80 protein-coding genes, 1 tRNA gene and 1 other RNA gene are annotated in these 85,479 nt (G+C 74.1%); 50 read left to right on the top strand and 32 right to left on the bottom strand.

Annotated features, from left to right (window positions below):
• From PSD17_RS16385 to PSD17_RS16410, 6 genes are all read left to right on the top strand, one after another.
• Positions 1–495, top strand: a 495-nt coding sequence (locus PSD17_RS16385) for a molybdopterin oxidoreductase family protein (RefSeq protein WP_339123332.1), incomplete at its 5' end; no start/stop codon positions are given.
• On the top strand, positions 492–2,045 hold the full coding sequence (locus tag PSD17_RS16390; protein ID WP_339123333.1) for an FAD-dependent oxidoreductase: 1,554 nt from the start codon (positions 492–494) through the stop codon (positions 2,043–2,045). The genes PSD17_RS16385 and PSD17_RS16390, both read left to right, overlap by 4 nt.
• Positions 2,042–4,579: a nitrite reductase large subunit NirB gene (gene nirB / locus PSD17_RS16395; protein ID WP_339123334.1), complete on the top strand. Its 2,538-nt coding sequence runs from the start codon at positions 2,042–2,044 to the stop codon at positions 4,577–4,579. Before PSD17_RS16390 ends, nirB begins: the two co-directional genes overlap by 4 nt.
• Positions 4,576–4,959 carry a nitrite reductase small subunit NirD gene (nirD, locus tag PSD17_RS16400; protein ID WP_013673282.1) on the top strand — a complete coding sequence of 128 codons (384 nt, stop codon included), beginning with the start codon at positions 4,576–4,578 and terminating at the stop codon, positions 4,957–4,959. The genes nirB and nirD overlap by 4 nt, the downstream gene beginning before the upstream one ends.
• A complete protein-coding gene (locus PSD17_RS16405; protein ID WP_103380422.1) occupies positions 4,956–6,146 on the top strand; it encodes a uroporphyrinogen-III synthase in 1,191 nt (396 codons plus the stop codon). Before nirD ends, PSD17_RS16405 begins: the two co-directional genes overlap by 4 nt.
• A complete protein-coding gene (locus PSD17_RS16410; protein WP_339123337.1) occupies positions 6,143–6,814 on the top strand; it encodes a sirohydrochlorin chelatase in 672 nt (223 codons plus the stop codon). Before PSD17_RS16405 ends, PSD17_RS16410 begins: the two co-directional genes overlap by 4 nt.
• Before the next feature lie 145 nt (positions 6,815–6,959).
• Here PSD17_RS16410 and PSD17_RS16415 read toward each other — a convergent pair whose 3' ends face one another.
• Positions 6,960–7,241 carry an MGMT family protein gene (locus PSD17_RS16415; RefSeq protein WP_013673285.1) on the bottom strand — a complete coding sequence of 94 codons (282 nt, stop codon included), beginning with the start codon at positions 7,239–7,241 and terminating at the stop codon, positions 6,960–6,962.
• A gap of 16 nt (positions 7,242–7,257) precedes the next feature.
• Positions 7,258–8,046, bottom strand: coding sequence for an alpha/beta fold hydrolase (locus PSD17_RS16420; protein ID WP_339123340.1), 789 nt, complete (start codon positions 8,044–8,046; stop codon positions 7,258–7,260).
• An 80-nt stretch (positions 8,047–8,126) separates the two neighbouring features.
• Between PSD17_RS16420 and PSD17_RS16425 the strand changes: the two genes are divergently transcribed.
• The gene (locus tag PSD17_RS16425; RefSeq protein ID WP_339123342.1) at positions 8,127–11,498 is read left to right on the top strand and encodes an ATP-dependent helicase; all 3,372 of its coding nucleotides are present in this window, start codon (positions 8,127–8,129) and stop codon (positions 11,496–11,498) included.
• Positions 11,495–15,430 (top strand): UvrD-helicase domain-containing protein, encoded by a 3,936-nt coding sequence (locus PSD17_RS16430; RefSeq protein WP_339123344.1) that lies wholly within the window; start codon positions 11,495–11,497, stop codon positions 15,428–15,430. Before PSD17_RS16425 ends, PSD17_RS16430 begins: the two co-directional genes overlap by 4 nt.
• Positions 15,431–15,786: 356 nt before the next feature.
• Here PSD17_RS16430 and PSD17_RS16435 read toward each other — a convergent pair whose 3' ends face one another.
• Complete coding sequence (locus tag PSD17_RS16435; protein WP_013673289.1) at positions 15,787–16,161, bottom strand: DoxX family protein; 375 nt, start codon at positions 16,159–16,161, stop codon at positions 15,787–15,789.
• Positions 16,162–16,262: 101 nt separating this feature from the next.
• Here PSD17_RS16435 and PSD17_RS16440 point away from each other — a divergent pair, with 101 nt between their 5' ends.
• From PSD17_RS16440 to PSD17_RS16450, 3 genes are read left to right on the top strand one after another with little or no spacing between them, the layout of a single operon-like run.
• The gene (locus PSD17_RS16440) at positions 16,263–16,826 is read left to right on the top strand and encodes a MarR family winged helix-turn-helix transcriptional regulator (RefSeq protein ID WP_339123346.1); all 564 of its coding nucleotides are present in this window, start codon (positions 16,263–16,265) and stop codon (positions 16,824–16,826) included.
• A gap of 9 nt (positions 16,827–16,835) precedes the next feature.
• A complete protein-coding gene (locus PSD17_RS16445; protein WP_339123348.1) occupies positions 16,836–17,951 on the top strand; it encodes a saccharopine dehydrogenase family protein in 1,116 nt (371 codons plus the stop codon).
• A 51-nt stretch (positions 17,952–18,002) separates the two neighbouring features.
• Positions 18,003–19,061, top strand: coding sequence for a potassium channel family protein (locus PSD17_RS16450; RefSeq protein WP_013673292.1), 1,059 nt, complete (start codon positions 18,003–18,005; stop codon positions 19,059–19,061).
• A 22-nt stretch (positions 19,062–19,083) separates the two neighbouring features.
• On the opposite strand, the gene PSD17_RS16455 is transcribed toward PSD17_RS16450, so the two are convergent.
• From PSD17_RS16455 to xylA, 3 genes are all read right to left on the bottom strand, one after another.
• Complete coding sequence (locus PSD17_RS16455; protein ID WP_339123351.1) at positions 19,084–20,274, bottom strand: ROK family protein; 1,191 nt, start codon at positions 20,272–20,274, stop codon at positions 19,084–19,086.
• The gene (xylB, locus tag PSD17_RS16460) at positions 20,271–21,677 is read right to left on the bottom strand and encodes a xylulokinase (RefSeq protein WP_339123352.1); all 1,407 of its coding nucleotides are present in this window, start codon (positions 21,675–21,677) and stop codon (positions 20,271–20,273) included. The genes PSD17_RS16455 and xylB overlap by 4 nt, the downstream gene beginning before the upstream one ends.
• An 88-nt stretch (positions 21,678–21,765) precedes the next feature.
• Entirely contained in the window at positions 21,766–22,953 is a 1,188-nt protein-coding gene (gene xylA, locus PSD17_RS16465) for a xylose isomerase (protein ID WP_339123353.1), read from the bottom strand.
• A 55-nt stretch (positions 22,954–23,008) separates the two neighbouring features.
• On the opposite strand from xylA, the gene PSD17_RS16470 reads away from it, so the two are divergent.
• The 8 genes from PSD17_RS16470 (at position 23,009) to nudC (ending at position 31,743) form a co-directional block, all read left to right on the top strand.
• Positions 23,009–23,869, top strand: a complete 861-nt coding sequence (locus PSD17_RS16470; protein ID WP_041760523.1) for an exodeoxyribonuclease III — start codon at positions 23,009–23,011, stop codon at positions 23,867–23,869.
• 220 nt (positions 23,870–24,089) lie between these two features.
• Positions 24,090–24,821 (top strand): DUF4142 domain-containing protein, encoded by a 732-nt coding sequence (locus PSD17_RS16475; protein ID WP_339123356.1) that lies wholly within the window; start codon positions 24,090–24,092, stop codon positions 24,819–24,821.
• Positions 24,821–25,501 carry a class F sortase gene (locus tag PSD17_RS16480; RefSeq protein WP_339123357.1) on the top strand — a complete coding sequence of 227 codons (681 nt, stop codon included), beginning with the start codon at positions 24,821–24,823 and terminating at the stop codon, positions 25,499–25,501. The genes PSD17_RS16475 and PSD17_RS16480 overlap by 1 nt, the downstream gene beginning before the upstream one ends.
• Before the next feature lie 59 nt (positions 25,502–25,560).
• Positions 25,561–26,880, top strand: coding sequence for an aldehyde dehydrogenase family protein (locus PSD17_RS16485; RefSeq protein ID WP_339123358.1), 1,320 nt, complete (start codon positions 25,561–25,563; stop codon positions 26,878–26,880).
• Between the two features lie 86 nt (positions 26,881–26,966).
• Positions 26,967–28,049, top strand: a complete 1,083-nt coding sequence (locus PSD17_RS16490; protein WP_339123359.1) for a S1C family serine protease — start codon at positions 26,967–26,969, stop codon at positions 28,047–28,049.
• 36 nt (positions 28,050–28,085) lie between these two features.
• Entirely contained in the window at positions 28,086–29,378 is a 1,293-nt protein-coding gene (locus tag PSD17_RS16495) for a M16 family metallopeptidase (RefSeq protein ID WP_013673301.1), read from the top strand.
• Positions 29,375–30,748, top strand: a complete 1,374-nt coding sequence (locus PSD17_RS16500) for a M16 family metallopeptidase (protein WP_339123361.1) — start codon at positions 29,375–29,377, stop codon at positions 30,746–30,748. Before PSD17_RS16495 ends, PSD17_RS16500 begins: the two co-directional genes overlap by 4 nt.
• Entirely contained in the window at positions 30,745–31,743 is a 999-nt protein-coding gene (nudC, locus tag PSD17_RS16505; protein ID WP_013673303.1) for an NAD(+) diphosphatase, read from the top strand. The genes PSD17_RS16500 and nudC overlap by 4 nt, the downstream gene beginning before the upstream one ends.
• A 72-nt stretch (positions 31,744–31,815) precedes the next feature.
• On the opposite strand, the gene PSD17_RS16510 is transcribed toward nudC, so the two are convergent.
• A complete protein-coding gene (locus tag PSD17_RS16510) occupies positions 31,816–32,064 on the bottom strand; it encodes a mycoredoxin (RefSeq protein WP_013673304.1) in 249 nt (82 codons plus the stop codon).
• Positions 32,065–32,197: 133 nt separating this feature from the next.
• On the opposite strand from PSD17_RS16510, the gene PSD17_RS16515 reads away from it, so the two are divergent.
• The 4 genes from PSD17_RS16515 (at position 32,198) to PSD17_RS16530 (ending at position 35,380) form a co-directional block, all read left to right on the top strand.
• Complete coding sequence (locus PSD17_RS16515; RefSeq protein WP_339123364.1) at positions 32,198–34,246, top strand: ATP-dependent DNA helicase UvrD2; 2,049 nt, start codon at positions 32,198–32,200, stop codon at positions 34,244–34,246.
• Between the two features lie 117 nt (positions 34,247–34,363).
• Positions 34,364–34,567, top strand: a complete 204-nt coding sequence (locus PSD17_RS16520; protein ID WP_339123366.1) for a hypothetical protein — start codon at positions 34,364–34,366, stop codon at positions 34,565–34,567.
• A gap of 124 nt (positions 34,568–34,691) precedes the next feature.
• Positions 34,692–35,069 (top strand): WhiB family transcriptional regulator, encoded by a 378-nt coding sequence (locus PSD17_RS16525; protein WP_013673307.1) that lies wholly within the window; start codon positions 34,692–34,694, stop codon positions 35,067–35,069.
• Positions 35,070–35,116: 47 nt separating this feature from the next.
• Complete coding sequence (locus tag PSD17_RS16530; protein WP_013673308.1) at positions 35,117–35,380, top strand: hypothetical protein; 264 nt, start codon at positions 35,117–35,119, stop codon at positions 35,378–35,380.
• A gap of 202 nt (positions 35,381–35,582) precedes the next feature.
• On the opposite strand, the gene PSD17_RS16535 is transcribed toward PSD17_RS16530, so the two are convergent.
• The gene (locus PSD17_RS16535; protein ID WP_013673309.1) at positions 35,583–36,953 is read right to left on the bottom strand and encodes an ABC1 kinase family protein; all 1,371 of its coding nucleotides are present in this window, start codon (positions 36,951–36,953) and stop codon (positions 35,583–35,585) included.
• On the bottom strand, positions 36,914–37,954 hold the full coding sequence (locus PSD17_RS16540; RefSeq protein WP_103379754.1) for a ThiF family adenylyltransferase: 1,041 nt from the start codon (positions 37,952–37,954) through the stop codon (positions 36,914–36,916). The genes PSD17_RS16535 and PSD17_RS16540 overlap by 40 nt, the downstream gene beginning before the upstream one ends.
• Positions 37,955–38,203: 249 nt before the next feature.
• On the opposite strand from PSD17_RS16540, the gene PSD17_RS16545 reads away from it, so the two are divergent.
• Positions 38,204–38,743, top strand: coding sequence for a M48 metallopeptidase family protein (locus tag PSD17_RS16545; protein ID WP_339123371.1), 540 nt, complete (start codon positions 38,204–38,206; stop codon positions 38,741–38,743).
• A gap of 4 nt (positions 38,744–38,747) precedes the next feature.
• Here the strand turns inward: PSD17_RS16545 and PSD17_RS16550 are convergent, their stop codons facing one another.
• Complete coding sequence (locus tag PSD17_RS16550; RefSeq protein WP_339123373.1) at positions 38,748–40,292, bottom strand: zinc-dependent metalloprotease; 1,545 nt, start codon at positions 40,290–40,292, stop codon at positions 38,748–38,750.
• A 287-nt stretch (positions 40,293–40,579) separates the two neighbouring features.
• On the opposite strand from PSD17_RS16550, the gene PSD17_RS16555 reads away from it, so the two are divergent.
• Both PSD17_RS16555 and PSD17_RS16560 read left to right on the top strand, forming a co-directional pair.
• Positions 40,580–43,483, top strand: a complete 2,904-nt coding sequence (locus tag PSD17_RS16555) for a UPF0182 family protein (protein WP_173400086.1) — start codon at positions 40,580–40,582, stop codon at positions 43,481–43,483.
• Between the two features lie 263 nt (positions 43,484–43,746).
• Positions 43,747–43,820, top strand: a tRNA-Met gene (locus PSD17_RS16560).
• Between the two features lie 78 nt (positions 43,821–43,898).
• Here the strand turns inward: PSD17_RS16560 and PSD17_RS16565 are convergent.
• Positions 43,899–45,374 carry a DUF2252 domain-containing protein gene (locus PSD17_RS16565; protein WP_103379736.1) on the bottom strand — a complete coding sequence of 492 codons (1,476 nt, stop codon included), beginning with the start codon at positions 45,372–45,374 and terminating at the stop codon, positions 43,899–43,901.
• Between the two features lie 123 nt (positions 45,375–45,497).
• Positions 45,498–46,055, bottom strand: a complete 558-nt coding sequence (locus PSD17_RS16570) for a potassium channel family protein (protein ID WP_339123375.1) — start codon at positions 46,053–46,055, stop codon at positions 45,498–45,500.
• A 306-nt stretch (positions 46,056–46,361) separates the two neighbouring features.
• Here PSD17_RS16570 and PSD17_RS16575 point away from each other — a divergent pair, with 306 nt between their 5' ends.
• Complete coding sequence (locus PSD17_RS16575) at positions 46,362–47,372, top strand: bile acid:sodium symporter family protein (protein WP_339123377.1); 1,011 nt, start codon at positions 46,362–46,364, stop codon at positions 47,370–47,372.
• 248 nt (positions 47,373–47,620) lie between these two features.
• Here the strand turns inward: PSD17_RS16575 and PSD17_RS16580 are convergent, their stop codons facing one another.
• Positions 47,621–48,667, bottom strand: a complete 1,047-nt coding sequence (locus tag PSD17_RS16580; RefSeq protein WP_103379735.1) for a nuclear transport factor 2 family protein — start codon at positions 48,665–48,667, stop codon at positions 47,621–47,623.
• 136 nt (positions 48,668–48,803) lie between these two features.
• Here PSD17_RS16580 and sigJ point away from each other — a divergent pair, with 136 nt between their 5' ends.
• On the top strand, positions 48,804–49,691 hold the full coding sequence (sigJ, locus tag PSD17_RS16585) for an RNA polymerase sigma factor SigJ (RefSeq protein WP_013673331.1): 888 nt from the start codon (positions 48,804–48,806) through the stop codon (positions 49,689–49,691).
• A 78-nt stretch (positions 49,692–49,769) separates the two neighbouring features.
• On the opposite strand, the gene PSD17_RS16590 is transcribed toward sigJ, so the two are convergent.
• Together PSD17_RS16590 and PSD17_RS16595 are read right to left on the bottom strand one after the other, a co-directional pair.
• The gene (locus tag PSD17_RS16590; RefSeq protein ID WP_041759310.1) at positions 49,770–50,348 is read right to left on the bottom strand and encodes a dihydrofolate reductase family protein; all 579 of its coding nucleotides are present in this window, start codon (positions 50,346–50,348) and stop codon (positions 49,770–49,772) included.
• A gap of 74 nt (positions 50,349–50,422) precedes the next feature.
• Positions 50,423–51,268, bottom strand: coding sequence for a LysR family transcriptional regulator (locus tag PSD17_RS16595; RefSeq protein WP_339123380.1), 846 nt, complete (start codon positions 51,266–51,268; stop codon positions 50,423–50,425).
• Positions 51,269–51,373: 105 nt separating this feature from the next.
• Between PSD17_RS16595 and PSD17_RS16600 the strand changes: the two genes are divergently transcribed.
• The 3 genes from PSD17_RS16600 to PSD17_RS16610 are packed head-to-tail and all read left to right on the top strand — an operon-like array spanning position 51,374 to position 52,813.
• On the top strand, positions 51,374–52,096 hold the full coding sequence (locus PSD17_RS16600) for an SDR family oxidoreductase (protein ID WP_013673347.1): 723 nt from the start codon (positions 51,374–51,376) through the stop codon (positions 52,094–52,096).
• Between the two features lie 40 nt (positions 52,097–52,136).
• The gene (locus PSD17_RS16605) at positions 52,137–52,427 is read left to right on the top strand and encodes an ArsR/SmtB family transcription factor (RefSeq protein WP_041759319.1); all 291 of its coding nucleotides are present in this window, start codon (positions 52,137–52,139) and stop codon (positions 52,425–52,427) included.
• Positions 52,424–52,813, top strand: coding sequence for a VOC family protein (locus PSD17_RS16610; RefSeq protein WP_013673349.1), 390 nt, complete (start codon positions 52,424–52,426; stop codon positions 52,811–52,813). The genes PSD17_RS16605 and PSD17_RS16610 overlap by 4 nt, the downstream gene beginning before the upstream one ends.
• Positions 52,814–52,849: 36 nt before the next feature.
• Here the strand turns inward: PSD17_RS16610 and PSD17_RS16615 are convergent, their stop codons facing one another.
• Together PSD17_RS16615 and PSD17_RS16620 are read right to left on the bottom strand one after the other, a co-directional pair.
• Positions 52,850–53,152, bottom strand: coding sequence for a hypothetical protein (locus tag PSD17_RS16615; RefSeq protein WP_339123384.1), 303 nt, complete (start codon positions 53,150–53,152; stop codon positions 52,850–52,852).
• A gap of 326 nt (positions 53,153–53,478) precedes the next feature.
• Complete coding sequence (locus PSD17_RS16620) at positions 53,479–54,273, bottom strand: DivIVA domain-containing protein (RefSeq protein WP_339123386.1); 795 nt, start codon at positions 54,271–54,273, stop codon at positions 53,479–53,481.
• A 314-nt stretch (positions 54,274–54,587) separates the two neighbouring features.
• Here PSD17_RS16620 and larA point away from each other — a divergent pair, with 314 nt between their 5' ends.
• A complete protein-coding gene (larA, locus tag PSD17_RS16625; RefSeq protein ID WP_339123388.1) occupies positions 54,588–55,868 on the top strand; it encodes a nickel-dependent lactate racemase in 1,281 nt (426 codons plus the stop codon).
• Positions 55,869–55,901: 33 nt separating this feature from the next.
• On the opposite strand, the gene PSD17_RS16630 is transcribed toward larA, so the two are convergent.
• Positions 55,902–56,744, bottom strand: coding sequence for an SDR family NAD(P)-dependent oxidoreductase (locus PSD17_RS16630; RefSeq protein WP_339123389.1), 843 nt, complete (start codon positions 56,742–56,744; stop codon positions 55,902–55,904).
• An 86-nt stretch (positions 56,745–56,830) separates the two neighbouring features.
• The gene (locus tag PSD17_RS16635; protein ID WP_013673353.1) at positions 56,831–56,992 is read right to left on the bottom strand and encodes a hypothetical protein; all 162 of its coding nucleotides are present in this window, start codon (positions 56,990–56,992) and stop codon (positions 56,831–56,833) included.
• Between the two features lie 99 nt (positions 56,993–57,091).
• Here PSD17_RS16635 and PSD17_RS16640 point away from each other — a divergent pair, with 99 nt between their 5' ends.
• Together PSD17_RS16640 and PSD17_RS16645 are read left to right on the top strand one after the other, a co-directional pair.
• Positions 57,092–57,850 carry an AfsR/SARP family transcriptional regulator gene (locus PSD17_RS16640; protein ID WP_339123391.1) on the top strand — a complete coding sequence of 253 codons (759 nt, stop codon included), beginning with the start codon at positions 57,092–57,094 and terminating at the stop codon, positions 57,848–57,850.
• Positions 57,851–57,858: 8 nt separating this feature from the next.
• Positions 57,859–58,089 carry an RNA-binding S4 domain-containing protein gene (locus PSD17_RS16645; protein WP_041760550.1) on the top strand — a complete coding sequence of 77 codons (231 nt, stop codon included), beginning with the start codon at positions 57,859–57,861 and terminating at the stop codon, positions 58,087–58,089.
• Positions 58,090–58,114: 25 nt separating this feature from the next.
• On the opposite strand, the gene PSD17_RS16650 is transcribed toward PSD17_RS16645, so the two are convergent.
• The 4 genes from PSD17_RS16650 to PSD17_RS16665 all read right to left on the bottom strand — a co-directional run bounded on the left by PSD17_RS16650 (position 58,115) and on the right by PSD17_RS16665 (position 63,270).
• Complete coding sequence (locus PSD17_RS16650; RefSeq protein ID WP_339123393.1) at positions 58,115–60,139, bottom strand: acyltransferase family protein; 2,025 nt, start codon at positions 60,137–60,139, stop codon at positions 58,115–58,117.
• A gap of 137 nt (positions 60,140–60,276) precedes the next feature.
• Positions 60,277–60,930 (bottom strand): transglycosylase SLT domain-containing protein, encoded by a 654-nt coding sequence (locus PSD17_RS16655; protein WP_103379776.1) that lies wholly within the window; start codon positions 60,928–60,930, stop codon positions 60,277–60,279.
• Positions 60,931–61,504: 574 nt separating this feature from the next.
• Positions 61,505–62,572 (bottom strand): S-adenosylmethionine:tRNA ribosyltransferase-isomerase, encoded by a 1,068-nt coding sequence (locus PSD17_RS16660; RefSeq protein WP_339123395.1) that lies wholly within the window; start codon positions 62,570–62,572, stop codon positions 61,505–61,507.
• On the bottom strand, positions 62,569–63,270 hold the full coding sequence (locus tag PSD17_RS16665; RefSeq protein WP_013673359.1) for an SDR family NAD(P)-dependent oxidoreductase: 702 nt from the start codon (positions 63,268–63,270) through the stop codon (positions 62,569–62,571). The genes PSD17_RS16660 and PSD17_RS16665 overlap by 4 nt, the downstream gene beginning before the upstream one ends.
• A 53-nt stretch (positions 63,271–63,323) precedes the next feature.
• Here PSD17_RS16665 and soxR point away from each other — a divergent pair, with 53 nt between their 5' ends.
• The 4 genes from soxR (at position 63,324) to PSD17_RS16685 (ending at position 65,813) form a co-directional block, all read left to right on the top strand.
• Positions 63,324–63,794, top strand: coding sequence for a redox-sensitive transcriptional activator SoxR (soxR, locus tag PSD17_RS16670; protein ID WP_013673360.1), 471 nt, complete (start codon positions 63,324–63,326; stop codon positions 63,792–63,794).
• Positions 63,795–63,879: 85 nt separating this feature from the next.
• The gene (locus PSD17_RS16675; RefSeq protein WP_013673361.1) at positions 63,880–64,203 is read left to right on the top strand and encodes an NIPSNAP family protein; all 324 of its coding nucleotides are present in this window, start codon (positions 63,880–63,882) and stop codon (positions 64,201–64,203) included.
• A 94-nt stretch (positions 64,204–64,297) separates the two neighbouring features.
• A complete protein-coding gene (locus PSD17_RS16680) occupies positions 64,298–65,056 on the top strand; it encodes a hypothetical protein (protein ID WP_339123397.1) in 759 nt (252 codons plus the stop codon).
• Between the two features lie 19 nt (positions 65,057–65,075).
• A complete protein-coding gene (locus PSD17_RS16685) occupies positions 65,076–65,813 on the top strand; it encodes a tyrosine-protein phosphatase (protein WP_013673363.1) in 738 nt (245 codons plus the stop codon).
• Between the two features lie 10 nt (positions 65,814–65,823).
• Here PSD17_RS16685 and PSD17_RS16690 read toward each other — a convergent pair whose 3' ends face one another.
• Both PSD17_RS16690 and PSD17_RS16695 read right to left on the bottom strand, forming a co-directional pair.
• Entirely contained in the window at positions 65,824–66,216 is a 393-nt protein-coding gene (locus tag PSD17_RS16690) for a hypothetical protein (protein WP_013673364.1), read from the bottom strand.
• Positions 66,217–66,222: 6 nt separating this feature from the next.
• Positions 66,223–66,468: a hypothetical protein gene (locus tag PSD17_RS16695; RefSeq protein WP_013673365.1), complete on the bottom strand. Its 246-nt coding sequence runs from the start codon at positions 66,466–66,468 to the stop codon at positions 66,223–66,225.
• Between the two features lie 115 nt (positions 66,469–66,583).
• On the opposite strand from PSD17_RS16695, the gene PSD17_RS16700 reads away from it, so the two are divergent.
• The 10 genes from PSD17_RS16700 to PSD17_RS16745 all read left to right on the top strand — a co-directional run bounded on the left by PSD17_RS16700 (position 66,584) and on the right by PSD17_RS16745 (position 75,794).
• The gene (locus tag PSD17_RS16700; RefSeq protein ID WP_339123399.1) at positions 66,584–67,765 is read left to right on the top strand and encodes an acyl-CoA dehydrogenase family protein; all 1,182 of its coding nucleotides are present in this window, start codon (positions 66,584–66,586) and stop codon (positions 67,763–67,765) included.
• Between the two features lie 8 nt (positions 67,766–67,773).
• Positions 67,774–68,787 (top strand): acyl-CoA dehydrogenase family protein, encoded by a 1,014-nt coding sequence (locus PSD17_RS16705; protein ID WP_013673367.1) that lies wholly within the window; start codon positions 67,774–67,776, stop codon positions 68,785–68,787.
• Between the two features lie 82 nt (positions 68,788–68,869).
• Positions 68,870–69,379, top strand: a complete 510-nt coding sequence (locus PSD17_RS16710; RefSeq protein WP_013673368.1) for a PadR family transcriptional regulator — start codon at positions 68,870–68,872, stop codon at positions 69,377–69,379.
• A gap of 32 nt (positions 69,380–69,411) precedes the next feature.
• Positions 69,412–70,521, top strand: a complete 1,110-nt coding sequence (gene prfB, locus PSD17_RS16715) for a peptide chain release factor 2 (RefSeq protein ID WP_013673369.1) — start codon at positions 69,412–69,414, stop codon at positions 70,519–70,521.
• 168 nt (positions 70,522–70,689) lie between these two features.
• Positions 70,690–71,379 carry a cell division ATP-binding protein FtsE gene (gene ftsE / locus PSD17_RS16720; RefSeq protein WP_041760555.1) on the top strand — a complete coding sequence of 230 codons (690 nt, stop codon included), beginning with the start codon at positions 70,690–70,692 and terminating at the stop codon, positions 71,377–71,379.
• 38 nt (positions 71,380–71,417) lie between these two features.
• Positions 71,418–72,320 (top strand): permease-like cell division protein FtsX, encoded by a 903-nt coding sequence (ftsX, locus tag PSD17_RS16725; protein ID WP_013673371.1) that lies wholly within the window; start codon positions 71,418–71,420, stop codon positions 72,318–72,320.
• Between the two features lie 31 nt (positions 72,321–72,351).
• A complete protein-coding gene (smpB, locus tag PSD17_RS16730) occupies positions 72,352–72,837 on the top strand; it encodes an SsrA-binding protein SmpB (protein WP_339123402.1) in 486 nt (161 codons plus the stop codon).
• Positions 72,834–73,739, top strand: coding sequence for an amidohydrolase family protein (locus tag PSD17_RS16735; RefSeq protein ID WP_339123404.1), 906 nt, complete (start codon positions 72,834–72,836; stop codon positions 73,737–73,739). Before smpB ends, PSD17_RS16735 begins: the two co-directional genes overlap by 4 nt.
• A 93-nt stretch (positions 73,740–73,832) precedes the next feature.
• Positions 73,833–74,204, top strand: a transfer-messenger RNA (tmRNA) gene (gene ssrA / locus PSD17_RS16740).
• 213 nt (positions 74,205–74,417) lie between these two features.
• Positions 74,418–75,794 carry an MFS transporter gene (locus PSD17_RS16745; RefSeq protein WP_445261015.1) on the top strand — a complete coding sequence of 459 codons (1,377 nt, stop codon included), beginning with the start codon at positions 74,418–74,420 and terminating at the stop codon, positions 75,792–75,794.
• A gap of 49 nt (positions 75,795–75,843) precedes the next feature.
• Here PSD17_RS16745 and PSD17_RS16750 read toward each other — a convergent pair whose 3' ends face one another.
• The 6 genes from PSD17_RS16750 to PSD17_RS16775 form a co-directional block, all read right to left on the bottom strand.
• A complete protein-coding gene (locus PSD17_RS16750) occupies positions 75,844–77,532 on the bottom strand; it encodes a regulator (RefSeq protein WP_339123408.1) in 1,689 nt (562 codons plus the stop codon).
• Positions 77,529–78,215 (bottom strand): cysteine hydrolase family protein, encoded by a 687-nt coding sequence (locus tag PSD17_RS16755; protein WP_103379720.1) that lies wholly within the window; start codon positions 78,213–78,215, stop codon positions 77,529–77,531. The genes PSD17_RS16750 and PSD17_RS16755 overlap by 4 nt, the downstream gene beginning before the upstream one ends.
• Positions 78,212–78,946: a biuret amidohydrolase gene (gene biuH, locus PSD17_RS16760; protein ID WP_013673377.1), complete on the bottom strand. Its 735-nt coding sequence runs from the start codon at positions 78,944–78,946 to the stop codon at positions 78,212–78,214. Before biuH ends, PSD17_RS16755 begins: the two co-directional genes overlap by 4 nt.
• Positions 78,943–80,295 carry an allophanate hydrolase gene (gene atzF, locus PSD17_RS16765; protein ID WP_339123411.1) on the bottom strand — a complete coding sequence of 451 codons (1,353 nt, stop codon included), beginning with the start codon at positions 80,293–80,295 and terminating at the stop codon, positions 78,943–78,945. Before atzF ends, biuH begins: the two co-directional genes overlap by 4 nt.
• A 94-nt stretch (positions 80,296–80,389) precedes the next feature.
• Positions 80,390–81,079 carry a GntR family transcriptional regulator gene (locus PSD17_RS16770; protein ID WP_013673379.1) on the bottom strand — a complete coding sequence of 230 codons (690 nt, stop codon included), beginning with the start codon at positions 81,077–81,079 and terminating at the stop codon, positions 80,390–80,392.
• Positions 81,080–81,154: 75 nt separating this feature from the next.
• A complete protein-coding gene (locus PSD17_RS16775) occupies positions 81,155–81,877 on the bottom strand; it encodes a VIT1/CCC1 transporter family protein (RefSeq protein WP_013673380.1) in 723 nt (240 codons plus the stop codon).
• 236 nt (positions 81,878–82,113) lie between these two features.
• Between PSD17_RS16775 and PSD17_RS16780 the strand changes: the two genes are divergently transcribed.
• On the top strand, positions 82,114–82,614 hold the full coding sequence (locus tag PSD17_RS16780) for a MauE/DoxX family redox-associated membrane protein (RefSeq protein ID WP_013673381.1): 501 nt from the start codon (positions 82,114–82,116) through the stop codon (positions 82,612–82,614).
• Between the two features lies 1 nt (position 82,615).
• Positions 82,616–83,371, top strand: coding sequence for a DsbA family protein (locus tag PSD17_RS16785; RefSeq protein WP_013673382.1), 756 nt, complete (start codon positions 82,616–82,618; stop codon positions 83,369–83,371).
• Positions 83,372–83,431: 60 nt separating this feature from the next.
• Here the strand turns inward: PSD17_RS16785 and PSD17_RS16790 are convergent, their stop codons facing one another.
• Entirely contained in the window at positions 83,432–85,414 is a 1,983-nt protein-coding gene (locus tag PSD17_RS16790; protein WP_339123415.1) for a S9 family peptidase, read from the bottom strand.
• Between the last annotated feature and the right edge of the window lie 65 nt (positions 85,415–85,479).

An 85,479-nucleotide genomic window follows, 5' to 3' on the forward strand; every position in this document is an offset into this window, starting at 1 on the left:
TGCCCGGAGCCCGGCCACCCCGGCACCCCGCGGCTGTTCCTCGACCGCTTCGCCCATCCCGACGGCCGGGCGCGGCTCGTGCCCGTCGACCACGTGCCGGCCGCGGAGCTGCCCGACGACCCGTATCCGTTGCGCGTCACCACCGGCCGGGTGCTGGTGCACTACCAGTCCGGGGCGCAGACGCGGCGGGTCGAGGAGCTCGCCGCGGTGGTGCCCGACGTGTTCGTCGAGGTCCACCCGGACACCGCCGCCCGCGCCGGGCTCGTCGACGGTGCCTGGGCACGGGTCGAGTCACGCCGCGGGCGCGTGCTCGCCCGCGTCCGGTGCGTCCTGTCGGTCCGGCCGGACACGGTGTTCCTGCCCTTCCACTTCGGCGACGGCCAGGCCGCGAACCTGCTCACCAACCCCGTGCTCGACCCGGTCAGCCGGATGCCGGAGTTCAAGGTCGCCGCGGTCCGGCTGCTCCCCGTGAGCGGCGAGGCGGTGCCGGCATGAGGCGGATCGTGGTGGTGGGCAACGGGATGGTCGGCGCCCGGTTCGCCGACGAGGTGCGCCGCCGCGGGGGCGCCCGGCTGACCGTCGTCGGCGCGGAGTCGCATCCCGCCTACAACCGGGTGCTGCTCTCGACGGTCCTCGCCGGCGGGGTCGCCCCGTCGGCGATCGCGTTGCAGCCCACCGGCTGGGCCGCCGACCACGGCATCGACGTGCGCTCGGGCGTCGCGGCCACGTCGATCGACCCGGTGGCACGCACGGTGACCTGCTCCGACGGCGCGCTACTGCGCTACGACGACCTCGTGCTCGCCACCGGCAGTCGGGCCTGGCTGCCGCCGGTGCCGGGCCTGCCGGGACCGGGCGTCGTACCGTTCCGCGACCTCGACGACTGCCTCGCCATCCTCGACATGGCCCGTCCCGGTGCGCGGCTGGCCGTCCTCGGCGGCGGGCTGCTCGGTCTGGAGGCCGCCCGCGGGCTCGCCGCGCGGGGCGTCGAGGTCACCGTCGTCCACCCGGCGGGGCACCTGATGGAACGTCAGCTCGACGCGGGCGCCGGCGCGGTGCTGGCCGACGTCGTCGACCGGCTCGGGGTCCGGCTGCTGGTCGGCGTCGGTGCAGTCTCCTGGGCGCCGGGTGCGGGTCTGACCTGCGACGACGGCTCGCTGCTCGCTGTGGACGGGCTGGTCGTCGCCGCCGGTGTGCGGGCGGAGACCGGGCTGGCCGCCGACGCGGGCGCACGGGTCGACCGCGGCATCGTCGTCGACGACCGGCTCGCCACCTCGCTGCCGGACGTCCACGCCATCGGCGACTGCGCCCAGCACGACGGAGCCCCACCCGGGCTGGTCCAGCCGGGCTGGGAGCAGGCGGCGGTGCTGGCCGACCTGCTCACCGGCGCCGACCCGGCCGCGCGCTACCGCGGCACCCGGGCCGTCACCCGGCTCAAGGCCCGCGGGGTGGACCTGACCGCCGTCGGCGACGTCCACGCCGAGGACGACGACGCCACGGAGCTGTTGCGGCTCACCGACTCCCGGCGCGGCCGGTACGCGAAGCTGGCGCTGCGCGACGACCGCGTCGTCGGCGGGATCATGATCGGCTTCCCGGACGCCGCGGCGTCGGTGATCCAGCTGCACGACACCGGGTCGCCCGCACCGTCGGACCGGCTCGCGCTGCTGCTCGGGCGGGCCCTGCCGGGCGAGGCGACGCCCACGGCCGACCCTGGGCGGCTGCCCGCGGCTGCGGTGGTGTGCCGGTGCAACACCGTCACCAAGGGGGCGCTCGTCACCGCCTGGCGCTCCGGGGCCACCGACCTCGGCGCCCTGCGCACCGCCACCCGCGCCGGCACCGGTTGCGGCAGCTGCGCCGCGACCGTCGAGGGCATCTGCGGGTGGCTGGCCGCGACGGACGCGCCCGCCGATCCGGCGCCGCCCCAGCTGCAGGAACGGCACTTTCCCGCAGCCCAGTTGCAGGAGAGTGCCGTTCCTGCAGGACGGGACGGCCCCACCACGCAGGACGACGAGCCCGCGCACGACTACGACAGGGAGGGGGCGGCATGACCCGGGAGCTGGTCGTCGTCGGGCACGGGATGGTCGGGCACCGGCTGGTCTCCGCGTTGCGCGACCGCGACACCGCAGGAACCTGGCACGTCACGGTGCTGGGCGAGGAGGACCGGCCGGCCTACGACCGGGTCGCCCTTTCGTCCTATGTGGATGGACGCACCGAGGACGATCTCGCGCTGGACGACCACGACGACCCGCGCGTCGACGTCCGGCGCGGCACCCCCGTCGTCGCGATCGACCGCGAGGCCAGGCAGGTGCGCACCGGTTCCGGTGAGCTGATCGGCTACGACGCGCTGGTCCTGGCGACGGGTTCGGTGCCGTTCGTGCCCCCCGTCCCGGGTCGCGACCTGCCCGGCTGCTTCGTCTACCGCACCCTCGACGACCTCGACGCGATCACGGCCGCGGCCGAGGCGGCCATGGAGCGCCCGGGGCCCGGCAGGCGGTCGGCGGTTGTCGTCGGCGGTGGGCTGCTGGGGCTGGAGGCGGCGCGGGCGATGCGCCTGCTCGGGCTGTCGCCGCAGGTCGTCGAGATCGCGCCGCGGCTGATGCCGGTACAGGTCGACGAGGGCGGCGGGGCGCTGTTGCGCACGCTCGTCGAGCGCCAGGACATCGCGGTGCGCTGCGGGGTCTCGGTGGCGGGAATCGTCGCCGACCGGGGGCGGCTGGTCGCCCAGCTGTCGGACGGCATCGAGCTGGACGCCGACCTCGTCGTGTTCTCCGCAGGCATCCGCGCCGCGGACGGGCTGGCCCGCGCGGCCGGGCTGGGCGTCGGGGAGCGGGGCGGGGTGCTGGTCGACGACCGCTGCCGCACGGCCGACGAGCACGTCTGGGCCGTCGGCGAGTGCGCGGCGCTGGAGGGCCGCACCTACGGCCTCGTCGCGCCCGGCTACGCGATGGCCGAGGTCGTCGCCGACCGGCTGCTCGGCGGCGACGCCCGGATGAGCAGCGCCGAGCTCGACATGTCGACGCAGCTCAAGCTGCTGGGCGTGGACGTCGCCAGCTTCGGCGACGCACACGCGACGACCGAGGGCGCGCTGCCCGTCGTGATCAACGACCTGGTCGCGGGCACGTACGCCAAGCTGGTCGTCTCCGACGACGCGTCGACGCTGCTGGGCGGGGTCCTGGTGGGTGACGCGAGTCGGTACGCCGCGCTGCGCCCGCTCGTCGGGTCGGCGCTGCCCGCCGACCCGGTCGCGTTGATCGCGCCGGACGGGGTCGAGCTGGGGGCCGACGCGCTGCCCGACAGCGCCCAGGTGTGCTCGTGCAACGCGGTCACGAAGGGTGCGCTCCGCGAGGCGATCGCCGAAGGGGCACACGACGTTCCCGCGCTGAAGGCCTGCACGCGGGCCGGGACGAGCTGCGGCTCGTGCGTCCCGTTGCTCAAGACGATCCTGGTGCAGGAGGGCGTCGAGGTCTCCACGGCGCTGTGCGAGCACTTCGCGTTCTCCCGCGCGGAGCTGTTCGAGATCGTCGCGGGCGCGGGCATCGCGACGTTCAGCGAGCTCATCGAGACCCACGGCACCGGGCGTGGCTGCGACGTGTGCAAGCCGGTCGTCGCCTCGGTCCTCGCCTCGCTCGGCGGCATCAACGGGACCGGGGGTCACATCCTGGCGGGCGAGCAGGCGTCGTTGCAGGACACGAATGACCGGTTCCTCGCGAACATGCAGCGCGACGGGACCTACAGTGTCGTGCCGCGCGTGCCCGGCGGGGAGATCACGCCGGACGGCCTGATCGCGATCGGCGAGGTCGCCCGCGACTTCGGGCTGTACACCAAGATCACCGGCGGCCAGCGGATCGACCTGTTCGGCGCCCGCGTCGAGCAGCTCCCGGCGATCTGGCGACGGCTGGTCGACGCCGGGTTCGAGTCCGGGCACGCCTACGGCAAGGCGCTGCGCACGGTGAAGTCGTGCGTCGGCAGCACGTGGTGCCGCTACGGGCAGCAGGACTCGGTGGGGCTGGCCGTCGCGCTGGAGCTGCGCTACCGCGGGCTGCGCAGCCCGCACAAGATCAAGTCCGGGGTGTCGGGGTGCGCACGCGAGTGCGCGGAGGCCCGGTCGAAGGACTTCGGCATCATCGCGACCGAGACCGGGTGGAACCTCTACGTCGGCGGCAACGGCGGCTTCACGCCCCGGCATGCCGCCCTGCTGGTGTCCGATGTGGACACCGACACGCTGGTCCGGCTCGTCGACAGGTTCTTGATGTTCTACGTCCGGACCGCGGACCGGCTGCAGCGCACCGCATCCTGGATCGAGGCGATGGACGGGGGACTCGACCACCTGCGCGCGGTGATCGTCGACGACTCCCTCGGCATCTGTGCCGACCTGGAGGCGGCGATGGCGGCACACGTCGCGTCGTACGCCGACGAGTGGGCCGGGGTGCTCGCCGACGAGGACAAGCTGGCGCGCTTCGTGTCCTTCGTCAACGCGCCGGACACGCCGGACCCGACGATCTCGTTCGTGACCGAGCGCGGCCAGCCCGTGCCGGCGCCCCGCACGCCCGTGTTGATCGGAATCCCGGAGGTGGGGTCGTGACCGCAGCCGTACTCACGGTGTGGACGGCCGTGTGCCGTGTGGACCAGCTGGAGCCCGAGCGCGGGGTGGCCGCGCTGCTCGGCGGGCGACAGGTCGCGCTGTTCCGCACCCACGACGGGACGGTGCACGCCATCGGCAACATCGACCCGTTCTCCGGCGCCGCGGTGCTCTCACGCGGCATCGTCGGTGACCGCGGCGGGGTCCCGACGGTGGCCTCGCCCGTCTACAAGCAGGTGTTCTCCCTGGTCGACGGCAGATGCCTGGACGACGACACGGTCCGGGTGGACGTCTACGACGTCCGTCTCCGCCACGGCACCGTGGAGGTCGCGGTCGAGGACACGGTCGACCGCCCGGGCACGGCTCCGTGGGCCGGGCGATGATCGTGGCGGTCGCCGGACAGGGACGCGAGGCCGCGCCGGTGCCGCCGCTGGCGGGCTTCACTGTCGGGGTCACCGCGGCCCGCCGGGCCGACGAGCTCGCGACGATGCTGGAGCGCCGCGGCGCCGTCGTGCAGCACGGGCCGGCGCTGCGGATCGTCCCGCTCGCCGACGACGCGCAGCTGCTCGAGAGCACCCGCGCCCTCATCGCGCGGCCGCCCGACGTCACCGTCGCCACGACGGGGATCGGGTTCCGCGGCTGGATCGAGGCTGCCGAGGGCTGGGGCCTGGGCGACGACCTGATCACGGTGCTGGGCAAGGGAACCGTGCTCGCCCGGGGGCCCAAGGCGCGCGGGGCGATCCGGGCGTCGGGGCTGGTCGACGCGTGGTCGCCGGAGTCGGAGTCCTCCGCCGAGGTGCTCGACCACCTGCTCGCGTCCGGTGTGGACGGACAGCGGATCGCCGTACAGCTGCACGGGGAACCGTTGCCGGACATGGTCGAGGCGCTCGCGATGGCAGGCGCCGAGGTCGTCCAGGTGCCCGTGTACCGGTGGCTGCCGCCCGCCGACGTCGGCCCGCTCGACCGGCTGACCGACGCCGTTCTCACCGGCGGCGTCGACGTCCTGACGTTCACCAGCGCGCCCGCCGCGGCCAGCCTGCTCGCCAGGGCCGGCGAGCGCGGCCTGCGCGACGCGCTGCTCGCCGCGCTGCGCGGGCCGGTCCTCGCGATGTGCGTCGGTCCGGTGACGGCCGCGCCGCTGCAGGACGTCGACGTCCCGACCGCCCAGCCGCACCGCTCCCGGCTCGGCGCGATGGTCCGCGAGCTGGAGGTCGTCGCGCCCGCGCGGGCACGCTGGCTGCCCGTCGCCGGGCACGTCCTGGAGCTGCGTGGGCACGCCGTGCTCGTCGACGGTGCCCTGCGTCCCGTGCCGCCGACCGGGATGGCGCTGCTGCGGGTCCTGGCCCGCCGTCCGGGGCGGGTCGTCGCGCGCGCGGAGCTGCTGCGCGCCCTGCCCGGCGGCGGCGACGACGAGCACGCCGTCGAGACCGCCGTCGCCCGGCTGCGGTCGGCGGTGGGGGAGCCGAAACTGGTGCAGACCGTCGTCAAACGGGGGTACCGGCTCGCACTCGACCCCGCCGCCGGTCCCGTCCCGCTCGGTGGCCACTGCGGCGCCGGAGGCCTGCGGTGACCCCCCTTCTCCTCGTGGCGCACGGCAGCCGGTCCGGGGACGTGGCCGGCTCCCTCGCGTCCGCGGTGGCCGCGCGCTCCGGGCTCGACGTGCGCCTTGCCTATGCCGACGTCCGCGGTCCGACCGTCGCCGAGACCGTCGCCGACCTGCCGCACGCCGTCGTCGTGCCCGCGTTCCTCGCGGCTGGTCACCACGTTCGCCGCGACCTGCCCGCGCAGCTCGCCGCGGCCGGCGCCGGCGCGTTCCCGGTGACGCGCGCGATCGGCCCGGACCCGCTGCTGGCGTCGGCGGCGCTCGACCGGCTGCGGGAGGCGGGATGGCGCCACGGCGACGCCGTCGTGCTGGCCGCCGCGGGATCGGCCGACGCGGTCGCGCTCGGCCAGGTGCGGCAGGCCGCCCGTCAGCTGCAGGTCGCGATCGGACGCCGGGTCCGCGTCGGGTTCGCCGCCTCCGCGGCGCCGCGTGTCGACGCCCTGGTCGCGGGGCTGCGGGCGGCGGGGGAGGAACGGGTCGCCGTCGCGAGCTGGCTGCTGGCGCCGGGCGTGTTCGCCGACCGCGTCGCCGCCTGCGGTGCCGACGTCGTCAGCGTTCCCCTGGGCACGCATCCCGGCGTCGTCGACACGATCCTGGCGCGCTACGAGAGGGCCCTCGCCCAGCCGGCCGCGTAGGAGCCTGCTCACGAGTGCGGGGCGCGTGCCGTTGCCCGCGCGGGCCGCGGCGTCCCGGTCCCTGGGCCGTGGGATTTGTGCAGGAACGGCACTTTCCCGCAGCCCGGTTGCGGGAAAGTGCCGTTCCTGCAGTCCGCGGCACGCCTCAGCGGCGGCGGTGCTCGCGGGGGAGCCGGCCGTCCACCAGCAGGACACCCTCCGCGCGCAGCCGTGCCGCCTGCTCGACGGCGATGTGCGGGGCGGGGGTGCCGTCGGCGCGGAGCACGCGGTGCCACGGGATGTCGTGGCCGTCCTCGGCGAGGATGCGCCCGACGATGCGCGGCGTGCTGAGCCCGAGCTGGGCGGCGATCTCGCCGTAGGTCGACGTCTGGCCCGGCGGGATCGCGCGGACGGCCGCGCGCACGGCTTCGACGGTCGCGTCGTCCATCGGGCCTCCCGGAAGCTCAGCCGAGGATGAACTCGCGGATGTGCGCGGCCACCTCGTCGGTGCGTTCGAGGAACAGCATGTGCCCCGCCTCGATCTCCGCCACCGTCAGGTCGTTGCCGAGCGCCGCCCCGCACTGGTCGAGCCAGGCCTGTTCGACGAAGTCGCCGCGCGTCGCCGGCAAGATCAACGTCGGCGTGCCGGCGGGTGGCACCACCGCGGGCCGCGCCAGCTCGTTCCACGCGACGACGGCGGCCGACCGCAGGTAGCGCCACTCCCAACGGTCCTCGAAGTGCGCGAGGTGCGCGGCGACCTCGGCCTCGACCAGCGCGGCGTCGACACCCTTCCAACGGTCGGCCCGGTCGGCCCGGGCCGCCTCGAGGTCGGGGAAGGACTCGTCGGTCCGGGTGTCCTCGGCGGTCTCGAGCATGTCGTCGGGGTCGAGGCCGATCGCCGGGTCGAGCAGCACGAGCCGCTCGACGCGCTCGGGCGCGGTGCGCGCGAGATGCACGGCGATCGCCCCGCCGAACGAGTGCCCGACGACCGCGACGTCCTCGATCTCCAGCCGGTCGAGCACCGCGATGGCGTCGGCGACGTGCTGCTCGATGTTCCACGGCGGGCTCCACGGCGACCGGCCGTGTCCCCGCAGGTCGACGCCGATCCAGCGGAGCTCGGGGACCGCCTCGGCCAACGGCGCCCAGCGCGCCCCGTGCCCGCTCACCCCGTGCAACGCGAGCACCGGCACCCCGACGGGGTTGCCGAAGGTGTGCACGTGCAGGCGCCGGGCGTTCTCGGACACTCCCGTCACTCTGCCATCCCCGTCGGTGCCGAAATGTGGGTGGGGGCGGTGACCCGAAGATCGTCGGTGGGACGTGGTCGAATCGTCGCGTGGCCCGCTCCCCGTCCCCGCGTCCCGCCGCCGTGCCCCCCGGCGGCCGGGTGCCGCTGCTCGTGCGCGGGAGCGTTGCGCCGGTCGGCGTACCGGCCTGGGACGAGCGGGCGTGGCGGGTGCTGGGACACCGGTCGGGACCGCTGCGGGTCGTCGGCGGCCCCGGCACGGGGAAGACGACGGTGCTGCTCGCCGCGCTGGCCGAGCGCGTCCGGGAGGGTGTCGCGCCGGAGAACATGCTCCTGCTCGTCGGCAGCCGCCGTGCCGCGGCCGACATGCGCGAACGCCTGACGCCGCTGCTGCACCCCCATGGCGGCGACCCCGAGTCGACGACGCGTGAGCTGCTCGTCCGCACCGTGCACTCCTACGCGTTCGGGGTGCTTCGGCTGCATGCGGCGCGCCACGGCGACCCGCCGCCGCGGCTGCTGGCGGGCGCGGAGCAGGACGTCGTGGTCCGGGAGCTGCTGGCCGGCGAGATCGAGGGCGACGCGCCCGACTCCGGCTGGCCGGACCGGCTGCGTCCCGCGCTCGGCCTGCCCGGGTTCGCCGCCGAGCTGCGCGAGCTGCTGCTGCGTGCCGCCGAGCGCGGCCTCGGGCCCGAGGAGCTGTTCGCGCTGGGCGAGCGGCACGGCGTCGACGAGTGGCGGGCCGCGGGCCGGTTCTTCCGGGTGTACGAGCAGGTCGTGCTGCTGCGCGGCGCCGCGGGTCGGGGTGCGCCGCAGGCCACGGCCCCGGCTCTCGACTCCGCGGAGCTCGTCGCCGCCGCGCTCGACACCCTCGCCGCGGATCCCGGCCTGTGCGCGGCCGAGCAGCGCCGGGTGCGGCACCTGTTCGTCGACGACGCGCAGGACCTCGATCCGCAGCAGCTGGAGCTCGTCGCGACGCTGGGGTCGACGGCGTCGACAACCCTGCTCGCGGGCGACGCCGACCAGGCCGTCCTCGCGTTCCGCGGGGCCGACCCGCAGGGGTTGCGCGCCGTCGAGGCCGAGACCGTCGTGCTCGACGTCGACCATCGCAGCCGGGCGGCGGTCCGGGCCGCCACCGGGCGGCTGGCCGCGCGGCTGCCCGGTGCGGGTGCGGGCCGGGTGCGGGTGGCGGCAGGCCCCGAGGACGACGAGGGGCAGGTGCTCGTCCGGGTGTTCGGCTCGGTGGCCGCCGAGGCCGCGTGGGTCGCCGACCGGCTGCGCCGCGCGCACCTCGTCGACGGGGTGCCGTGGTCGGAGATGGCGGTGCTGTCGCGGTCGACGCGGCGGTCGCTGCCCGCGCTGCGCCGGGCACTGGTCGCGGGCGGGGTGCCGATCGTCGCCCCGCCCGACGAGCTGCCGCTGGCCCGCCAGCCCGCCGTCGTCCCGTTGCTGATGGTGCTGCGGGCGGCCACCCGGCCCGAGGAGCTCGACGCCGACGCCGCGGCCGCGCTGCTCACCTCGCCGCTCGGGTCCGGCGACCCGATGCGGATGCGCCGCCTGCGGCGCGGTCTGCTGCGGCTGCGGGCGGCCGCGGAGCCCGACCCGCCTGCCGCCCACGCGACGGGCGGGACCGCGGCACTCGCCGACGTCGGTGCCGAGCGGGTCAGCAGCGACCCGCTGCTCGTCGAGGCCCTGCGCGCCGCCGCGGCGGGCGAGCCCGATCCCCTCGCCGCGCTCCCGCCGTCGGAGACCGCGCCGCTGCGTCGCGTCGGCGCGCTGCTGGCCACGGCGGCGGCCGCGGCCCGCGACGGGGCGAGCGTCGAGGAGGTGCTCTGGCAGGTCTGGCAGCAGACCGGGCTGGCCGATCGCTGGTCCGCGGCGAGCGGTCGTGGAGGGCCCGCCGGCGCGGCGGCCGACCGCGACCTCGACGCCGTCCTCGCCCTGTTCGACGCGGCCGCCCGCTACAGCGACCGGCTACCGGGCGCCGACGTCGCCGGGTTCACCGACTACCTGGCCGACCAGCAGCTCCCCACCGACTCCCTCGCGCCGCGGGCGCCGGGCGGCGACGCGGTCGCGCTGCTCACCGCGCACGCCGCGCGCGGTCGGGAGTGGCGGGTCGTCGCGGTGCCGGGGGTGCAGGAGGGCAGCTGGCCCGACCTGCGGCTGCGCGGCAGCCTGCTGGGCACCGAGCGGCTCGTCGACCTGCTCGCCGGTGTCGCCGAGCCCGACGGCAGCGTCTCCCGCGTCGCGCCGCTGCTGGCCGAGGAGCGCAGGCTGTTCTACGTGGCGTGCAGCCGGGCGTCGCACACGTTGCTGGTCAGTGCCGTGCAAGGGGAGGACGAGCAGCCGTCCCGGTTCCTCGACGAGCTCGACCCGCTGCCGGCGGGGGCCGCCGAGACCCGGACCGTCCACCGGCCGGGGCGCTCGCTCGTGCTGGCCGAGCTGGTCGGCGAGCTTCGCCGGGCCGTGTGCACGCCGGGCGACGAGCCCGCCGCCGTCGCCCGTCGGGAGCGGGCCGCCGCGCAGCTCGCCCGGCTCGCCGCCGACGGCGTCCCCGGCGCCCATCCCGACGAGTGGTACGGCCTGGCCCCGGTCTCGACGGACGCGCCGCTGCGGGTGCCGGGCGAGGTGGTGCCGGTGTCGCCGTCGGACGTCGAACGCATCGTCGCGTGCCCGCTGCGGTGGGTCCTGGAACGGCACGGGGGTGGCGACGTCGGGGCGCTCGCCGCCGTCACCGGGTCGCTCGTCCACGCGCTGGTCCAGGCGAGCGCGGCCGGGGCGCAGCCCGCCGAGCTGGAGGACGCGCTGCGCTCGGCCTGGTCGCACCTCGACGCGGGCGCCCCGTGGTTCGGCCGTCGGGAGCTGGAGCGGGTCCGCGCCATGCTCGCGGCGTTCGACGACTGGGTCCGCACGAGCCGCGACCAGGGGCTGCGGCTCGTCGCCGTCGAGCAGCCGGTCCGGCTCGACCTGCCGGTCGAGGGCGACCTGCCCCCGGACGGCTCGGCCCAGCCGGAGGTCGGGAGGTCCGGTGGGCCGTGGCTGCAACTGCGCGGGCGGGTCGACCGGCTCGAGGTCGACTCCGAGGGCCGCCCGGTCGTCGTCGACGTGAAGACGGGCAAGACCGCCGTCAGCGCCCGCGCGGCCGCCGAGCACCCGCAGCTGGCCGTCTACCAGCTCGCGGCCGCGCTGGGGGCGTTCGGCCGGCTGCTGGAGAAGGGCGTCACCCCCGGCGGGGCGCGGCTGGTGTACCTGGCCGACCGCAAGGCATCGGGGCAGGCCAAGGAGCCGTCGCAGCCCCCGCTCGATGCGGCCGAGCTCGCCCGTTGGCGCGGGGTCGTCGCGACGTGCGCGGAAGAGACGTCCGGATCCGCGTTCGTCGCGCGGGTGAGCGCCGACTGCGAACGCTGTCCGGTGCGGACCAGCTGCCCCGCACGCGAGGCCGGGCGGCCGGTGACGGCGCCGTGAGCCTCACCCCCGCATCCCTCGCCGCCGCCCTGGGGCTGCCGCCGCCCACGGAGGAACAGGCCGCCGTCATCGCCGCGCCGTCGCGGCCCGCGCTCGTCGTCGCCGGAGCGGGCGCGGGCAAGACCGAGACGATGGCGGCGCGGGTCGTCTGGCTGGTGGCCACCGGCCAGGTCCTGCCCGAACAGGTCCTCGGCCTGACGTTCACCCGCAAGGCCGCCCAGCAGCTCGGCCAGCGGGTGCGGTCGCGGCTGCGCCGGCTCGCCGGGTCCCCGCTGCTCGACGAGCTCGACCCGACCGGGGTGCGGCGCGCGTCCGTGCTGGCCGGCGAGCCGACCGTCTCGACCTACCACGCCTACGCGGGCCGGCTCGTCGCCGAACACGCGCTGCGGTTGCCCGCCGAGCCCGCCGCCCGCCTGCTCACCCAGACCGCCTCGTGGCAGCTCGCCCACCGCGTCGTCTCCACCTGGGCCGACGACCTGGAGATCGACCGGGTCCCGGCGACCGTCACCGGCTACCTGCTCGCGCTCGCGGGGGAGATCGGCGAGCACCTGGCCGATCCCGCGGCCGTCCGCAGGCTCGCGCACGAGATGGCCGACGCGCTGGAGAACGCGCCCCGCGCCAAGGGACAGCGTGCCGAGCCGTCGCAGACCTACAAGCGGTGGATCACGGCGCAGCGGATGCGGGCGGAGCTGTTGCCGCTGGTCGAGGCGTTCGCCGCGCGCAAACGGGCCGAGCGCACGATCGACTTCGCCGACCAGATGGCGATCGCGGCCCGCGTCGCGCACGAGCATCCCGAGGTCGGCACCACCGAGCGGGCCACCTACCGCGCCGTCCTGCTCGACGAGTACCAGGACACCGGGCACGCCCAGCGCGTCCTGCTGCGGGCGCTGTTCGGCCGCATCCCCGGCACTCCCGCGCGCGACGACGACCTCTCCGTCACCGCCGTCGGCGACCCGTGCCAGTCGATCTACGGCTGGCGCGGGGCGAGCGCGGGCAACCTCGCCCGGTTCCGTGGCGACTTCCCGTCGGGCGACGCCCCCGCCGACGAGTACGGCCTGCTCACGAGCTTCCGCAACCCGCCGGAGGTGCTCGCCCTGGCCAACACGGTGTCGGAGCCGCTGCGCACGGCACCCGGCGCGGTCGCGGTGGGCGAGCTGCGCGCCGGACCCACGGCCGCGGTCGGCGACGTCCGCGCCGCGCTGCTGCCCGACGTCGACGCCGAGATCGCCTGGATGGCCGACGCGGTGGCCGCGCAGTGGCGGTCGGCCGATGCCGAGGGACGGCCGGCACCGACATCGGCCGTGCTCGTACGCCGTCGCGCCGACATGGACCCGATCGCGGCGGCCCTGCGGGCGCGCGGGCTGCCGGTCGAGGTCGTCGGGCTCGGCGGGCTGCTCGACACCCCCGAGGTCTGCGACCTCGTCAGTGCATTGCGGCTGGTCGCCGACCCGCTCGCCGGGCCCGCGGCGATGCGGCTGCTCACCGGGGCAAGGTTCCGGCTCGGTGTCGCCGACCTGGCCGCGCTGTGGGCGCGGGCCCGCGAGCTCGTACCGCCGACGCCGGGGCGCGGCCCGGGGCCGCTGGGCCCGGCCGAGCTCGCGCTCGGGGCGTTGCCGGGCGAGCAGGCGGAGCAGGCGGGCATCGTCGACGCGCTCGACGACCCCGGCCCGCCCGAGCAGTACTCCCCGGCCGGGTTCGACCGCATCCGCCGGCTCGGCCGCGACCTCATGTGGCTGCGGGCGCGGACGTCGGCCCCGCTGACCGATCTCGTCGCCGACGCCGAGCGGCTGCTGCTGCTCGACACCGAGACCGCCGCACGCCCCGGCCCGGTCGGTCGCGCGCACCTCGACGCCTTCGCCGACGTCGTCGCGGAGTTCTCCGCGGGTGCCGAGGTCGCCTCGCTCACCGCGCTGCTCGACTACCTCGAGACCGCCGAGCAGGCCGAGGACGGCCTCGCCCCGGGCGAGATCGAGGTGACACCCGACCGCGTGCAGGTGCTCACGGTGCACGCCGCCAAGGGGCTGGAGTGGGAGATCGTCGCCGTGCCGCACCTGGTCGCGCAGGTCTTCCCCGGGCGCAAGATCGGTGGCGACTGGCTCACCTCGCCCGCCGAGCTCCCCGTCCCGCTGCGCGGCGACGCCGCCGATCTCCCGGCGTTCGACCTGCCGGCGGGCGCCGACCGCAAGGAGTGCGAGGCAGCCGTCACGGCCCATCAACGGGCCCTCGACGACCGACGGCTCGTCGAGGAGCGCCGGCTGTTCTACGTCGCGCTGACCCGGGCCGAGCGCGTGCTGCTGCTCTCCGGGCACCGGTGGGGCGCGGTCGGGGACAAGCCGCGCGAGCCGTCGGAGTTCCTCGTCGAGGTGGCGCGGGCCATGCCCGCGGCAGGGGGGCGCGTCGAGACCTGGGCCGACGAGATCGGCGAGGGCGCCAGCAACCCCGTCGCCGACCGGCAGGTCACCGCGCAGTGGCCCGCGGACCCGCTGGGAGGCCGGTCGGCCGACGTGCACGCGGGCGCCGAGCTGGTGCGTTCCGCCCTGCGCGAGCTCGCACGGCGCCGGGCCGACACGCTCGCTGCCGCCGCGGCCCCCGGCGCGCAGCTCGACCTGCTCGTACTCGGTTCCGATGCGGCGGACGTCCCGGTCCGTGACGGGCGCGGGTGGTCGGGCGGCGCGGCGGCCGGCACGGGTCCGGCCGGCAGCGCTTCCGACGATGAGGCGTCCGGCGGGATTGCGTCGGCTGCGACCGCGCCGGGCGGTGCGGTTTCTGGCGGTGCCGCGTCGAGCGGTCCGGTGTCGGGCGGGGCTGCGTCGGATAGTGAGGTGTCCGGCGAGACCGTGTCCGACGGCACCGCGTCCGGTGCGACCGCGTCGGGTGGTCGGGTGTCGGGCGGCGACGTGCCGGGCGGGGAGGTGTCGGGCGGGGAGGTGTCGGGCGGCGACGTGCCGGGCGGTGCCCTGTCCGACGGTGCCCTGTCCGACGGCTCTGCGTCCGGTGGGACCGCGTCGGGCGGCGAGGCGTCCGGTGCGGCCGCGTCCGGCGCCGCGCAGGCCGGCGGTGAGCAGGCCGGCGGTGAGCAGGCCGGCGGTCGCGGTCGTGGTCGCGGGGGCGCGAGCGACAGTGCAACCGACCCCGGGGCACCCGACCCCGGGGCACCCGACCCGGAGGCGGCAGGCCGGTCGCGGGCACAGCCGCAGTCCGGCTCCCGCCCGGACGCTCCCCACGCGCCCGACGCTCCCGTCCTCGATCCGGACGACCCGGAGGGCTGGGCCGCAGATGTCGACGTCCTGCTCGCGGAACGCGCCGCGGCCGCACAGCGGCCGGTCGTGGAGCTGCCCGCGCACTTCTCGGTCAGCCGGCTCGTGGAGCTCGCCGCCGACCCCGATGCGCTGGCCGCCCGCCTGCGCCGTCCCCTCCCGCTCCCGCCCAACCCGCACGCGCGGCGCGGCACGGCGTTCCACGCCTGGCTGGAGCAGCGGTTCGGCGCGGCCGGGCTCCTCGACCTCGACGAGCTCCCCGGCGCCGCGGACGACGGCGCGGCCCCCGACGACGCGCTCGAGGAACTGCAGGACGCGTTCCTCGCCTCGGAGTGGGCCGACCGCCGTCCGGTCGAGGTCGAGGTGCCGTTCGAGACGGTGATCGCCGGGATCGCGGTCCGCGGACGGATGGACGCGGTGTTCCAGGACCCCGACGGCGGCTGGACGGTCGTCGACTGGAAGACCGGTCCGCCGCCGGACGAGAGCCGGCTCGGAGCGCTGGCCGTGCAGCTCGCGGCCTACCGGCTCGCATGGGCTGCGCTGCAAGGGGTTGATCCGTCCCGGGTGCGGGCGGCGTTCCACTACGTGCGCTCGCGCCGCACCCTGCGCCCGGCCGACCTCCTCGACGCGGACGGCCTGCGCGCCCTGCTCGACGGCGTCCCCGTCCGCGCCTGACCGGTCGGGCGACGGTGGGGATACGCGCGAGGGGCGGGCCGCAACCTGGTGGTCGTGCCGCAGCGGGGCGACGATCCTGAGGTTGCGCCCGGGTCGGCGGGCGCAACCCGAGCGTCGTGATCGCGCGTCCGCCGAGCAGTGAGGTTGCGCCCGGGTGGTCGGCCGCAACCTGGCGGTCGTGCCGCGGCGCTGGGGCGACCGTGAGGTTGCGCTCGGCAGTGCGTCGGACGGCGCCTCGATGCCGCGCCGCCGGTCCCCGGCAGCCGCCGCCGGTCCCCGGCAGCGATCGTCGGCTACTTCTCAGGCAGCCGGCGTCGGCCGCCGGAACCGGCGCCCGCCGCCGACCCCCGCCGCGCTCAGGACGCCAGGTCCACGAACCGGACGACGGCCACGAAGGCGCCGGCGGCCGCCAGCACGAGCGGCGGCACGACAGCGGCGAACTCCTTGCGCCGCACGTGCACCACGACGGCGCCGAGCAGGAGCAGGGCCAGCGCTGCGCCGGCGACGGGCGTGAGCACCGGTGCCACCCCGAGCGCCCAGGGCAGGATCAGCCCCACCGCCCCGACGACCTCCGCCGCTCCGATGAGCTTGACCGCGGTGTCGCTGAAGTCCTCGGCCCACGGCATGCCCATCGAGATCAGGTCCTTGCGGTGCCGGGCGAGCTTCGTCCCACCGGCGAACAGCATCGCCGCGGCCAGTATCCCCTGCACGATCCACGTTGCGACGTCCACGTCGCCACCTCCCGAGTCGAACCAAACTTGAACACTCAAGTCACATCAGAATGTGACGCTTGAATTCTCAAGTCAAGTCACGACTCGGCTACGCTGATCCGGTGTCCACGTCCGCCGACGCCGCCGACCCGGGTCCGGAGCCCCGCTGGCTCGATGCCGACGAGCGGCAGAGCTGGCTCGCGTTCAGCGGGATGCTGCTGACCCTCCCGGGAGTGCTCGACGCCCAGCTCCAGCGTGAGGCCGATCTCACGCTCTTCGGCTATCTCGTCATGGCCGGGCTGTCCGACGCGCGCGACCGGACGCTGCGCATGAGCGAGCTGTCGGTCTTGACGCAGGGCTCGCTGTCGCGGCTCTCGCACGCGGTCGCGAAGCTGGAGCGCAACGGCTGGGTCGTCCGCAGGCCGTGTCCGGGCAACGGTCGCGTCACCATCGCGACGCTCACCGACGCGGGTCTCGCCAAGCTGGAGGACGCGGCGCCCGGGCACGTCGAGTTCGTCCGGCGGCTCGTCCTCGACCCGGCCGGCCGCGAGGGGTTCGCCCACCTCGGGGAGCTGTCGCGGCGCATCCTGGGCGCGAGCGTCGACGCCGGCTGCCCGACGGTCCCCGCGGACGGGCTCCGGCCCGGCACCGCACCGTCCGATGCGGCCCGGAGTGTCGGCCGTTAGCGTGCGGGGATGACCGGCAGGATCGTGCTCCTCGGCGCCACCGGGTACACCGGCGGACGCACGGCCGAGGCGATGGTCGCCCGCGGCCTGCGGCCCGTCGTCGCGGGCCGCGACCCGGACCGGATCGGTGCCCTCTCCGCCCGCCTCGGCGACCTTCCGACGGCCGTCGCCGACGTCACCGACGCCGCCTCGATCCGGGCTCTCCTGCAGCCCGGTGACGTCCTGGTGACGACGGTCGGGCCGTTCCTGCGGCTGGGCGCCGCGGCGGTCGCGGCCGCGGTCGACGCGGGGGCCGTCTACCTGGACTCGACGGGTGAGCCGCCGTTCATTCGCGAGGTCCACGAGGTGCACGGCCCGCGTGCCGCGACGTCGGGCGCCGCGCTGCTCACCGCGTTCGGCAACGACTACGTGCCCGGCGTGCTCGCGGGCGCGCTCGCGCTGCGCGACGCCGGACCCGGCGCCCGGCGGGTCGACGTCGGCTACTTCCTGACCGGCGCCGGCCGCGGCCGGGCGTTCTCGCGCGGGACGGTCGACTCCGTCGTCGGCATCATGAACCGGCCGACCTACGCCTTCCGGGACGGCGGGCTGCGCGAGGAGGCGGGGGCGTCGCGGATGCGGACGTTCCTCGTCGACGGCCGACCCCGACCCGGCGTGACGATCGGCGCCTCCGAACAGTTCGCCCTGCCGCGGCTCGCGCCCGCCCTGCGCACCGTCGACGTCTACCTCGGCTGGTTCGGAGCCGCGAGCCCGGCGCTGCACGCCTCGCGCCGGATCACGCCGCTGCTCGGGAGGGTCCCGGTCGTCCCGGGCATGACGACGGCGCTGCTGCAGAAGGCCGTCGCCCGGATGCCGGCCGCACCCGACGCGGCGACCCTCGAACGGACGACGTCGCACTTCGTCGCGGAGGTCTTCGACCACACGGGGACCCTGCTGGCCCGCACGCACCTGACCTCGCCGGACGGTTACGCGATCACCGCAGGGCTGCTCGCGTGGGGTGCCGGGCGCGCCGCGGAGCGCGGTGTCGCCGGCACGGGCGCGCTGGACGCCGTCACCGCCTTCGGCCTCGACGATCTTGCCGCGGGCGCCGCGGAGGTGGGCATCGTCCCAGTTCAGCCGCGGGAGTGATCGCGGAGGTCACACGCCCTGCGGCGCCGGCGCGCGCTACCCTCCGCGACGATGAACGAGCGGGTGCGGCGCCGGGGAGCCGACGGTGGGGGCGTAGGCGCGCTGCGCATGCCCGATCCGACGGTCGGCCCGGTCGTGTCCCTGGTCCGCCGGCTGGCGGTCGCGCTCGGCGCGCTGTTCGCGACGGCGCTGATCGTCTGGCTCTCCCGCGACGGCTACGTCGACAACAACGAGGACGGCAGCGGCATCTCGTTCCTCGACGCGCTGTACTACGCGACGGTCTCCCTCTCGACGACGGGCTACGGCGACATCGTCCCGGCCACGGAGATGACGCGCCTGGTCACGACGATCGTCATCACCCCGCTGCGCCTGCTGTTCCTCATCGTCCTGGTCGGTACGACGGTCGAGCTGCTCACCGAGCGGTCGCGCCAGGCGTTCCGCATCACCCGCTGGAGGTCACGCGTGCGCGACCACACCGTCGTCGTCGGCTACGGCACCAAGGGCCGTGCCGCGGTCGACACGCTGCTCGGCGACGGTGTCGATCCGTCGGAGATCGTCGTCGTCGACACCGACCGCACCCAGCTCGACGCGGCGTCCGCGCTCGGGTTGGTCACCGTGACGGGCAACGCGACGCGGTCGAGCGTGCTGCGCGTCGCCGGCGTGCAGTACGCGTCGGCCATCGTGATCGCGACGAACCGCGACGACACCGCCGTGCTGGTGACGCTGACCGCGCGGGAGCTGGCCCCGAAGGTCACGATCGTCGCGGCGGTGCGGGAGTCGGAGAACGTCCACCTGCTGCGTCAGTCGGGCGCGAACTCGGTCATCGTCTCGGCGGAGACGGCGGGCCGGCTGCTGGGCGTCGCGACCACCACCCCGAGTGTCGTCGAGGTGATCGAGGACCTGCTGACGCCCGACGCCGGGTTCGCGATCAGCGAGCGGCCCGTCGAGGAGTCGGAGGTCGGCGGGTCGCCGCGGCACCTGCCCGACATCGTGCTGGGCGTCGTGCGCGGCAACGAGCTGGTCCGGGTCGACTCGGCGGCCGTCGACGCCCTCGAACGCGGCGACCGGCTCCTCTACGTGCGCAAGGCGACCCCCGCGGACGACGACTGACCGTCCGGGCCGGCGTGCGGGCTCACGAGCCGACGAGGTCCCGGACGACGCCGAGGGCCGCACCCTGCAGGGCCGCGTCCCGGCCCAGCGCCGCGCTCAGCACCCGCACGGGCGGGCGGACCAGCACGCGCGACCGCAGCGCCGCGGCGACCCGCTCCACCAACGCGTCGCCGAGCCGCGCGTAGACCCCGCCGAGCACGACGGCGGGCACGTCGAGCAGGTTGACCGCGCCGGCCAGCGCGACGCCCAACGCCGATCCCGCGACGTCGAGCGCCGGTCCCGGACCGCGCACGAGGGAGTCCACATCGGACACGTTTGCGGCCCGCAGCAGCGCGGCCACGCCGGCGACGGTCTCCAGGCACCCCGTCCCCCCGCAGGTGCAGGACCGTCCCGCCGGGTCGACGACGACGTGCCCCAGCTCGCCCGCGCGACCACCCGCCCCGCGGAAGAGCCGGCCGTCGAGCAGGACGCCCGCGCCGACGCCCACGCCGCCGGACACGAACAGCATGTCGCGCAGGCCCCGCCCGGACCACAGCTCGGCGAGCGCGGCCAGGTCGGCCTCGTTGGCGGCGGTGACCGGGACGTCCCGGTGCAGCGCGGCGCGCAGCAGCTCGGCGACCCCGACGTCCTGCCACCGCGGCAGGTTGGGTGCGCGCTGCAGGACACCCGCGGGTGTCACGACGCCCGGCAGCGCCACCCGCACCTCGGCGATGGTCAGCCCGGACTCGGCGACCACCTCGGCGACGAGGCCGGCGGCACGGGCGAGGCCGTCGGCCGGGTCGCGGTGACGATGGTCCGAGGGCACGCGCCGCGCCACCCGGACGGCCCCGGTGAGGTCGGCGACGCAGGCCGCGACGTCGTCGACGCCGATCTCGAGGCCCACGCCGCCGGGTCCGGACGGGTTGAGCTGCAACGGGTTCGCCGGTCGCCCGCGGCCACCGCGCGGCGCCTCGAGCTCGACGAGCATGCCGTCGGCGAGCAGGTCGTCGACGAGCGAGGAGACGGTGCCGCGGGTCAGACCGGTGCGGGCGGCGATCGCGGCCCGGGACGCGGCGGCGTCGGCGACGGCGCCGAGCACGAGCCCCCGGTTGTGCCGGCGCACCGTCGCGGGGCCCGCCGGTTCCGGGGCGGCCGGCCCGGCGGGGACCGGGCCGGCCGCGCCGGGTGCCGCCAGGGGCGGTCCGCCGGGGAGCGGCGTCTGGGGTCGCGTCACGCGAGCCGCGGCGCGGTCATGTCGCGGACGGCGGCGTAGCGCTCGCGGACCGCGGGGGTCGGGTCGGCCTCGTGGACGACGGTGCCGGCGGCCTCCCATTCGGGCGGGAGGTCGGCACCGGAGAGCACCCAGGCCGCCTGACGCGCCGCGCCGTCGGCCACGTAGTCACCCGCCGTCGGAACGACGACGGGCCTGCCGAACACCGCGGGGGCGATCCGCGCGACCGCCTCCGACCGCGCGGCACCGCCGACCAGCAACACCCGCTCGACGGGCACGCCTGCCTCGACCAGCGCGTCGAGCGCGTCCGCCAGCCCGCACAGCAGGCCCTCGACGGCGGCGCGCGCGAGATGGCCCGGCCGGCCCGTCGTCAGGGTGAGACCGTGCAGCGAGCCGGTCGCGTCGGGGCGGTTCGGGGTGCGTTCTCCCTCGAGGTACGGGACGAGGACGAGCCCGCCCGCGCCCGCCGGGGCGCCGAGCGCGAGCCGCGACAGCTCGTCGTGGTCGACGCGCAGCAGCGTCGCGGCGGCGTCGAGGACCCGGGCGGCGTTGAGCGTGCACACCAGCGGCAGGTGCTCCCCGGTCGCCGAGGCGAACCCGGCGATCACCCCCGTCGGGTCGGCGGTCGCGACCGGGCTGACCGCGCTCACGACGCCGGAGGTCCCCAGCGAGACGACGACGTCGCCGGGCCGCGCGCCCAGCCCGAGCGCGGCGGCGGCGTTGTCCCCGGCACCGGGCCCGACGGCGACGCCGGCCGGGGTGCAGCCGACCCGCTCGGCAGGCGCGGCCACGCGCGGGACGAGTACGCCGGTCCGGCCGAGCGCCCGTTCGAGCAGGTCGAAGCGGTACTCGCCGGTCGCCGCCGAGAAGTAGCCGGTGCCGGAGGCGTCGCTGCGGTCGGTCACGAGGTCGTCCAGCGAGCCGGTGCCGCGCAGCCGCCAGCTCAGCCAGTCGTGGGGGAGCGCGACGGCCTCGGTCGCGGCGGCGTGGTCCGGTTCGTGCGTCGCCAGCCACCGCAGCTTCGTGACGGTGAACGACGCGACCGGCACGCTCCCCGTCGCGTCCGCCCAGGTCTGGGCGCCGAGCTCGGCGACCAGCTCGTCGGCGGCCGCCGCGGAGCGGGTGTCGTTCCACAGCAGGGCGGGCCGGACCACCTCGCCCGCCGCGTCGAGGCACACCATCCCGTGCTGCTGGGCACCGACGGAGATCGCGGCGACGTCGTCGAGCCCGCCTGCCGCGGCGAGGGCGTCCTGCAGGGCCGACCACCACGCTCCCGGGTCTACCGAGGTCCCGGCCGGGTGCGGCGCGACCCCGCGCCGGACGAGCGCCCCGGTCACGGCGTCCCGGATCACGACGGTGCACGACTGCGTCGACGAGTCCACCCCCGCGACGAGCACCCGCGTCACGCCGCGGCTCCCGGCCCGCCCCGTTGCAGGAACGGCACTTTCCCGCAACCCAGTTGCGGGAAAGTGCCGTTCCTGCAGAACGGGGTGCTCACCTGGCGCCCAGGACGTGCTCGAGCGCCAGCTGGGCGAGCTTCGCGTAGCCGTAGCCGCGTTCGGCCGCCTTGTCGGGGTCGTAGTCCTCGAAGGCGGAACGGTCGGCGAGGAGGCCCTGCACCGTCTCCCCGTCGTTGAGGGTCGGCCTCCCCAGGTCCGCGACGCCCGACACCGCGAGCGCCTCCGCCACCTCCGGGTCGGCGCGGAACGCGGCGGCGCGCTCGCGCAGCAGCAGGTAGGTGCGCATGTTCGCGGCGGCGGAGGCCCACACGCCGTCGACGTCCTCGGTGCGCAGCGGCTTGTAGTCGAAGTGCCGCGGGCCGTCGTAGACCGGACCCCCGCCAGGCGCACCGTTCTCCAACAGGTCGACCAGCGAGAAGGCGTTGAGCAGGTCGCCGTGGCCGAAGATCAGGTCCTGGTCGTACTTGATGCCGCGCTGGCCGTTGAGGTCGAGGTGGAAGAGCTTGCCCGCCCACAGCGCCTGCGCGATGCCCGCGGAGTAGTTCAGCCCGGCCATCTGCTCGTGCCCGACCTCGGGGTTGACCCCGACGATGTCGCCGTGCTCCAGCTCGGCGATGAAGGCGAGGGCATGCCCGAGGGTGGGCAGCAGGATGTCGCCGCGGGGCTCGTTGGGCTTGGGCTCGATGGCGAACCGGATGCCGTAGCCCTGCTCCTTGACGTAGGAGGCCAGCAGGTCGATGCCCTCGCGGTAGCGGTCGAGCGCGGCGCGGATGTCCTTGCCCTGGTCGACCTCGGCGCCCTCGCGGCCGCCCCAGAACACGTAGGTCGACGCGCCGAGCTCGGCGGCGAGGTCGAGGTGGCGCAGCACCTTGCGCAGCGCGAACCGGCGGACGCCGCGGTCGTTGCTGGTGAAGGCGCCGTCCTTGAAGACAGGGTGGGTGAACAGGTTCGTCGTCATCATCGGGACGACGAGGCCGGTCTCGTCGAGCGCGCCGCGGAAGCGGGCGATGATCCGGTCGCGCTCGGCGGCGCCGGTGCCGAAGGGGACGAGGTCGTCGTCGTGGAAGGTGACGCCCCATGCGCCCAGGTCGGAGAGCCGGTGCACGCTCTCGACGGGGTCGAGTGCGGGGCGGGTGGCGTCGCCGAAGGGGTCGCGGGCGGGCCAGCCCACGGTCCACAGCCCGAAGCTGAACCTGTCCTCGCGCGTCGGCTGCGTCGCCATGATCGCCCCTTTTGTTCGACGTCCGAACTAATGTGGCAACGGTAGCGTGCGCCTCGTGCGTCTGGCTACGTGGAACGTGAACTCGGCGAAGACCCGGCTGCCGCGGCTGCTGCCCTGGCTCGACCAGCGGGCCCCCGACGTCGTGTGCCTGCAGGAGACGAAGCTCGCCGACGCCGACTGGGCCGAGACCTTCGACGACGCGATGCGCGAGCGCGGCTACGAGGTCGCGCACTACGGGCAGGGTCGCTGGAACGGTGTCGCGCTGCTCTCCCGCGTGGGCCTCGACGACGTCGAACGCGGCCTGCCCGCCGAGCCCCGCTTTCCCGACGACGACTCCGCGCCCGAGGCCCGCGCCCTGACCGCGACGTGCGGCGGCCTGCGGGTGACGTCGGTCTACGTGCCCAACGGCCGCACCCCCGACGACCCGCACTACGCCTACAAGCTGCGCTGGCTCGACGCCTTGCAGGCCATGGTCGCCGACGGCCCGACGGCGACGAGTGTCGTCGCCGGGGACATGAACATCGCGCCCACCGACGCCGACGTCTGGGACCCGTCGCTGTTCGTCGACTCCACCCACGTCACACCGGCCGAGCGCAAGGCCCTCGAAGCGCTGACCGGGCTGGGCCTGCACGACGTCGTGCGCGACCGCTGGCCCGGCCAGCGCGTCTTCTCCTACTGGGACTACCGCGCGGGCCGCTTCCACCAGGACAAGGGCATGCGGATCGACCTGGTCCTCGTCGGTGACGACGCCGTCGGCCGGGTGCAGGCCGCCTGGATCGACCGCCAGGCGCGCAAGGGATCCGGGCCGAGCGACCACGCGCCGGTGATGGTCGACCTCGACGAGGCGCCCGACGGCGACATCGGCCCCGTCGTCCCGCCGCCGACGACCCCGGCGAGGCTGCCGCACCTCGGCTGACCGGAGCAGACACCCGGCCGGATCGGCAGGCACGCTTCCCGGCCGCGGTCGGCCCCGCGGTCCGGGGTCCGGAGGCCGCCGGCCCGGCGGCCGCGCGGCGCAACTCGTCCCCGATCGGGCCGATTCGGGCCGATTCGGGGGGTCCCGCCGTGCGGGGGCGTTACGCCGGATGGAGTATTGGCGCGACCGACGATCCGCCGACCCGACATGGAGCCATCCCATGAGCCACCGACCCGGCCGCATCGCCGCCGGAACCCTCGTCGCCGGTCTCGCCCTCGCGGGCGCCGCGGCCTGTTCGTCGGGCAGCAGCGACGCGCCCGCCCCCGGCGCGACCCCGCCGCCCGCCGCCTCGGCGCAGCCGGGTGCCGGCGGTCAGGCGACCGACGCCCAGCGTGCCGCGTTCGGTCAGGCCCACCAGGGCGCGCTCGGGCTCGTCGCCCTGGGTGGTCTCGGGACCGACCAGGGCGTCGGTGACCAGGTCAAGGGCCTCGCCCCCGACGTGACGGCGCAGGGCCAGGCCCTCGACAAGGCGATCCGCGACCAGGCCACGGCCCAGGGCGTCGCGCTGACCGACGCGCTGACCGCCCAGCAGCAGCAGGTGATCGACGACCTGCAGGCCCGCAGCGGGCAGCCGTTCGACCAGGCCTGGTTGCGCGCCGCGCTCGACATGGAGCAGCAGGCCCGCGACGCCGCGAACGCGATCCTGAACGACCCCGGTGCCTCCGCGGAGGCCAAGCAGGCCGCGCAGGACGCGCTCACCAAGCTCGACGCGCTCCACGCGAAGCTGACCGCGGCCTCGGGCACGGCGGGTTCGAGCACCCCCGGCTCGGTGAACGCGGGCACCGGCGGCCAGGCCGCCGAGGGTGCCGACGCCGCCCTCCCGATCGCGCTCATCGGCGGCGGTGCGGTGCTGCTCGCCGGTGCGGGCCTCTGGCGTCGCCGCCACGCCTGATGACGGCTCCCGCCGCCGGGCTCGACAGCCCTGGCGACGACACGGCGAGAAGTGGCCACGCGCGCGGCGGACTCCGGCGGTGGCGCGTCCTGGCCGGGGTGCTCGGTGCGGTCTGCGTGCTCGCCGGCGTCCTGTTGCTGGTCGCCCGCCCGGCGCACGACGTCGGAACGGTTCCGGTGGCCGCGCCCGTTGCGGGGGTACCGGTCGCGCCCGGCGTCGTCCCGGCCACGGTCACGATCCGCGGCGTCGACACCCCGGTGGTTCCGGTGTCGACCGCCCCCGACGGGTCGCTGACCCTGCCCGAGCACCCCACGACCGTCGGCTGGTGGTCGCCGGGCGCGCTGCCGGGTTCGGCGACGGGCTCGGTCGTACTGGCGGGCCACGTCGACTCCCGGGTCGCCGGCCTCGGAGCCTTCGCGGTGCTGCGCGACCTGCGCGTCGGTGAACGGGTCACCGTGCGGGGCGCCGACGGCCGCGACGTCGGCTACGAGGTCGTGGCCCGGCGCGAGTACCGCAAGGCCGACCTCCCGCCCGGGACCTTCGCCCGCGACGGCGCCCCACGGTTGGTGCTGATCACCTGCGGCGGCCGCTTCGACCCGGTCGCGCGCAGCTACGACGACAACGTCGTGGTGTTCGCGACCCCGGCACAGACCTCTGAGTGGCAGGCACAGGCCTCGTGAGTGGCAGGCGCAGACCTCGTGAGTGGCAGGCGCAGACCTCGTGAGTGGCAATCGTCGCCATGGCGACCATTGCCACTCACGGACGGCGCCCGGCGAGCCGGGTACGGTTCCCGACCGTGAGCACCAGCCCCGCCGCCGACCAGCAGGCCCCCGAGTTCGCCGCCGTCCGCGCCGCCGCGCAGCGTGCCGCCGCGGCCGCCCCGGGGGTCCGTGCGGCGGGCGGCCCGGCGATCGACGCCGCGCTGCGCACCGCCGCCCGGCTGCTGCGCGAGCGGGCCGAGAGGGTGCTGGCCGCCAACGCCGCCGACGTCGACACGGCGCGGGCGGGCGGGATGGCCTCGGGCCTGCTCGACCGTCTCACCCTCAGCCCGGAGCGCCTGGCGGACATGGCCGTCCAGCTCGAGGTCCTGGCCGACACCCCCGAGCCGCCCACCGAGCGCGAGGTGCGCACGCTGCCGGGCGGCGAGCGAGTGCTGGAGCGGCGCATCCCGGTCGGCGTCATCGGTGCGGTGTTCGAGGCCCGTCCCAATGTCACCGTCGACGTCGCCTCGCAGGTCCTCAAGGCGCGCAGCGCCGCCGTCCTGCGCACCGGCGCGGCCGCGCTCGGCAGCGCCACCACGCTCGTCGAGCAGGTGATCGCGCCGGCCCTCGACGCCAACGGGGTGCCGCCGGCGGCGGTCCAGCTGGTCCCGACGCCCGGGCACGCCGGCGCCGACGCGCTCGTCGGGCTGCCCGACCTCGTGCCGCTGGTCGTCGTGCGCGGCAGCGGCGAGGTCACCCGGCGGCTCTCGGCGCTCGGCGCCACCGCGGGGACCCGAATCCTGGCCCACGCCGACGGGGGCGGGGTGCTCTACCTCGACGCGAGCGCCGACCCCGAGGCCGTCGCCGGGCTCGTCGACGCCGGCACCGACCGGCTCGGCGTCTGCAACCGGCTCAACCTCCTGCTCATCGACCGCCCCGTCTACGACGCGCTGCTCCCGGTCGCCGAGAAGGTGCTGACGGGCAAGGGGATCGCGCTGAGCCTCCCGCCGCACGCCCACCGGCTCGGGCACGAGTGGGCGCTCGACTCCGGCAGCGAGGCGCACGTGACCGTGCAGCCCGTCGACGGTGCCGTCGACGCCGCGCTCACCGCCTCCCGCGAGACGAGCGGCCTGGCCGCGACCGTGTGCGCGCAGGACGAGGCCGTCGCGACGGCGTTCATCGACGCCTACACCGGCACCGGCGTCTTCTGGAACACGACGACCCGCCTGCTCGACGGCTACAAGCTGCTCGGCCTACCGGAGACGGGGATCAACGTCGACCGCTCGCCCGGCCCCCGCGGCCCGGTCACCTATCCCGACCTCGCGCTGCGCCAGTTCGTCGTCCTTCCGGCGAGGTAACCCCGTCGCAGCTGTCGGCGGGGCCGCAGGATCCTGCAGAGTCTCTTGTGGACCGGGTCGTCCGCACCCGGGAGCGGAGCCGAGCGATGCCGAACGATCCCGCGTCCCCGCGCCGCCCGCTGCTGGGCCGCCCCCTCGTCCTGGTGCTGTCGCTGGTGCTCGCCGCGGTACTCGGGGGCGTCGTCGGCGGCGTCGTGGTGCGCGCGACGGCCGGCCCGGCGACGGCCTGCGACGCCACCGCGGTCTCCGACGCGGGGATGCCCTCGGTGGTGACGATCGTCGTGACGACCCCCGGCGGCGCCCCCGGCGGGTCGGGTTCCGGGGAGATCGTGCGCTCCGGGGGCTACGTGCTGACCAACGACCACGTCGTGTCGGCCGGGGCGGGCGGCGGCGCGGTGCAGGTCCGCTACAGCACCGGCGCCACCTCGGCGGCGCAGATCGTCGGCCGCGACCCGCTCACCGATCTCGCCGTGGTCCGGGCGGCGACCGACCCGGGGCTGCCGGTGATCTCGGTCGGGCGCTCGCAGGACCTGGTCGTCGGTCAGCCGGTCGTCGCGCTCGGCGCGCCCCTCGGCCTGGTCGGGACCGTGACTGCGGGCATCGTCAGCGCACTGGACCGGCAGATGCAGCTCCCCGCCGACGCCGGTGGCACGGCGCACCTCTTCAACGCCGTGCAGACCGACGCGGCCATCAACCCCGGCAACAGCGGGGGACCGCTCGTCGACTGCGACGCGCGGCTCGTCGGGATCAACACGGCGATCGCGACGGTGCCCAACGAGGCCGGCCAGTCCGGCGGGGGCAGCGTCGGGCTCGGCTTCGCGATCGGGGTCGACGCGGCGATGCCGATCGGCGACGAGCTCATCCGGACCGGCTCGGTCACCCACTACACCGTCGGGCTGACCCTGCGCGTGGTCTCGCCGGGCCTCGCGGACCGGCTCGGACTGCCGGCGGGCCTGGCCGTCGTCGCGGTCGCCCCGGGGAGCCCGGCCGCGCAGGCGGGCATCGCGGTGGGCGACGTCGTCACCGAGATCGCCGGCAGCCCGGCGGTCAGCGCCGACCAGCTGACCGTCGCCGAGCTCCGGGCACGGGCCGGGCAGCCCGACATCAGCCTCACCTACCGCTCGGGTGCCGCCGTCCGGACGGTCGCGCTCACGGCCGTGCGGGAGTGACGGCACGGTGCCGGTGCGAGGGTTAGTGTCACCCTCGTGTCGATCGAACTCCACCGCGCGACGCTCCCCAACGGGTTGCGTGTGCTGCTCGTCCCCGATCCCGCGACGCCCGTCGTCGGGGTCGCCGTTCACGTCGACGTCGGCTTCCGGTCCGAGCCCGAGGGCCGGACGGGGTTCGCGCACCTGTTCGAGCACCTGATGTTCCAGGGCAGCGAGAGCCTCGAGAAGCTCGCGCACTTCCGGCACGTCCAGGGCTCGGGCGGGGTGTTCAACGGCTCGACCCACCAGGACTACACCGACTACTTCGAGGTCCTGCCCGCCGCGGCGCTGGAGCGTGCGCTGTTCCTCGAGGCCGACCGGCTGCGCGCGCCCAAGCTCACCGAGGAGAACCTGCGCAACCAGGTCGACGTCGTGAAGGAGGAGATCCGGCTCAACGTCCTGAACCGGCCGTACGGCGGGTTCCCCTGGATCCTGCTGCCGCCGGTCCTGTACGACACCTTCCCCAACGCGCACAACGGCTACGGCGACTTCTCCGAGCTGGAGCAGGCGAGCCTCGACGACGCCGCGGCGTTCTTCGACACCTACTACGCGCCGGGCAACGCACAGCTGACGGTGGCCGGGCCGATCGACGTCGACACCACGCTCGCCCGGGTCGACGCGCACTTCGGCGACATCCCGGCCCGCCCGACGCCCGAGCGGCCGAGCTTCGCCGAGCCCGCTCCCGGGGCCGAGCGCCGGCAGTCGGTGCTCGACGCGCACGCCCCGCTGCCCGCGCTCGCGATGGGGTTCCGGCTGCCCGACCCGGGCGCCGACCTCGACGGCTACCTCGCGCACGTGCTGCTCGCGTCCGTGCTGGGCGACGGCGAGGCCGCCCGGCTGCAGCGTCGTCTCGTGCACGCCGACGGCCTGGTCACCGACGTCTCGGCGAGCGCGGGCCTGATGGGCTCCCTCGACGCCCGCGACCCCGACACGTTCACCGTCACCGCGGTGCACCCGGCCGCCGTCGAGCCCGACCGGGTGATCGGCGCCGTCGACGAGGAGCTGGAGAAGCTGGCCGCGTCGCCGCCGAGCGCCGACGAGCTGGCCCGGCAGGTGGCCCGCTGGTCGGCCGCGCTGCACCAGGAGAACGACCGCGTGATGTACCGGATGCTCGGCCTGGGCGCCCGTGAGCTGCTCTACGGCCGTGCCGAGATCACCCTCGAGCTCACCGACCGCCTCGCGGCGCTGACCCCGGCCCAGGTGGCGGCCGCGGCCGGCGCACTGCGGTCCGGCGGGCGCGGTGTGCTGCTCGTCGAACCCGGTTCCCAGGGGCAGGAGGAGGACGCGTGACCGCCGTGACGACGCACCGCACCGCCGAGGAGATCGGCCGCACGGCCACGGGCCCGCGGCCGCTCCCGGCGCTGGGGGAGACGCGCGAGGTCGCGCTGCCCGACGTCGTCGAGCAGACCCTGCCGTCGGGGCTGCGGGTGCTGGCCGCGCGCCGGCCCGGAGTACCGATGGTCGAGCTGCGGCTGCGCGTCCCGGTCGCGGGTTCGGACGCCGACCACCCGGCCGTCGCCGAGTTGCTGTCCTCGACGCTGCTGACCGGCACCGCTGACCGCGACCGCGTGGAGATCGACGACGAGCTCGCCGCCGTCGGCGCGGACCTCGGCGTGAGCGTCGACCCCGAGCGGCTGTCGATCGGCGGCTCCGGGCTGTCCGACGGGCTGCCGCGGGTCCTCGCCGTGCTGGCCGACGTGCTCACCGCCGCGACGCACCCCGACGCCGAGGTGGCCCGGGAACGTGAACGGCTCGCCGAGCGCATCGCCGTCGCCCGCGCCCAACCGCGCACGATCGCCCGCGAGGCGCTGCAGCGCAGGCGGTTCGGCGATCACCCGATCACGCGGGAGATGCCCCGGGCCGAGGAGGTCTCCGCCGTCACCGCCGAACAGGTCCGCGCGCTGCAGGCCGCCGCACTCGTCCCGGGCGGGTCGATCCTGACGCTGGTCGGCGACATCGACCCGCAGGCCGCGATCGCGCACGTCGGCGACGCGCTCGCCGGCTGGACGGCCGGGCACGACGCCCGTGAGCTCGATCCACCGCCGCTGCCCGATCCGGGCGACCTGCTGCTGGTCCACCGGCCGGGTTCGGTGCAGTCGCAGCTGCGGCTCTCCGGCCGCGCGCTGCGCCGTGACGACGACGGCTACGCGGCGCTGCAGCTGGCCAACCTCGTCTTCGGCGGCTACTTCTCCTCGCGCTGGATGGAGAACATCCGCGAGGACAAGGGGTACACCTACGGCGCGCACTCCGGCACGGAGTTCGTGCCGGGCGGCGCGCTGCTGGGCGTCGAGACCGACGTCGCGAGCGACGTCACCGCCGCGGCGCTGCTGGAGACCCGCTACGAGCTCGGCCGGATGACGGCGGTGCCGCCGTCGGCCGACGAGGTGGAAGCGGCCCGCGCCTACGCCATCGGGTCGTTGCTGATCTCGCTCGACAGCCAGGGCGGGCTCGCGGGGATGCTCACCTCGCTGGCCGCCGACGGCCTCGACGTCGACTGGCTGCGCGCGCACCCGGGGCGGCTGACGGCCGTCACCACGGAGCAGGTCGCCGCGGCGGCGCTCGAGTTCTTCGCGCCCAGCACGTTCACCGGCGTCGTCGTGGGCGACGCCGAGGTGATCGGGGCCGGGGTCCGCGCGCTCGGCGGGATCGAGGGCCCGTGACCGGCTTCGCACTGCACACCCCGCCGCTGCTGTCCCGGGCCGCGGCGCTGCGCGACGAGCCGCTGCGCACCGACGCGGCCCGCCAGCTCGCCGGCTGGCCGACCGCGCGGCTGGTCGTCGTCGACGACAAGGGGCGCACCCCCGTCAGCTGGGACTCGGCCCCGGAGGCCGCCTTCCGCGAGGGTGACGCCGCCGCCTGGGACGCCGCGTCCGGCTCGGGCGTGCGGCTGCGCACCCGTCCGACGACGGGCGACGCGCCGCCCCCGGGGGCGGTGCTGCTCGGCGAGGCCGAGGGCGTCGCCTACTGGGCCGTGCGCGGGATGCCCGACCTCGTCGCGGGCGACGACCCGGCCGAGTGGGCCGACCTGCGTGCCGTCGGCGCGGAGCTCGACGCGCTGGGCGCGGGCCTGATGACGACGGCCGTCGCGTCGCTCAACTGGCACGAGACCGCCCGCTTCTGCTCCCGGGACGGCTCGCCGACGCACGCGCACAACGGCGGCTGGGTCCGCCGCTGCGAGGCGAACGACCACGAGGAGTACCCGCGGACCGATCCGGCCGTCATCTGCCTCGTGCACGACGGCGCGGACAAGGTCCTGCTGGCCCGCCAGCCCGTGTGGCCGCCCGGCCGCTACTCGGTGCTCGCCGGGTTCGTCGAGGCGGGGGAGTCGCTGGAGGCGTGCGTCGCCCGCGAGATCGGCGAGGAGGTCGGCGTCGAGGTCACCGACATCGGCTACCTGGGCAGCCAGGCCTGGCCGTTCCCGCGGTCGCTGATGGTCGGTTTCCAGGCCGTCGCGGACCCGGCACAGCCGCTGTTCCCGGCCGACGGCGAGATCGAGGACGCCGTCTGGATCACCCGCGAGGAGCTGCGCGCGGGCCTGGCCCGCGGCGACTGGGCGGGCGATCCCACGGCCGTGAGCGGGAGCAAGGTCGTCCTGCTGCCGGGCCGGGTCTCGATCGCCCGGTCGATGTTGGAGTCGTGGGCGGCGCTGGACTGACTGTGAGGGTGGTCAAGCCGGACCGACGTGGACCGGCCCGGCGCCGCAGGCGCCGGGCCGGTCACGGGACGATCAGGCGGCCTCGGCCTCCAGCTTGGCCTTGACCTGCGCGAACGAGGGGTTCGTCGCGGTCGTCTCGTCGGGGAACAGGACCGTCGGCACGGTCTGGTTCCCGCCGTTGACGCCCTCGACGAAGCGCGCCGCGTCGGCGTTGCGCTCGATGTCGATCTCCCTGTACTCGATGCCCGCCTCGTCGAGCTGGAGCTTGAGGCGGCGGCAGTAGCCGCACCACGTGGTCGAGTACACAGTCAACTGGGCCATGTCCTGGTCAACGGCCTGGCGCGGACATTGCTTCCGCCGCATGTGTGTGCCGCATCTCACCCGTGCCCGCACCGGGCCGCCGCCCACGCGGGAGGTCTCCGGAAGCGTCGGGGAGGCCTGCGAGGATGGGGCCGTGACCGCCGATCCGCTGCACGATCTCGACGAGGAGCAGCTCGCGGCGGTGACGGCGCCGCGCGGCCCGGTGTGCGTCCTCGCGGGCGCGGGCACCGGCAAGACCCGCACGATCACCCGGCGGATCGCGCATCTCGTCGCGACGGGGCACGTCGCACCCGGCCAGGTCCTGGCGGTCACCTTCACCGCGCGGGCGGCGGGTGAGCTGCGGACGCGGCTGCGCGCGCTGGGCGCGGCCGGTGTGCAGGCCCGCACGTTCCACGCCGCCGCGCTGCGCCAGCTGCGCTACTTCTGGCCGCAGGTCGTCGGCGACCGGCAGTGGCAGCTGCTCGAGCACAAGTTCCGTGCCGTCGGCCAGGCCGCGGTCCGGGCCCGCGCGGGCACCGACCAGGACGCGGTGCGCGACCTCGCGACCGAGATCGAATGGGCCAAGTCCAGCCTGATCACGCCGGCCGAGTACCCGGCCGCGGTCGCCCGGCTGCGCCGCGACACCCCGGGCCCGGCCGAGCAGGTCGCCGCGGTCTACGCGCAGTACGAGGAACTCAAGAACCAGGCCGAGATGCTCGACTTCGACGACCTGCTGCTGCACACCGCGGCGATCCTCGAGGACCACGTGGGCGTCGCCGAGGAGTTCCGCGACCGGTACCGCTGCTTCGTCGTCGACGAGTACCAGGACGTCACGGCGCTGCAGCAGCGGGTGCTCGACGCGTGGCTCGGCGAGCGCGACGACCTCACCGTCGTCGGCGACGCGAACCAGACCATCTACACGTTCGCTGGCGCGACGCCCCGCCACCTGCTCGACTTCCCGCGGCGCTTCCCCGAGGCGGTCGTCGTCCGGCTGCAGCGCGACTACCGGTCGACGCCGCAGGTCGTCGCCGCCGCGAACACGCTGATCTCGGCGGCGCGCGGGCGCGTGGCCGGCTCCCGGCTGCGGCTGGAGGGGCAGCTGCCCCCCGGTCCCGACCCCGACTTCACCGAGCACGACGACGAGCCCGCCGAGGCCGCCGCCGTCGCCCGCCGGATCCGGAAGCTCATCGCCGACGGCACCCCCGCCGCCGAGATCGCCGTCCTCTTCCGGATCAACGCCCAGTCCGAGGCCTACGAGCAGGCGCTGGCCGAGGCGGGCATCCCGTTCCAGGTCCGCGGCGGGGAGCGGTTCTTCCAGCGGCCGGAGATCCGACGTGCGGTGTCGGTGCTGCGCATGGCGGGCGGCCGGGCGGCCGACGACGACCTCGTCGGCACCGTCCGGGCACTGCTCGCGCCCGTCGGCCTCACCGACGAGCCACCCGCCGGCGCGAGTGCGCGCACGCAGTGGGAGTCGCTGCTGGCCCTCGTCGGGCTGGCCGAGGAGCTCGTCGCGGTGCGCGAGGGGCTCGACCTGCCGGGATTCGTGGCCGAGCTCGAGGCACGCGCCGACGCCGCCCACCCGCCGACGGTGCAGGGCGTCACGCTGGCCTCGCTGCACGCCGCCAAGGGGCTGGAGTGGGACGTCGTGTTCCTCGTGGGGCTCGTCGACGGGACGCTGCCGATCCAGCACGCCGAGGGCGACGACGACGCGATCGAGGAGGAGCGCCGGCTGCTCTACGTCGGCATCACCCGGGCCCGCCGGGTCCTGGCGCTGTCGTGGGCGCTGTCGCGCAGCCCGGGCAAGGGCCGGCAGCGCCGTCGCAGCCGGTTCCTCCACGGCCTGATCCCCGACCACCACCCGGCGTCGCGGATCGCGGAGTCGCGTACGGGCGGCAGCAAACCGCGGTGCCGCGTCTGCGGTTCGCCGCTGCTGGGCGCCGAGGCGATGAAGATGCGCCGCTGCGGCGACTGTCCGTCCGATGTGGACATGGAGCTGCTCGACCGGCTGCGTTCGTGGCGGGCGTCGACGGCGAAGGAACAGCAGGTCCCGGCCTATGTCGTGTTCACCGACGCCACCCTCGCCGCGATCGCGGAGCACCGTCCCGCCGACGTCGCCGCGCTCGTGGGCATCCCCGGCATCGGCGCCCGCAAGCTCGACCGCTACGGCTCCGACGTCCTCGCGCTGGTCGCCGACCGCCGATGATTCTCCATGCAACCTTTTAAATAGGTTGTGCCCGGCGTCGCGGCCCTTCTAAGGTCGATGCACCGAACGGGAACAGCCCGTCGTCACCCGCGCGAGCGCGCGAAGGAGGTGCCCCTGATGAACACGATCATGACGATCGACGGTTTCGGCACCTCCGCCTGCGCCGGCACCCGTGTCAGCGGTGCCCGTCTGCGCCTCGTGGAGTGGGCCGTCGCGCGGACCGAGCAGTTCGGGCTGCCGGTCGTGCAGCGCGCGGCGCTGCCGACGCTCGTCGACAACAACACAGGTGTGTCCGTTTCAGGGAGCCGACACCGAACGTAGGCCTCGCTCCCATCGGCCGATTCTCGAAAGAGGGCCGCGGAACCCACACACCTGGGGACCGCGGCCCTTTTTCGTTGTGTCAGTTCACTTTTCCATCGATCACATCTCTCACCAGGAGGTAGTGGTGCTAGGCAGATCAGTTCCGTTGGAGAGCGGAGCGATCAGCCCCGAGCTGGCAGGTGGCGACACCGCCTCCGGCGTGGGGACCTTGCTGGACGCGGCTCCGGCCGCCGGTCTCGACCTGCCCTGTCGCAGCGGCGACGCGGACCTGTGGTTCGCCGAGTCGCCGCGGGAGCTGGAGCAGGCCAAGGCGCTCTGCGGGGGGTGTCCGATCCGGGTCGAGTGCCTGGCGGGCGCGCTGAGCAGGGAAGAGCCCTGGGGCGTCTGGGGCGGCGAGATCTTCGAGCGTGGCGCGGTGATCCCGCGCAAGCGCCCGAGGGGACGCCCCCGCAAGACCGACCTGGAGCGCGACCGCGCGTACTACGCGGCGCTCGGCGCCTGACCGTTCCGATCACGCACACCGATTCCACCGATCCCGAGGAGACCGAGATGAACGACCTCAACCCGGCAGTCGCCGTGGACACCCCCGACATCGTGACCGACGGCCGGCGACCGGCCGGGATCTCCGAGGGAGCCCAGATGCTCATCCATGAAGCCATGGCCCGATCGCGAAGGCAGGAGGCCGAGGAACAAGCCCGCCGACACCGGCTGGTGCGTTCCGTGGCCGCGGGTCGACGCTGGGCGCGGCTGGCTCGATACGCCGAGCAGCGCGCCCGGCGCAGCGCCGAGCGCGCCCGCGCCGCCGCCGGCTGACCCGCGGGCCCACGGCGCACCTGCTACCGGCGCCGTGATGCGACGACGCCCGCCCCCGTGACCATCCGGTCGGGGGCGGGCGTCGACATATCTCGGGGTCCTGCCCCGTATTGCAGGAACGGCACTTTCCCGCAACCAGGTTGCGGGAAAGTGCCGTTCCTGACGAACCGGAGCGGGTCGGCGACGCCCGAATCGGAGCGGCTCAGCCCCCCGCGACGGGCGTGTCGTCGGCGAACAGCTCGGGCTGCCAATGTCCGACGATGCCGCGCAGCGGGACCTGCGCCCCGAGCTGGCAGAGCACGCCCAGTGTGCCGAGGGTGACCCGGTGCACCAGCAGGTACTGCGGCGGGAGGTTGAGGAACCGGCCGGTGTCGAAGTCGGGGCTGCGCAGGTCGCCCACGCGCTCGGCCTGCGCACGCAGCCAGGCGCGACTGAAGGTGAAGGTCGGGGTGCGCAGCGGGTCGGTGAACGGCGAGAGGTAGGCGATCGCCTCCTCGGCCGTGACGCCCGTGTCCGGCTTCACGAAGCCCTCGGCGACCATGAGGTCCATCAGGTCGTCGGGCCGCTGCTGCAGCGCGTAGCGCGTCATGATCGTCAGCTCGCGGGGCAGCCCACCGGGCAGTCGCGCGACGGCGCCGTAGTCGAGCACGAGCAGCCGGCCGTCGTCGACGACCTGGAAGTTGCCCGGGTGCGGGTCGGCGTGCAGCAGCCCGAGCCGCGCGGGTGCCGAGTAGTGGAACTCGGCGAGCAGGGCCCCGGCCTGGTCGCGGCGCTCCGTGCTGCCGTCGCGGATGATCGACGACATCGGGGTGCCCGTGACCCATTCGGTGACCATCGCGCGCGGCGCCGAGGCGACGACCTTGGGCACGCGGACCTTGTCGTCGCCGTCGAACTCGGCGGCGAACTTCCGCTGGTTGTCGGCCTCGTCGCGGTAGTCGAGCTCCTCGACCATCCGCTCGCGCATCTCCTCGATGAGCGGCTTGATCTCCATGCCCGGCGCCAGCGGCTGCAGCAGCCGGCTCATCCGCGACAGCTGCCGCAGGTCCGACAGGACGGCCTCCTCGGCGCCCGGGTACTGCACCTTGACGGCGACGTCGCGCCCGTCGCGCCAGACGGCGCGGTGTACCTGGCCGATGCTCGCCGCGGCGGCCGGCGTCTCGTCGAACTCCTGGAAGCGGCTGGGCCAGTTGCGTCCGAACTGCTCGGCGAGCATCCGCTCGACGTCGGCGAACGGCATCGGTGGCGCGGCCGACTGGAGCTTGGTCAGCGCCTCCCGGTAGGGCCCGGCGAGCTCCTCCGGAACGGCCGCCTCGAACACACTCAGTGCCTGGCCGAACTTCATCGCGCCGCCCTTGAGCTCGCCGAGGACGGCGAACAGCTGCTCGGCGCTCTTGGCCATGAGCTGGGCGGAGATCTGCTCGGCGTCGCCGCCCACGAGCCGGCGTCCCCAGCCCGCGGCGGCCCGGCCGGCGACGCCGAGCGGGAGCCCGGCGAGCTTCGCGGTCCGCGACACGGTCCGGCGGGGGATGTCAGTCACACGTCGATTGTCTCCCGACGGGGGCCCCTCGTGCATTCCGCGTCCCGGCGCGCCCGGGGTACCGGGATGCCCGGCACAGCCGCGGTACCCGTCGAGCAGGGGCATTCCTGATGACGTGACCAGCGACGACGCGTCGTCCGGGCCGTCGCTGCGTCGATCTCGACCGTCGCGTCCAACGTGGCGGGCGGCACTCTCGCGCCGTCGACGACGGCGAGTACCTGGGCCGTCGCGACGCCGATCGTCGCCACGACGGCGGCGGCGTCGGCCGTGCCGCGGACCCGGGCGATGCCTGCCGCGACCCCGGCCCACCCGGGCTCACGCGCTGCCCGGTGCCGGTCGAGGCACTCGAGGCACGCGCTGCGCCCCGGCAGCACCAGTGGGCCGACGACCCCGCGACCGTCGCGCGTGCGGACCTGCAGGTGCGTCGTCCCTCTCGCGACGAGGTCACGGACCGTGAGTGGATCGGCGCCGGCGGCGTCGGCGAGCACGACGAGGTCCGGCCGCGCCCGGTGCGGCAACCGGACGGCGACGCGCGCGGCCACCCGGCGCAGCGCGTCGGCCGCCGCGGCGGCCCGCGGATGGCCGCGGTCGGCCTCCAGCCAACCGGTCCCGACGTCGTCGGCCAGCACGACGCCCTCGGCGCGCACCTCGACAGTGCCGACGCCCGCGGCCGCGAGCCCGCAGGCCACCCCGATCGCCAACGGTCCGTCGCCGACGACGCGGACGCTGCTCGTCGCCCGGCGCCGCGCGACCCGGGCGGGCGCACCGGCGTCGACGACCGCGCCCCGGGCCAGCAGGTCGGCCAGCAGCGCCCTCGCCTCGCGCGGGTCGGCGCCCGCGGCGACGGCCCCGACCAGGACCCGGTCGGGATCGGCGGGGCGGGCGAAGGCGTCGAGCATCGCCGCGAGCGGCGGCGTCAGGTCCTCGACGACGACGGCCGTTCCGGGCGCGAGGCCGATCACGCGGGTGCCGGGCGCGGGCGCGAGCAACGGCCGGTGCGGGTCGACGACGAGCACGTCGGGAAGGTGCGGGATCACGGGCCGATGGTGCGCCGCGACGGCTGCCGCCCGCGGGAGGACGGGTGGCCCCGTTGCGGGTGCGACCACCCCGCGGCCGCCCCGGCGAGCCGTCCGGACCGGTGACGTGACGACGTGGGCCGCCGACGGGATTAGTCTTGACCCATGGCGGGACCCTCAGCCGTCGAGGTCCGTAGGAGCGACCGGCGGCGGCGGATGGTGAGCGCTCGGCGAGAAGGCGACACGGTCATCGTCTTCATCCCGGGCTGGATGAGCGAGTCCGAGGAACGGCGGTGGGTGGACGAGATGGTCCGCCGCCTCGAACGCAGCGAGGCGCGTCGCCGGTCCCCGGCCCGCAGCGGCAACGAGGCGCTCCACCGGCGCAGCCTCGAGCTCGCCCGTCGGTACCTGGGGCCCGAGACCGTCCCGACGTCGGTGCGCTGGGTCGCCCCCATGCGCACCCGGTGGGCGTCGTGCACGCCCGCCGACGGGACGATCCGGGTCAGCGAGCGGCTGCGGGACGTGCCGGGCTGGGTCGTCGACTACGTGCTCGTCCACGAGCTGGCGCACCTGCTCGTGCCCGGGCACGACGAGGAGTTCTGGGCACTCGTGCGGCGCTATCCGCGCACCGAGCGGGCGATGGGCTACCTTGAGGGGCTGTCGGCCGCCGCGGGCCTGGGGCTCGTCGGGACCGACGGGGACGCGACCGACGATCCCGCCGACGACGCGGATGCCGAGCCCGACGCCGCGCTGGGCGGCGGGCTCGACGGGATCGCCGCGATCGACGACGGGGACGCCGCCGCCGGCTGACGGGTCAGCGCTGCGCCGGCCCCTCGCCGGGGTCGCCGTCGGAGTCGCCGGTCTTCTCGCCGGTCTTGTCGTCGGTCTTGTCGCCGGTCGTGTCGTCGTCCTGCTCCGCAGCGGCCTCGGTCTCCCCGGCCGCCTTGCGACGCTCGGCGGCCTCCTTGGCCGCGTCCATGGCCGCGTCGGTGTCGCGGTCGCGCTGGAGCTGCCGCTCGATCTCGGCGATCGGGTCGACGTCGTCGGAACCGGCGACGAAGGCCGCGGGGTCGTCGAGGTCGTCGGCGGTGGGGACCAGGTCGGGGTGCGCCCACAGCGCGTCGCGGCCCGCGGTGCCGCGCTGCTCGCCGAGGAGCTTCCACAGCTCCGCGGCCGCCCGCAGCCGACGTGGCCGCAGCTCCAGCCCGACGAGGGTCGCGAACGCCTGCTCGGCGGGCCCCCCGGAGGCGCGCCGGCGGCGCAGGGTCTCGCGCAGGGCCTCGGCGCCGGGCAGCCGCTCGCCGACGGCCTCGGCGACGACGGCGTCGACCCAGCCCTCGATGAGCGCCAGCAGTGTCTCCAGGCGGGCCAGCGCGGCCTTCTGCTCCGGCGTCGTCTGCGGCTCGAACATGCCGCCCTGCATGGCCTGCTGGATCGACTCGGGGTTGGACGGGTCGATCGACGAGGCCAGCTCCTCGATCCGCGACGTGTCGACGGTGATGCCCTGCGCGTACTGCTCGACCGCGCCGAGCAGCCGCTCCCGCAGCCACGGCACGTGGGTGAACAGCCGCTGATGGGCGGCCTCGCGGGCGGCCAGGAAGATCATGACCTCGCCGGCCGGGCGGTCGAGCCCGGTGGTGAACTTCTCGATCGCCTCGGGCAGCAGCGCGGCCGTGCCTGCGGGGCCGACCGGGAAGCCGACGTCGGTGGAGGTGAGCACCTCGGCCGCGAGCTCGCCCAGCCCGCTGCCGAGCTGGCTGCCGAAGGCGAGTCCGCCCATCTGGCCGACCATGGCGAGCATCGGGCCCGCGGCCTGCTTCGCCTGTTCCGGCAGGCCCTCCACCCAGGCGCCGGAGACGCGGCGCGCGACCGGGTCGCACAGCCGCTTCCACGTCGGCATGCTCGCCTTGACCCAGTCGGTCGGCGTCCAGGCCACCGCGTCCGTCGCGCCCGCGGGGAAGTCGGTGGCCGCGTCGAGCCACAGCTCGGCGAGCTTCACGGCGTCGGCGGCGGCGGTGCGCTGCGCGTCGGTCAACGACGACGTCCTCTGCGCCAGCGCCTGCGTCGCGATCTGGGTGGCGAGCTCGTAGTTGACGGGGCCGTCGCCGCCGCTCTGTGCGTGGCTGAGCATCTGCCCCAGCTGCGTGAACATCTGACCGAGCTGGCTCATGTCGAAGCCCCCCGGGCCGCCCATCCCGGGCATCCCCGGCATGCCGGGGAAGCCGCCGGGCGGCATGCCCGGCAGGTTGCCGAGGCCGAAGGGGTCCTGGGGCCCCTGCGGCTCCGAGCCCTCGCCGTCGGGCCGGTCGCGGTCCTTGTCGCGGTCTGCGGGTCCGAAGCCGAACGGGACGTCACTCATGGCTCCACGGTACGCGGACCGGACAACCTCGGTGACGTGGAGCGTCGCTGTTCGCCGAGGGCGTGGCGGCGTGCGGGAGGTATCCGAATCGTCACGATTGGCCAACTCGGCCCGCGCAACGGGAACCACACGCCCCTTCCGTAGAGTTGGCTCGTCAGGCGCACCGCCGTGCGGCTGCGACGACACCGTCCGACGACCCCGTCCGACGACGACGCCGTCACCGCCGCGTCCGGTCCGTGGCGGCGCCCGGCAGTTCGCACCCGACGTCAGGAGCGTGTCCCGTGGCCATGCGGCCCCCGGTGGGAGTCCCCTCGTTACCCCGCCGCACCCGGATCCTGCTGATCATCGCCGCGGTGGTGGTCGTGCTCCTCTTCGGCGGGTCGCGGCTCATCGACTTCTACGTCAACTGGCTGTGGTTCGGTGAGGTCGGCTTCCGCGAGGTGTTCACGACGGTGCTGTTCACCCGCACCGTGCAGTTCGTGCTCGGCGGCCTGCTCCTCGGCGGGCTCGTCTGGCTGTCGATGTGGCTGGCCTACCGCTTCCGCCCGGTCTTCGTCCCGGTCAGCGGCCCCGAGGACCCGATCGCCCGCTACCGCACCGTCGTCATCCAGCGGTTGCGGCTCTTCGCGATCGGCATCCCGGTGATCGTCGGCATCATCGCGGGGCTCGCGGCGCAGGGCGACTGGCAGACCGTCCAGATGTTCCTGCACGGCACGTCCTTCGGCCAGACGGACCCGGTGTTCGGCAAGGACGTCAGCTTCTACGCGTTCGACCTGCCCTTCTACCGGCTGCTGCTCGACTGGGTGATGGTCGGCGTCGCGATCTCGTTCGTCTTCGCCCTCATCACCCACTACCTGTTCGGCGGCATCCGGCTCTCCGGCCGGTCGGGCCAGATCTCCTCCGCGGCGCGCGCCCACCTGGCCACGCTGGCCGGTGTGTTCGTCCTGCTCAAGGCGCTCGCGTACTTCTTCGACCGCTACGAGCTGCTCTTCTCCGACCGCAACGCCAACTTCAACGGCGCGACCTACACCGACCTGAACGCGGTCATGCCGGCCAAGCTGATCCTGCTGTTCATCTCGATCATCTGTGCCATCGCGTTCTTCGTGTCGATCTTCCGGCGCAACCTGCAGCTGCCCGCCATCGCGCTCGTGCTGCTGGTGCTGTCGAGCATCCTGATCGGCGCGGCGTGGCCCGCGATCCTGCAGCAGTTCGTCGTCGGCCCGAACGCCAACGAGCGCGAGGCGACGTCGATCTCGCGCAACATCGAGGCGACGAGACAGGCGTTCGGGCTCACCGACGACAAGGTGACGATCGAGCCGTACTCGGGGACGTCGACGGCCACACCGGCCCAGGTGCGCTCCGACACCAGCACGATCCCGAACATCCGGCTGCTCGACCCGAACAAGCTGACCAAGACGTTCACGCAGCTCCAGCAGCGCCGCAACTTCTACGGCTTCCCGCAGAAGCTCGACATCGACCGCTACGACGTCAACGGGCAGACGCAGGACTACGTCGTCGCCGCGCGCGAGCTGGACAGCAGCGCGCTCGTCGGCAACCAGACCGACTGGATCAACCGGCACCTCGTCTACACCCACGGCAACGGCTTCGTCGCCGCGCCGGCCAACCAGGTCAACGCCGCGCTCGAGGACACCGGCGGTCAGGGCGGTCTGCCGCAGTTCACCGTCAGCGACACGTCGACGAAGGGCGCCATCCCCGTCGACGAGCCGCGGATCTACTACGGCGAGCTGATCACCGACTACTCGATCGTCGGGGCGCCGGAAGGCGCGGCGCCGCGCGAGTACGACTCCGACTCGCAGCAGTACACGTACGAGGGCAAGGGCGGGGTCTCGATCGGGAACCTGTTCAACCGCCTCGTGTTCGCCATCAACTACGGCGAGACGCGCATCCTCTTCAACGGGTCGATCAACAGCGACTCGAAGATCATGTACTACCGCGACCCGCTGCAGCGGGTGAAGAACGTCGCGCCGTGGCTGACCCTCGACGGCGACCCGTACCCGGCGGTCGTCGACGGCCGCATCCAGTGGATCGTCGACGGCTACACGACGCTGCAGAACTACCCGTACGCCCAGCAGGTCCCGCTCGGCACCGCGACGCGCGACAGCCTGCAGGGCGGCGTGCAGCGGCTGCCGGACACCAACGTCAGCTACCTGCGGAACTCGGTGAAGGCCACCGTCGACGCCTACGACGGCACCGTCACCCTCTACGCCTTCGACGACACCGATCCCGTGCTCAAGACCTGGGAGAAGGTCTTCCCGGGCACGGTGGAGCCGTCGTCGGCGATCAGTCCGGACCTGCGCGCGCACTTCCGGTACCCGGAGGACCAGTTCAAGGTCCAGCGCGAGCTGCTGACGCGCTACCACGTCGACAACCCGAGCGAGTTCTTCTCGACGGTGTCGTTCTGGGACGTGCCGTCCGACCCGACGGTCCAGGGCAACACGGGGGCGGGCCAGGAGGCGCAGCCGCCGTACTACCTGCTGACGGGCCTGCCCAACCAGCCGGGGGCGACGTTCCAGCTCACCAGCGCGCTCGTGAGCCTGCAGAGACAGTTCCTCGCCGCCTACATGACGGCGAGCTCCGATCCCGCGACCTACGGCAAGATCACGGTCCTGCAGCTACCCGCGGACACCCAGACACTTGGGCCGCAACAGGTGCAGGCCCAGTTCCTCGGCTCGCCCAGCGTGTCCCAGGAGCTGAACCTGTTGCGGCAGAACCAAACCACGATCGACTACGGCAACCTGCTGACGCTGCCCGTCGCGGGCGGGCTGCTCTACGTCGAACCGGTCTACATCGAGAGAGCCGGGCAGGACTCGTCCTATCCGCAGCTCGCGAGAGTGCTCGTGAGCTACGGGGGCCGGGTCGGCTACAGCCCCAACCTCGCGACCGCGCTCGACCAGGTCTTCGGTGCGGGCGCCGGCTCCGGCGCGACACAGACCGGCCAGGGTGGCGGTTCGCCGCCGCCGCCGACCACGGCCACCAGTCCACCGCCTGCCGCGGGCGGTGGCGGGGGTGGCGGCTCGAACCCGGCGGCCGTCGCAGCGGCCAACGAGATCGAGCAGGCGTTGACCCAGCTGAAGTCGGCCCAGCAGTCCGGCGACTTCGCGGCCCAGGGCCAGGCGCTCGCCGCGCTCGACGCCGCGGTGAAGAAGTTCCAGGCGGCACAGGGCGGCTGACGCCCACGACGACGCCCCGCCACCGGCCCGCCACGGGCCGGGGCGGGGCGTCGGCGCGTTCGGCCGGCCGCCGGTCCTGGGGCCACGGGCCGACGGCCGGGTGTGACCGGGAGCACGAAAGATCATCGGGCCCCGATTTCGACGAGTTTCGACCCGCCCGGGCGGGTCGTCGCAGGTCGGAGGGGTCGCGCGGGTGGTTGCCCCCCGGATGCGAGGACGTTTCGGGCCGGTGTACTGTTCTCACTACAACAGCAACACAGCAACGCGGGGTGGAGCAGCTCGGTAGCTCGCTGGGCTCATAACCCAGAGGTCGCAGGTTCGAATCCTGCCCCCGCTACTCAACCGGAGGGCCCCCGACCGTCATGGTCGGGGGCCCTCCGGCATTTCGTGTGCGCGGGTCGGGCCGCGGGTCTCGTCAGACGCCCTCCAGCGCCTCCAGCCGCCCGGACCGGATCGCCTTCACGAACTCCTCGTAGTCCTGCTCGTTCTGGTCCGCGTACCGCTCGGAGAAGTCGGTGATCGACCGGTCGAACGCGTCGTCGTCGCCGAGGTACTCGGAGATGGCGATCGGGTCGCCGGATCGGGCGTGCGCCCGCGCCAGGGTCCACCCGCACGTGCGCGCGTAGAAGGTGAGCCCGAGCGGTGACATCGCCTCCACGACGGCGGAACCCTTCATGTCGCGCAGCTGCCGCCAGTAGAAGTGCCGCTGCACGTCGACGCCCCGGGTCCAGCCGAGGAAGATGTCGCTCGAGGCCTGCATCATCCGCTGGCCGCGTACGACCCGCTCGCCGTGCTGCTTGTAGCGGCTGCGTGGCAGGTGGGCTTCGAGCACCGACGCGGTGGCCTCCTTGACCTGGAGGAACAGTGGGTCGTCGGCGTCGCGGCCCTGCAGCAGGACGATGAACGCCCGGGTGCCCACGCTGCCGACGCCGACCACCTTGCGCGCCATGTCGACCACCTCGAAGCGTTCCAGCAGGTGGCGATGGTCGTCCTGCAGGGTCGCCCGGTAGGCGCGGAGCTGTTCGCGGATCGTGCGCTCGACGTCGTCGGGGGACATGCCGTACGTGGGGGCCAGCTCGCGTGCGGGGACGACGATCGGCGGCTGGCTGACGATGCGGTACCGCCCGTCGACCAGCTCCCCGAGCTTGGACAGCGCCTGCAGGCTGTCGCGGGTGTGCGCCTTGGCCATGTTCTTCTCGGCGGTCTTCGCCGCCCGTCTGGCCTCCTTCGCCGCGATCTTCTCCTTCTTCGCCTGCTTTCCCTTCGTGTCCTTCCCCCGCTTCTCGGACTCGGCCACGACGCCGCGGACGGCGTTCATCAGCGTGTCCTCATCCATGCGCGCGTACCAGATGTCCATCGTGCGCATCTGCGCGAACTCGGCCATCGCCTCCCGATAGGCCGTGACGGACGCAATTGTCGACGCCCGGGCGTCCGCGGCCGAGAACCCGTTGTTCCGACCGGCGATCGTGAAGCTCGCCGCCATCCGCTTCACGTCGTACTCGAACGGCCCAGGCAGCGTCTCGTCGAAATCGTTCACATCGAACAGCAGCCTCCGTTCGGGGGAGGCGAACGCTCCGAAGTTCGACAGGTGCGCGTCGCCGCACAGCTGCACGTCCAGACCGGCGATCGGCGTGTCCTTGAGGTCGACCGCCATGATCTTCGCCCCGCCCCGGTAGAACGTGAACGGCGACGCCATCATCCGGCCGTGACGGACCGGCACCAGGTCGGGCTCGCGGGTGGCGTCCTGCTCCTCGAGCAGCGAGACAGGGTTCGGCCGGTCCGTCGCCGGGCGCCAACCGGAGTGGGCCGACGGCTCCGACCGGTCCCGGGCCATCAGCCCCTGGGCCTCACGGTCCGCGATGCTGGGATGCACGATCATCTTGGCGACCACTCGCCACACCTCCTGTACAGAGATCGGTTCCCGGAATACCTGGTGCAGCCCTGTCCCGGCTCACCCGCGGGGTGCGAATCCGTCGGACCCCGTGACCAGGCCGGGGACCCCTCTGCTCCTCGCTCAGTGATCGTTCTTCGTCCGACCGCGCTTGACGGCACCGACGATGACCCTGATGCCGATGCCGAGGACCACGAGGTTGGTGATCATCTGCACGGTGACCAGGACACGTGCCGGCTGCGTATGGGCGGTGATGTCGCCGAAGCCCACGGTGCTGAACACCGTCACCGTGAAGTACAGACTGTCGGTGTGGGTCAGGGGCCGTCCGAAGCTGTCCGGGGCCAGCGCGGCCAGTGCGATGTAGCTGGCGGCGAACAGCAACAGGAAGAACGGCACGCTCGTGGCCAGCGCCTCGACACCACGCAGGGTGGGGAAGTGTGACCGGAGGATCCAGCGGACCTGTACGGAGACCAGGACGGCGAAGCCCGCCAGCCCGATCAGCAGCATGGTCAGCGCCGCCGGGACGGACGAGTGATCGAGGGGCAGTACGTAGTAGAGGGTCAGCAGCGCGGCGACGGAGGCGGCCACCCGCACGGCGGTCCAGACGATCCGGCCGGCCGACGGACCGGCGTCCGGCCGGGCCGGGGGCACCGTCCCGTCGGGATCGATCACGACGTCCACCGCACGAATGCCGCCCCCCTGCTCGTCTCCCACGCAGGCGGCCGAACTCGCGTCGGTGCGGCGCGACCCGTCGGTGCGCGGCACGCTCCGTCGTCGCCGCCGACACGGGTGCCGGTGCCCGCTTCCCGTGGGCGTCGGATTCTGCGGGGGAAGCCTTGCCGGGGGCTCACTCGATTCAGGTGATGCACGGGCGCGCCCGGCCCGGAGGATGGCGTTTCGCCCGCTCCGCCCAGGGCGCGCGATCGGTTTCCCCGCGGATCCGGCGGCATCTCGACCGCATTTCGCGGAGCGGCGGTAAATGTCGCGATGACGTACGCCGGGGCCGGTGCGCGCACGTCGATCTGTCAGGACCGGAAGTCGGATGACCCGCGCGTGCAGGACGAGGAGGCCGACGTGCCGAGCGACGAACTGCTGGTCGTCATCAACTCGTTCGGCCTGTTGTTCGCGATCTTGAATTCCTTCACCCTCGGCCTGCGGCTCGAGGTGGGGCACATTCTGGGACATTTCTTCCAGAACTGGCGGGCGGCCGTCCGGGTGCTGCTCATCAACTTCGTGATTCTCCCGGCGCTCGTCATCGGGTTCGCCGCCATAGCGCCCGTGGACTCCGACATCAAGATCGGTTTCTGCATCGTCGCGCTGGCGGCCGGTGCGCCGTTCGCCCCGGCGATCACCCGCCTGGCCAGGGGCGACGTCGCCATGTCCACGTCGCTGTTCCTGGTCATGGTGGTGGTGACGGTCGTCCTCGTGCCGGTGGTGCTGCCGATCGCCATGTCCGCCGTCGTGCCCGATGTGCAGCGGATCGGGATCTGGAGCATCGCCTGGCCACTGCTCGCGTTCGTGATCCTTCCGCTGCTCGTCGGCTGTCTGATGCGCCTTCGCTACGAAGAGGTGGTGGCGAGCTGGGTGCGTCCGCTGCTCGTCGTCCAGCTCACCTGCCTGGTTCTGTACGTGAATCTCTTCATCTTCGCGTTCACGAGCCTCTTCGCCGAGGTGTGGTGGGGCGCCTATGTCGCGGCGATCGCCGTCCCGGTCCTCGGTATCGCACTCGGCAGCCTCATCAGTCGCAGGAGTACGGCGACCAGGCACGCATCGATAATCACGACCGCGCAGCGCAGTATCACGGGCGCGATCGTCGTGACGATCTTCAACTACACGCAGCCCCTGGCGAACGTGTCGGTGACGGTCATCAACACGATCGGGATCGTCATCCTTCTGGTGCTCGCCATCGAGTGGGGACGGGCGCGACCCCGGAAGAAGTCCGAACCGGCTCCGACCGCCGCGCCACCGACCCCTGAAGGCGCCGGACACATGCCGTGACGGAAGGTGCTGTCCCGAGGCCGAAGCTCGGGCTGTTCGGGACGAACGGGGGCAACGGGCTCACGATGACGGCGAGTGCTTCGAGACCGACACGTGGGCGGCGGGCGTCGCCCGGACGACCGAGAACATCATGAGGTCAGGCAGGCGATCCTCGCGACGGCGGGGCGCCGCCCGTTCCTGCGCCCGCGACGCGCTGCCGCGGGCGTGCGGTCCGGCATCCTCGTCCGGAGGGCGCGACCGGCGCGCGTTCAGAAGCCGACGGCCTCCCGCAGCAGCAGGACCGTGACCCGGCCCGGACGCTGCTCGGCGTTGAGCACGAGCAGGCTGTTGACGGCGCTGGGCCAACCGTAGGCCGCCTCGGTGCGGGCGCTCTCGAGCGGCAGGGCGTGCTCCTCGATCCGGCGCAGCGCGGTCGCGAGGTCGGGCACCACCTTCTGCGCCCCGACCACCCAGATCGCGCTGCTCGCCCCGCCTGCACAAGCCGGGACCTGGCTGCCGCTGCCCGACGCGACGACGATCGAGCCGGTCTCGGTGACCGCGGCGACGCTGCCCACCACGACGTCCGGGACAGAGATCAGACGTCGGATCTCGTCGGCGGCGGTCGCGCGGTCCATGGCCAGGACACGCGGCTTGACGGGGGAGTACCGGCTGCCGGTGTTGACGTCGGCGTCGATGCCGGAGAGCCGCAGCGTCTCGCTCGCGGACGTGAACACCGCCGCTCCCTCGGGAAGCAGGTCCCGGACCCGGCGGCGCGCAGCTGCGGTGTCGTCGAGGATCTCCACGCCGAAGCCGTTGGCGGCCAGGGCCGCGGCCGCCTTCTCGAGACGCTCGGCGGGCACCGCCTCGGCGAACGACGCGGCCGGCCCCGGCGCGGCGCCACCGAGAGGGGTGGTGTCGAGGTAGCGGACCTCGTAGACGCGCTCGGCGAACTTCCAGCCGTCGTCCGTGCGCCGGTAGCGGTCGTGGTAGATCGCGAAGTTCACCCCCTCCCGGCCGTCGAGGGTGCGGGCGAGCTCCTGGACGTGGGCGCGACCGGTCGCGACGTCGCCGTCCAGCCGGATGGAGCCCGGGTGCGTCGTCTGGACGAAGAAGTCCCAGTTCGCCTGGAGGCGTTCCCCGCCGGTGCGGATCTCGTCGCGTCCGGTCAGCTCGACCGGGACGTTCGGCATCCGCAGCACACCGTCGGCGGTGAAGAGGGATGCGAGGCGCGCGCGGTCGCGCATCATCACCGCGTCGCTGTACTCGCCCCGCAGCGCCTCGATCTCGACGCGGTCGGCGATGGCCTGGTCGGTCATGTCTCTCCTCGGGTGTCCTGGAGCCGTGCGGCTCACCCGGGTTCGACGACGCAGTGGGCCGCTTTGTGAGGTGGCGCCTCACAGAACGCCGGTCCGGCGCGTCGAGTAGGGAAGTGTGGACACGACGGGAGGGCCCATGACCGACGGTACGGATCCCGCGATCGACGTGGTCGTGCGCGAGCGACGGCAGCTGCTCAACCTCGCCTACCGCCTGCTGGGCTCGCTCGCCGAGGCCGAGGACGCGGTGCAGGAGACCTACGCACGCTGGTACGGCCTTTCCGACGAGGGCCGCCGCGGCATCGGGAACCCGGGCGCCTGGCTGACCCGGGTCGCCGGGCGGGTGTGCCTGGACCAGCTCCGCTCGGCGCGGGCCGCCCGCGAGACGTACGTCGGGGACTGGGTCCCCGAGCCGCTGCCCGAACCCGCCGACCCGGCCGATCCCGCTTCACAGGTGACGCTCGACGAGTCCGTGACGATGGCGTTCCTGGTGGTGCTCGACGCCATGACCCCGGCCGAGCGGGTCGCGTTCGTCCTGCACGACGTGTTCCGCTACCCGTTCGCCGAGGTCGCCGAGGTCGTCGGGCGCACCCCGGCGGCCTGCCGGCAGTTGGCGACGTCCGCCCGGCGCCGGATCGGGGCGGCCCCGGCCGCGGTCTCCGGGGCGGCCGGACAGGCCGCGGTCGTCCGGGACTTCCGGCGGGCGTGGGAGGCCAAGGACATCGCCGCGCTTGTCGGGCTCCTCGACCCGGACGTGGTGGCGGTCGCCGACGGCGGCGGAGTCGTGCCCGCGCACCGGGAGCCGATCCGTGGCGGTGAGCAGGTGGCCCGCGCCTACGTCGAGATCTCCCGCGTGGCGCCCGGAGTGACGCTGCTGGAACGCACCGTCAACGGCCTGCCCGGCCTGGTCGCCCGGAAGGACGGGGCGACCCTCACGGTCTTCGCCTTCGACGTCGTGGCCGGCCGGATCACGCGCATCTGGGCGGTCCGCAACCCCGCGAAGCTCCGGACGTGGGCGCCGGCCTGAACGGCACGGCCACCGGCTCGCCAGTGGCCTGAACGGCACGGCCACCGGCTCGCCGGGGACCGGTCGGCGGGGGAGGACTCAGGGGTGGAGCGTCGGGCGGTAGACGAGCTCCTGGATGTGGCGGTCGAGCGTGCGCTGCGAGACGAGCTCGAGGTCGAAGTCCGCCGCGCCCGCGAAGATCGGGCCCAGCCCCGTGCGGCCGGTGATCACGGGGAACAGCGTCACCTGGACGAGGTCGACCAGGCCCGCGCCCATCAGCGCCCGGTTCATCGCGAGGCTGCCGTGCGAGCGCAGCGGCACGTCGGACTCCTTCTTGAGCCGGGCGACGACGTCGACGGCGTCACCGCTGACGACCGTCGCGTCCGGCCAGTCGAGGGGCTCCCGCAGCGTCGTCGAGACGACGGTCGCCGGCATCGTCGTCATCCGCGTCACCCACGGGTCGCGGACCTCGTCGATCCCGGAATCCGGGGCCAGCATCTGGGTGAACGCGCGGAACGTGTTGGCGCCGAACACCATCCGCTGTTCCTCGCGGTACAGGTCGAGGCGGTGGTCGAGGAGCTCGGGGCCCTGCTTGCCCCAGTAGCCGGTCCAGTCGCCGCCGGCTGCGCCGAAGCCGTCGAGGCTGGAGAAGACGTCGAAGGTGTACGTGGCGGTCATGATGGTCCCCCAGGATGCGGTCCCGTTCGGTGTCGAGATGCAGACCCGCGACCGCACCGGAACTCATCGGCCGGTCAGAGCCGCGCCGCGCTCCGGACGAGGTCGGCGACGGCGCGCGACCGGCTCTGCGGGGGCCAGGCGATCACCGTGGTCACCGCGGGGGCGTCGACCAGGGGGATGGCGACGACATCGTCGCGCAGGTGGACGCGGACCGACTCGGGCAGCACCGCGAGCGTCCGGCCGAGGGCGATCAGCTGCAGGAGCTGGGAGTGGTCGCGGACCTCCGGACCGGGGCCCGCCGGGTAGGTGCCGTCGCGGCGGGGCCAGCGCGGCTGCGGGAGCCCGGGTACCGCGGCGACGTCGTCGGTGCGCAGCCGGCTGTGGCTGGTCAGCGGGTGTCCCGCGGGCAGGAGCACCACCTGCCCCTCGGTGTGCAGGTCCTCGCAGTCGAATCCGGTCGTCGAGTCGAAGGGCCGGTGCAGGAGGGCGACGTCGGCGCGGCCGTCGCGCAGCATCGGCTCCTGTTCGCCGCGTCCGCAGAGCACGACGTCGACGGGGACGGCGCCGGGCTCGGCCGCGTAGGCGTCGAGCAGCTTCGCCAGCAGCTCGTTCGACGCGCCCGCCTTCGTGACGAGCACCAGCCCGGCGTCGCTGCTCCCGGCTGCCGCGCGGCGGGTGCGGCGCTCGGCGGCGTCGATCGCGGCGAGCGCGGCGCGGCCCTCGCGCAGGAGCACCTCCCCGGCCTCGGTCAGTGTCACGGAGCGGCTGGTCCGCTCGAGCAACGTCGCTCCGAGCCTGCGCTCGAGCAGGCCGATCGCCCGTGACAGCGGGGGCTGGGCGATCCCGAGGCGCCGGGCCGCCCGCCCGAAGTGCAGCTCCTCGGCGACGGCGACGAAATACCGCAGCTCCCGTGTCTCCACCACACCCACAGTACCCGTGTGGACCTGCGTCGATACCGCGGTGATATCGACGGCGACCCGATCGGTGTTGGAGCGCGCGACCACTCCGGGCGCACTGTGGACCGCATGAGCGAACGCACGATCGCGCTGGTCACCGGCGCGAACAAGGGGATCGGGTACGAGATCGCGGCGGGCCTCGGCGCGCGCGGGATGTCGGTCGGGGTCGGTGCGCGTGACGACGGGCGTCGCGCCGTGGCCGTCGAGAAGCTTCGGGCCGCGGGCGTCGACGCGTTCGGTGTACCGCTGGACGTCACCGACGACGAGAGCGTCGCCGCTGCGGCCCGGCTGCTCGAGGAGCGGGCCGGTCGGCTGGACGTGCTGGTCAACAACGCGGCCATCACCGGCGGTGGGCCGCAGGAGCCGACGGTCGTCGACCTCGCGACGGTGCGGACGGTCGTCGAGACCAACGTGCTCGGGGTCATCCGCGTCACCAACGCGATGCTGCCGCTGCTGCGGCGCTCCACGTCGCCACGGATCGTGAACATGTCCAGCGGCGTCGCCTCGCTGACACGCCAGAGCCAGGGGGGCGACGTCGGCCCGATCTCGGCCGCGTACGCGCCGTCGAAGACCTTCCTCAACGCGGTGACCATCCAGTACGTCAAGGAGCTGCAGGGAACGAACATCCTGGTCAACGCCGCGTGCCCCGGCTACGTCGCGACGGATCTCAACGGCCACCGTGGCCACCGGACACCGGAGCAGGGCGCGGCGACGGCCATCCGGCTCGCGACGCTGCCCGACGGCGGGCCGACGGGCGGGTTCTTCGAGGACGCGGGTGTCGTGCCCTGGTGAGCGTTGACACGCAAGTGGTGACTTGCGTATAAATCCGGTGGTGGACGCCGACCTGTTCAAGGCGCTCGGCGACGCGACGCGACGAACGATCCTCGACGAGCTGATCGAGAGGGACGGCCAGACCCTCTTCGAGCTGTGCGGCCGGCTGGTCATGCGGCACGGCCTCACCTCGTCGCGGCAGGCGATCTCGCAGCACCTCGCCGTCCTCGAGCAGGCCGGCCTGGTGCACACCCGGCGCCAGGGCCGGTACAAGTTCCACCACATCGACACCAGCCCGTTGCGGGCGATCGTCGAGCGGTGGCCCGTCGAGAGGGAGGCAACCGACCCGTGATCAGGATCAACCTCGCCAGCGTGTGGGTCGACGACCAAGCGAAGGCGCTGGCCTTCTACACGGAGAAGCTCGGGTTCCTCAAGAAGACCGACGTGCCGATGGGCGAGGCGCGGTGGCTCACCGTCGTCTCGCCTGCGGTGCCGGACGGGGTCGAGCTGCTGCTGGAGCCCGACGGGCACCCCGCCGCGAAGCCGCTGAAGGAGGCGCTCGTCGCCGACGGCATCCCGTTCACGCAGTTCGCGGTCGACGACGTGTACGCCGAGCACGAGCGGCTGACCGGGCTGGGCGTGGTGTTCACCCAGGAGCCCACCGACTTCGGGCCCGTCGTCACCGCGGTACTCGACGACACCTGCGGCAACCTCATCCAGCTCGCGACGATGAAGTAGCCGGGCGGTCCCGGCCGTGGTGCGCAGGTGCAGCCGTCAGCCGACGCGCGCGTCCCACTCGATGTGGTGGCCGAACAGCCACTCGCTCGGGCCTGCACCGGTCCGTGCCGCCCGGGCGGCGACCAGCGGCATGATCACCTTGTCGCGGATGACCCGCGTGACCGGCCCGGCGGTCTTGCCCGACCCGTTGCGCCTGCCCTGCCTGACGACCTTCTCCACCCGCTCGCGGCGCTGCGACTCGTACCCGGCGAAAGCTGAGTCGATCGACGGATGGTCGCGCAGGCAGCGGGCCAGCGTCACGGCGTCCTCGATCGCCATCGCGGTCGTCGACCGGTTCATGACCGAGGCCGCCGCGCTCCAGCAGAAGGCGACGGCCGAGCTGGCCGGCGACGCGACGGCGACACCGGGCCGGGGGGTGGACGAGCGGCGCCACCGACGGTGACCCGCCGCGCGGGACCGGACGGCCCGCGACGGGCGCGCCGACCCCGGCGGGCCGCACCCGGGTCGCGCAGCTCGGCGGCATCCCGGCGTAGGGCCTGCCGGCGCTGCAGGGCATGGGGCCCAGGGCGATCCGGATCTCGGGCGGCGCTCGCGGACCGCGGCACGCCGGCCCGACACGTCGCGGCGCCGGTACCCGTCGGGAACCGGCGCCGCGATGGTCGGCGTCAGGTGGCGGCCTGCGAGGCGTGGGCGCCGCGGCGGCCGGGGACGGACCCGGAGCCCTCGCGCGGGGCCGGGGCCGGCTGTCCCAGCTCCTTGCCCAGCACGCCGGCGAGCCGGCTCAGCTCGGCGCGGACGTCGGCCTGCACGGCCGTGAGGCGCTCGACCTCCTGGTTCGCCTTGTCCTCGCGACGCCGCGCGGCCTGCTCGGCCACCTTGCGGGTCTCCTCGGCTGCGGCCTCGGACTCCTGGCGCAGCCGCTCTGCGGCCCGGGCGGCGTTGGCGTGCAGCTCGTCGGCCTGCTCGCGGGCGGCGGCCAGCTGGTCGGCGATCTGCTGCTCGCGGTCCTGCAGCTCCGACGCACGCTGCGCGGCCTGCTGCTCCATCGCCGAGGCCCGGCTGATCAGGCTCTGCTCCACCTCGTGGCGGTGCTGCTCGGCCTCGGTGCGCGCCTTCTCGACGATGCCGGACGCCTCCCGGGAGGCGTTGGCGCGCAACTCCGTCGCCTCCTGCTCGGCCATGCGCAACAGCTTCTCCGCGCGGAAGCCGAAACCCTCCTCGGTCGGCGCGGCCGGCTCCGGAGCCGGCCGGTTGCGGGCCTCGCGCAGCTCGCGCTCGGTGGCCTCGGCATGTTCGGTCGCGAGGCGGAGCTTGCGCTGTCCCTCGGCGATCTCGGTACGCATGCGCCCGAGCTTCTCGACGAGCTCGGCGACGTACTCGTCGACCTGCCTGCGCTCGTACCCGCGCATGGCGACCGGGAATTCGGGCACGTTCTCGGTCGTGGGGATCGGTCCGGTCACAGAGGTTTTCCTCCTGGAGGGCGGGGTGCCGAGCACCTCGCGCGTCGGACGTGCGGAAAACGGACATGGAGCGGTGACGGCGGGCTGACCTGCCCGTCGTCGGGTGCGTCGCCTGGGGAGCGGCAAGGGACCGGGGAAATCCGGTTCCGTGAGGGATGTCGGGCGTGGGCGCCGTTACGTTATCCACGTCGCGCACGGCGGCCACCAGGTCCGTTCGGCGGAATCGCTGGTGCGACGAATGGCCGCACCGTCGCAGTGTCGTCCCGGATACGGCAGCCTGTCGTCGATGGACGGTTGCCGGGAGGGGAACAACGGTGGGTGAGCGCACGGTCCGACTCGCATACGGCCACAGCGGCTTGGAGGTGGACCTACCGGCCGGCCGGACGACGGTCGTCGAGCCACGGCACCTGACGGTGACGACGCCACCGGAGCAGCTCGTCCGCGACGCGCTGCGCAACCCGGTCGCAGGGCCGCCGCTGCGGGAGGTCGTCCGGCCGGGGCAGCGCGTCGCGATCTCGATCTGCGACGGCACCCGCCCGCAGCCGCGCGAGCTGATGCTCACCGAGATCTTCGCCGAGCTCGACGGGATCGTCGCACCCGACGACGTGACGATCATGGTGGCCACCGGCACCCACCGCGGCAACACCGACGACGAGCTGCTCGCCATGCTGGGCAAGGAGATCCTCGGGACCTACCGGGTCGTCAACCACGACGCGCGCGACGAGTCCACCCTGGTGTGGCGCGGTCGCCACGGCGCCGACGTGCCCGTCTGGCTCGCCCGCGACTGGGTGGAGGCCGACGTCCGGCTCACGACCGGTTTCGTGGAACCACACTTCTTCGCCGGCTTCAGCGGCGGTCCGAAGCTCGTCGCGCCGGGGCTCGCGGCGCTGGAGACCGTCCTGACGCTGCACGACGCCCGGCGGATCGGGGACCCGAAGGCGATCTGGGGGATCTGTGAGGGCAACCCCGTCCACGACGACGTCCGCGCCATCGCCGCGGCGACCGGCGTCGACTTCGCCTGCGACGTCATCCTCGACCGCGACCAGCGCGTCGTCGCCGCGTTCGGCGGGGAGGTGCTCGCGATGCACGCCGTCGCGCGGGAGGAGGCGCGCCGCGTCGCCATGGTCCCGGTCGACGGGCTGTTCGACGTCGTCGTCACCACCAACGCCGGGCACCCCCTCGACCAGAACCTCTACCAGGCGGTCAAGGGCATGTCGGCGGCCGCGACCGTCGTGCGCCCCGGCGGGCGGATCGTCTGCGCCGCGGAGTGCCGCGACGGTTTCCCCGACCACGGCTCGTTCCGCGAGGTGCTGGCCTCCGCCGACTCCCCGCGCGCGCTGCTGGAGTCGATCGCCGCCCGCGAGCGGACCGTCCCGGACCAGTGGCAGGTGCAGGTGCTGGCCCGCGTCCTCGACCGGGCGCAGGTGGCGGTCCGCACCGACTTCCTCGACGCCGACGACCTGCGCTCGGCGCACCTGCTGCCGTGCGAGGACGTCCGCGCCACCGTCGACGAGGCCCTCGCCACCGCGGGTCCCGACGCGCGCGTGTGCGTGCTCCCGGAGGGCCCGCTGACCCTGCCCTACGTCGCCGCCTGAGGCGACCGGCACGCCTCCGCCAGCCACGCACGGTCAGCGCATCGCGCGTGCGGCCATGATGCTGCTCAGCCGCGTCATCCCCGCGGGGGAGAGGCGGGTCAACCGCCACATCAGGCCCGCGTACCGGGGCACGGCCACGAGCGCCTTGTTGCGGTCGACGGCGCGCAGCACGTCGGCGGCCAGCGTGTCGGCGTCGTAGAGCTTCCCGCCGCTCATCTTCGTGATCATCCTGCGGGTGTCGACAGTGTCGTCGGACGGGATGCGCGGCAGATCGGACGGCGGGCCCTTGTCGAGCAACGGGGTGTCCACTCCCGCCGGGCACACGACCGTGACGCGTACGCCGTACCGGGCGGCCTCGGCGCGCAGGCTCAGCGACAGCCCGACGACCCCCCACTTCGTCGTCGCGTAGGAGGTCAGCCCCGGGCACGGGACGAGCCCGGCCATCGACGCCGTGTTGACGATGTGCCCGCGCCGCTGCTCGACCATGACGGGATAGGCCGCGTGCACCCCGTGCACGACGCCCCGCAGGTTGACGTCGACGACGCGGTCCCAGTGGGCGGACGTCAGCTCCTCGACGGGGCCGCCGATGCCGAGCCCGGCGTTGTTGACCATGATGTCGAGCCCGCCGCGGGCGTCGACGGTGTCGGCGACCAGCTTCTCGACGGCCGACCCGTCGCGGACGTCGAGCTCGGTGGCCACGGCGGTCCCGGGACCGCGGGCGGACATGGCGTCCGCGGCCGACGTCGCCCCCTCGATGTCGACGTCGGCCAGCACGACGGTGTCGCCGCGGGTGACGAGTGCCGCGCCGAGGCCCCTCCCGATCCCCGACGCGCCGCCCGTCACGATCGCGATCCGTGCCCTGCGCGGGTTCGTCATGCCGTCCACCCTGCCGGGCACGGCCGCGGCCTCACCAGGGCCCAAACTCCTCCGGGAGCGCGAGCCGAGGCCGCCGAGGGGCGCCCCTAGTCGGGGACGATCTCGATCCAGCCGCGCACGACCTCCGGTGTCACCGATCCCTGCAGGTCGGGGTGGTCGGACCGGACGTGGTCGAGCACCGCCGTCACGACGGGCCCCTCCTGGGCGTCGCGGGTCTGGAAACCGCACTCGCAGGTCACCTGGTTCACAGCTGCTCCGATCGTCGGACTCCGCGGCGCCGGCTCCGGCGCCCTTGCCGATCCGAAAGTATTGACACCGACCCTGCCGAAAACCTGCAATTGTGCGTCGTGGTCCGGATCCAGCTGCACGGACGCTTCGCGCTCGCGGTCGACGGCAGGTCCGTCGAGCAGGCCTTGCCCGGCCGGCGCGGCAGGCTGCTGGTCGCGCTGCTGGCCGATGCGCGGCACGGCCCGGTCGACCGCAGGACGGTCGTGGAACGGCTGTGGGCACCGGCGGCCCCGCCCGACGGCGCCTATGCGACGTTCACCGCGCTGCTGTCCAAGGTCCGGGCCCTGGCCGCGCCCGCGGAGATCCGGGGCCGGTCCGGTCTGCAGCTGGTCCTGCCGGAGGGGTCGATCGTCGACGGCGCCGTCGCCGGGGCCGCACTGCACGCCGCCGAGGCCGCGACGGCGCAGCGCGACTGGAGGCGGGCCTGGACCGAGGCGCTGAGCGCGCTGTTCGTGCTGCAGCGCACGTTCCTCGCCGACTTCGACGAGCCCTGGGTGCTGCGCCGCCGCGAGGAGCTCGCGCACGACCGGCGCCGGGCGCTGACCTGCTACGCGGAGGCGTGCCTGCAGCTCGGGCCGACCGAGCTCGCGAGCGCCGAGCGCAGCGCCCGCGCGCTGGTCGACGAGGACCCGCTCTCCGAGACCGGGTACCGGTTGCTGATGCGCGCGCTCGACCGTCGCGGCGACCGCGGTGCCGCGCTGGAGGTCTACGAGCGGCTCACCCGGGTGCTGCGCGACGACCTCGGCGCCGTCCCGGGGCCGGTGAGCCGGGCGCTGCACGCGGAGCTGCTCGGGGCGGCGCCGAGCGGCCGGGGATGATGGGCGGCATGCCCACCAGGCCCCCGATCCGTCAGATCCCGATCCGCGAGGAGCCCATCCGGCTCGGCCAGTTCCTCAAGCTCGCCGGCCTCGCCGAGGACGGTGTGCACGCGCGCGAGCTCGTCGAGTCCGAGGCCGTGCAGGTCAACGGCCGGCTCGAGACCCGCCGCGGCGCCCAGCTGCGGGCCGGGGACGTCGTCGCGGTGGGCGACGAGCGGGCCCGCCCGGTCCTGGACTGAGGCGCCGCCCGGGGCCCGGCGCCCGTCACCACCCCAGCGCGGCGTCGATCCGTTGCTCGACGATGGGCGCCATCGACGCGGTGAACGTGGCGGTGAGGTGGTTGTCGTCCATGTAGACCAGCACGTTGCCGATCTCGGCCGGGCACTGCCCGTCGGGCGTGCACAGCAGGTCGCTGAAGTCGAGGAAACGCACGTTGGGCGGGACGTTCGGGGCCGCGACGTACGACGGCACCGCGGGGTACCAGGCGTCGCGCTCGGCACCGCACTCCGGCGCGCCGCGGCCCTTCTCCTGCACGCAGTCGGGCGGGCGGAAGTCGAAGCGCGGGTTGTCGCGCACCGCCAGGACCGGGATCCCCGCGTCGGACAGCCGCGTCCAGGCCTCCACGAATCCCGCCGGCGTCTGCTCGGTCCGGCCCGCCCGGACGTCGCGGCTGGCCAGGGTGAACACGGCGTCCGGACGCATGTCGAGGATCGCCTGGATCGCGGCGCCGTTGCGGTCGAGGCACTCGGTGTTCCCGGGCTCGGTGTCCGACGTGGTCGAGAACGGGCAGGCGCCGCGCAGCATGGAGACGATCTCCCAGTTGTGCCGCTGGGCTATCGGCTGCAGGGCGCCGAGGTACTGCTGCGCGTGCGAGTCGCCGACGACGACGACCCGCCGCGCCGGCTCGCCGCCGGTGGCGAGCGTGCACGTCTCGAGCGGCGGGTGGGCGGCGTCGGGGCCGCAGGTCCAGCCGTCGTCCTGGCGGGCCCAGTCGTCGGCGATGGAGACCATGGGCGGAAGCGGCTCGATGCTGCCGGAGTCCACATGGGCGTAGCCCGCGACGGTGGCCATCGCGCCGGGGTGCTGGGGGTCACCGATCGCGGCCCCGTGGTCGGCCCGTACCAGCGCGACCGCCTGCCACACCCCCGCCGACGCGAGCACGAGGACCAGCGCCACCATGCCGAGCCGGTACTGCCGAAGGGGTGACCGGCTGCGTCGTCGCATGGGTTCCTCGACGAGATGATGGGTCAGTACCGCCAGCACGAGCGACAGCAGGATCACGAACATGCCGCCCTCGAGCCCGGCGGTGGCGCTGTCGGTGAGGACGAGGACGTACAGCAGCACGGGCCAGTGCCACAGGTACAGCGAGTAGCTGATGTCGCCCAGGTAGCGCAGCGGACGCGTGGACAGAAACCGGTCGGCGCCGCGGGGGTGCCCGGTCGCGCCCGCCAGCAGGACGAATGCGGCCGCGCCCGTCGGCCAGAGTGCCGCGTACCCGGGGAAGACGCTCCCGACCTGCAGCACCGCGCCGCACGCGACGAGTCCGAGGACCCCGGTCCAGCCGAGCAGCACCCGCAGCTTCTGCGGCAGGTCGACGCGGTCGATCCACAGCGCGAGCAGCCCGCCCAGTGCGAACTCCCACACCCGCGTCAGCGAGTGGAAGTAGGCGAGCGGCTGGTCGCTGATCGTCAGGAAGACGGAGTAGGACAGCGACGCCACGAGCACCGCGGCGAGCACCCGGGTGAGGGTGCGGTCCAGGCGCGCGCGTCCCGCGACGAGCACGACCGCGCCGACCAGCAGCGGCCACACGATGTAGAACTGCACCTGGATCGACAGCGACCAGAAGTGCTGCACGACGCTGGCGGTCTGGTGCTGGGCCGAGTAGTCGACCGAGTCCGCGGCCAGCCGCCAGTTCTCCAGGAAGAACGCCGAGGCGGCGACCTCCCGGATCGTCTGCAGCCAGCGGGCCTCCGGGAGGACGACGAGCCCCGCGACGACCGTCGCGACCAGGACGACCGCCGCCGCCGGCAGCAGCCGCGCGATCTGCCGCCCCCAGGTGCGGGTGAACCCGATGGGCCCGCGGGCGGCCGTGCGGTGCAGCTGCCCGGTGATCAGGAATCCCGAGACCAGGAAGAACACGTCGACGCCGCCGGAGATCCGGTCGAACCACACGTGGTAGACGACGACGAGCGCGACGGCGAGGGCGCGCAGGCCCTGCAGCTCCGGCCGGTAGCGGCGGGTGCTCGCGGTCCCGGTCTCGACGACGGGGGGAGCGGGCAGCGCGGACATCGTGGGGAATTCTCGCATCCCGGAGATCACGGGCGGCGACGGAGGTGTCACCGGGACGTTACGGGCACGTCGTCGGCCGGCCACCGCGGCCGTGCGGGGACGGCCGGGACGTCCGGCGGCGGCGCGGCCCGTAGCCGTCAGTAGCCGATGTACTGGCCGAGGTGGTTGCTGCGGCCGCCGGACACCAGCGTGTCGACGCCGTAGGTCGCGATCATGTAGCGGACACCCGCGGTGATGTTCGCGACCGGGTCGGTGATCGGCCGGTTGGCCAGGCTCGGCGCGACGAACTTGCGGAAGGTCGACGGGATCGTCTGCATGAGGCCCTGGGAGGGTGTTCCGCGGGCGGCGTTGGCGTCCCAGTTGTTGATCGCGCGGGGGTTGCCGCCGGACTCGGCCATGATGATCTTCTTGATGCCCGGCGCGTAGGACTGCGGCATGTCCATGATGCGCAGCGCCTCGGCGATCCAGCCGTCGAGCCCGCCCTGGGCGACGATCTGGTCGATCCGCGCGTTCTCGGCCGCCTCCTGTGCGGCCTGCGCGTGCAGCGCGGCGAGCTGGTCGGCGAGCTTGCCGCCCTTGTCGAGCGCGGCGATGTCGGGGTCGGTCGAGTCGGCCGGCGTCTGCGTGTCCGCGGCGTTGACGACGAACGAGACCGGGGACAGCGTGCCCAGTGTCGACGACGACCTGTGGGCGGGAGCGGGGTCGACCGGGAGTGCGACGGCGTTGGCGGCCAGCGACGTCGGGATCTCGGCGGCGTCGGCGATGCTCGGGGCGCCGGTGGTGCTGGGCATGACGAGAGCGAAGGCGCCGGTCGTGACCACGCCCACGGCCGCGCCGAGGGCGGCGGTGGTGTGCGCAGCGTTGCGCCGGGCCTGCTCGGTGACGAGCGGCCTACGGGCAGTCTGGTGCCGTGACGTGGCTCGGTTCGGGGCCGAATCCACTGGCACACGCCTGCCGCCTGGGGAGCGGTGGCTTGCCAAGACCTGTCCTTCCGCGATCAGCCGTCACTCGCGGACATCCGGTTCGGGGCCCGGGAGCCGGTGGGGAGTCCGGCTCGGTTGTCGCTCGTGATCGGATCGTGACTGCGGCCAGGAGATTACGGAAGGTGAACGGCTGGAGACAAGCAGATCCGGTGCCTGTCGGCGCTCACCGCCCGCCGCTCGACGGTCGGCGCTGCGGCGGCCGGTCGCGCCGACCCGGCGACGAGCGGTCACCGGACACGGTCGGCGGTCGTTCCCGCAGCAACGACCCGGTCCCGGATGATCACCGCGGAAGCCGTTCGGCGCCGGCGGTCCGGTGCGGCCGGTCGCGTCCCGGTCGTCCCCGGCTGCGCGACACGTCCCGGGAGCCGTCCTGCCGGCCGGCTCACCGTCCGTGGCGGGGCAGGAGCAGGCAGCTGTCGCCGAACTCGTGCCACAGGTAGCCCTCGGCGAGCGCCGCCCCGTACGCCGCGGCCACGAGCTCCCGACCCGCGACGGCCTCGAGCAGCAGCAGGTGCGAGGCCTGCGGCTCGTGCCAGCCGGTGACGAGCCCTGTCGTCACCCGCGCCGGCCGGTGCGGGCCCAGCACGAGGTCGGTCCAGCCGCTGCCGGCGCGGACGGTGCCGTCCTCGTCCGCGACGGTCTCGAGGGCCCGGGTGACGGTCGTGCCGACGGCGACCACGCGGCCGCCCACGGCGCGGGTCCGGTTGACGGCGTCGGCGGTGCGGGCGGGTACCCGGAACCGCTCGGGCAGCGGTGGCTCGCCCACCTCCGGTGACGAGACGCCCGTGTGCAGGACGAGCTCCGCCACTCCGACGCCGCGTGCCGCGAGCCGGTCCAGCACGGCGCGGGTGAACGGCCGTCCGGCGCTGGGCATCTCGGCACTCGCGAACCCGCGTACGGGCCTGGCGAGCACGGTGCGGAACGCCTCGATCGGCGGAACCGTCCCCAGGTACGGGTAGGTGATCGGCCTGCCGTGCAGCTCCAGCCAGTCCGCGAGTCCGCGTCCCGGCGTCCCGGTTTCCACGATCGCGCGCCAGAGCCTGCTCGTCGTCGCACCCAAATCGGGGTGCGCGGCGACCAGCACGGCGTGCGCCCCGGCGGGCAGCGTCACGACCTCGCCGGGCCGGCCGTCGTGGACGCGTTCCCGGCCCGGTGTGCGCAGCTCGACGACCCAGCGGTCGGGCGCCCCCGGTGCCGGCCCGCTGACGTGCAGGACGACGGGGCGGCCGTCGCCGCGGGTGCCCGCGACCGCCGCGGGCACCGTTGTCGAGGTGTTGACGACGACGAGGTCGCCCGGCGCGAGGGACGCGGCGAGGTCGCGGAACCGGCGGTGCCGGACCGGTCGCCCGGCCCGGGCGACGAGCAGCCGGACCCCGTCGCGCGGTACGCCCCGGGACTCGGGCGGCGCGGTGGCCGAGAGCCCGTCGGGCAGCACGAACGACACGGTCATCGTGTCGCCTCGAGCAGGTCGGCCGCCCGGTGCCGGCCGCTCGGCGGCCGCTGCCGCAGCAGCCCGAGCAGGGCCGGGACGACCGTCGCCGGTTCCGGCCGGTCGGAGATGTCCTCCCCGGGGAACGCGCGCTGGTGCATGTCGGTGCGCATGTCGCCGGGGTCGAACGCGTAGACCCGCAGCCCGGGCTCCTCCGCGCCGAGGACGGCGGCGAGCTGGTCGAGCGCGGCCTTCGTCGCGCCGTAGCCACCCCAGCCGGGATAGGCCTCGACGGCGGCGTCGGAGCTCAGCGTCACGACCGTCCCGGCCGGTCCGGTGCGCAGGAACGGCAGCAGCAGGCGGGTCAGCGCGAGCGGTGCCGCGACGTTGGTCTCCCAGAGATCGGCGAACGCGTGCGGCGCCAGCTCGGCCAGCCGCGGCAACGGGCTGGGGCCGAGCGTCCCGGCGTTGTGCACGAGCAGGTCGAGGCCACCCGCCCGGCGGACGGCGACGTGGAGCGCCCCGCGGTGTGCCGCGTCGGTGAGGTCGCCGGGGACGGCGACGACGGTGCCGGGCCCGGGGAGGTCCGCGGTGGCGGCGGCGAGCGCCGCGGCGTCGCGGCCGTCGACGACGACGGTGTCGCCGCGCGCCACGAGGGCCGCGGTGAGGGCGAGACCGAAGCCGCGCGCGGCCCCGGTGACGAGCGCTGTGGTTGTCATCCCCCTACGATGGAAGTTGAAGTCAGCTTGAGGTCAAGGGGCCGGGGGGATCGATGGACAGCCACGACCTGCTCACGATCGGCGAGGTCGTCGAACGCAGCGGGTTCCCGCACTCCGCGCTGCGCTTCTACGAGCGCGAGGGGCTGGTCAGCGCCTCGCGCACATCGGGAGGGCAGCGGCGCTACGAGCGCGGCGTGCTGCGCCGGCTCGCGTTCATCCGTGCGGCGCGCGCGGTCGGGGTCGGGCTCGACGAGGTCCGCGACGCTCTCGACCGGCTGCCCGCCGGCCGCACGCCGACCAAGGCGGACTGGACGCGGCTCTCGCGGTCGTGGCGCGGCCGGCTCGACGAGCAGATCGAGGCGCTCGTCGCGCTGCGCGACGGGCTCGACTCCTGCATCGGCTGCGGCTGCCTGTCGCTCGCCCGCTGCCGGCTGTGGAACCCCGGGGACAGGGTCGCCGTCCAGGGCGACGGCGCGCAGCTGCTGCCGCCCGCGCTGCGTCGCCCCGCGGCTCGCGAGGTGTGACCGTCGTCGCCACCCCGGGACGCCTCGGTTTCCTACGATCACCACGGCGCGATCAGCGGCGACGAGGCCCCGACGAGGAGCGACGATGATCTACGAGATCCGCGAGTACACGACCGTCCCGGGGCGGATGCCCGCGCTGGTCCGACGGTTCAACGACCACACCAAGCGGATCTTCGCCAAGCACGGCATGGACTGCGTCTTCCTGTCGCTCACCGCGCTGGGCGACAACTCCAACAACGAGCTGGTCTACGTCATGCGGTTCGACTCGCTGGCCGACATGGACGCCAAGTGGAGCGCGTTCCTCACCGACCCCGAGTGGGTCGCGGCGAAGGCGGCCAGCGAGGAGGACGGCCAGATCGTCGCGAAGCTGCACCGTCGCGTCCTGAACCCGGCGCCGTTCGCGGACTGACATCGAGCGGACCCGCGGGGAGGTGCCGGCAGGCCCCCGTTTCGGGATGCTGGCACCCCTGACCCTGCAGGGCCGGCGGCGAACACTGCCGGGTATGCACAGGACGGGGAACCGGGGACTGCTCCCGCTCGTGGCGACGGCCGCCGCGGCACTGGTCGCGTTCTCGGCGTGCTCGACGACCGTCACGGGCGCACCGGCGCCGACCGCCTCGTCGAGCACGTCCTCGGGCACCTGGACCGACGCGCACGAGACGGCGCCGCTGGGTGTGCCGGCCGGTGCCGCCACCGCGACGGCGCCCCCCGCGGCCAGCGGCATCCCGGGTGCCCGCAACCTGGCCGTGGCCGCCGACGGCCTGCGGCCCTTCCTACTCACCGACGCCGACCTCGGCCCCGGGTTCGTCTCGGCCGCCGAGCCCCGGCCCGACCCGTCGGCGCCCGCGGTGTGCGGTGGGCCCGGCGTCGTCGCGCAGTTCCCGGACGCGGTGCGCGTGGGCGTCGCGTTCGAGCGACCCGGCGGGGCGGTCCGCGTCCAGGAGGCCGTGTCGGTCTACGCGGACCGCGCGACCGCCCAGGCCGCTTTCGACGCCGGCGTCCGCGGGCTCGACTGCGGCCAGGGCACGCTCGGCGGCCGGTCGGTCGTCGTCACGCCGGCGGAGGACCTGAAGGCCGACGTCGGCGGCGGCGAGGCCACGGGCTGGCGGATCGGCGCCGAGGGCAGCGACATCCTGGTCATCTCCGTGCACAGCGACGAGGTCGTCATGGTGTTCACGTTCGTCACGCCGGAAGGGGCGCCGGTGGGGCCGCCGGACCCGCTGGTGGTGACGCGGGGCGCAGTCCAGAAGCTGGTCGGCTGAGCCGGGTTACCGTGCGGGGGTGACGGCAGTCGACCGCTGGCTGGAGCTCGAGGGACTCGACAATGTGCGCGACGTCGGCGGGCTGCCCGTCGTCGGCGGCGGCACGACGCGCTCCGGGGTGCTGCTGCGCAGCGCGTCCCTGCACTACGTGACCCCGGCCGACGTGCGCCATCTCGTCGAGACGTTCGGGCTCTCGCTCGTGCTCGACCTGCGGACCACCCGCGAGATCGACCGCGACGGCCCGACGGCCGTCGCCACGGCGGGGGTGGAGACCGTCGCGCTGAGCTTCATCCCCGAGGAGGGCCGGGCCCTGCCCGAGACCGGCGACGACACCGACCCGTTGCTGCGCAACTACCTCGGCTATCTGGCCGACCGCCCGGACAACGTCGTGGAGGCCGTGCGGCGGCTCGCGGCGCCGCAGGCCGGTCCGGCGCTCGTGCACTGCGCGGCCGGCAAGGACCGCACGGGCGTCCTCGTCGCGCTCGTGCTCGACACGGTCGGCGTCGAGCACGAGGCGATCGTCGACGACTACGCCCTCTCGGCCACCCGCGTCGAGGCGCTGTTCCGGCGCTGGACGACGATCGAGGGCGGCGAGATGCCCGCGGACCTGACGCCGCACCTGCCGCGCGCGGAGGTGATGGCGGCCGTCCTGGAGACCCTCGCCCGCGAGCACGGCGGCGCCGCGGGCTGGCTGCGCGCGAACGGTCTGGACGACGACGCGATCGCGCGGCTCCGGGAGCGCCTCACGGCCTCGTGAGTGCACAGGGTCAGGGAAGCTCCTCGATCCGGACGCCCTCGTCCATCTTGCGGAGCGCGGCCGGCTCGCCCGTGACGGCGGGCCAGCCCCGGCGCCGGGACGCGGCGACGACCTGGCCGGTGACGAGATCGTCCTGCCCCGAGGCGGCCATGAGCAGGCCGGACTCCTGGGCCATGGCGGGGCTGAGCTCGTCGATCACGGTGTTGGGCAGGCCGAGCAGGACCTGCAGCGCCGCATGATGTTCGGGGCCGACCAGCGACCAGGCCCGACCGAGCGCGGCGCTGGGGATGGCCAGCACGATGTTCGCCTCGACGGCCGCCCAGACCAGTGCCCGCACGTACACCGGGCGACCGGTGGCGAACGCCGCCAGCGCCGACGCGTCGAGAATCCTTCCGCCGATCACCGCGTGTCAGCCGACGGTCGCCGGCGGCGGGACGAGGCGCAGCGACCGCCGCGCCGCGTCGAGCTCGTCGGGCGGCGGGGGCCCGCCGTAGAGGTCGGCCAGCGTCGCCAGCGACCGGTCGCGCGACTGTCGCGCCGCCACCGCCTCCGCGACATACGCCGACAGGCTGGCCGAGTGACCGAGGCGGACCGCGTCCCGTGCCACGGCCACCAGCTCCGCCGGCAGCGTCACCGTCACCCGTTCACTGCGCATACTCGCAGGCTACCGGGTGCATACCCGATCCGGCGCGGATCGCCCGGGGGGAGAAAGTTACTCGCGAGTATGCCAAGCTGGCGGCGAGCCCGGACGGACCGCGCGAGGAGGCCGCATGGACCTGACGTACACGGCGGCGGAGGAGGACTTCCGCCGCGAGCTGCGGGCCTGGCTCGCGGCCCACATCCCCGACGAGTGGACCCGGCCCGGTTTCTGGGAGTCGCTCGGCGACGACGAGAGCTTCCGGGTCCGTCGCGACTGGGAGCGCGACAAGGCGCTCGCCGGGTTCGCCGGCATCGAGTGGCCCACCGAGTTCGGCGGGCGCGGCGGCACCCCGGGCATGAAGGCGATCTACGACGAGGAGACGGTCCGCGCCCACGCGCCGCGCACCGTCAACCCGCTGGGTCTGGCGTTCCTCGCCCCGACGGTGATGGCCATCGGCACCGACGCCCAGAAGAAGGAGATCGTCGGGCCGCTGCTGCGCAACGAGGTCATCTGGTGCCAGGGCTTCTCCGAGCCCGGGGCCGGGTCCGACCTCGCCGCGCTGTCGACCAGGGGCGTCCGCGACGGCGACGACTTCGTGGTCAACGGGCAGAAGGTCTGGACCACCAACGCCGTCCACGGCGACAAGATCTTCACCCTCGTCCGCACCGAGCCGGGGTCGCAGCGCCACCGCGGGATCTCGATGCTGCTCATCGACATGCACCAGGACGGCGTCGACGCCCGCCCGCTCAAGCAGATGAGCGGGGCCAGCGAGTTCGGCGAGGTCTTCTTCGACGACGCCCGCGTCCCCGCCGCCGACGTCCTCGGCGAGATCGGCGACGGCTGGCGCACCGCGATGCTGCTGCTGTCGTTCGAGCGCGGCGCGTCCGGGATCGGGCAGTACACCGAGTTCCGACGGCAGTACGACGAGATCGTCGAGGTCGCGCGCCGGCTCGGGCGCGACACCGACCCGGTGGTCCGCGGCAGGCTCGCCAGGGTCCTCACCGAGCTGGAGTGCCTGCGGCTGCACGCCATGCACGTCCTCACCCAGGTCGAGCAGGGCCGTGACCTCGGGTTCGAGGCGTCGATGACCAAGCTGCAGTGGTCGGAGACGTTCCAGGACCTCTGGGAGGTCTACGACGACATCCTCGGCGAGGACGCGACCCTCGACGCGCTGTCGACCCCCGGGGGCGACCTCGACCTGCGACCGCTGCACGCGCAGTCGATGTGGTCGCGGTCGGTGACGATCTGGGGCGGTTCCTCGCAGGTCCAGCGCACGATCACCGCCGAGCGCGTGCTCGGCCTGCCGCGGTAGGGGGGACGATGTTCTTCGCACTCACCGACGACCAGCGCGAGTTCGGCACCGCGGTCACGACGTACCTCGCCGAGCGGTTCGACCTCGAGGCCGTGCGCGGCGTCGTCGAGGACGCCGCGGGCGACGGACACCCCGCCGCCCTGTGGAAGGCCGCGGGCGAGCAGGGCTGGCTCGCCGTCACCGTCCCCGAGGAGCACGACGGCCTCGGGCTCGGCCTCGTCGAGGCCCAGGTCATCGCACGGGCACTGGGCGCGGGCGTCGCACCCGGGCCGTGGCGCGGGACCGTCCTCGCGGCCGAGGCGATCCGGCTCGCGGGGTCGCCCGAGCAGCAGGCGGCGTGGCTGCCGAGGCTCGCGTCGGGCGCGGCCGTGGGCGCCTTCTCGCTGCGCGCCGGCCGGACCGCCGTCGAGTACGCGGCGGTCGCCGACGTGATCGTCGTCCGTGACGGCGACGGGCTCGTCCTCGTCGAGCGCGGCGCGTTCACGGCCGAGCCGGTCGGCTCCTACGACGGCACCACGCGGCTCGCGACCGTCACCGTCGACGGCCCGGGGGAGGCTCTCCCCGGTGCCGGCGCCGCGACGGTCGCGGATCTCACCGCCCGGGCGACCGTCCTCGTCGCGTCCGATCTGGCCGGTGTCGCCCGCGAGGCGATCACCCGGACCGTCGCCTACGACCGCGAGCGCGAGCAGTTCGGCGTGCCCGTCGGCTCGTTCCAGGCGATCAAGCACGCGCTGGCCGACCTGCACGTCGGCGTGACGATGGCCGAGCACGCCGTGCTCTACGCCGCGCACACCGTCGACACCGGTGCCGAGGGGGCCGATCTCGCGGTGGCCGTGGCCAAGGCGAAGGCGTCCGACGCCGCGCTGGCCGCGACCGCGGCGATGATCCAGTACCACGGCGGCATCGGCTACACCTGGGAGCACGAGGCGCACCTGTTCTACAAGCGGGCCAAGCGGCTCGCCGGCCAGTTCGGCGACGCCGACGCCCAGCGCGCGCGGATCGCGGAGCTGACCATCGGCTGAACCGTCGCGAGAGGGACCTGCGCCGGGCCGGGGTCCGTCCGCTGTGGATGCGGACCTCGGCCCGGCGTGGGACCGTAGGGACATGCCGGGGCCCACGACTGTGAACGCGACCGCCGCCGCGCTGCTCGGACTTCTGCACAGCGGGCCGATGACCGGCGGTCAGCTCGTCGCGGCCGCCGCGGACCGGTTCGGCGCCTTCTTCTCGGTGACGCGCAGCCAGGTCTACCGGGAGCTGCCCGCCCTCACCGAGGCCGGCCTGCTCAAGCCGGGCAAGCAGGGCCCGCGTGCCTCGCAGCAGTACGTCATCACGCAGCCGGGCCGGCGCGCGTTCAAGACCTGGCTGATGGCGGGCGGCGGCGCCGACTCGCTGCGCAGCCCGCTCGTCCTGCGGCTGCTGCACTCGCGGTCGCTGACGGTCCGCCAGCGCACCGAGCTCGTGCGGACCGCACGGGTCGCCTACGCCGTCCGGCTCGACGGCGCCCGGTCCGCGGCGCGCACCGAGACCGACCCCTACGAGAAGGCCGTCGCCGACTTCGCCGTCGCCCACATCCGGGCCATGGTCAAGCTGCTGGACGCGATCCCGACCGAGTAGCGGGCGGCGCGTACCGCGTACCCTCGTCTGTCGTGAACCCCGACGTCGCAGCCGACCTCAAGGACCTGGCCGGAACCCTCGAGAACATCGAGGCGGTCGTCGACCTGCCCGCGCTGCGCGTCGAGATCGCCGACCTCGAGGAGCAGGCGGGTCAGCCCGATCTCTGGAACGACACGGAGACCGCGCAGAAGGTCACCAGCCGCCTCGCCCACGCCAACGGCGAGCTGCGCCGCGTCGAGGACCTGCGCCGCCGGCTCGACGACCTGCCGGTGCTCTACGAGCTGGCCGAGGACGAGGGCGACGAGTCCGCGATCGCCGACGCCGACCGCGACCGCGTCGCGCTGCGCGCGGAGATCGAGTCCCTCGAGGTGCGGACGCTGCTGTCGGGGGAGTACGACGAGCGTGAGGCGCTGGTGACGATCCGTTCCGAGGCGGGTGGCGTCGACGCCGCCGACTTCGCCGAGATGCTCATGCGCATGTACCTGCGCTGGGCCGAGCGGCACGGCTACGGCGTCGACGTCTACGACACCTCCTACGCGGAGGAGGCCGGCATCAAGTCGGCGACGTTCCAGGTCCACGCGCCCTACGCCTACGGGACGCTCTCGGTCGAGCAGGGCACGCACCGGCTCGTGCGCATCTCGCCGTTCGACAACCAGGGCCGCCGCCAGACGTCGTTCGCCGGCGTCGAGGTCGCGCCCGTCGTCGAGTCGACCGACCACATCGACATCGACGAGAAGGACCTGCGCGTCGACGTCTACCGCTCGTCGGGGCCGGGTGGCCAGGGCGTCAACACGACCGACTCCGCGGTCCGGCTGACCCACATCCCGACGGGGATCGTCGTCTCCTGCCAGAACGAGCGCAGCCAGATCCAGAACAAGGCGACGGCGATGGTCGTCCTGCAGGCCAAGCTGCTCGAGCGCAAGCGCCAGGAGGAGCGGGCCCTCATGGACTCGCTCAAGGACACGGGCTCGTCGTGGGGCAACCAGATGCGCTCCTACGTCCTGCACCCGTACCAGATGGTCAAGGACCTGCGGACCGACTTCGAGGTCGGCAACCCGGGCGCGGTGCTCGACGGCGACATCGACGGCTTCATCGAGGCCGGTATCCGGTGGCGGCGCCAGCAGCAGGCCGAGACGAACTGACCGTGAGCGGCGATTGTCGCCATGGCGACCGTCGCCACGCACGAGGGCTCCTCGCTGCCGCTCACTCTCGGTGACGGCCGGGGCGGGATCCGCGAGCGGTCGCCACGCCGCGCCGAGGGGGCGGGTCGAACGCGGGTTGCGGGGGCCGCGCCCGGTACCGTCCCGACCGTGATCCGCCTGGAACGCGTCACCAAGATGTACAAGACGTCGACGCGCCCCGCGCTGGACCGCGTCTCGGTGTCGGTCGACAAGGGCGAGTTCGTCTTCCTGATCGGGCCGTCCGGCTCGGGGAAGTCGACGTTCCTGCGGCTGCTGCTGCGCGAGGACGTCCCCACCCGGGGCCGGATCACCGTCGCCGACCTCGACGTCGCCAAGCTCCCGCGCAGGCGCGTGCCGCGGCTGCGCCAGCGCATCGGCGTCGTGTTCCAGGACTTCCGCCTGCTGCCCAACCGGACCGTCGGCGGCAACGTCGCGTTCGCGCTCGAGGTCATCGGCAAGCCGCAGGCCACGATCGCCCGCGTCGTCCCCGAGGTGCTCGAGCTGGTCGGGCTCGAGGGCAAGGCCGACCGGATGCCCCACGAGCTGTCCGGCGGCGAGCAGCAGCGCGTCGCGATCGCCAGGGCGTTCGTCAACCGGCCGCTGGTCCTGCTCGCCGACGAGCCGACCGGCAACCTCGACCCCGACACCAGCCAGGACATCATGCTGCTGCTGGAGCGGATCAACCGGACGGGCACGACCGTCGTCATGGCCACCCACGACCACTCGATCGTCGACTCCATGCGCCGTCGCGTCGTCGAGCTCGACCTCGGCCAGGTCGTGCGCGACGAGTCGCGCGGCGTGTACGGGGTCGGCCGCTAGATGCGCTCCGTCGACGTACCTGTTCCCGCGGAGGCGGCGTGAGATCCGACTTCGTCCGCCGGGAGGTCGCCACCGGCCTGCGGCGCAACGTCACGATGACCGTCGCGATGGTGCTGACCACCGCGATCTCGCTGGCCCTGCTGGGCACCGGCATGCTGGCGGTACGCACGATCGACTCCACGGAGTCGCTCTACGCCGACCGCCTCGAGATCCAGGTCGCGCTCACCCAGGACGTCTCGGCCGCCGACCAGGACTGCAGCCAGCCGATCTGCTCGGGCCTGAAGAAGACGCTGGAGAACTCGCCGCTCGTCGAGTCGGTGACGTTCGAGAGCCAGCAGGAGGCCTACACCCGCTTCCAGCAGCTGTTCGCCGGCCAGTCGATCGCCGACGTTGCCCGCCCGCAGTCGCTGCCCGCCACGCTGCGCGTCAAGCTCGCCGACCAGCAGACCGGCGCGGACGCCGTCCGGCAGGCCATGAACGGCCAGGTCGGGGTCCGGACGATCATCGACCAGCGCGACGTCGTGGGGAAGCTGTTCGACTTCCTCGGCGGCGTCCGCAACGTGACGTTCGCGCTCGCGCTCGTGCAGGCCGTCGCCGCGCTGCTGCTGATCTCCAACACCGTGCAGGTGTCGGCGTACACCCGCCGGGTCGAGGTCGGGGTCATGCGCCTCGTCGGCGCGACCCGCTGGTACACCCAGCTGCCGTTCCTCATCGAGGCGGTCCTCACCGGCGTGGTCGGCGCCGTCCTGGCGGGGGTGGGGCTCGTCGTCGCCAAGTTCGCGTTCATCGACGACCTGCTGGCCGGCATCGCGCAGAACGGCGTCATCCCGCCGATCACGATCTACGACGTGCTGGAGACCTCGATCTGGCTGCTGCCGATCGGTGCCGCGATCGCGGGCGTCACCGGGTACGTGACGCTGCGGCTGTACGTCAAGGTCTGAAACCGGTTCCGCCGCCGCGTAGGCTGGTCGGGTGAAGGAGAAAGGCCGCAAGGTGATCGCGCAGAACCGCCGCGCGCGTCACGACTACAGCATCCTCGACACCTACGAGGCGGGTGTCGCGTTGATGGGCACCGAGGTCAAGAGCCTGCGGCTGGGCCGTGCCTCGCTGGCCGACGCCTTCGCGACGATCGACGACGGCGAGGTCTGGCTCCGCGGGCTGCACATCCCCGAGTACACCCACGGCAGCTGGACCAACCACGAGCCGCGCCGCACCCGCAAGCTGCTGCTGCACAGGGCCGAGATCGAGCGGCTCGTCGGCAAGACCCGCGAGGGCGGGCTCACGTTGGTGCCGCTGTCGCTGTACTTCAACGAGGGCAAGGTCAAGTGCGAGGTCGCGCTGGCCAAGGGCAAGAAGTCCTACGACAAGCGGCAGGATCTCGCCAAGCGCGACGCCGAACGCGAGGTCCGCCGCGAGTTCGGGCGCGCCGCGAAGGGGCGCGCGCGGGAGATGCGGTGACGGTTCCCGCGCCGCCGGCCGACGACGCGGACGTCACACGGTTCGTCGCCGACCTGGGCCTGCCCGGCCTCGTGGACGCGCACACCCACTTCCTGCCCGAGCGCGTCATGACCAAGGTGTGGGCGCACTTCGCGCGCGGCGAGGAGTACTACGGCAGGCCGTGGCCGATCCACTACCAGCTGCCCGAGGACGAGCGGCTCGCGATCCTGCGCGGCCTGGGCGTACGGCGGTTCGCGCCCCTGGTCTACCCGCACAAGCCCGACATGGCCGCATGGCTGACGAAGTGGGCACTCGACTTCGCCGCCACCACGCCCGGCGCCGTCCCGACGGCGACGATGTACCCGGAGCCCGACGTCGTCGACTATCTGGGTGCGGCGGTCGAGGCCGGGGCGCGGCTGGTCAAGGTGCACGTGCAGGTCGGCGCGTACGACCCGCGGGACCCGCTGCTCGCACCGGCGTGGGGGCTGCTGGCCGAGGCAGGCGTCCCGGCGATGGTGCACTGCGGGCACGGGCCCGTCCCCGGCGACCACACGGGTCTCGACGTGTTCGCCGAGGTGCTGGCCGCGCACCCGCGGCTGCGGGTGGTGCTGGCGCACGCGGGGATGCCCGAGTTCGGCGCGGCGCTCGACCTCGTCGACCGCTTCGCCGGGGTGCACCTCGACACGACCGTCGTGGGTGTCCCGTTCACCGCGGAGATCGCCCCGCTGCCCGACGACTGGCCGGCCCGGCTCGCGGGCGTCGCCGACCGCGTCGTGCTGGGGACCGACTTCCCCAACATCCCGTACGCCTACCACGTGCAGCTCGCCGCGATCGCCGGCTGGGCCGCGGCCGACGACCGCCTCGGCGTCCCGTTCCTGCGGTCCGTCCTGCACGACGCGCCGGCGGCGCTGCTCGGGGTGTGACACGTGTGAGACCGCGACGCCCGGGGAAACGGGGATGATCCGACGCGGCCGGCGCGTTAAGATGTCGTGTCCGTCCGCGTGGGCGGGCAGCAAGGGGGTGAACGGTTTCGACTCCGGATGTCGATCGAGGTGAAGCGTGCCGAGGAAGGCGACGATGATCTCGCAAACCACCCGTCGCAAAAAATCAAGCGCCGACAAGAGTCAGCGCGCCTACGCCCTCGCCGCCTGAGCGAGGAGCGTGGCTGTCGGACCGGGGGCTCCCTCGCCCCGGACCCCGGCATCATTCAGAGGGATTACCGTGCGGGCCGGTCGCGGGCGCGCACGGGACATCTCACAGCGACTGGGATCGTCACTTCGGCTTGTTCGCGTGACCGAAGGATCCGAGTAGAGGCGTAGCGAACTGCGCACGGAGAAGCCCTCGTGAAGCAACGGAGGACCCGGGTTCGATTCCCGGCACCTCCACACCCCACCCACCGGGGCCGCACCGCTCGCCGAGCGGAGCGGCCCCGGTGTCGTTTCTCCGGGTGTCGTTTGTCCTGGTGTTGTCTCCCCTGGTGCCCTGCCCGCGGACGCCGGTCGGCACCGACGGCGGGGCCGATCCGGACGTCCCCGTCGTACCGGGTGGCCGCGACGTCGATTAGCCTTGCTCACGAAGTGGACGAGAGGGATCAGGTGCGCATGCGGGGCAGGTCCGGTGGCGGGGCGGCGACGACGGCCCGCCTGCCGTCGGAGATCCGGGTCCTCGTCGCGGCGGCCTTCGTGATCGCGATCGGCTTCGGTCTCGTCGCGCCCGCCCTGCCGGCCTTCGCCCGCAGCTTCGACGTCGGCGTCACGGCCGTCTCCCTGGTCATCAGCCTGTTCGCGGTGTTCCGGCTCGGCTTCGCGCCCGTCGCGGGCCGCCTGGTGTCGCGGTTCGGCGAGCTGCGCGTCTACGTCACGGGTCTGACGATCTCCGCGGTCTCGAGCCTGCTCTGCGCGTTCGCCGCGAACTACGCGCAGCTGCTGTTCTTCCGGGCGTTCGGCGGTATCGGCTCGACGATGTTCACCGTCTCGGCCATCTCACTCCTGGTCAGGCTGGCGCCGCCGGCCGCCCGGGGCCGGGCCTCGGGGGCGTGGGCGACGGGCTTCCTGCTCGGCAACATCGCGGGACCGCTGCTGGGTGGGCTGCTGATCGGGTTCGGCCTGCGGGTCCCGTTCCTCGTCTACGCGGCAGCAGTCGTCATCGCGCTGCTGCTCACCGGCGTGATGCTGCGCGGGCGCATCGGCGCGCCGGTCTCGTCCGACCCCGACGCGGAGCCGAGCGCCACCTTCGGCCAGGCGATGCGGCACCCCACCTACCGCGCGGCGCTCGCGTCGAACTTCGCCAACGGATGGGCCGTCTTCGGCGTGCGCGTCGCGATGGTGCCGCTGTTCGTCGTGGAGGTGCTGCGCGAGGGCGACGCCTGGGCGGGCTACGCGCTGGCTGTGTTCGCCGTCGGCAACGCCGCGACGCTGCTGCTGTCCGGACGCTGGGCCGACCGGGCCGGGCGCAAGCCGCCCGTGATCGCCGGGCTGGTGGTCTCGGCGATCGGGACGGCCGCGCTCGGCCTCGCCGGGTCGCTGCCGCTGTTCCTGGCGATCTCGCTGGTGTGCGGCGTGGGCAGTGGGCTGGTCAACCCCGCGATGACCGCGGCCGTGGCCGACGTCATCGGGGTGCGGGCCCGGGGCGGCACCGTCCTCGCGGGCTTCCAGATGGCCGGCGACCTCGGGGCGATCGCGGGCCCCCTGGTGGCGGGCGCGGTCGCCGAGCAGGTCGGCTACGGCTGGGCGTTCGGGGTCACGGGCGCGGTGTCCGTCGTCGCGTTCGCGCTGTGGGCGCGTGCGCCCGAGACCCGGCCTGCGGGCGGGTCCGCTCCTGCCGACGACGTGATCCCCGACGTCGTCGCCGCCGAGGCGGGGCCGACCGGAGCGGCCCCGCGGGGCTCCGCCGAAGCCCCGCGGGGTTCCGCCGCAGCCCTGCGAGGTTCCGATGCGGCCCCACGGCCGTCAGGTTCCCGAGGGGCCCGGCGTCGCTGACCCGTGAGTGGCGGTGGTCGCCATGGCGACCACCGCCACTCACGGGCCGTTACGCCGTCGCGGGCCGGCCGGGGCCGTCGGACAGGTCGATCGGGGCCGCCGCGGGTTCCGCGGCGTGGCGCGGCGTCGGCACGCCCTCGCCCGGCTCGGCGCCGACGAGGTCGGCCGCGACGGGCTGGTCCGCGCGCACCCCGTCGCCACCGACGCCGCGTCGCCGGACGACCAGGCCGAACACGCCCAGCACGACGGCCGCGAAGAGATAGCTCAGCGCGATCTGGCCGCCGACGTTCCACCCCACCTGTGGTGCGTGGATCAGCCCGAAGAAGCCGACCACGGCCCCGATCGCGGAGTAGGCCGCCGCGGCGAAGAAGTTCTTGTCGATGACGAAGGCCGTGATCGACCCGAGCACGAGGCCGGCGAGGATGGCGCCGCCGCCGAGCAGCACCGTCCCGTGGTAGACGAGCCCGGCGTTGGTGAGCGCCTCGTCGCCGACCTGGGCGGCCGACGTCCCCGCCGCGGACAGGGCGTTGTCCATCAACCCCGCCGCCCACGACGCGATGTTCGGGATGATCGCGATGACGACGGCCACCGCGTGCCGGCGCGGTGTCTCCTGGAACGCCTGGGCGCCGATGAGCAGGCCGATGTAGAGCAGGATCGGCACGATCGCGGGTGTCGGCAGGATGGCCCCGAGCAGCCCGAACAGCCCGAGGAAGCACATCAGCGCGATGACGACGCCCGACGCGAGCGAGTACGTCGTCCGGCCGCCCGCGGCCTTCCAGCCGGGGTGCCCGATGTAGACCGCGGGCGGGAACGGGCAGCCCAGGACGGAGCCGACGATGGCGCCGGTGCCGTCGGCGGCGAGGATCGCCCGCATGTTGTACTCGTCGCCCGCGACCGCGGCGGACTCGATGTTCGTCATGCCCTCGGTGAAGTTGTAGATGCCCAGCGGGATGGCCGTCGCGAGCAGGGGCGCGACGTCGGCGAGCCCGTCGCCGAGCCGGCCGAGGTCCGCGGTGGGCAGCGAGAGCGCGACGTCCTTCGCGGCCGTCACGACGTCGGGCGCGGACATGTACCCGCCGATCCAGCCGATCGCGGTGCCGACCAGCAGCGCCGCGAGCCCGACCGGGATGTTCCCCGGGAGCCGGAGGTCGGTGAAGAACCCGATCAGAATGATCACCATGACCGGGAGCGCGATCCACAGCGCCTCCCACATCTGCGCCGCGGGCCGCATGGAGATGAACGCGATCGACACCCCGGCCAGGGTCCCGAGCATCGCCGCCTGCGGTGTGTACCGGCGGATGAACGGCCCGACGAACGCGCCGAGCAGCACGATCACACCGATGATGAACGACCAGGCCAGCCCGGCGGCCCAGGCCGTCAGCGGATCCTTCGTCTGCAGGTAGACCGGCAGCATGATGACGAAGACGACGATGAACATGTGCGGCACCGACGGCCCGTAGGGCATCGCGCAGACGTCGGTGCGCCCCTCGCGCCGGGCCAGCCGTCGCGCGAGGTAGGTGTAGTAGACGTTGCCGATCAACAGCTGGACGCCGAGGGCCGGGAGGATCACCCCGAACACGTCCGAACCCGGGATGTTGACCACCGCGAGGCAGAGCCCGGACAGGGTCAGGACGTTGACCAGGGTGTTGAACCCGAGGCCGAAGAACGCGTTGGTGTCACCGGACACCCACCACGACAGCGTGATCGGCTGCACCGTGGGTTCGCTGGTCTCGCTCACGCGGCGGACTCCTTCACGAGGGCGTCGAACAGGGCGGTGGACGGCGCGACCCAGCCGAAGATGCCGCCCTGCGCGGCGACCATCTCCAGTGCGACGCGGTGGAACTCCGGGAAGTACGAGCCGGTGCAGTCCGACAGCACCAGGCACTCGTAGCCGCGGTCGTTGGCCTCCCGGACGGTGGTGTGCACGCAGACCTCGGTGGTCACGCCCGTGACGACGAGCGACCGGATGTTCCGGGCCTCGAGCTCCGCGCCGAACGTGGTGCCGTGGAACGACCCCTTGCCGGGTTTGTCGATCACGAGCTCGCCCGGGGCGGGCGCCAGTTCGTCGACGATGTCGTGCCCGTACTCGCCGCGGACGAGGATCCGGCCCTTCGGGCCGGGGTCGCCGATCCGCAGCGAGGGGTTGCCCCGGTTGAGCTTCGCGGGCGGGCAGTCCGACAGGTCCGGGACGTGGCCCTCCCGGGTGTGGATCACGGTCATGCCCAGCTCGCGGGCGGTCGCGAGGACCTGCTGCAGCGGCGGGATGACGCTGCGCAGCAACGACACGTCGTTGCCGAGGGTCTCGCCGAACCCGCCGGGCTCGCAGAAGTCGCGCTGCATGTCGATGACCACCAGCGCGGTGGTGGCGGGGTCGAAGGTGAACGGCGCCGGGCTCGCGTCGACCTGCACGGGGACTCTCACGTGGTGCTCCAGCTGGTCGCCTCGACGACGGCGTCGGCGGTGCCGACGGCGCCGAAGACCCCGCCCTGCATGGTCACCATGTGCAGGGCGGCGTCGTGGTTGGACGGGTCGGTGGCCCCGGTGCAGTCCGAGAGGATCAGGCACTCGTAGCCGCGGTCGTTCGCCTCGCGCATCGTCGTGTGCACGCAGACGTCGGTCGTGATCCCGGTCAGCAGGATGTGGGTGATCCCGTTGCTGCGCAGGACCAGGTCGAGCTGCGTCGCGTAGAACGCACCCTTCCCCGGCTTGTCGATCAGCACCTCTCCGGGGACCGGCGCGACCTCGGGGACGATCTCCCAGCCCGGTTCGCCGCGGACCAGGATGCGTCCGGCGGGGCCCGCGGAGCCGATCTCGGCCCCGATCTGGCGTGAGCGCCAGCGCTTGTTCGCCGGCAGGTCCGACAGGTCCGGCGCGTGGCCCTCCCGGGTGTGGATCACGAGCATCCCGGTCTCGCGGGCGTGTGCCAGCAGCCGTGCGGTCGGGCCGAGCCCCCGTCTGGTCAGGGCGATGTCGTACCCCATCCGGTCGACGTAGCCGCCCGGTCCGCAGAAGTCGACCTGCCAGTCGATGCAGATCAGCGCGGTTCTCGACGCGGGGACGGCACCGTCGTACGGCCAGGCGTAGGGGCGGGCCGCGACCGGTCCGATGGTCGCGGTGCGCGTGTCCGTGGCGACGTGTGGGCTGACTGTCATGGAACCTCCACAGGGACGAGCGCGGCGGCTGCGGCCAGCAGCCGGGTCTCGGAGAAGGCGGGGCCGACGAGGGTCACCCCGCAGGGCCGGCCGTCGGCGGTGAACCCGGCGGGCACGGCGACGGCGGCGAGGTCGAGCAGGTTCGTGAACTGCGTGTAGCGGCCGAGCACCGCGTTTCGTCCCACCGGGTCCGCGGCGATCTCGGCGCGGGTGAACGTCGTCGGGACGGTGGGCAGCAGCAGGACGTCGGCGCGCGCGAAGAGGCCGCGGCACCACGCCCTCAGCTCCTGGAGCCGGTGCCGCGCACGGAAGGTGGCGACGGCGTCGTAGCCGCTCCCGCGCTCGATCACGGCCCGGGTGACGGGCAGGACGTCGTCGCGATGGTCGGCGAGGAACCCGGTGAGCGCGGCGAGCCGTTCGGCGACCCAGGGGCCGTCGTAGAGCAGGTCGCCGGCCTCGCGCAGCGCGTCGACAGGCGTGTGCACGACCCCGGCCGCCCGCCCCGCCGCGACGGCCGCCACCTCGTCGAACCTCGCGCCCATCGCCTGGTCGAGACCGTCGGCGGGGCCGAGGTCGGCGGGCAGGGCGAGCCTCGGCGCGGCGACGGGCGGCAGTGGCACGCCGGTCCGGGACCAGGGATCGTCGGGGTCCGGGCCCGCGAGGACGGCGAGGACGGACGCGGCGTCGCCGAGGTCCGTGGTGAAGACGCTGACGCAGTCCAGCGACCGGCACGCGGGCACGACACCCGAGGTCCCGATGAGTCCTCGTGTCGGCTTGAGCCCGACGATCCCGTTGAGCGCGGCGGGGACCCGGCCGGAGCCCGCCGTGTCGGTGCCGAGCGCGACGGGCACCAGGCCCGCGGCGACGGCGACCGCGCTGCCCGAGCTCGATCCGCCGGAGATCAGGTCCCCGCCGAAGACGCTCTCGCAGCCGCCGTAGGGCGATCGTTGGCCGGTCAGCCCGGTCGCGAACTGGTCGAGGTTCGTCTTGCCGACGACGAGCGCTCCTGCGTCGCGCAGCCGTCGGACGGCCCCGGCGTCGCGATCGGGGACGCGGGCGAACGCGGGGCAGGCGGCCGTCGTGGGCAGGCCGGCGACGTCGATGTTGTCCTTGACGGCGACCGGGACGCCGAACAGGGGGAGCCCGGCGGCGCCGCGGGCGTCGAGCTCTGCGGCGCGGGCGCGCAGGGTCGACGCGCTCGCCACGCTGATCCACACCCCGTCCTCGCCGCGGGCGGCGATGCGCTTCAGCAGCGCCTCCACGGTGGTGCGCACCTGCAGCCCGCCCTCGCGATAGCCCGCGAGGAGGGCGGCGATCCCGGTCGGGACGGCGGTGGTCTCTGTCGGCACCTTGTCGATTGTCGACCGTTTGGTGTCGAGCACCGTCGTGGACGGTTACGACCGTGTGACGCCTCCGGCGGGTCGCTCAGGAGGCGCGACGACGTCAGTCGGCCTCGAGCTCGGGGGTCAGGTAGGCGCGGGCGCCGTGTGCCCCGAGGGCGTCGAGGACGGACGCGCGATCGCCGCTCGCCACCGCCTCGTACAGCCGGCGGTGCCGCTGCGCGCCCGACGACGCGGGCCGGACCTCGGCCTCGCGGCGCATGTTCGTCGCCATGTAGAGCTGCAGCTGGAGGATCACCGGCTCGTAGACGCGCAGCAGGTGCTGGTGCCCGGCGAGTCCGACCAACGCGAGATGGAACTCCCGGTGGGCCTCGGCCTGGTCGAGCGTCTCGCCCGCGGCGGTGGCCCGCTCGACCTTCTCGGTGGCGCGTTCGAGAACCGCGAGCCGCTCGGCCGGCGGCGGACCGTCACCGAGCGCGAGGTCGACCGCGAACCGTTCGAGGACGTCGCGCAGTCCGAACAGCTCGTCGATGTCGCGGGCCGACAGGCTGGCCACCCGGACGCCGCGCCGCGGCAGGTGCTCGACGAGGCCCTGCTGCCCGAGCAGCCGCAACGCCTCGCGCAGCGGGGCCCGGCTGGTGCCGAAGCGGCGGGTCAGCTGCTCCTCGACGAGCCGTTCGCCCGGGGCGAGGGAGCCGCTGAGGATCTCCGCGCGCAGTCGGACGACGGCGAGCTCGACGAGGCTCCGGGCGCCGAGCGCACCGAGGTCGGTGAGCTCGGGCTGGGCGGTCACGGCTGGCCTCCGGGGCGGTCGACGCGGGGCTGACGGGGTCCAGGGTGTCAGACGGGATGCGCCACCGCCCCGGGATCAGTTCGTCGCCACACCGATCAGCGACCCGACCAGGAACGTCGCGCCCGCCGCGATCGCGCCGAACATCAGCTGCCGGAGCCCGGCTCCCCACCACGAGCGCGCGGTGAACCGCGAGGTCAGCGCCCCTGCGACGAACAACCCGAGCGCCCCGACGGCCAGCCCCAGCCACAGGGACGACGACCCGAACAGGAACGACAGCAGCGGGATCACCCCGCCGACGGCGAAGCACAGGAACGACGACCCCGCCGCCACCCACGGCGACGGCGCCTCGTCGGGGTCGATCCCGACCTCCTGCGTGACGTGCAGCCTCAGCTCGAGCTCGGGATCCGCGTGCAGCTCGGTCGCGACGGCCTCCGCGGTGGCCTGCGACAGCCCCATCTCCCGGTAGCGCGCGACGAGCTCGGCCCGCTCGGCGTTCGGGTGCCGGCGCAGCTCCTCGCGCTCGACGGCGACCTCCGCCCGCACCGCGTCGTTCTGCGCGCTGACCGAGGCGTACTCGCCGAGCGCCATCGAGAACGCGCCCGCGACGAGCCCCGCGACGCCGGTCAGGATGATGCCCTCGCGGTCGACGCCACCGCCGCCGACGCCCGCGACCAGGGCGATGTTCGTGACGAGCCCGTCCATCGCCCCGAAGACGGCGGCGCGCAGCCAGCCGCCGGAGACGTCGGCGTGCCGGTGGTCGTGGGCGTGTTCGGCGGCCTCGTCGGCAGGCACGGACATGGCTGCACGGTACCTCGCGAGTTCGTCCACGATGGACCGAAGCGAGGCTGCCCTCCGGTCGGGGCAGGCACGCCTGAGGGCTGCGCCGCGTCGCGGGCGGCCGACGCGCGGGTGCGCGGATCGCGGCGCCGTGCCCGACCGGGAGGCCGCCGGCTACGCCGTGACCCGATCGGGGTGGCCCGTTCGGGCCGGAGTGCCCGCATCGGGCTCTCAGGATCCGCCGATACTCTGATCGGGTGGAGCGTGGACGGATCCTCGACGTCATCGGGACGCTCGCGCGTCTCGGGCTCGCCGCGGTCTGGTTGGTGTCCGGCGGGATCAAGGTCGCCGATCCCGACCAGACCTACATCGCGGTCAAGGCCTACGACGTGCTGCCGACGGCCGTCGTGTCGCCGGTCGCCACGGTGCTGCCCTGGCTGGAGATCGCCCTCGGCGTGCTGTTGCTGATCGGTGTCGGCACGCGCGCCGTCGCGGTGCTCTCCGGAGTCCTGCTGCTCGTCTACATCGCCGGCGTCTCGCAGGCCTGGGCGCGCGGGCTCTCGATCGACTGCGGCTGCTTCGGCGGCGGCGGGCAGGTCGCCCCCGACGCGACGGCCTACGGCACGGAGCTGCTGCGCGACACGGGGTTCCTCATCCTCGCCGGGTGGCTGACGATCCGCCCACGCACGTTGTTCGCGCTCGACGGGCGCCTGGAGAACCGGACGCAGCCGCGACACCGGTCGAGTGAGAGGGTCTGACGTGGGAGGAGCCTCGCGCAGCGAGAAGCAGCGCCGGCAGGCGGCCAGCCAGCGGCTCGCCGCGGCGGGGATCACGCCGAAGCAGCACGGTCCGTCCGGCGGCACCCGCATCGCGCTGATCGTCGTCGCGGCCGTCGTCGTCGTGGCGGCGGTCGTCGCGTACTTCGTGATCCAGAACCGGCAGTCGACGGAGCCGAGCTACCCGGTCGCCGCGAGCGGCACGGTCGTCACCGCGGGAAAGGCCGACGCGCCGGTCACCGTCGACGTCTACGAGGACTACCTCTGCCCGGTCTGCGAACGCTTCGAGGCGCGCTACGCCGACGACGTCACGAGCGCCCTCAACGACGGGAAGATCAAGGTCAACTACCACGCGACCGCGATCCTCGACAACCAGACCACGCCGCCCGGCTACTCGACCCTCGCCGCCAACGCCGCGCTCTGCGCCGTCCCGGCGAACATCTGGCCCGCGTACCACAAGGCGCTCTACGACGACCAGCCCGCGGAGAAGAGCGCAGGCCTCACGGCGCAGCAGCTCGTCCAGAAGGGCACCGACCTCGGCGCGAAGAACGCCGACTGGTCGTCGTGCGTCACCGGCAACGGCAACGCCGCCGCCATCGCCGCCGCCACCAAGGCGTCGATCGCCAACACCGCGCTGCAGACCAACGGCCAGTTCGGCACCCCGACGATCCTCGTCAACGGCACCAAGATCGACCTCAACGACAGCAAGTGGCTCTCGAACGCCATCGCCGGCAAGTGACGTGAGCGGCGATGGTCGCTGAAGCGACCATCGCCACTCACGAGGGTCGCGCGCGCCTGCTCACGCGGGCGTCTCGGGGGCGCGCCCCCCGAGGTGGCGGGCGAACCACTCGAGGATCAGCTCCGCGCGCCGGACCCGGTGGCGCGGCGAGCCCGAGCGGCTCAGCGCGTGGCTCTCGCCCGCGAAGCGGTGGTACTCCACCGGCTTCCCGAGCAGGCGCAGCGCGACGAACAGCTGGTCGGCCTGGTCGGCCGGGCAACGCAGGTCGTCGTCGGAGTGCAGGATCAACACCGGCGTCGTGACGTCGCGGACGTAGGTGATCGGCGACATCCGCCGGTAGACCTCGGGATGGCGCACGTGGTCGACGCCGATCTCGAAGCGGAACATCCCCGCCACGTCCGACGCCCACTCCAGCGACTCCAGGTTGTTCACCGCGCGCTCGCTGCAGGCGGCGACGAAGCGGTCGGTGTGCCCGATCAGCCAGCTCGTCAGGTAGCCGCCGTAGGAGCCGCCGAGCACGCCGACACGGTCGGGGTCGAGGTCCGGGTTCGCCGCCAGCGCCGCGTCGAGGACGGCGAGCACGTCATCGGCGTCGACGCCACCCCAGCCCGTGCCGGGCCACTCCTCGGCCTCCGGCGCGCGGATCGCCCGGGCCCAGGCCTCCGTGCCGCCCGTCGAGCCGTGCGGGTTGCAGTAGACGACGGCGTAGCCCGCGCCCGTCCACATCTGGAACTCGTCGAACCAGGAGTTGCCGTACTGCGTCATCGGGCCGCCGTGGATGGACAGCAGCACGGGGGTGTGCTCGCCCGCCGGTTCGGCCGGCCGCATCAGCCAGGCGTCGATCTCGCCGTCGCCGGCGGGGGAGCCGACGGTGAAGTGCTCCGGCGCCCGTGGGGGCACCGCGGCGTGAAAGGCGTCGCCCGCCGTTGTGAGCCGCCGCCGGGTGCCGTCGCGGTCGAGGACGAACAGCTCCGGCAGGGCGGTCGCCGTCGCGGCCGTGAACGCCAGCGTCCCGCCCGCCAGGTCGTGGCCGGTGACCCACAGCTCGCCGCCGACGACCGTCGCGACGTCCCCACCCGTGGCCGGCACCCGCCCGACGTGCACGTTGCCGGCGTCCTCCCAACTGAGGACGAGGTCGTCGCCGTCCCAGACCGGCTGTCGGGCTCCCGGCATCGGCGCACACTGCCGGTCGAGCGCGGCGGTCAGGACCGTCTCCTCGCCCGACGCGACGTCGACGACCGCGACCTGGGTGTGCGAGTGGATGATCCGGGAGTCCTCGGCCAGCACGGCGATCCGCGTGCCGTCCGGCGACCAGGAGGGCAGCCGGTGCGCGAACGTCCGACGCGTGAGCGCCCGCGGCTCGCTGCTGCCCGTGGGGTCGACCAGCAGGACGTCGGCCAGGATCGGCGTGAGGTCCCAGTCGGGCGTGCGGTCGGCCGTGACGGCGATCGTCGCGCTGTCGGGCGACCAGGACGGCGCCCCGTGGTCGTACGGGCCGCCCGCGACGAGCGTCGGCGGTCCCGATCCGTCGACGGCCACGACGAACACGCTGCGCGGCCGGTCGACGATCCAGCCCTCGCCGTCGAGCCGCGTGACGAGCCGGTCGATCCGCCGCGGCGGCCGCGCCTTCTCCTCGGGCTCGTCGAAGCGCGCCGTCCGCTCCCGCGACGTGAACGCGATCCGCGCGCCGTCGGGCGACCACGCCGGGTCCTCGATGGCCTCCGGCCGCTCGCAGATCGTCCGGACCTCCCCGGGCCCGTCGACGGGGGCGACGTGCAGTGTCGGATGCTCGTCGGTGCCCCGCCGGCTCGTGAACGCGAGCCGGCGCCCGTCGGGCGACCAGCGGGGCTGCCCGTCGCCGTGCTCACCTGCGCTGAACGGCTGCGGCGGTGACGACCCGTCGGCCGCGGCGAGCCACACCCCGCTGCGGTAGGTGTTCTCGGCCATGTCGACGTGGGTGACGACGAAGGCGACCTGCCTGCCGTCGGGCGAGACCCGGGGATCGGAGATCTGTGCGATCCGGGCGATGTCGGCGGGCTGCACCCGTTGCTCCTATGTCAAGCGGCGACCGGTTGGGGACCGGTCGTTGTGCTTGTGGTGGTGTGCAG

The sequence above is a fragment of the Pseudonocardia sp. D17 genome (genome assembly GCF_036984265.1).
Lineage (GTDB): Bacteria > Actinomycetota > Actinomycetes > Mycobacteriales > Pseudonocardiaceae > Pseudonocardia > Pseudonocardia benzenivorans.

What these genes read in the sequence shown, in the direction of transcription:
- PSD17_RS16390 (WP_339123333.1), top strand. Translation starts at nt 492, where the DNA reads ATGAGGCGGATCGTGGTGGTGGGCAACGGGATGGTCGGCGCCCGGTTC.
- nirB (WP_339123334.1), top strand. Translation starts at nt 2,042, where the DNA reads ATGACCCGGGAGCTGGTCGTCGTCGGGCACGGGATGGTCGGGCACCGG.
- PSD17_RS16405 (WP_103380422.1), top strand. Translation starts at nt 4,956, where the DNA reads ATGATCGTGGCGGTCGCCGGACAGGGACGCGAGGCCGCGCCGGTGCCG.
- PSD17_RS16415 (WP_013673285.1), bottom strand. Translation starts at nt 7,241, where the DNA reads ATGGACGACGCGACCGTCGAAGCCGTGCGCGCGGCCGTCCGCGCGATC.
- PSD17_RS16445 (WP_339123348.1), top strand. Translation starts at nt 16,836, where the DNA reads ATGACCGGCAGGATCGTGCTCCTCGGCGCCACCGGGTACACCGGCGGA.
- PSD17_RS16450 (WP_013673292.1), top strand. Translation starts at nt 18,003, where the DNA reads ATGAACGAGCGGGTGCGGCGCCGGGGAGCCGACGGTGGGGGCGTAGGC.
- xylA (WP_339123353.1), bottom strand. Translation starts at nt 22,953, where the DNA reads ATGGCGACGCAGCCGACGCGCGAGGACAGGTTCAGCTTCGGGCTGTGG.
- PSD17_RS16475 (WP_339123356.1), top strand. Translation starts at nt 24,090, where the DNA reads ATGAGCCACCGACCCGGCCGCATCGCCGCCGGAACCCTCGTCGCCGGT.
- PSD17_RS16480 (WP_339123357.1), top strand. Translation starts at nt 24,821, where the DNA reads ATGACGGCTCCCGCCGCCGGGCTCGACAGCCCTGGCGACGACACGGCG.
- PSD17_RS16485 (WP_339123358.1), top strand. Translation starts at nt 25,561, where the DNA reads ATGGCGACCATTGCCACTCACGGACGGCGCCCGGCGAGCCGGGTACGG.
- PSD17_RS16490 (WP_339123359.1), top strand. Translation starts at nt 26,967, where the DNA reads ATGCCGAACGATCCCGCGTCCCCGCGCCGCCCGCTGCTGGGCCGCCCC.
- PSD17_RS16510 (WP_013673304.1), bottom strand. Translation starts at nt 32,064, where the DNA reads ATGGCCCAGTTGACTGTGTACTCGACCACGTGGTGCGGCTACTGCCGC.
- PSD17_RS16520 (WP_339123366.1), top strand. Translation starts at nt 34,364, where the DNA reads ATGAACACGATCATGACGATCGACGGTTTCGGCACCTCCGCCTGCGCC.
- PSD17_RS16530 (WP_013673308.1), top strand. Translation starts at nt 35,117, where the DNA reads ATGAACGACCTCAACCCGGCAGTCGCCGTGGACACCCCCGACATCGTG.
- PSD17_RS16535 (WP_013673309.1), bottom strand. Translation starts at nt 36,953, where the DNA reads ATGCACGAGGGGCCCCCGTCGGGAGACAATCGACGTGTGACTGACATC.
- PSD17_RS16545 (WP_339123371.1), top strand. Translation starts at nt 38,204, where the DNA reads ATGAGCGAGTCCGAGGAACGGCGGTGGGTGGACGAGATGGTCCGCCGC.
- PSD17_RS16550 (WP_339123373.1), bottom strand. Translation starts at nt 40,292, where the DNA reads ATGAGTGACGTCCCGTTCGGCTTCGGACCCGCAGACCGCGACAAGGAC.
- PSD17_RS16555 (WP_173400086.1), top strand. Translation starts at nt 40,580, where the DNA reads ATGCGGCCCCCGGTGGGAGTCCCCTCGTTACCCCGCCGCACCCGGATC.
- PSD17_RS16575 (WP_339123377.1), top strand. Translation starts at nt 46,362, where the DNA reads ATGACGTACGCCGGGGCCGGTGCGCGCACGTCGATCTGTCAGGACCGG.
- PSD17_RS16580 (WP_103379735.1), bottom strand. Translation starts at nt 48,667, where the DNA reads ATGACCGACCAGGCCATCGCCGACCGCGTCGAGATCGAGGCGCTGCGG.
- sigJ (WP_013673331.1), top strand. Translation starts at nt 48,804, where the DNA reads ATGACCGACGGTACGGATCCCGCGATCGACGTGGTCGTGCGCGAGCGA.
- PSD17_RS16590 (WP_041759310.1), bottom strand. Translation starts at nt 50,348, where the DNA reads ATGACCGCCACGTACACCTTCGACGTCTTCTCCAGCCTCGACGGCTTC.
- PSD17_RS16600 (WP_013673347.1), top strand. Translation starts at nt 51,374, where the DNA reads ATGAGCGAACGCACGATCGCGCTGGTCACCGGCGCGAACAAGGGGATC.
- PSD17_RS16615 (WP_339123384.1), bottom strand. Translation starts at nt 53,152, where the DNA reads ATGAACCGGTCGACGACCGCGATGGCGATCGAGGACGCCGTGACGCTG.
- PSD17_RS16630 (WP_339123389.1), bottom strand. Translation starts at nt 56,744, where the DNA reads ATGACGAACCCGCGCAGGGCACGGATCGCGATCGTGACGGGCGGCGCG.
- PSD17_RS16645 (WP_041760550.1), top strand. Translation starts at nt 57,859, where the DNA reads ATGCCCACCAGGCCCCCGATCCGTCAGATCCCGATCCGCGAGGAGCCC.
- PSD17_RS16650 (WP_339123393.1), bottom strand. Translation starts at nt 60,139, where the DNA reads ATGTCCGCGCTGCCCGCTCCCCCCGTCGTCGAGACCGGGACCGCGAGC.
- PSD17_RS16655 (WP_103379776.1), bottom strand. Translation starts at nt 60,930, where the DNA reads ATGCCCAGCACCACCGGCGCCCCGAGCATCGCCGACGCCGCCGAGATC.
- PSD17_RS16660 (WP_339123395.1), bottom strand. Translation starts at nt 62,572, where the DNA reads ATGACCGTGTCGTTCGTGCTGCCCGACGGGCTCTCGGCCACCGCGCCG.
- PSD17_RS16665 (WP_013673359.1), bottom strand. Translation starts at nt 63,270, where the DNA reads ATGACAACCACAGCGCTCGTCACCGGGGCCGCGCGCGGCTTCGGTCTC.
- soxR (WP_013673360.1), top strand. Translation starts at nt 63,324, where the DNA reads ATGGACAGCCACGACCTGCTCACGATCGGCGAGGTCGTCGAACGCAGC.
- PSD17_RS16675 (WP_013673361.1), top strand. Translation starts at nt 63,880, where the DNA reads ATGATCTACGAGATCCGCGAGTACACGACCGTCCCGGGGCGGATGCCC.
- PSD17_RS16680 (WP_339123397.1), top strand. Translation starts at nt 64,298, where the DNA reads ATGCACAGGACGGGGAACCGGGGACTGCTCCCGCTCGTGGCGACGGCC.
- PSD17_RS16695 (WP_013673365.1), bottom strand. Translation starts at nt 66,468, where the DNA reads ATGCGCAGTGAACGGGTGACGGTGACGCTGCCGGCGGAGCTGGTGGCC.
- PSD17_RS16700 (WP_339123399.1), top strand. Translation starts at nt 66,584, where the DNA reads ATGGACCTGACGTACACGGCGGCGGAGGAGGACTTCCGCCGCGAGCTG.
- PSD17_RS16705 (WP_013673367.1), top strand. Translation starts at nt 67,774, where the DNA reads ATGTTCTTCGCACTCACCGACGACCAGCGCGAGTTCGGCACCGCGGTC.
- PSD17_RS16710 (WP_013673368.1), top strand. Translation starts at nt 68,870, where the DNA reads ATGCCGGGGCCCACGACTGTGAACGCGACCGCCGCCGCGCTGCTCGGA.
- PSD17_RS16745 (WP_445261015.1), top strand. Translation starts at nt 74,418, where the DNA reads ATGCGGGGCAGGTCCGGTGGCGGGGCGGCGACGACGGCCCGCCTGCCG.
- biuH (WP_013673377.1), bottom strand. Translation starts at nt 78,946, where the DNA reads ATGACAGTCAGCCCACACGTCGCCACGGACACGCGCACCGCGACCATC.
- PSD17_RS16775 (WP_013673380.1), bottom strand. Translation starts at nt 81,877, where the DNA reads ATGTCCGTGCCTGCCGACGAGGCCGCCGAACACGCCCACGACCACCGG.